This is a genomic window from Gemmobacter nectariphilus DSM 15620 (assembly GCF_000429765.1).
Classification (GTDB): domain Bacteria; phylum Pseudomonadota; class Alphaproteobacteria; order Rhodobacterales; family Rhodobacteraceae; genus Wagnerdoeblera; species Wagnerdoeblera nectariphila.
The window spans coordinates 1-86,009 of sequence record NZ_AUCM01000015.1 but is presented as its reverse complement, the minus strand read 5'-3'; the positions used below and the strand labels follow the sequence as shown (position 1 = coordinate 86,009).

The 86,009-nt window shown below is 68.2% G+C and carries 91 protein-coding genes and 3 pseudogenes; 60 read left to right on the top strand and 34 right to left on the bottom strand.

Annotation, left to right across the window (positions count from 1 at the left end; all coding sequences use genetic code 11):
- Nucleotides 1–56 precede the first annotated feature (56 nt).
- The 3 genes from G481_RS0114965 (at nt 57) to G481_RS0114955 (ending at nt 5,607) form a co-directional block, all read left to right on the top strand.
- Nucleotides 57–4,022: a baseplate multidomain protein megatron gene (locus G481_RS0114965; protein ID WP_028030761.1), complete on the top strand. Its 3,966-nt coding sequence runs from the start codon at nt 57–59 to the stop codon at nt 4,020–4,022.
- Nucleotides 4,023–4,075: 53 nt separating this feature from the next.
- Nucleotides 4,076–4,456: a hypothetical protein gene (locus G481_RS0114960; protein WP_035026246.1), complete on the top strand. Its 381-nt coding sequence runs from the start codon at nt 4,076–4,078 to the stop codon at nt 4,454–4,456.
- Nucleotides 4,457–4,530: 74 nt separating this feature from the next.
- Entirely contained in the window at nt 4,531–5,607 is a 1,077-nt protein-coding gene (locus G481_RS0114955) for a DUF2793 domain-containing protein (RefSeq protein WP_028030759.1), read from the top strand.
- Nucleotides 5,608–5,753: 146 nt separating this feature from the next.
- Here the strand turns inward: G481_RS0114955 and G481_RS0114950 are convergent, their stop codons facing one another.
- The gene (locus G481_RS0114950) at nt 5,754–6,434 is read right to left on the bottom strand and encodes a FadR/GntR family transcriptional regulator (protein WP_028030758.1); all 681 of its coding nucleotides are present in this window, start codon (nt 6,432–6,434) and stop codon (nt 5,754–5,756) included.
- Between the two features lie 83 nt (nt 6,435–6,517).
- Between G481_RS0114950 and G481_RS0114945 the strand changes: the two genes are divergently transcribed.
- Complete coding sequence (locus G481_RS0114945) at nt 6,518–7,267, top strand: sulfite exporter TauE/SafE family protein (protein ID WP_028030757.1); 750 nt, start codon at nt 6,518–6,520, stop codon at nt 7,265–7,267.
- Between the two features lie 12 nt (nt 7,268–7,279).
- Here the strand turns inward: G481_RS0114945 and G481_RS0114940 are convergent, their stop codons facing one another.
- From G481_RS0114940 to G481_RS23975, 4 genes are read right to left on the bottom strand one after another with little or no spacing between them, the layout of a single operon-like run.
- Entirely contained in the window at nt 7,280–8,530 is a 1,251-nt protein-coding gene (locus tag G481_RS0114940; protein WP_028030756.1) for an iron-sulfur cluster biogenesis protein NfuA, read from the bottom strand.
- Nucleotides 8,523–9,701, bottom strand: coding sequence for a P-loop NTPase (locus tag G481_RS26895; RefSeq protein ID WP_051294554.1), 1,179 nt, complete (start codon nt 9,699–9,701; stop codon nt 8,523–8,525). The genes G481_RS0114940 and G481_RS26895 overlap by 8 nt, the downstream gene beginning before the upstream one ends.
- Nucleotides 9,698–10,147, bottom strand: coding sequence for an RrF2 family transcriptional regulator (locus tag G481_RS0114930; RefSeq protein ID WP_028030754.1), 450 nt, complete (start codon nt 10,145–10,147; stop codon nt 9,698–9,700). The genes G481_RS26895 and G481_RS0114930 overlap by 4 nt, the downstream gene beginning before the upstream one ends.
- A complete protein-coding gene (locus tag G481_RS23975; RefSeq protein WP_035026243.1) occupies nt 10,138–11,649 on the bottom strand; it encodes a glutamate synthase subunit beta in 1,512 nt (503 codons plus the stop codon). Before G481_RS23975 ends, G481_RS0114930 begins: the two co-directional genes overlap by 10 nt.
- Nucleotides 11,650–11,751: 102 nt before the next feature.
- Here G481_RS23975 and G481_RS0114920 point away from each other — a divergent pair, with 102 nt between their 5' ends.
- Nucleotides 11,752–12,000 carry a DUF2249 domain-containing protein gene (locus G481_RS0114920; RefSeq protein WP_028030753.1) on the top strand — a complete coding sequence of 83 codons (249 nt, stop codon included), beginning with the start codon at nt 11,752–11,754 and terminating at the stop codon, nt 11,998–12,000.
- Nucleotides 12,001–12,098: 98 nt separating this feature from the next.
- On the opposite strand, the gene G481_RS0114915 is transcribed toward G481_RS0114920, so the two are convergent.
- The 10 genes from G481_RS0114915 to G481_RS23970 all read right to left on the bottom strand — a co-directional run bounded on the left by G481_RS0114915 (nt 12,099) and on the right by G481_RS23970 (nt 18,105).
- Nucleotides 12,099–12,542, bottom strand: coding sequence for a CBS domain-containing protein (locus tag G481_RS0114915; protein WP_028030752.1), 444 nt, complete (start codon nt 12,540–12,542; stop codon nt 12,099–12,101).
- A gap of 2 nt (nt 12,543–12,544) precedes the next feature.
- Nucleotides 12,545–12,829: a DUF6522 family protein gene (locus G481_RS0114910; RefSeq protein WP_245594978.1), complete on the bottom strand. Its 285-nt coding sequence runs from the start codon at nt 12,827–12,829 to the stop codon at nt 12,545–12,547.
- 8 nt (nt 12,830–12,837) lie between these two features.
- Nucleotides 12,838–13,071 carry a hexameric tyrosine-coordinated heme protein gene (locus G481_RS0114905; protein ID WP_028030750.1) on the bottom strand — a complete coding sequence of 78 codons (234 nt, stop codon included), beginning with the start codon at nt 13,069–13,071 and terminating at the stop codon, nt 12,838–12,840.
- Nucleotides 13,064–13,240, bottom strand: coding sequence for a cbb3-type cytochrome oxidase assembly protein CcoS (gene ccoS / locus G481_RS0114900; RefSeq protein WP_028030749.1), 177 nt, complete (start codon nt 13,238–13,240; stop codon nt 13,064–13,066). Before ccoS ends, G481_RS0114905 begins: the two co-directional genes overlap by 8 nt.
- On the bottom strand, nt 13,237–14,034 hold the full coding sequence (locus G481_RS0114895) for a DUF2189 domain-containing protein (protein WP_028030748.1): 798 nt from the start codon (nt 14,032–14,034) through the stop codon (nt 13,237–13,239). Before G481_RS0114895 ends, ccoS begins: the two co-directional genes overlap by 4 nt.
- Nucleotides 14,035–14,204: 170 nt before the next feature.
- Nucleotides 14,205–15,113 carry a cytochrome-c oxidase, cbb3-type subunit III gene (gene ccoP / locus G481_RS0114885; RefSeq protein ID WP_051294553.1) on the bottom strand — a complete coding sequence of 303 codons (909 nt, stop codon included), beginning with the start codon at nt 15,111–15,113 and terminating at the stop codon, nt 14,205–14,207.
- Nucleotides 15,110–15,289, bottom strand: a complete 180-nt coding sequence (locus G481_RS0114880; RefSeq protein WP_028030746.1) for a cbb3-type cytochrome oxidase subunit 3 — start codon at nt 15,287–15,289, stop codon at nt 15,110–15,112. Before G481_RS0114880 ends, ccoP begins: the two co-directional genes overlap by 4 nt.
- A complete protein-coding gene (gene ccoO, locus G481_RS0114875) occupies nt 15,286–16,014 on the bottom strand; it encodes a cytochrome-c oxidase, cbb3-type subunit II (protein ID WP_028030745.1) in 729 nt (242 codons plus the stop codon). The genes G481_RS0114880 and ccoO overlap by 4 nt, the downstream gene beginning before the upstream one ends.
- Before the next feature lie 4 nt (nt 16,015–16,018).
- Nucleotides 16,019–17,659, bottom strand: a complete 1,641-nt coding sequence (gene ccoN, locus G481_RS0114870) for a cytochrome-c oxidase, cbb3-type subunit I (RefSeq protein ID WP_035026240.1) — start codon at nt 17,657–17,659, stop codon at nt 16,019–16,021.
- Nucleotides 17,656–18,105: an RrF2 family transcriptional regulator gene (locus G481_RS23970; RefSeq protein ID WP_051294552.1), complete on the bottom strand. Its 450-nt coding sequence runs from the start codon at nt 18,103–18,105 to the stop codon at nt 17,656–17,658. The genes ccoN and G481_RS23970 overlap by 4 nt, the downstream gene beginning before the upstream one ends.
- 93 nt (nt 18,106–18,198) lie before the next feature.
- On the opposite strand from G481_RS23970, the gene G481_RS0114860 reads away from it, so the two are divergent.
- From G481_RS0114860 to G481_RS0114825, 8 genes are read left to right on the top strand one after another with little or no spacing between them, the layout of a single operon-like run.
- Nucleotides 18,199–18,654, top strand: a complete 456-nt coding sequence (locus G481_RS0114860) for a group III truncated hemoglobin (protein WP_245594977.1) — start codon at nt 18,199–18,201, stop codon at nt 18,652–18,654.
- A gap of 11 nt (nt 18,655–18,665) precedes the next feature.
- The gene (locus tag G481_RS0114855) at nt 18,666–19,151 is read left to right on the top strand and encodes a hemerythrin domain-containing protein (protein WP_028030742.1); all 486 of its coding nucleotides are present in this window, start codon (nt 18,666–18,668) and stop codon (nt 19,149–19,151) included.
- Nucleotides 19,144–19,488, top strand: a complete 345-nt coding sequence (locus G481_RS0114850; RefSeq protein WP_028030741.1) for a carboxymuconolactone decarboxylase family protein — start codon at nt 19,144–19,146, stop codon at nt 19,486–19,488. The genes G481_RS0114855 and G481_RS0114850 overlap by 8 nt, the downstream gene beginning before the upstream one ends.
- A complete protein-coding gene (locus tag G481_RS0114845) occupies nt 19,485–19,877 on the top strand; it encodes a DUF488 domain-containing protein (RefSeq protein ID WP_245594976.1) in 393 nt (130 codons plus the stop codon). Before G481_RS0114850 ends, G481_RS0114845 begins: the two co-directional genes overlap by 4 nt.
- Nucleotides 19,874–20,905 carry an NAD(P)H-dependent flavin oxidoreductase gene (locus G481_RS23965; protein WP_051294551.1) on the top strand — a complete coding sequence of 344 codons (1,032 nt, stop codon included), beginning with the start codon at nt 19,874–19,876 and terminating at the stop codon, nt 20,903–20,905. The genes G481_RS0114845 and G481_RS23965 overlap by 4 nt, the downstream gene beginning before the upstream one ends.
- The gene (locus G481_RS0114835; protein WP_028030739.1) at nt 20,892–21,596 is read left to right on the top strand and encodes a 5-formyltetrahydrofolate cyclo-ligase; all 705 of its coding nucleotides are present in this window, start codon (nt 20,892–20,894) and stop codon (nt 21,594–21,596) included. Before G481_RS23965 ends, G481_RS0114835 begins: the two co-directional genes overlap by 14 nt.
- Nucleotides 21,593–22,813: an NnrS family protein gene (locus G481_RS0114830; protein WP_028030738.1), complete on the top strand. Its 1,221-nt coding sequence runs from the start codon at nt 21,593–21,595 to the stop codon at nt 22,811–22,813. The genes G481_RS0114835 and G481_RS0114830 overlap by 4 nt, the downstream gene beginning before the upstream one ends.
- A 3-nt stretch (nt 22,814–22,816) precedes the next feature.
- Nucleotides 22,817–23,461, top strand: coding sequence for an NnrU family protein (locus G481_RS0114825; protein ID WP_028030737.1), 645 nt, complete (start codon nt 22,817–22,819; stop codon nt 23,459–23,461).
- 85 nt (nt 23,462–23,546) lie between these two features.
- Here the strand turns inward: G481_RS0114825 and G481_RS26385 are convergent.
- The 9 genes and pseudogenes from G481_RS26385 to G481_RS0114785 all read right to left on the bottom strand — a co-directional run.
- Nucleotides 23,547–23,690: pseudogene (locus G481_RS26385) on the bottom strand (IS256 family transposase); the annotation flags it as partial.
- A gap of 603 nt (nt 23,691–24,293) precedes the next feature.
- On the bottom strand, nt 24,294–26,570 hold the full coding sequence (locus G481_RS23960; protein ID WP_211235213.1) for a DEAD/DEAH box helicase: 2,277 nt from the start codon (nt 26,568–26,570) through the stop codon (nt 24,294–24,296).
- A 21-nt stretch (nt 26,571–26,591) separates the two neighbouring features.
- Nucleotides 26,592–26,882 (bottom strand): DEAD/DEAH box helicase family protein, encoded by a 291-nt coding sequence (locus G481_RS26495; RefSeq protein ID WP_211235212.1) that lies wholly within the window; start codon nt 26,880–26,882, stop codon nt 26,592–26,594.
- 3 nt (nt 26,883–26,885) lie between these two features.
- The gene (locus G481_RS0114810; RefSeq protein WP_028030736.1) at nt 26,886–28,997 is read right to left on the bottom strand and encodes a site-specific DNA-methyltransferase; all 2,112 of its coding nucleotides are present in this window, start codon (nt 28,995–28,997) and stop codon (nt 26,886–26,888) included.
- Between the two features lie 329 nt (nt 28,998–29,326).
- On the bottom strand, nt 29,327–30,091 hold the full coding sequence (locus G481_RS0114805) for a hypothetical protein (protein ID WP_245594975.1): 765 nt from the start codon (nt 30,089–30,091) through the stop codon (nt 29,327–29,329).
- A complete protein-coding gene (locus G481_RS23955; RefSeq protein ID WP_035026237.1) occupies nt 30,030–30,545 on the bottom strand; it encodes a DUF488 domain-containing protein in 516 nt (171 codons plus the stop codon). The genes G481_RS0114805 and G481_RS23955 overlap by 62 nt, the downstream gene beginning before the upstream one ends.
- Entirely contained in the window at nt 30,542–31,012 is a 471-nt protein-coding gene (locus G481_RS26925; RefSeq protein WP_342666589.1) for a hypothetical protein, read from the bottom strand. Before G481_RS26925 ends, G481_RS23955 begins: the two co-directional genes overlap by 4 nt.
- Entirely contained in the window at nt 31,009–32,334 is a 1,326-nt protein-coding gene (locus G481_RS0114790; protein ID WP_028030734.1) for a recombinase family protein, read from the bottom strand. Before G481_RS0114790 ends, G481_RS26925 begins: the two co-directional genes overlap by 4 nt.
- Nucleotides 32,331–32,786, bottom strand: coding sequence for a DUF2924 domain-containing protein (locus tag G481_RS0114785; RefSeq protein ID WP_028030733.1), 456 nt, complete (start codon nt 32,784–32,786; stop codon nt 32,331–32,333). The genes G481_RS0114790 and G481_RS0114785 overlap by 4 nt, the downstream gene beginning before the upstream one ends.
- A 388-nt stretch (nt 32,787–33,174) precedes the next feature.
- On the opposite strand from G481_RS0114785, the gene G481_RS0114780 reads away from it, so the two are divergent.
- The 17 genes from G481_RS0114780 to G481_RS0114695 all read left to right on the top strand — a co-directional run bounded on the left by G481_RS0114780 (nt 33,175) and on the right by G481_RS0114695 (nt 47,785).
- A complete protein-coding gene (locus G481_RS0114780; protein WP_028030732.1) occupies nt 33,175–35,370 on the top strand; it encodes a hypothetical protein in 2,196 nt (731 codons plus the stop codon).
- Between the two features lie 83 nt (nt 35,371–35,453).
- Complete coding sequence (locus G481_RS25955) at nt 35,454–35,699, top strand: hypothetical protein (protein WP_035026235.1); 246 nt, start codon at nt 35,454–35,456, stop codon at nt 35,697–35,699.
- Nucleotides 35,700–35,798: 99 nt separating this feature from the next.
- Nucleotides 35,799–36,521: an RNA polymerase sigma factor gene (locus G481_RS0114770; RefSeq protein WP_028030731.1), complete on the top strand. Its 723-nt coding sequence runs from the start codon at nt 35,799–35,801 to the stop codon at nt 36,519–36,521.
- A gap of 84 nt (nt 36,522–36,605) precedes the next feature.
- The gene (locus G481_RS23940; protein WP_035026233.1) at nt 36,606–36,800 is read left to right on the top strand and encodes a hypothetical protein; all 195 of its coding nucleotides are present in this window, start codon (nt 36,606–36,608) and stop codon (nt 36,798–36,800) included.
- 38 nt (nt 36,801–36,838) lie between these two features.
- A complete protein-coding gene (locus G481_RS0114760; protein ID WP_028030730.1) occupies nt 36,839–37,135 on the top strand; it encodes a hypothetical protein in 297 nt (98 codons plus the stop codon).
- Complete coding sequence (locus tag G481_RS0114755) at nt 37,135–38,010, top strand: ATP-binding protein (RefSeq protein WP_028030729.1); 876 nt, start codon at nt 37,135–37,137, stop codon at nt 38,008–38,010. Before G481_RS0114760 ends, G481_RS0114755 begins: the two co-directional genes overlap by 1 nt.
- 101 nt (nt 38,011–38,111) lie before the next feature.
- A complete protein-coding gene (locus G481_RS0114750) occupies nt 38,112–38,735 on the top strand; it encodes a hypothetical protein (RefSeq protein WP_028030728.1) in 624 nt (207 codons plus the stop codon).
- A 13-nt stretch (nt 38,736–38,748) separates the two neighbouring features.
- Nucleotides 38,749–40,437, top strand: a complete 1,689-nt coding sequence (locus G481_RS0114745; protein WP_028030727.1) for a DEAD/DEAH box helicase — start codon at nt 38,749–38,751, stop codon at nt 40,435–40,437.
- Between the two features lie 207 nt (nt 40,438–40,644).
- Nucleotides 40,645–40,851: a DUF6511 domain-containing protein gene (locus G481_RS0114740; RefSeq protein WP_028030726.1), complete on the top strand. Its 207-nt coding sequence runs from the start codon at nt 40,645–40,647 to the stop codon at nt 40,849–40,851.
- Nucleotides 40,848–41,249 (top strand): hypothetical protein, encoded by a 402-nt coding sequence (locus G481_RS25190; protein WP_051294550.1) that lies wholly within the window; start codon nt 40,848–40,850, stop codon nt 41,247–41,249. Before G481_RS0114740 ends, G481_RS25190 begins: the two co-directional genes overlap by 4 nt.
- Nucleotides 41,236–42,003 (top strand): PD-(D/E)XK nuclease family protein, encoded by a 768-nt coding sequence (locus G481_RS0114725; protein WP_028030725.1) that lies wholly within the window; start codon nt 41,236–41,238, stop codon nt 42,001–42,003. The genes G481_RS25190 and G481_RS0114725 overlap by 14 nt, the downstream gene beginning before the upstream one ends.
- Nucleotides 42,000–44,321 (top strand): AAA family ATPase, encoded by a 2,322-nt coding sequence (locus G481_RS0114720; protein WP_245594974.1) that lies wholly within the window; start codon nt 42,000–42,002, stop codon nt 44,319–44,321. Before G481_RS0114725 ends, G481_RS0114720 begins: the two co-directional genes overlap by 4 nt.
- A gap of 340 nt (nt 44,322–44,661) precedes the next feature.
- On the top strand, nt 44,662–45,201 hold the full coding sequence (locus G481_RS0114715) for a hypothetical protein (RefSeq protein WP_028030723.1): 540 nt from the start codon (nt 44,662–44,664) through the stop codon (nt 45,199–45,201).
- Complete coding sequence (locus tag G481_RS0114710; protein ID WP_028030722.1) at nt 45,198–45,398, top strand: hypothetical protein; 201 nt, start codon at nt 45,198–45,200, stop codon at nt 45,396–45,398. The genes G481_RS0114715 and G481_RS0114710 overlap by 4 nt, the downstream gene beginning before the upstream one ends.
- The gene (locus G481_RS0114705; protein WP_028030721.1) at nt 45,391–45,771 is read left to right on the top strand and encodes a DUF6362 family protein; all 381 of its coding nucleotides are present in this window, start codon (nt 45,391–45,393) and stop codon (nt 45,769–45,771) included. Before G481_RS0114710 ends, G481_RS0114705 begins: the two co-directional genes overlap by 8 nt.
- Before the next feature lie 416 nt (nt 45,772–46,187).
- Entirely contained in the window at nt 46,188–47,564 is a 1,377-nt protein-coding gene (locus G481_RS0114700; RefSeq protein ID WP_028030720.1) for a site-specific DNA-methyltransferase, read from the top strand.
- Nucleotides 47,561–47,785 (top strand): DUF7220 family protein, encoded by a 225-nt coding sequence (locus G481_RS0114695; RefSeq protein ID WP_028030719.1) that lies wholly within the window; start codon nt 47,561–47,563, stop codon nt 47,783–47,785. The genes G481_RS0114700 and G481_RS0114695 overlap by 4 nt, the downstream gene beginning before the upstream one ends.
- Nucleotides 47,786–47,838: 53 nt before the next feature.
- Here the strand turns inward: G481_RS0114695 and G481_RS0114690 are convergent, their stop codons facing one another.
- On the bottom strand, nt 47,839–48,411 hold the full coding sequence (locus G481_RS0114690) for a DUF3489 domain-containing protein (RefSeq protein ID WP_028030718.1): 573 nt from the start codon (nt 48,409–48,411) through the stop codon (nt 47,839–47,841).
- A 90-nt stretch (nt 48,412–48,501) separates the two neighbouring features.
- The gene (locus G481_RS0114685; protein ID WP_028030717.1) at nt 48,502–48,726 is read right to left on the bottom strand and encodes a hypothetical protein; all 225 of its coding nucleotides are present in this window, start codon (nt 48,724–48,726) and stop codon (nt 48,502–48,504) included.
- Between the two features lie 111 nt (nt 48,727–48,837).
- Between G481_RS0114685 and G481_RS0114680 the strand changes: the two genes are divergently transcribed.
- From G481_RS0114680 to G481_RS0114645, 8 genes are all read left to right on the top strand, one after another.
- Nucleotides 48,838–49,434 (top strand): hypothetical protein, encoded by a 597-nt coding sequence (locus G481_RS0114680; RefSeq protein ID WP_028030716.1) that lies wholly within the window; start codon nt 48,838–48,840, stop codon nt 49,432–49,434.
- Nucleotides 49,382–51,388: a phage terminase large subunit family protein gene (locus tag G481_RS0114675; protein WP_028030715.1), complete on the top strand. Its 2,007-nt coding sequence runs from the start codon at nt 49,382–49,384 to the stop codon at nt 51,386–51,388. Before G481_RS0114680 ends, G481_RS0114675 begins: the two co-directional genes overlap by 53 nt.
- Before the next feature lie 2 nt (nt 51,389–51,390).
- Nucleotides 51,391–51,600: a phage head-tail joining protein gene (locus tag G481_RS0114670; protein ID WP_028030714.1), complete on the top strand. Its 210-nt coding sequence runs from the start codon at nt 51,391–51,393 to the stop codon at nt 51,598–51,600.
- Nucleotides 51,600–53,156: a phage portal protein gene (locus tag G481_RS0114665; RefSeq protein WP_028030713.1), complete on the top strand. Its 1,557-nt coding sequence runs from the start codon at nt 51,600–51,602 to the stop codon at nt 53,154–53,156. The genes G481_RS0114670 and G481_RS0114665 overlap by 1 nt, the downstream gene beginning before the upstream one ends.
- Before the next feature lie 5 nt (nt 53,157–53,161).
- Nucleotides 53,162–55,219, top strand: coding sequence for a prohead protease/major capsid protein fusion protein (locus G481_RS0114660; protein ID WP_028030712.1), 2,058 nt, complete (start codon nt 53,162–53,164; stop codon nt 55,217–55,219).
- A gap of 75 nt (nt 55,220–55,294) precedes the next feature.
- Nucleotides 55,295–55,630: a DUF2190 family protein gene (locus G481_RS0114655; protein WP_028030711.1), complete on the top strand. Its 336-nt coding sequence runs from the start codon at nt 55,295–55,297 to the stop codon at nt 55,628–55,630.
- Nucleotides 55,630–55,941 (top strand): head-tail joining protein, encoded by a 312-nt coding sequence (locus G481_RS0114650; protein WP_028030710.1) that lies wholly within the window; start codon nt 55,630–55,632, stop codon nt 55,939–55,941. Before G481_RS0114655 ends, G481_RS0114650 begins: the two co-directional genes overlap by 1 nt.
- Nucleotides 55,938–56,567 carry a DUF6441 family protein gene (locus G481_RS0114645; protein ID WP_028030709.1) on the top strand — a complete coding sequence of 210 codons (630 nt, stop codon included), beginning with the start codon at nt 55,938–55,940 and terminating at the stop codon, nt 56,565–56,567. Before G481_RS0114650 ends, G481_RS0114645 begins: the two co-directional genes overlap by 4 nt.
- A gap of 50 nt (nt 56,568–56,617) precedes the next feature.
- Here the strand turns inward: G481_RS0114645 and merA are convergent, their stop codons facing one another.
- From merA to G481_RS0114625, 4 genes are read right to left on the bottom strand one after another with little or no spacing between them, the layout of a single operon-like run.
- Complete coding sequence (gene merA / locus G481_RS0114640) at nt 56,618–58,042, bottom strand: mercury(II) reductase (protein WP_245594973.1); 1,425 nt, start codon at nt 58,040–58,042, stop codon at nt 56,618–56,620.
- A gap of 4 nt (nt 58,043–58,046) precedes the next feature.
- Nucleotides 58,047–58,280 carry a mercury resistance system transport protein MerF gene (merF, locus tag G481_RS0114635; protein ID WP_028030707.1) on the bottom strand — a complete coding sequence of 78 codons (234 nt, stop codon included), beginning with the start codon at nt 58,278–58,280 and terminating at the stop codon, nt 58,047–58,049.
- 4 nt (nt 58,281–58,284) lie between these two features.
- Complete coding sequence (locus tag G481_RS0114630) at nt 58,285–58,590, bottom strand: heavy-metal-associated domain-containing protein (protein ID WP_028030706.1); 306 nt, start codon at nt 58,588–58,590, stop codon at nt 58,285–58,287.
- An 18-nt stretch (nt 58,591–58,608) separates the two neighbouring features.
- Nucleotides 58,609–58,998 carry a mercuric transporter MerT family protein gene (locus G481_RS0114625; protein ID WP_035026227.1) on the bottom strand — a complete coding sequence of 130 codons (390 nt, stop codon included), beginning with the start codon at nt 58,996–58,998 and terminating at the stop codon, nt 58,609–58,611.
- Between the two features lie 75 nt (nt 58,999–59,073).
- Here G481_RS0114625 and G481_RS0114620 point away from each other — a divergent pair, with 75 nt between their 5' ends.
- The 14 genes from G481_RS0114620 to G481_RS0114555 all read left to right on the top strand — a co-directional run bounded on the left by G481_RS0114620 (nt 59,074) and on the right by G481_RS0114555 (nt 73,496).
- The gene (locus G481_RS0114620) at nt 59,074–59,499 is read left to right on the top strand and encodes a MerR family transcriptional regulator (RefSeq protein ID WP_028030704.1); all 426 of its coding nucleotides are present in this window, start codon (nt 59,074–59,076) and stop codon (nt 59,497–59,499) included.
- Nucleotides 59,496–59,912, top strand: coding sequence for a hypothetical protein (locus G481_RS0114615; RefSeq protein WP_028030703.1), 417 nt, complete (start codon nt 59,496–59,498; stop codon nt 59,910–59,912). Before G481_RS0114620 ends, G481_RS0114615 begins: the two co-directional genes overlap by 4 nt.
- A 24-nt stretch (nt 59,913–59,936) precedes the next feature.
- Nucleotides 59,937–60,878: a phage tail tube protein gene (locus G481_RS0114610; RefSeq protein ID WP_028030702.1), complete on the top strand. Its 942-nt coding sequence runs from the start codon at nt 59,937–59,939 to the stop codon at nt 60,876–60,878.
- Nucleotides 60,879–60,880: 2 nt separating this feature from the next.
- Complete coding sequence (locus tag G481_RS0114605; protein ID WP_028030701.1) at nt 60,881–61,336, top strand: hypothetical protein; 456 nt, start codon at nt 60,881–60,883, stop codon at nt 61,334–61,336.
- Between the two features lie 98 nt (nt 61,337–61,434).
- The gene (locus G481_RS26725) at nt 61,435–61,575 is read left to right on the top strand and encodes a DUF7697 family protein (RefSeq protein WP_169728718.1); all 141 of its coding nucleotides are present in this window, start codon (nt 61,435–61,437) and stop codon (nt 61,573–61,575) included.
- Entirely contained in the window at nt 61,556–63,973 is a 2,418-nt protein-coding gene (locus G481_RS0114595; RefSeq protein ID WP_028030699.1) for a phage tail tape measure C-terminal domain-containing protein, read from the top strand. Before G481_RS26725 ends, G481_RS0114595 begins: the two co-directional genes overlap by 20 nt.
- Nucleotides 63,973–64,599 carry a DUF2460 domain-containing protein gene (locus G481_RS0114590; RefSeq protein ID WP_028030698.1) on the top strand — a complete coding sequence of 209 codons (627 nt, stop codon included), beginning with the start codon at nt 63,973–63,975 and terminating at the stop codon, nt 64,597–64,599. The genes G481_RS0114595 and G481_RS0114590 overlap by 1 nt, the downstream gene beginning before the upstream one ends.
- Nucleotides 64,596–65,480 (top strand): DUF2163 domain-containing protein, encoded by an 885-nt coding sequence (locus tag G481_RS0114585; protein ID WP_028030697.1) that lies wholly within the window; start codon nt 64,596–64,598, stop codon nt 65,478–65,480. The genes G481_RS0114590 and G481_RS0114585 overlap by 4 nt, the downstream gene beginning before the upstream one ends.
- On the top strand, nt 65,477–65,911 hold the full coding sequence (locus G481_RS0114580; protein WP_028030696.1) for an NlpC/P60 family protein: 435 nt from the start codon (nt 65,477–65,479) through the stop codon (nt 65,909–65,911). The genes G481_RS0114585 and G481_RS0114580 overlap by 4 nt, the downstream gene beginning before the upstream one ends.
- A gap of 9 nt (nt 65,912–65,920) precedes the next feature.
- Nucleotides 65,921–69,877 (top strand): baseplate multidomain protein megatron, encoded by a 3,957-nt coding sequence (locus tag G481_RS0114575; protein ID WP_028030695.1) that lies wholly within the window; start codon nt 65,921–65,923, stop codon nt 69,875–69,877.
- Nucleotides 69,878–69,887: 10 nt separating this feature from the next.
- Nucleotides 69,888–70,964 carry a DUF2793 domain-containing protein gene (locus G481_RS0114570; RefSeq protein ID WP_028030694.1) on the top strand — a complete coding sequence of 359 codons (1,077 nt, stop codon included), beginning with the start codon at nt 69,888–69,890 and terminating at the stop codon, nt 70,962–70,964.
- 19 nt (nt 70,965–70,983) lie between these two features.
- Entirely contained in the window at nt 70,984–71,271 is a 288-nt protein-coding gene (locus G481_RS0114565) for a DUF6127 family protein (RefSeq protein WP_028030693.1), read from the top strand.
- 72 nt (nt 71,272–71,343) lie between these two features.
- Complete coding sequence (locus tag G481_RS0114560) at nt 71,344–72,018, top strand: YcbK family protein (protein ID WP_028030692.1); 675 nt, start codon at nt 71,344–71,346, stop codon at nt 72,016–72,018.
- A 449-nt stretch (nt 72,019–72,467) separates the two neighbouring features.
- Nucleotides 72,468–73,496 carry an IS110 family RNA-guided transposase gene (locus G481_RS0114555; RefSeq protein ID WP_028030691.1) on the top strand — a complete coding sequence of 343 codons (1,029 nt, stop codon included), beginning with the start codon at nt 72,468–72,470 and terminating at the stop codon, nt 73,494–73,496.
- A gap of 382 nt (nt 73,497–73,878) precedes the next feature.
- On the opposite strand, the gene G481_RS23930 is transcribed toward G481_RS0114555, so the two are convergent.
- Nucleotides 73,879–74,622: a GntR family transcriptional regulator gene (locus tag G481_RS23930; protein WP_084450941.1), complete on the bottom strand. Its 744-nt coding sequence runs from the start codon at nt 74,620–74,622 to the stop codon at nt 73,879–73,881.
- A 211-nt stretch (nt 74,623–74,833) separates the two neighbouring features.
- On the opposite strand from G481_RS23930, the gene G481_RS0114545 reads away from it, so the two are divergent.
- The 8 genes and pseudogenes from G481_RS0114545 to G481_RS26720 all read left to right on the top strand — a co-directional run.
- Nucleotides 74,834–76,069: an NRAMP family divalent metal transporter gene (locus G481_RS0114545; RefSeq protein ID WP_028030690.1), complete on the top strand. Its 1,236-nt coding sequence runs from the start codon at nt 74,834–74,836 to the stop codon at nt 76,067–76,069.
- Nucleotides 76,070–76,083: 14 nt separating this feature from the next.
- Nucleotides 76,084–76,845 (top strand): LamB/YcsF family protein, encoded by a 762-nt coding sequence (locus G481_RS0114540; RefSeq protein ID WP_425402467.1) that lies wholly within the window; start codon nt 76,084–76,086, stop codon nt 76,843–76,845.
- Nucleotides 76,842–77,621, top strand: coding sequence for a putative hydro-lyase (locus G481_RS0114535; RefSeq protein ID WP_028030688.1), 780 nt, complete (start codon nt 76,842–76,844; stop codon nt 77,619–77,621). Before G481_RS0114540 ends, G481_RS0114535 begins: the two co-directional genes overlap by 4 nt.
- Complete coding sequence (locus G481_RS0114530) at nt 77,618–79,192, top strand: 5-oxoprolinase subunit B/C family protein (protein ID WP_035026222.1); 1,575 nt, start codon at nt 77,618–77,620, stop codon at nt 79,190–79,192. The genes G481_RS0114535 and G481_RS0114530 overlap by 4 nt, the downstream gene beginning before the upstream one ends.
- Nucleotides 79,189–80,976 carry an acetyl/propionyl/methylcrotonyl-CoA carboxylase subunit alpha gene (locus tag G481_RS0114525; RefSeq protein WP_211235211.1) on the top strand — a complete coding sequence of 596 codons (1,788 nt, stop codon included), beginning with the start codon at nt 79,189–79,191 and terminating at the stop codon, nt 80,974–80,976. The genes G481_RS0114530 and G481_RS0114525 overlap by 4 nt, the downstream gene beginning before the upstream one ends.
- An 83-nt stretch (nt 80,977–81,059) precedes the next feature.
- Nucleotides 81,060–82,334, top strand: a complete 1,275-nt coding sequence (locus G481_RS0114520) for an aromatic amino acid transport family protein (protein ID WP_028030685.1) — start codon at nt 81,060–81,062, stop codon at nt 82,332–82,334.
- A gap of 32 nt (nt 82,335–82,366) precedes the next feature.
- Entirely contained in the window at nt 82,367–83,776 is a 1,410-nt protein-coding gene (locus G481_RS0114515) for an L-serine ammonia-lyase (RefSeq protein WP_028030684.1), read from the top strand.
- Between the two features lie 141 nt (nt 83,777–83,917).
- Nucleotides 83,918–83,998: pseudogene (locus G481_RS26720) on the top strand (beta-ketoacyl-ACP reductase); the annotation flags it as partial.
- Between the two features lie 827 nt (nt 83,999–84,825).
- On the opposite strand, the gene G481_RS25485 reads toward G481_RS26720, so the two are convergent.
- The 3 genes and pseudogenes from G481_RS25485 to G481_RS0114500 form a co-directional block, all read right to left on the bottom strand.
- Nucleotides 84,826–85,398 (bottom strand): DNA cytosine methyltransferase, encoded by a 573-nt coding sequence (locus G481_RS25485; protein WP_245594979.1) that lies wholly within the window; start codon nt 85,396–85,398, stop codon nt 84,826–84,828.
- A gap of 38 nt (nt 85,399–85,436) precedes the next feature.
- Nucleotides 85,437–85,640 (bottom strand): annotated as a pseudogene (locus tag G481_RS25945) (DNA adenine methylase); the annotation flags it as partial.
- Nucleotides 85,641–85,706: 66 nt separating this feature from the next.
- Nucleotides 85,707–86,009: integrase core domain-containing protein (locus G481_RS0114500; protein ID WP_035026220.1), on the bottom strand; the 303-nt coding region annotated here is incomplete at its 5' end.

Here is an 86,009-nt window from a genome sequence, read left to right as displayed (position 1 = left end):
CCTGGCGGCGGCGCATCGCCTTCGCCTTCCTGTTCCCGCAACGCTGAGACCACACCATGGCAACGCTTGTCCTTGGCGCGGCCGGCGCCGCCATCGGCGGTTCGATCGGTGGCGCGATCCTTGGCGTCAGCGCCGCGACCATCGGCGGCTTCGTCGGCTCGACCATTGGGTCGGTCGTTGACAGCTGGATCGTGTCCTCGCTCGCGCCGACGCAGCGCATCGAGGGCCCGCGGCTCGACAGCCTTCGGATCACGTCCTCGACCGAGGGCGCCGTCGTCCCGCGCGTCTACGGGCGGATGCGGATGGGCGGGAACGTGATCTGGGCGACCGACTTCCGCGAGGAGACCAAGACCACCACGCAGGGTGGCGGCAAGGGCGGCGGAGGCGGCAAGGTCAAGACGACCGAGTATCTGTACTACGCCAGCTTCGCCGTCGCCTTGTGCGAGGGCCCGATCACCGGCATCGGCCGCATCTGGGCCGACGGCAAGCCGATGGACCTCTCCGGCGTCACCTGGCGCTGGTATCCCGGCGACGAGGCGCAGATCGCCGATCCGTTCATCGCCGCGAAAATGGGGGCGGCCAGCACGCCAGCCTATCGCGGCACGGCCTATGTGGTCTTCGAGGAACTGGCGCTCTCGACCTATGGCAACCGTCTGCCGCAGCTGTCCTTCGAGGTGTTCCGGCCGCTCGCCGATCCCGACACCGCCGAGGGGCTGACCCGCGCCGTCACCATGATCCCGGCCTCGGGCGAGTTCACCTACGCGACGCAGGCCATCCGCAAGACCGATGGCGGCACGACGGTGCCCGAGAACCTGAACGCGCTGCCGGATGCAACGGACATGGTGGAGTCACTGGACCGGCTTCAGGCCATGGCCCCGGCGGTCGAGAGCGTCAGTCTCGTCGTGGCGTGGTTCGGCGACGATCTGCGCGCGGGCGCCTGCAAGGTGCGGCCGGGCGTCGAGGTGTCGGCCAAGTCGACCACGCCCGCCAGCTGGTCGGTCAATGGCGTCAGCCGCGCCAGCGCCTTCCTCGTCAGCCGCGACGATCAGGATCGGCCCGTCTATGGCGGCACGCCGTCCGACTTCGCCGTCGTGCAAGCGGTTCAGGAGATGAAGGCGCGCGGGCTACGCGTCACCTTCTATCCGTTCATCCTGATGGATGTGCCGCCCGGCAACACGCTGCCGAACCCGTATTCCGACAACGCCGCGGACGCAGGCCAGCCCGTATTCCCGTGGCGGGGGCGGATCACCTGTTCTCCGGCTGCGGGCTTCGCAGGGACCGTGGACAAGACCGCCACGGCCGCAAGCCAGGTCACCGCGCTGTTCGGCGCGGCCACGCCCGCCAGCTTCAGCGTCTCGGGTCAGGCGGTTTCGTGGACCGGATCACCGAGTGACTGGGGCCTACGCCGAATGGTGTTGCACTACGCACATCTTTGCGCGGCCGCAGGAGGGGTCGACGCCTTTCTGATCGGCACCGAAATGCCGGGGCTGACGACCATCCGCTCGGGCGCAACCACCTATCCGGCGGTGCAGGCCTATCGGGATCTGCTCGCCGATGCGCGCTCGATCCTCGGGTCCGGCACCAGGATCGGCTATGCTGCCGATTGGTCGGAGTATTTCGGACACCAGCCGGGCGATGGCAGCGGCGACGTGTTCTTCCACCTCGATCCGCTCTGGGCCGATCCGGAGATCGATTTCATCGGGATCGACAACTACATGCCGCTGTCGGACTGGCGCGACGGCTTCGAACATGCGGACGCGGTAGAGGGCTGGCCCGCGATCTACGACCGGGCCTACCTGCAGGGGAACATCGCGGGCGGCGAAGGCTTCGACTGGTTCTATGCCAGCGCCTCCGACCGAAGCGCGCAAGACAGGACTCCGATCACCGACGGTGCTGCGGCCAAGCCGTGGGTCTTCCGCTACAAGGATCTTCGCGCCTGGTGGTCGAACGCGCACTACAACCGCCCGGGCGGGGTTGAGAGCGGAACGCCGACGGCATGGGCGCCGCAGTCTAAGCCCGTCTGGTTCACCGAGCTTGGCTGTCCCGCCATCGACCGGGGCACCAACCAGCCGAACGTCTTCTTCGATCCGAAATCGTCCGAGAGCTTCACGCCGCATTTCTCGCGGGGCTGGCGCGACGATGCCATCCAGCGCGCCTATCTCGAGGCGACCTATCTCTTCTGGGGTGAGGCCGCGAACAACCCACTGTCCTCGGTCTACGGCGGCCGGATGGTCGACGTGCCAGAATGCGCGGCATGGACCTGGGACGCGCGGCCGTATCCGTTCTTCCCTGAACTGACGGACGTCTGGACCGATGGCCCCAACTGGCGGCTCGGCCATTGGCTGACCGGCCGCCTCGGGTCGGTGTCGCTGGCGGCGCTCGTGCGGCACCTCTGTCTGCGTGCGGGACTGCCCGAGTCCCGCGTCGATGTCACCGGCCTCTGGGGTGCGGTCGAGGGCTATGCCATCACGGCGCTGGAAAGCCCGCGCGCCTCGATCACCACGCTGTCGCGGCATTTCGGGTTCGACGCGGTGGAGACCGAGGGCGCGATCCGGTTCGTCATGCGCGGCAGGGCGTCGGTCGCCACGCTCGGGCCCGACGATCTCGTGGCCGCCCGCGAGGGCGACCCGCTGGAACTGACGCGCGGCCAGGAAACGGAGCTGCCGCAGGCCCTGAAATGGCAGGTCGCCCGGGCGGACGAGGACTACGACGCGGCCCTCGTCGAGGCCCGGCGCATCACCGTCGACACGACGCGGATCGCCTCCGAGTCCTTCCCGATGGCGGTGCCGCCCGAGGAAGCCGAGCGACGCTGCCGCCGCGCGTTGATGGAGGCGTGGGTGGCCCGGGAGACGGCGGCATTCCGTCTGCCGCCCTCGCGCCTCGCGCTCGATCCGGCCGATGCGATCCGGCTGGAGCATGACGGGCGGTTGGTCGACCTGCGGCTCGTCTCCATCGCCGACGCCGAGGCGCGCGGCATCGAGGCGGTCCGTCAGGACCGGGCGACCTACGATCTGCCACCTGGCGATCCCCGCGCGGCATCGCTGACGCGGGCCGTGGTGTTCGGCGCGCCGGAAGCAGTGCTGATGGATCTGCCGCAGCTGACCGAGGACCAGCCCGCGCATCGACCGTTTGTGGCGGCGCACGCTGCACCGTGGCCGGGTGAGATGGCGGTGTTCCGCAGTCCCGCGACCGATGGCTTCGAGATGCTCACCAGCTTCGGCACGCGGGCCCGGCTCGGCACGCTGGTCTCGGACTTCTACGCGGGCCCCACCTCGCGCTTCGACCTCGGCAACGCGCTGGTGGTCGATCTGCTGACCGGCACGCTGGAAAGCGTCACCGACCTGACGCTCTTCGGCGGCGCCAACGCGCTGGCCATCGAGACCGCGTCGGGGGTGTGGGAGATCGTGCAGGCGGGCGCGGCCGAGCTGCTGGCACCCGGCCGGTATCGGCTGACCCGCTTGCTGCGGGGTCAGCGCGGGACCGAGGGTGCAATGGGCAATCCGGCGCCTGCGGGCGCGCGGGTCGTGGTGCTCGACGACAGCCTCGCACCGCTGCCGATCGCCGAGGCCGATCTCGGCATCCCGTGGAACTGGCGCATCGGCCCGGCGAGCCGCCCGGTCAGCGACGAGACCTATGTGGGGCAGACCTTCACGCCTGAGGGCGTGGGGCTGCGGCCGTTCTCGGTCGCGCATGTCGAGCAGCCATGGCGGCGGTCGCGCACGCCCGGCGATCTGACCATCCGCTGGACGCGCCGGTCCCGAGCGCTTTCCGCCGACACCTGGGGCGGGCTGGAAGTGCCGCTGGCCGAGGAACTGGAAGCCTACGAGGTGGAGATCCTCGACGGCGCCACTGTGAAGCGGGTGCTGAGTACCGCCACCACTAGCGCGGTCTACACCGCCGCACAGCAGACCGCAGACTGGGGCGAGCTACTCGCCCCCGGCGACACGCTAGACATCCGCATCCATCAGCTCTCCGCCCTTGTCGGGCGGGGTGCGCCCAAGGCTGTAACGCTGAACTTCTGAGGTAGCGCAATGAGTTCTGGAAGAGCACGCATCCTGCGGCGTAAGCTTGGGTCATGCGCCCTGAAGACGAAGACCGAATAGCAGCCCAGCTTGCCAGAGTGATGGCCGTGGCCTGCGTGCGAAACACGCAGTTGGAGGCCCTGCATGCGGGCCGGACGCCCATCTCGCGCACCGGTGACGGCAGCGACGTCATCGTCCAAGATGCAGAAGGCAACCGCATTCCCTGGTCCGAGGTCTCTCGGATCGATGACGACGAGATGCGCGCGCTCATGCGCGAGATTGTCGATCGGCTCTACACCTTCCATCTGCGGATCGATGACCCGGCCTTCCGTGCCGAAATTGATCGCTGGGCCTCGATGGCCGCGAAGTGGGACGCGGCGAAACCCGACCCAGTTCTGTCCGCGATTCCGGGGAAGACGCCCGAGCACGGGTAGCTCGTCAGCACCACTGCTGCGCCACTGTTCGCCGCCTGCCATGCAGGCGGCGTTCTTCGTTCTGGAGACCGTCCATGTCCGATGCCACGACCCATCTGCTGCTGCCCTACATCCTGGCGGCGCAGGCCCAGAAGCATATCACCCACAACGAGGCGCTGAGGATCCTCGACGGGCTCGTGCAGCTCTCCGTCCTCGACCGGGACCTGACCGCGCCACCCGGAAGCCCCGCCGACGGCGACCGATACATCGTCGCCTCCGGCTCAACGGGCGACTGGGCAGGCTGGGACCTGAACGTCGCGCTCTGGACCGATGGCGCCTGGCTCCGACTGCCGCCGCGCAACGGCTGGCGGGCGTGGGTCGAGGACGAGGGCCTGCTGCTGGTCTACGACGGTTCAGGCTGGGTCGGGACCACGCCAGCCGCGCTGCAGAACCTCGCGCTGCTCGGGCTGGGCACCACGGCAGATGCATCGAACCCGTTCTCGGCCAAGCTGAACGCCGCGCTCTGGACGGCGAAGACCGTCGCCGAGGGTGGGACCGGCGATCTGTTCTACACCATGAACAAGGAGGCGGCAGGCGACGACCTCGGCCTGACGCTGCAGACCGGCTTTGTCACCAAGGCGCTGGTGGGGCTCTTCGGCTCCGACCGCTTCCGCCTCGCGGTCTCCGCCGACGGCAGCACCTTCTTCGACGGGCTCAGCGTGGACAACACTACCGGCATCGTCGATCAGCCCCGGCAGCCGCGCTTCAAGGCGTACACGAACTACGACAACTATGTCGGCGTCGGCACCTGGACCAAGATCGGCCTCAACAACACCGACACCAACGATCAGGGGGCCTTCGACGCCGCGAACAACCATTTCGTGGCCCCGGTCGACGGTACTTACCTCTTCGGCGCGACGCTGCTCTACAAGATCAACGCAAGCGCCACGGCCCGTATGCGTGGGCGGCTGGTGCTGAACGGCACGACGGAAATCCGCGGCTCCCTCGGCGAAATCTCAGCGACCCATGTCTCGCTCGCCACCGCGATCTGGCTGCAGACCATGGTGCCCCTCACCGCAGGCGATACCGTTGAGCTTCAGGGGTATTTCCGGGTCGCGGACGGGTATTTCGCGGCCGATCACACGTCCTTCTGGGGTGCGAAGATGGGCTGAGGGAGCTCCGCGGGCGGGCGCCTTGGCTGCTCCCCTGACCTCGCGAATGCGCGCGCCGCTAAACGCGCAAACGCTCCTTCGCACATGCGCGTGTCCATTTTCTCGTCTCGGGAGCAAGGAGCTAGGCCGGGCGGGCCACTTGCGCATCAGTCCGCCATGGTCAGATCCTCACTGACGGTCCGCAGGTGGTCCGTCATCCGCGCCGCGGCAAGGTCCGGCTGGTGGTCGGCGATGGCGTCGACGATGCCGTCATGCTGGTCGCTGTGTAGGGTCTGGAAGGCGCGGGCGCCGACGCGGCAATACGTCCGTTCCCACTCGCGCTGCCAGGCAGAGCGGCGGCGGATACCGGAAAGATAGCCCAGAAAACCGGCCAGGATCGGGTTGCCCGAGATCTGCCCCAGCGCGCGGTGGAAGGCATCGTCGGCCTGTTCGCAGGCGGCACGATCAGGGGCGCGGCGGCCGGCAAGAACCCGCATGCGCAACAGGCTGACATCCGCCGCGTCGGCGCGTCGCGCGGCCTCGGCCGCCACCATCGGCTCGATCAGCATCCGCGCATCCATCACGTCGATGGGTGTCGCGCCCTCGATCAGCAGCGTGTCACGCAATGGCAGATGGCGTGGACGCGGGCCGCGGAAGGTGCCCTGACCGACATGGCGCCACACTGCGCCCTCGCGCTCGAGCGCGGCGAGGCAGGCGCGCAGGGTCTGGCGCGAGCAGCCCAGCCGGCGGGCGAGATCGCGCTCGGCCGGCAGCCGCCCTCCGGGCTCCAACGCCTCGAGCAGCGCGTCGAGCGCGGAGCGGATGTCGTGGGGGCGGGTTCGGGGCATTGCACCTCTCTTTGCGAACCAATTTGCAGACCAATCGAGCTTCGGGCAAGAGCCTTGCCAAACTCGGACAGGAGCACGAAAGCATGGATGACTGGCTTCTTCTCGCCCTTGCGGGCGCCGCCGCCGGGGTGCTCAACGCGGTCGCGGGCGGGGGTACATTCCTGACCTTGCCGGCGCTGATACATGTCGGCGTGCCGCCCGTGGCGGCCAACGCCACGGCGACGCTGACGGCGCTGCCGGGCTATCTGGGCAGCGCCTGGGGCTTTCGGCACGACATGCGGGCCGAGGGCGCGCTCGCACTGCGGGCGATGGTTGCCATCGGGGCGCTCGGCAGCGTCATCGGCGCGCTGCTGCTGGTCGTCACGCCTGGCGCCACCTTCCTGTGGATCGTGCCCTGGCTGATGCTGTTGGCGACGATCCTCTTCGCCGCGGGGCCGTTCCTGGTGGCGTGGATGCGCCGGCGCGGGGCCGTGGCGCCGGGGTCGGCGGTGTCGGCGGCGGCGCTCTTGGCGGTGTCGATCTATGGCGGCTATTTCAACGGCGGGCTGGGGATCCTGCTGCTGGCCGCCTTCGGTCTGCTGGGGCATGTCGATCTGCACGGGATGAACGGGCTGAAGAACCTGCTTTCGGCGGTGCTTTCCCTGGTTTCGGTGGCCGCCTTCGTCTGGGCGGGGCTGATCGTCTGGGAACAGGCGCTGGTGATGGCCATCGCCGCCACGCTTGGCGGCTATGCCGGCGCGCGCCTCAGCCGGAGGGTGCGCCGCACCGGGTTCTTGCGCGGTGCCATCACGCTGATCGGGGCGGGCATGACGCTGACCTTCTTTCTGCGCTGAAGGCAGCCGGGCTCAGCCCTCGGTGGGTTCGGGGCCGAGCGCCGCCTCGAGCCGCTCCAGCTCGCGGGCGTGGAAGTCCGCCTCGCTCTCGCCCGGCGCCGGGCCGCGGCCAAGCGCGCGGGCGAGATCGAAGAAGCCCTTGCCCGGCAACCCGCCCCCGGCGCGGCAGATGGCGCGAGCGGCGATGAAGGGGCGGCCGGCGGCGGCATCCTCACGCATCGTCGTCTCGAGCGCGGCCGTCACCCGGCGCACCGAGCCCGGCCACCACAGGCCGAGCGCGCGGGCAAGCGCGCCGTAGCTGGGCAGCGCCGCCCCGGGGGCGAGGCCCCGAAGATGGGCGCGCAGCCGGCCGGCCAGCGCCGTCTCGCGGCCGGTCGCGGCGGCGGCGGGGCGGGGCGGCGGGATCTCCCGAGCGGCGCCGGTCTCGTCGATCTCGGCGGCCCAGGCGCGGCTGGCGCTGCGGATCACGAGGCGGGTGCGGCCGGCGTCCTCTCCCTCGCCGGTCTCGGTCACGCCGACCACGGCCCCGCTTTGCAGCCCCGCGCGCAGCGCCTCGGCCGTCAGCCCCAGACGCGGCGCCAGCCAGTCGGGATCGACGGTGAACCGGCCGCCCTCGCGCCCGATCACGCCTTCCGGCAGCGGGCGGTGGAGAAGCGGCGAAGCGCCCTTGCCCCCGGCATAGAAGGGCGCCTCGCCCGCGGCATGGTCGGTCACATCGACGATGCGGCGGATCTCGGGCAGCGCCGCGCGCAGCATCCGCTCCACCCCCTCGCGCAGCGTGGCGGCGGAGGCCGCGCAGCCCTGGCAGCCGCCGGACATGCGCAGGAACACCGCGCCGTTCTCGACCCGCTCGACATCGATGCGCCCGCCATGGCTCGCCACCGCCGGGTTGACCTGCCGCGCGAGCAGCTCCTCGACGGCGCGCAGGAGCGCCGCGTCGGGATCGTCCGCCGCCGCCTCGGCCGCGCCGAGCGGGGCGTCGGTCTCGTCGAGCACGCGGCGGATCGCGGCGGCGATGGCGGGCTTGAGCGCGGCCCAGTCGGCGTCCGGTGCCTTGCGCACCCAGACCGTGGCCCCGCGCACCTCGACCCGCTTCACGCCGTCGAGCGCGAACAGCGCCCGCGCCAGCGGCGCCTCTTCCGGCCCCTCCCAGCGGGCGGCGCGGCCGGGCTGGATTTCGGCGTCGAGGGTGAAGCCCGTCACCGCGGGATCGGCCGCCGAGGCCTGGGCGCGGATGCGGCGCCGGGGCGGCGCGTCAGACATCTTCCACCTCCGCCCCCGTCAGCGCGCGCAGCGCGGCATGGGTGTAGATGCCGCTCGAATGGCCGTCGCTGAAGGCAAGCCCGAGCGCGTAGTTGCCCACGCTCCAGACCCGCGTCAGCGCCAGGTCGAGCGGCACCGCGGCGGGATCGAGCAGCCGCTTGCCCGAAACCTCGTCGCGGCATTGCGCGCACTGGCAGGCCAGACGCAGGTCGCGGTCGGGGAGGCGCTGCTGGCTGCCGTCGCCCCAGCGCAGGATCAGTGCCCCGGCCTCGTGATCGAGCGCCACAAGCCGGTCGGGGGGGGCAGAGGCGGCGGGGGCGGCGGGGGCTGGGCGCGTCGCCTCATCGCCCAGCGTCCAGGCGAAGGGGGTGGCGATGCCGCCCTGCGCGCCCTCCGTGCCGGCCAGCGCCGCGGCGATGCCTGCATAGGCGACCGCCGCCGGGCTGTCGGGGAAGGCGGCGGCGACGGGCCGCCCCTCGTCGCCGCAATCGACCACGCCGGGATCGAGCGGCACCTTGCCCAGGAAGGGCACGCCCAGCTCGCGCGCGACCGCCTCGCCGCCGCCCTTGTGGAAGATATGCGTCACCGTGCCGCAACTGGGGCAGGTGAAGCCCGACATGTTCTCGATCACTCCGAGCACGGGCACCCGAACCTGTTCGAGCATCCGCAGGCCGCGCCGCGCGATCTTCAGGCTCACGTCCTGCGGCGTCGTCACCACCACCGCGCCCGAGAGCGGAAAGGTCTGGGCCAGCGTCAGCTGGATGTCGCCGGTGCCCGGCGGCAGGTCCAGAAGCAGGATGTCGAGCGGCCCCCAGTCCACCTGCCGGACGAACATCTGCAGGTATTTCGACACCATCGGCCCGCGCAGGATGGCGGGGCTGTCGTCGTCGCTGAGCATGGCCATGGAAATGACCTTGACCCCCTGCGCCTCGGCCGGGGTCACCTTGCCGCCCGGCGAGACCGCGGGCCGCGTCGTCGCCGCGCCCAGCATCCGCGGGATCGAGGGGCCGTAGATGTCGGCATCGACGACGCCGACCGCGAGGCCCGTCCGCGCCAGGGCGACCGCGACATTGGCGGTGACGGTGGACTTGCCGACCCCGCCCTTGCCGCTGCTGATCGCGATCATGCGCGGGGCGGCGGGGCTTTCGGGGGTGCGGGGCGGTGCGGTCATGGCATGGGCCTTTTCCGGGTTGCGGGAGCAATCGCCGCGAAATCCGGCGCGCCGGGAAGCATGTCGGCGAGGCTGTGGCTGTCCATCACCGCCATGAAGGCGTCGAGCGCCTCGTTGACGATGCCGGGAAGGCGGCAAATGCCCGTGATGGCGCAGGCGCTGGCCGGGCCGAAACACTCGACCATCTCGAAATCGGGTTCGGTCAGGCGGATCACCTCGCCGAGCGCGATCTCTTCCGGCGCGCGCCCGAGGGTGAACCCGCCGGCCCGCCCGCGGCGCGAGCGCAGGATGCCGGCGCCGGCCAGCACGCCCACGATCTTCATCAGATGACCGCGCGACATGCCGTAGAATTCCTGCGTCTCGTCGATCGTCACCAGCCGGTCGGGATGCGCCGCCGCATAAAGCAGCACCCGCAGCGCGTAGTCCGACATCATCGTCAGGCGCATGGCGCGGCTCCTGTCAGCGGCCGTTCGCGGCGGCCGGGCGCCGCGGCCTTCGGCAGGGCGGCAAGGTAGCGATCCACCGCCGCCGCCACCTCGCGCCCTTCGCGGATCGCCCAGACCACAAGCGACGGGCCGAGCCGGGCGTCGCCGGCCACGAAAACGCCATCGGCGGCGGTCATCTTCGTCTTTCGGTCGGCCGCGACGCGGTTCTGCGGCGACATCGACACCGCGCCATCGGTAAGCCGGCCCGCGTCCTCGACGGTGAAACCAAGCGCGTTGACGACAAGATCGGCAGCCACCTCGAACCCCGACCCCGGCACCGGTTCGGGCCGCTTGCGCCCGCTGGCGTCGGGCGTGCCGAGCCGTGTCCGGCAGGCGCGCACGGTCTGCACGGCGCCGCGCCGGTCAAGGGACTCGGCCCGTGCCGGGATGACCTCCACCGGCACATCCGAAAGCGCCTCGGGCTGGCTCTGCCAGGCGAATTCGGCGCCTTCCTCCTCGGCATGGCCGACTTCGCGGGCCGATCCGGGCATGTTGGCGCGGTCGCGGCGATAAAGGCAGGTCACCCCGGCGGCGCCCTGACGCACGGCGGTGCGCATGCAGTCCATGGCCGTGTCGCCGCCGCCTATGACCACCACCCACTTGCCAGCGGCGTCGATCTCGGGCGCCGGCGTCTCGCCGATCAGTGCGCGGCTCGACGAGACGAGATAGTCCAGGGCCGGGATCACACCGGAGAGGTCCTCGCCCGGCAGATCGAGCCGACGGGCGACCCAGGCGCCGTAGGCCAGCACGATCGCGTCGTGGCGGACGCGAAGATCGGCGAAGGAGAGATTGCGGCCCAGTTCCTGCCCGCCATGAAAGACAATCCCGGCATCGCTCAGAAGGCGGGCGCGGCGGGCAACCACGCTCTGTTCCATCTTGAATTCGGGGATGCCGTAGGACATCAGACCGCCCATGCGCGCGTGGCGGTCGTAAAGGTGCACTTCGTGCCCGGCGGCGCGCAATTCCTCTGCGGCGGCCATCCCGGCAGGCCCCGCCCCGACGATCCCGACGCTGCGCCCGGTCAGCCGCACGGGCAGGCGCGGCCTGACCCAGCCCTTTGCCCAGGCGGTCTCGGCGATGTGGCGTTCGATGGCGCCGATCGTCACCGTTCCGTGGCCGGCCTGCTCCAGCGTGCAGGCCCATTTCGCCTCGCACAGCCTGTCCTGGGGGCAGATTCGGCCACATATTTCCGGGAAGTTGTTGGTCGCCTGGGCGAGCTCGTAGGCCTCTTCCATCCGACCCTCGGCCGTCATCTTCAGCCAGTCGGGGATGTTGTTGTGGAGCGGGCAGTAAACTTGGCAATAGGGCGTGCCGCACTGCTCGCAGCGCGAGGCCTGAGCGGCCGCCTCATGGGGCTCGAAATCCGCCTGGATCTCGCGGTGATCCTGCACACGCTCTTCGGGGGCGCGCTTGGCGGGCATGGCGCGCGGGAGCGAGACGTATTTCTGCATTCGGTCGGGCATCGGCGCCTCCTGTTGTCAGAAAGTGCATATCCGATAAAAAACATATTGACAATATTTCTTTTAGGCGCGATGCCTCGGCGTGTTCCAGACAGGAGAAACGCCATGGAAAACCCCCCCGCCATCGTCGACCTGCGGCCGATGATCCCTCCCGAGCGCCACGCGACAGTCTTCGCCGCGATCGAGGCGCTGGCGCCCGGCGCGCGCTTCGTTCTGATCAATGATCACGCGCCGATCCCGCTCCTGAAGCGAATCGAGCAGACATGGCCCGGCGATTTCGACATCGTGTTTCTGCAGGACGGCCCGGATGCCTGGCAGGTGGCAATCACGCGCCGTGCCGTCGAGACGCCCTGACATCCGCGTGGCTGCTTGATCGCGCGATCGTCCACCGACCCTGCCGCTGTGAAGGCGGCGCGAGATTTCGCGCCGCCTCGCTGACTCGCAACCTTGCATCACCGATAGCCGATACCCATGACGTAATCGAAGAGCAGCGATTCCTCGCGCTCCCGATCTTCGAGAAGGAATTCGAGAACGTCAGGGGCTGCGACGATCCCGATCGGGCGACCGTCGCTCTCGATGAGGGGCAGGTTTTTGTGTCCAGTCGCCTTCATCCGCTCGAGAATGTCGGTCGGCTTGTCTGCTGTCGAGCAACTGACGACATCCCGTGTCATGGCCGCCTCGACGGGTTCGGCACAGCTTCCGCCCTTGCATCGACCGATCCGGCTTACGATATCGGTGCGGCTGAGTACGCCGATCATTCGGTTATCCTGGTCACAGACGACCAGAAGCCGCGTGGCGGGGTCGGCGAACAGTCTGGCCGCCTCGGTCAATCTGGCTTTGCCGTCGATCGTGACCAGATGGCGCCTGCCCGCGTTCAGAAGCGCTTCGGGGATCATCGCTACGCACCATCTGCCGCGGGGGTGCGGCGGTCTGGCGTCGCTTTCGTTCTGACGGGGAAGGACACGCGCTTGAGGATTTCTCCCGTCTCGTCCAGAATCAACCGCAAGGCACGGTCCTGAAAATGGAATGTCAGGCGCCATTTTCCGGCATCATCTTCCACGCCGACCTCGCAACGGCTCGTCAGCAAGCCGCCGCGCATTGCGGCTTTCACCTCGGGTTCGCTCAGCCCAAAGGCCTCGGCCAGTATGTCGGCGTTCACGGTGAAGCCCCGATCATCGCGCATTGTTGCTCTCATCGCGCCCCCCGCCAGTAGTCGTTGGCGGCGGCGACAGTGGCGAAATGGGTGGCCACCACCTGGCTCACGGAGATCAGCGCCTCGGCGTCCTCGGCATATTCGGGGCGCAGCTTGTCGCGCATGGCTGCGTCGGGCTGGGTCAGCTTCACCGCAACACGGGCCAGCATGACGGCAAGTTCGTAGCCTTCCTGAGGGGTCGCGGTTTGCAGGGTCGGAAGCCATTCAGACATGGGTTTCTCCTTCGTTGGGTGCTGGGACAGGGTTCTCGGGTGCAAGCACTCGGCGGGCGTTGCCCTCGGGGTCGTCGAACTGGTCGTGCCGCATCGCCCAGAAAAAGGCGCCGAGGCCGACCAGCCCCATGCCGATCGACACGGGAATGAGCACGAGAAGCGCACTCATGGCAGCCCCCGCGCGATGCTGCGCCAGGCGTGCCACGTGCCGTGGCCCAGCACGGGAAAGACCACCGCCAGCGCGATCAGCCCCGTTGCGGCCGACAGCGCCAGCCCGGCGGCGACGATTGCCCCCCAGGCAAGGCAGGGCGGAAGATTGCGGACTGTCAGCGCAAAGCTCAGGCCCAATGCCGTCAGTGCATCGCGCCGTTCGGCCATCAGCATCGGGATCGAGAACAGGCTGACGGCGAAGGCGAAGGCCGCGAATAGCCCGCCCACGAAGGCGCCGGTCACGATGAGCGCCCAGCCGCGCGGCGTGGTGGCGACGTTGAGCAAGGCTTCGCGAAACCCGGGGAAGGGCGAGAGGCCGAAGAAGAGCGCGTAGAGAAGATCCGCCGCGCGCAGCCAGAACAGGAACAGGATCGCCAGCAGAAGCCCGGCGAAGGCGAGCTGCGCCCCCGAGGCTGGGCGGACCAGCAGCATCGCGGCAAGGCTCACCGGCTCGCCGGCCTCAAGCCGTCGGCTCTTTTCGTAAAGACCGATGGCCAGAAACGGCCCGAGAATGAGAAAACCCGAAACCGCGGGCAGCGCCAGGTAGAGGAGCCCCGCCGCATGGAGCCCCAGCAGGACCGCCCAGGATACCAGCATCAGGATGACCCCGTAGGCCAGGCTCGGGCCCGGATGGGTGCGCAGGTCGCGCCAGCCCGCCGCGAGCCAGTCGAATGCGACCCGTGCCGGCAGCCCCCTGGCCAACGGAGAAAGGCCGCGGAGGGGCGGTTTGACGGCAGGAAGCGGTTCCAGCATCGGCTTCTCCTTTCAGCAGGCCGGGCGTGCCGGCATGGGTGCGCCTGCGTTGGCCACGCAGGGCGGTTGCGACCGAAATGCAGCGATGACGAGATGCACGTTGGCGCCAAGCACGACCGCCAGTCCCAGGATTGCGGCCCCCAGGGCGAGCCTTTTCTGTGTCGCCGGCTTCATTGCGGCTCCTCCCTTGTCGCATCCGACAGGCGAGAGACGTAGAGCGCGAGGAGGTTGATCTCGGCATCGCTCAGCCGCCCGGCCCAGGCGGGCATCACGCCGCGGCGCCCATGAGTCAGGGTCTTGAAGACCGTCTGCGCGTCCTGCCCGTAGATCGTCGCCCGGTCGGTCAGCGAGGGCGCACCGACGGCGAGGCCACCCTCGCCCCTCTCGCCGTGGCAGGCGGCGCAGTTCTCCGCAAACAGCGCCGCGGCGGGGCTGTTCCAGTCGGCCTTGCCCTCGGGCAGGCTCGCCACGAAGTCGGCGAGCGAAAGCCGATCGGCTCGGTCCATCCAGTCGAAGGACGGCATCTCGGCGATGCGGGTGTCGGGATCGTCGGCGTTGATCCCGTGCCGGATGGTGGTGGCGATCTCCTCGGGCGCGCCGCTCCACAGCCAGGTGGCATCGGCCAGAACCGGAAAGCCCGGCCCGCCTTCGCCATTGCGTCCATGGCAGGCCGCGCAATTGTCGCCAAAGAGACGCTGAGCCGCAGGCATCGCCAATTCCATCAGCGCGGGGTCGCTGGCGATCGCCTCGAAATCCGCCGCTTCGAATCGCCGCAGCCATTCGGCGCGATCCGCAGCGATCGCTTGCAGGCGTTCCTCGGCCACCTCTCCCTGGTCAAGGCCGAGAAGGCCGCGGGTATAGTCGCGCCCCGTGGGCCAGGCCGGCAGCAGGATCCAGGCCACAACCGCATAGGCAAACGCCAGCGCCAGCGCGATCAGCGCGATCCTGGGGAAGGGCGTGTTCAACTCGCGAATGCCGTTCCAGTCATGCCCGGTAGTCTCGTAGCCGGTGACCGGATCGATCTCGCGATTGCCGGTATGCGGATCGGCGCCGGGAAGCGCGCGGGGATCGGTCGTCATGGCCGGTCCTTTCCTGTCTCAGGGGCCGGGCCCGGCTCCAGGATCGAGCGGGCGATGCGTTCCTGCTCGGCGCGGCGCGCCGGGTTGTAGCTGCGGATCAGCACGATGATCAGGAAGCCGCCCATCCAGAGCGGGCCAAGCGCCTTGGCGATCAGCACCAGCGTTTCGTGGCTCATTGTGCTGCCTCCTCCGGCGTGCGCCACGCGGCGCTGGTAAGGGTTCCCAACGACTGGAGATAGGCCACCAGCGCGTCCATCTCGGTCAGCCGGGCGGGGTCGCCGTCAAAGGCCCGCACGGCCACGGCCTGGCCGTATCGCGCCTGCACGTCGCTCGCGCCGTCCGCGTCCGGATTGCTCTGCGCCCGCGCATCCGCTTCCGCATGGGCGATCATCTCCGCGTCGTAGGGCACCCCGAGACGGGCGAGCGTCGTCAGTCTGTCGCGCAGCAGCGAAGTGTCGAGAGGCGCCGTCAGCCAGGGATAGGCAGGCATGATCGAGACCGGCACCACGTCGCGCGGGTTCATCAGGTGCGCGACATGCCAGTCATCGGAATACTTGCCGCCCAGGCGCGCGAGGTCCGGCCCGGTCCGTTTCGAACCCCAGAGCATCGGATGATCCCAGGCGCTTTCGCCGGCCAGCGAATAAGGGCCGTAGCGGTCGATCTCGTCGGCGAGGCTGCGGATCATCTGGCTGTGGCAGGCGTAGCAGCCCTCGCGGATGTATATCTGCCGCCCGGCCAGCTCCAGCGGCGTCAGGGGGCGCAGGTCGTCGGGGATCTCGACCGTCTGTTCGATCGTGAACAGGGGTGCGATCTCGACGATGCCGCCCACCGAGGCCACGACCATGATGGCGCCGACAAGCCCCATCGAGATCTTTTCGAGGTTGTAGTGCAGCTTGAGCATTGGATCACTCCGCCGGCTGGGCCACGAGCGGCCGGTCGAACGCATCCTCGCGGTGGCCAGCCGCCCGCATGGTTGCGCGGCAGTTCAAGGCGCACAGGATGGCGCCGATCAGGAACAGTCCGCCCCCCAACGTACGCGCGGCGTAATAGGGCAGCATCGCCTCGACGGTTTCGATGAAGCTGTAGGAGAGCGCGCCGTTCGCGTCATAGGTGCGCCACATCAGCCCCTGCGTGATGCCGGCGTTCCAGAGCGACACGACATAGACCAGCGTGCCCGCCACGGCGAGCCAGAAGTGCCATTCCACCGCGCGAGGCCAGGCCATGTCCTCGCGCCCCCAGAGCTTCGGAACCAGTGAATAGATCGCGCCGAAGACGATCATCGCCACCCAGCCCAGCGTGCCGGAATGCACGTGGCCCACCGTCCAGTCGGTGTAATGCGACAGCGAGTTGACCGGCCGAATGGCGAGGAACGACCCCTCGAAGGTGGACAGGCCGTAGAATACCGCCGCCACGAACATGAAGCGGAGCACCGCGTCGTCGCGGACCTTGCCCCAGGCGCCGTTCAGGGTGGCGATGGCGTTGCCCGCCGAGGCCCAGCTCGGCACCAGAAGCATGACCGAGAAGGTCATCCCCAGCGTTTGAACCCAGTAGGGCAGCGCGGTGTAGTGCAGGTGATGCGACCCTGCCCACATGTAGAAGAACACGATACCCCAGAAGCTGAGGATCGAGAGGCGATAGGACCAGATCGGCCGCCCGGCCCTGACCGGCAGGAAGTAGTAGAGCATCCCCAGGAATCCGGCCGTCAGGAAAAAGGCCACGGCGTTGTGACCATACCACCACTGGATCATGGCATCCTGCACGCCGGCCCAGACCGGGAAGCTCTCGGCCGTGGTCCACCGCACCGGAATTGCCAGGTTGTTGACGACGTGCAGGATCGCGACGACGAGGATGAAGGCCAGGTAATACCAGTTGGCGACATAGATGTGCGGCTCGGCCCGCCGCGCGAGCGTACGGATGTAGAGCGCAAAATAGGTCAGCCAGATCACCACCAGCCAGATGTCCGCATACCATGTCGCCTCGGCGTATTCCTTCGATTGCGTCGCCCCCATCAGATAGCCGCTGACGGCCCAGAGGCAGAACAGGTTGTAGCCGATCAGCACCACCCAAGGGCTCAGCGCATCGGCCAATCGTGCGCGTGAGGTGCGCTGAACCACATAGAACGAGGTGGCGATCAGCGCGTTGCCGCCGAAGCCGAAGATCACCCCGGAAGTATGGACCGGGCGCAGCCGGCCATAGCTCGTCCAGCCCCAGGGCGGGGTTGCATCGGGCCAGTACATGAGTGCGGCCACCCAGACCCCCACACCCATGCCGATCACTGACCAGATCAGCGTCATCGCGATGCCGAAACGCGTGGGCGCATCGTAATAGCGGTTATGCCGGTCGGATGCGGGCTCGGGGTAATCGTAAAGCGCGCCGCCCAGCTTGAAGACCAGCGCAAGGCCGAGCGCCATCGCCATTGCGCCGTGGATGGCCATGACCCCGTGGCGCGAGGTCGCGGCCATCACCAGCCCCATTGCGGTCAGGGCGAGGGCCAGTCCGATGCCTGCCTGGCGCTCGGCTTTCGTCAGTGACGCGGTTGCGTTCATGGTGCCGTCCTCAGATCGGGTTCCTTGTTCGGGGCCACAGCTGCCTCTCGCGCCAGCGCGATGTCGGCCAGCGTCGAGCGGTCGAGATCGGCGAGGAAGGCCGCCTCGGCCGCGCGCAGCCGCGCCTTGAGCCGGCAGCGGCCGTCGAGCGAGCAATCCCCGCCCGAGGCGAAGCACTCGACCAGCGGCTGGCCTTCCTCCAGCAGGCGGACCAGCGCGCCGAGCCGGATCTGATCGGCCGGGCGCGCCAGCACCGCCCCGCCGCCGCCGCCCCGGCGGGTCTCGACGATGCCGCCTTGCGCCAGCCGCTGCATGATCTTGGCCAGGTGGTGGCGCGACAGCCCGAATTCCTCGGCCAGCTCGGCGGTGGAAAAGGCCTGCTCCGGCGCGGCGGCCATGCGCATCAGCATCCGAAGTCCGTAATCGGTGAAGGAGGTGAGGCGCATGCCGCGGGCCGCTCCCTTTGAATGAGTATTTACAATACCTATTAAACACACTAGCCTGCGAGTCACAAGAGAAAACGCACAAGGCCGCTTGCCATGCATCCCACCGGCGCAACGCTCCCGATCACTTCCGCCCGCCCCGAGATGACCGCCCGGCTGATGGCCGAGACGGGGCTTGACGAGGCGATCCTGCGCGAGCTGGTGCATCGCTTTTACGACCGGGTGCGTGCCGATGAGGTGCTCGGTCCGATCTTCGCCGCGCGCATCGGCGACTGGGAGCCGCATCTGGAACGCATGGTGGCGTTCTGGTCCTCGGTGGCGCTGATGACCGGCCGCTATCATGGCGCGCCGGTGCCCGCCCACGCCACGCTGCCGGTGGAGTGGGCGCATTTCGAGCGCTGGCTGACGCTGTTCCGCCAGACCGCGCGCGAGGTCTGCCCGGCGCAGGGCGCGGCCCATGTCATCGCCGCCGCCGAGCGCATCGCGCGCTCGCTGCACATGGCGGTGGAGACCGCGCAGGCCGCCCCCGATGCCATTCCCGCCCTGCGATGAAGGAGACCGCCATGAGCGATGCCGCCCCCCTCGACGACCCCGCCGAACTGACCCGCCACATCGAGACCCGCTATCACGCCCGCCACCGCGCGCAGCTGCCGCGGCTGGCCGAGCTGGCCGAAAAGGTCGAGACGGTGCATTTCGGGGACGAACACGTGCCCGAGGGTCTTTCGGAAGTGCTGCGCCGGATGATCGGCGCGATGGAAGTGCACATGAAGAAGGAGGAGCTGATCCTCTTTCCCGCCATCCGCAAGGGCGACATGCCCGGCATCGAGAACCCGATCGCGGTGATGCGCGCCGATCACGACGACCATGACCGCGAGATCGCCGAGATCCGCCGCCTGACCGCCAACCTGAACCTTCCGCAAGGCGCCTGCCGGACCTGGAGCGCGCTTTACGCGGAGCTGGCCGAGTTCATCGACGAGTTGCAAGAGCACATCCGGCTGGAGAACGAGGTGCTGTTCCCGCGCTTCGAGGAGGCCGCACGCCATGGCTGAGATGCACCTGCCGGGGGCCACGCGCGAACTGGCCGATCTGCGCCGCCGCCTCGCGCCCGAGCCCGAGGCGGCCTTCCGCGCCTTCTCGAAGGCGGTCTTCGCCGAAGGCGCGCTCGACGCCCGCACCAAGCAGCTGATCGCGGTGGCGGTGGCGCATGTCACGCAATGCCCCTGGTGCATCGAGGGGCATGTCCAGGCCGCGCGCAAGGCCGGCGCGAGCGGCGAGGAGATCATGGAGGCGATCTGGGTCGCCGCCGAGATGCGCGCCGGCGCGGCCTTCGCCCATTCGCTCAAGACGCTGGATCTGCTGGCCGCCGAGGAGGACGGCAAGACGTGAGCCCGTGGCGAGAGCGCATCCAACTTGCCCGCGCCCAGGCCCTGCGCGACGGGGCGGCGACCGAGGGCGCGCGGGTGCTGGTGGACAGGCTCTGGCCGCGCGGCATCTCGAAGGCCGATCTGGCGCTTGACCTGTGGGAGAAGGACGCTGCCCCGAGCGGCGAATTGCGCCGCTGGTTCGGCCACGATCCCGCCCGCTGGGAGGAGTTCGTCCGCCGCTACCGCGACGAGCTTGCCGCCAGGCCCGAAGCGGTGGAGGAGTTGCTGACGCTCTGCCGCAAGGGTCCGGTGACGCTGATCTTCGCGGCGCGCGACGAGGCGCACAACAACGCCGTGGTGCTGCGCGACTGGCTCGCCGAGCGGCTGGCGCAAGAGGAGGAACGGGAATGAGCCGAGGGCAACTGCGAACGCCGCTGTGCGAGCTGCTCGGGTGCGAGGTTCCGATCCTGCAGGCCGGCATGGGCGGGGTGGCGCGCGCGGAGCTTGCGGCGGCGGTGGCCGGGGCGGGCGGCTTCGGGATGCTGGGCATGGTGCGCGAGCCGCCCGAGCTGATCGCGCGCGAGATCGACGCCGTGCGGGCGCGCACCGACCGGCCCTTTGCCGTCAACCTCATTCCCGCGGCGACCGATCCGGCGCTGCTCGCGGCCGAGCTCGACACCTGCCTCGCGGCCAGGGTGCCGGCGATGTGCTTCTTCTGGGACGTGGTGCCCGAGGCGGTGGCGCGGGCCAGGGACGCGGGCTGCCTCGTGCTGCATCAGGTGGGCACCCTCGAAGCGGCGCAGGCGGCCGAGACGGCCGGGGCCGACGTGCTGATCGTGCAAGGCGTCGAGGCCGGCGGCCATGTCCACGGGCGGGCCGGCGCGCTGGTGCTGGTGGAAGAGGTGGCGCGGGCGACGGCGCTGCCGGTGGTGGCCTCGGGCGGCTTTGCCAGCGGTGCTTCGCTGGTGGCGGCGCTGGCGCTCGGCGCGCAGGGCATTCATTGCGGCACGGCGTTCCTCGCCACGCGCGAATCCTTCGCCCACGACCACCACAAGCGCCGCGTGCTGGCGGCCCGCGCCGAGGACACGGTGCTGACCGATCTCTTCTCGCTGAACTGGCCGCCGGGCGCGCCGGTGCGGGTGATCCGCAACGCGCTGACCGATGCCATCGGCGGCACGCTCTTCGGCCATCACCCCGAGGCGCTGCCGCCCGAGGTCATCGCCGAGGACGACGGCCGCCCGATCCTGCGCTACAGCACCGATTCGCCCCTGCGCACGACCACCGGCGATCTCGACGCGATGCCCGCTTTCGCCGGCCACAGCGCCACGCTGATCGACGACCTGCCCACCGCGGCCGAGCGGATCGCCGCGATCATGGCCGAAGCCGAGGCGGCGCTTGCCCGGCTCGATGCACTGGGAGGCCGAGATGAGCGACCCTGACGATACACCGCGCGGCTACGCCTCGCCGCCCTGCCTCGCTTCCGAGATCGCGCCGGCCTATTTCGACCCGCTGGCGGTGGACCCGCAGCAGGCCCGCGACGTGGCGCGCTGGCGCCGGGCCGAGCGCGCGCGGCTGCTGGAGGCGCGCCGGGCGATTTCCGTCGCCGAGCGCGAGCGCATCGCGCAGACGCTGGCGGGGCATCTGATGCGGCTTCTGGTGGAGCGGTTCGGGGGGCTCGAGGGCCGGGTGATCTCGGGCTACTGGCCGATCAAGGGCGAGTTCGACCTGCGGCCGCTGATGGCCGAATGGCACGAGGCGGGCGCGATCGTTGCGCTGCCGGCGGTGGAGGAGAAGGCCGCGCCGCTCGTCTTCCGCCGCTGGACGCCCGAGATGCGGATGGTGCGCGGCGACTGGAACATCCCCGTGCCGCCGCCCGAGGCCGAACGGCTCACGCCCGAGATCGCGCTCGCGCCGCTGGTCGGCTGGGCCATGGGCGAGGACGGGACCGGCTGGCGGCTCGGTTACGGCGGCGGCTATTTCGACCGCACGCTGGCGGCGCTCGCCCCGCGGCCCTTCACCATCGGCGTGGGGCTTTCGGCGGCGCGGCTGGCCAGTATCTATCCGCAGCCGCATGACATCCCGCTCGATGCCATCGTCACCGAGGCGGGGATCGAGGGAGAGACGCGATGACCACAACCGCCGAACGGATGCGCGCCTGGGAGGGTCCGGCGATCTTCAGCTTCGGCTTCCGGCCGTTCTTCCTGATGGCCGGGATCTGGGCGGCGGCGGCGATGGTGCTGTGGATCGCGATGCTGAGCGGCTGGGACGGCCCGCCCACGGCCTTTGACCCGATCGCCTGGCATGCGCATGAGTTCCTCTTCGGCTTCCTCTCGGCGGTGATGGCGGGGTTCCTGCTGACGGCGGTGCCGAACTGGACGGGGCGGCTGCCGATCACCGGCTGGCCGCTGGTCGGGCTGGCATTGCTTTGGCTGGCGGGTCGGGCGGCGGTGGCCGTCTCGGCGCATCTGCCCGCCTTGGTCGTGGCGGCGGTGGATCTGGGCTTTCTGGTGGTGCTGGCCGGCGTTCTGGCGCGCGAGATCGTCGCCGGGCGCAACTGGCGCAACCTGCCCGTGCTGGGGCTGCTGGGGGTGTTCACCCTTGGCAATGCGCTGTTTCACTGGGAGGCCGCGCAGGGGGGCGCTGCGGCGCAAGGGCTGGGGCTGAGGCTCGCGCTCGGCGCGGCGGTAATGCTGATCGGGCTGATCGGCGGGCGCATCGTGCCCTCTTTCACCCGCAACTGGCTCGTGCAGCGGGGCGAGACGCGGCTGCCGGCGCCGCCGATGCAGCGGCTCGACAAGGCGGCGCTTCTGGTGCTGGGCGCGGCGCTCCTGCTCTGGGTGGCGGCGCCCGATCATGCGCTCACCGGCGCGGCGCTGCTGATCGCCGGCGCGCTGCATCTCGCGCGTCTGGCACGCTGGCGCGGGGCGCTGACGCTGGCCGAGCCGCTGGTGACGGTGCTGCACGCGGGTTATCTCTTCGTGCCGCTCGGCGCGCTCGGGCTCGGGGCCGAGATCCTCTCCCCCGGCACCTTCGGCATGGCCGCGGCGCAGCATCTGTGGATGGCCGGCGCCATCGGGCTGATGACGCTGGCGGTGATGACGCGCGCGGCGCTTGGCCATGGCGGCCGGCCGCTGCACGCCACCGCGCCGATCGCGGCGCTGTACGTGCTGCTGGTGGTCTCGGTGATCGCGCGGCTGCTGGCCGGGGCGCTGCCCGGCGAGGACTGGCCGCTGCACCTCTCGGCCACCGCCTGGATCGCGGCCTGGGGCGGGTTTGCGGTGATCTACTGGCCGATCCTGACCCGCCCGAAGGCCGCGGCGAAGCGGCCCTCGGGCGGCAAGGCGTAGGCGATGGAGGGCTGGGGCGAATACGCATTCGCCTGGGCGGTGTTCCTGCTCACCCACGCCATCCCGGCGCGGCCGGCGCTCAAGGCGCGGCTCACCGGCGCGCTTGGGCGGGCGGGATACGGGCTTGCCTATTCGCTGGTCTCGGTGGCGGCGCTGGCCTGGCTGATCGTCGCGGCAGGGCGGGCGCCTTATGTCGAGATCTGGGCCTGGGCGCCCTGGCAGGTGCATGTCACGCAAGCCGCGATGGCGCTGGCCTGCCTCATCGCCGCGCTCGGGCTCGGGGCGCCGAACCCGTTTTCGTTCGGCGGCGCCCGCAACGCGCGCTTCGACCCCGCCCGCCCCGGCATCGTCGGGCTGACGCGGCACCCGGTGCTGGCCGCGCTCGCGCTCTGGGCGGCGGGGCACATGGTGCCCAATGGCGATCTTGCCCATGTGCTGATGTTAGGCGGCTTTGCCGGTTTCGCGGCGCTCGGCATGGTCGTGATCGACCGCCGCCGCCAGCGCGTGATGGGCCCCGACTGGCACCGCCTGCAGCCGGCACGAACCCTGCTCGGCGCGGGCAATCCCTGGCGCTGGCTTGCCGCCGGCGCGGCGTGGTGGGCATTGGCCATGCTGCACCCCATCGTCATCGGCCCGGCGGTGGTGTAATCCGATCACCGGGCGGCACAGGCGGTGGATTGCCCCCCGGTCAGGCGTCTCGTGCCCCAAGAGTGACTTCAATCCGGCCGAACTATAGGTGGAGAACCTTCGACCCCGGTCCCATCCCCTCCATCAGCCGGACCTTCAGCTCCTTCATCAGCCCGGCATCGCCAAGCAGATCCTCAGGCCGCTTGCAGCCCTTCAGCAACTCGTCCAGCACTTCGTTCGAAATCGTCATCGTCCTTGCTCCTCTCAGGAAGCATGGACCCAATCAGCCATACACAGAAGACCGGACACTCTCTGTCAACGTGATGGGCCTCGCTTACATTTTGGCAACCCTCTCAGGGAAGGCCAAAAACGTCCAAGTCGGCAGATGACCGTCATCAAACCCGGGTTGGGCGTGTGGCATGGCCTCCGTCTCGTCGCGGCAGTCAACCGCAACGCTTCGAGCGTATTTCGCTGCCAGTCGCGACTGAACCAAATGACGATTAAACCATCAGGCGTGTCAATAAAAACAATATCTTAGGGGGTAGAGAAGGTTGGATTTCAGACCCATCCCCTCCGCCACTTGCCCTCGCGAAAGCGTTCTCCCCATCCGGCTGCGGCCGGATTTTTCCGTTGTTTTCGAGGGTTATGCGGGAGGGGCTGTTAACCGGGCTACGCCCCGAAGGGCGCGCATGCGTTCTCTCCGGGCCGATATTCTCCGGACCTGTTAACCGCGCGCGGTCCGGTTAAGCCGATCAAGGCCCTGATAATGAAGGGTTTTGGGCCACAGATCATTCGTAACCGTTGTGAAAGCCGTATCCATGCCGCAGGGAACTGGCGTCGAACTCTGTGATGGTTAGGGCAAGTAATCGAATGCATCCGCGCTTTCATACAGAGCCTTGATGGTTGTCGCGGTAGAAACTGACGCGCGCGTCGCGGCTTCCTTCAGGTCCAGAACACGGAACTTGTCACCGATCTTCGCAACGGCCTCGATCCGACGATACTGATCGCCGAAGCGTTCTGCGTACTGCGCCAGCCCCTTGAGCTTCGGCATCGCGTCGCCGAACTGAATGCCGTGCGGATCGACGATATCGGCGACGGCGGTCCCATCGTCCTGCTGAACGAAAAATACGAAGTCGGGCCGGACGATCTTTGGTTCGCCACCATCCTCGTAAATGATGCCAAGCGAGTCCTGGCTGGCGCGCGACGGGTTCCGGTACCACGCGATGGCCCCCGCCCGCGCGAGTTCGGATTTCACGACTTCACCTTCCCAGGAATTGAAGTCCTCGGGGAACATCCCATGCTCATCGCACAGCATGTGCCGCTCGAACGATGGCAGCGGGGTCTCTGAGCCGTTCGCTTCCCGGATCGTCGTCGGCTGCATCCAAGACGTCGGACGAGCCAGGTCCACATCCATGGGGTTCGCGCTCATCTCCCGGATCTGGCGATACACGTCCTGACGCTCGTCGGAGAGGTTCTTGATGTCGACCCGGAAGCGAGTGAGCCATTGGTTCGCGAGTTTCTCGGCCTCAGCCTCAAGTGTCTCTCGGATGCCGGGAACCAATCCCAGAGCGCCAATCGTGACGTGCGCATCGATGAGAGCGGCCTCCATGTCGTCCGCATCGCCTTCGCTCCGCGCCAGGTAGTCGCTGTACGACGTCGCGAGATCCGGACTGATCGCACGGCCCGCCCTGCGATATGCGTCTTCGATCACGGCGTAGTCCGCTTCCTCGAGGAAGTCGTCGAACGACATGCCCCCGCCTTTCAGGTCGGCCTTCAGGCTCTTGCCTTCGACTGTCAGGACCGATTTGCGGGCAGTCTCGATTTCCGTCTTGTAGCGCGCTCTGGCGCCATCAAGCACCTTGTGCATTTCCGCATGGGCAACCTTACCAGCGTCCTCGAGCAGGCCATCCACGGCCAGCTCATGCGCCAGCGATGTCAGCCGCTTGACGGGACGGGCATGCCGCTTCGGCAGGGATTGGGATGGCAGCGAGAGCAGCTTGTCCCAAACCGCCTCCGGGATCGCAGGATTGGGCTTCAGCTCGACGGGGTTGATCAGCACGCGGCGACCCGGCAGGTCATCGCCGCCGTCCCCACCGGACATCAGCGCCTTGGCGACGTCCTTGACCGAGGCTTCGTCGAAGAACGGTAGCAGGCAATCGACCGAGTTCAGTCGTTCATTGCCCGGGATCCGCCGCGCCAGCGGCGTGCGCACCATGCGCCCCAGTAGCTGCGTGATGTGCGTCTTGTCCCGAGCGGGCCGGAACGACACCATGACTTCGGCACGCGGACAATCCCAACCCGTGCTGATGGCGTCCTTCGCGATCAGGATCCGGACCCACGTCGATTCCTGAACACGTTCGGGCGAGATGTAGGGCACGGTGTGGCGGCCGAAGGTCTGGGTGGAGTGTTCCCCGAACACATGCGCCACCGCATCCTCGGGCAAGTCCGGCCACTGCGTGAAGATGGTGTCGAGAGCCCGGCCGATGTCGTTGTGATCGGGCGCGTTCGGAACTTGCAGAACCATAAGGGGCAGCACTGTTCCGGCATCGTCCTGCTGCTGGCCATAGGCCTCCCAGGCGGAGGAAATCTCCTTCAGCTTGTCGGTGCCGCGGCGCACCAGCACGGTATCGAACTGCCCCGCCTCCTTCGGCACGTCCAGGATGATCGTATCCTTCAGCAGACCTGACGCCTGGACCTTGGCGGAATCCACCACCACGTTCGGCAGGGTCGCGCGGCCCGTCATGTCGGTCATTGCGGCGTTGAACCGCTCGACCGTCGCCGAGATGCCCCAGACGACCGGGATGCCGGGGACCGGACCCGAGCCGTTGATCAGCCGCTTGACGATGGTGGTCTTCTCGCCCGCGCCGGTCGCGGCGCGCATCCCGCGATGCGCCTCGTCGAGCACGAGGTAAAGCGTCAGCGCCGGGTCATCGATGGTGTTCTGGATCGTGTCCCAGATGGTGAAGGAGCGACTGTCAGGCATCAGCCGGATCTGCCCGTCCTTCTCGATCCCCTCGTCATCGGGATCGTGTCCGCGCACCAGGAGGCTCGACTTGCTCAGCTTCTGGGTGTTCAGGAAATAGACCTTTCCCGGTTCCAGCACCTCGCGCTGGAACGTGCTTTGCACCACTACAAGGTCCGAGATCGACAGTCAGTCCGATGCCTCGAGCAGGCGGAACCGCGACTGCTCGTTCAGGGACGGATCGTCGCTGAACCAGATCACCACGGCACCCGGGTCAGGCTCGATGTCGTAGTTGTCGTCGCCGTGGAACAGCGCCTCGAACACCGCCGCCGCCATGACGGTCTTGCCCGCGCCCGTGGTGGCCGTCAGCGAGAAGGCATGCTTGTCGCCGTCCTCGCGCCAGCGACGCGAGGCCTTCTTGAGGTTCACCAGAACCTCCCGAACGGCTTCTTCCTGATAATCCTTGAGGGTAAACTTCATGGCTCAGCGGCCCATCGAAAAGCGGAAATTGGAGAGGTAGGACTCGTAGAGCCGCACCGGCTCGACGCTGTCGGGCAGTGCGCGCGCCACCGCCTGGAACCGGCGGTCGTCATCAGTCACGACGTAGGCGATGCGCAGGGTCGGTTGGGCGGCGGCCGCGTCGCAGAACGCGGCGGCGCGGTCCAGGTCCACGAGCAGGCCGTAGGTGTCGGCCACGTCCCATCCGGCGGCGGGAAGATCGTCGATGCGGCGCCCTGCCGATCCGGCGCGCATCCACAACAGCGGCGCGATGCGCTGGAAGGCGAGGTTGTGGCTGACGGCAACGGGTGCTTCGTAGGTCAAGGTGAAGAACTCGGCGTTCTCCTCGAACCCCTCGGCCATCGGGAATTCGTCGATAAACCGATACTCACCTTCAATGTCCTTGCCGTCCGGCGTTTTGCCGGTAATCGCTGATGCTATGCGAGGCTTTGTGATGTAATCGCAGATGCCGCACTTTTCCCAATCCGCATCACCTGGTCGAAGGCCCGACCTACGCAGGGCAGCTTGTTCGTCGGCCGCGACCTCGTTGTTGGTAACCGAGATGCACTGTCGTCGCCCACCATCCTGCCGGTTTAGGCGCATGACTGCATGTGCCGTGGTGCCCGAGCCGGAAAAGAAGTCGAGGACAATGGCATCAGTCTTCGCTGAAACGAAGAAGCGAAGACAGTCTTCTACAGCGTGCAACGACTTGGGGAATGGGAAGGTCCGAGAGCCGATCAACCGTTTGAGCAAGAGCGTGCCGGATGCCTGTGCATTATGAGCTTCACGAACCCAGACCGTCTTGGGCATGAGTCGCTTGCTTCCCGCAGAATAACGCGCATCTACGCCACCCCATCGATCCTTACCCGATATCTCGACCCTGCCTTCCTCGATAGCCCGTACAGTCCCGGCATTGAGAAATTGAACCAGATCGCCGTTCTTTACGCGAGCAAACGATTTGCTCGCCAGATAGCGGAGCCTGTCGGGGACAATGCCCCAAATCATCTCTCTGCCGTCAGGCGTCATTGGAAAGATCGCCCGCGTTCCTGCTGGTGCGACTATCGTTGTGATATCTATATCGTCACTCAGCGGGTCCCCTACGGAGTGAATCAAGCCGGACTCGATATCTACGAAGACTGCGTAGAACTGGTTTGGGCGAGACCCACGGACGCTTTCCCGTTCTCTCCTTCGCAGATTGCGCCATTCGATCGGAACATCGTTCTCACGCTCATCGCGATCGAACATATTGTCGCTTTGGGGAATGAGTTGAATATCCCCAAACATGACAAAGATGACGTATTCATGGGTGCGGGAGAATTCATTTACCCGTCCGGTGCCTTGCGGGTTAATCACAGCAGCGACCGTTTGCAAATTTCCATCTGGAAACATTTGCTCCAGCAGAAGTGCGATTCGATGAATTTCCTTCTCGTCTATTGTAACGATGAGAACGGATGACATCGGATTTAGGAGCTGCCTTGCTACCTGCAGTCGCCGCTCCATCATTGCCAGCCACTTCGAGTGCCGATACAGGTCCTCGGCCTCGACATAATCGTTGTTGTATTTCCAGTCCCGCGCGCCCGTATTGTAGGGCGGGTCGATGTAGATGGCGTCGATCTTGCCACGATGTGTGTAGGTCAGCGCCTCCAGCACATGGAAGTTCTCGCCGTTGATCACCGTGTGGAACGGCTTGTCGCCGCCGCGCTCCACCCGCCCGGTGCTGACCAGGCCGGGGTAGATGTAATCCCGGAACTCTGCCACCACGACCAGATCGGCGACTGCGACCTCCACCGTCTCTGGCGCCTCGGCGTCGATCAGTTCGACCAGCGCCATCCGCGCCTCGCCTTCGCCGTCAATCCGCTTGACGCGCCACAGCCGCTGGTCCGCGCGCTGGACAGAGCCCCGCGGCGGCAGGATCCGCACCTTGTCGCCCCGCCGCACGGGGCGGCCGGGCAGTTCCACGCTTTCGGGGCGGTGCCGTTCGAAGTTCAGACCAAAGGCCCGCCGCGACGCCAGCGCCTTGAACTCCCGTTCGAGCTCTTCTCCCAGAGCGCTATCCCTGGCCTTTGCCCGGGCGATCAGATCCGTCAGACGCGACATTGCCAGTCCTCGTTCCCCTCACCCGCAGCTGTACCGCACCCGAGATGCCCCGCGCGCGCCGTGTGAAGCAAGGCATGCGCGCGCTCGTCCGCAGGCGTCCGGTGGGCAGGCAAGGTGGTAGGGATCGCGGTCGCGGCTGTCATCAATTCTATGTCCTGTCAGGCGGCGACGGACTTGCCGAACGCCCTGCGAAAATGAGCTGACAGAACCGCCGTTTACGCGCGCAGACTAAACCGCAAGTGCATGATGAAGCAAGCCGAATGGCGGCTTGCGCCCGCAGTCCTCGGCTCCTGTCTGCGCCAGGATGGACAACAATGGCCATCCGATTTTCAGAACAGCGACGTCTGACCAGTGTCGTCCACACGGAGGACACCCAGCAACTGCCATGTGTGATGGCGCTTGGCCATGTTGCCGACGCAGAACAACATGCCTTTCCGAGGGTATTCCTCGTTGAAGGTCTTGCTCATCCAGTCCAGCGCAGCCTGGTCGGATCCCTCCCGCCGACGGCCGTTGAAGAACATGGCGTGGGCTTCCCAATCGCCATTCGCGCAGTCGTGGGGGCCCGTGCCATCTTCGAACTTGAAGCGGAAATCATAGGGACTGGGTTCGAGCGCCTTCAGTTGCTCATCGAAGAACGACCCCTGGCGCGCGGCCTCCGCATACAGTCGCCGTTCCTGTTCGATCTCATCCGGCTTTTTGGCCTTGTAGAAGAATCGGGTATTTCGCGGCCGGATCAGCGCAAGCGACCTGCCAGCCGCCTCGGCTTCCTTGATGGAGGCAGACACGAGCGGGCTGAGAAACGACGCTCGATCCTTCGGCGACATGCTGCCGTTCACGGTGATGCTGTCTTCCATCACATGGCAGCTCTCCGCACGACGATCACTGGTCGGCGGCCTGAACTTGAAATCGACCCAGTCCCAGCGCTTGAACGCAGCGCCGTCGGAAAGATGCCGAAATCGGATTGGGAACAGGCGCTTGAATTCGCCGTGGGCTGTCACCCCGGCGCAGCAGACAGTTTCCCCGTGGTTGGCGCTACGCTGCGGTAAGGCCTTCACCAGAATGGAAACGCGGCAGTTTTGCAGCGTGACGGACATATCGCTCCGGATCATCAGCGAACAGATTGAATACCTCGAAGCCCGTCTCTTCGATCACTTCGTGCGCAACGATTGTCCTGTGGCAGGTTTCCGGATCGCGCTCGAAACAGAGCAGGCAAGTCGGCGCATCCTGAACAAAATCGATCAATTTCCGCAGCGATTCTTGCGCTGGGGTTGTCTCGATATGCGCGCCGTAAATTGAACGAAACAGGTCAAAATCTCCGGCCCGGGCTGCTTCGCGGCCGGGTTTGGGATCGCCAAGGGCGATGAAATGCGAATATTCGATACCTTCGTCGGCAAGACGCGCAGCCAGCTTGGTTTTCGAGAAGCCGGCCTTGCGCGATGCAGCGACCGCGCGAACATCGGCCAACCTTTCGACGCCAGCCGCTTTCAGCGTCCGGACGAACCGATCAATGTCGGTTCCCTCATAGCCAACCGTGAATACTACGCTCATGCCTGCCCCTTTTCTTTGACGGTAACATGCCTTGGTTCCGACGTGAATCCCCTGATTTGCCGCAGATCTTGAGGTGTCGCAGCTTCGCCAAGCGCACGCTTCTGCTCGCTCCAGTCTTCCGACAGAGGTTGCCGCAGGACTTCCAGCGTCAGGTGGCGCGGCTGACGTCCGTCGAGGATCGACTCAACCAGGTCTGGGGACAGATGCGACAGGCGCATCGTCCTCGTAAGGTATGGTGCAGCGATCCCCTCTCGCTCGGCCAGTTCGGCGATGGTGGCGAACTCACCCGACTCGAGCATCCGCTTCCAGCGGAAGGCGCGGGCCAGCGCCTTGACCAGCGTGCTGTCCGGCGTGCGCTCTGGTCGGACGCGGTCGGGCAGTTGCATCTCCTTGCGTCCGCCGCGCTTCACGATGCGGAATGGCACGTGGATTGTGACCGTCTCGGGGACCGCCGTCGCGCGGGTCATGCTGCTGCTCCGATGCTGCCAGACAGCATCTCGCGCGCGAGCCCTCCGAGGCCGTCCATCCGGAGCCGGAAGTTGAGCCCGTTCGTGCCGATATCGACGCGCTCAACCAGCAGCGTGACAATGCGGGCCTGCTCTGCGGGGAAGAGTTCGTCCCACAGCGGATCGAGCTGCTGCAAGGCCGCGCGTGCGTCGGCCTCGGAGATGTCTTCGGCGTAGGCACGCGCCGCCTTCAAGGTCCCCGCAACAATCTCCGGCTGGCGAAAGACGGCGCGAAGCTGGTCGATCACCGCCGCCTCGATATCGCCCGCGGGCACGCGGCCGACCGGGCACGACCCAGCGCCATGCTTCAGCACCGTCTGGCTGACATAGTAGCGGTACAGCCGGTCGCCCTTGCGGGTATGCGTCGGCGAGAATGCGGCGCCATCGGGCCCGAACAGTAACCCCTTCAGCAGCGCGGGCGTGTCGGCGCGTGTGCGGGCGGCGCGCTTCCGGGGGCTCTCCTGCAGGATCGCATGGACACGGTCCCACGTCTCGCGGTCGATGATGGCGTCGTGCTCGCCGGGATAGCTGTCGCCCTTGTGGACCGCCTCGCCGATGTAGGCGCGGTTGCTGAGCATCCGGTAGACGTACTTCTTGTCGATCCTGTTCCCGCGCGGCGTTCGGATGCCGCGTGCGCCGACTTCTCGCGCCAGTTCCGTACAGGACCCGGTTTCGAGGAAGCGCGCGAAGATCCAGCGGACATGCGCGGCGGCTTCCTCGTCCACCACCAGCTTCCTGTTCTCGACGCGGTAGCCGAAGGGCGGCACCCCGCCCATCCACATGCCCTTTTTCCGGCTGGCGGCGACCTTGTCGCGGATCCTCTCGGCCGTGACCTCGCGCTCGAACTGGGCGAAGGACAGCAGGATGTTCAGCGTCAGGCGTCCCATCGACGTGGTGGTGTTGAAACTCTGCGTGACCGATACGAAGGTCACGCCGTTCCGGTCGAACACCTCGACCAGCTTGGCGAAATCCGCCAGCGACCGAGAGAGGCGGTCGATCTTGTAGACCACGACCACGTCGACCAGCCCGTCCTCGATGTCCTCCAGCAGCCGCCTCAGGCCGGGCCGTTCCAGCGTGCCGCCCGAGATGCCGCCGTCGTCATACTGATCGCGGACCAGCACCCAGCCTTCCGACCGCTGACTAGCGATGTACGCCTCGCAGGCCTCTCGCTGGGCATGCAGGCTGTTGAACTCCTGCTCCAGCCCTTCCTCGGAGGATTTGCGCGTGTAGACGGCACACCGCAGCTTGCGGACGAGCTTCGATTTTTCGGGCGGCTTCGTCATGTCCGACCCCTGTGATTCTTAAGCCCGAAGAACACCCAGCCGTTCCAGCGCGTGCCGGTGATGGCCCGTGCGATGGCGGACAGCGACTTGTAGGGCCGCCCCTGCCATTCGAAGCCGTCGGCAGTTACGGTGACGATCTGCTCGACGCCCTGCCATTCTCGCAGCAGCCGCGTTCCCGTGATCGGGCGGTCACGGTCGGCGCGCATGCCGCGCTTCTTCCTGTCGCCGCCGTCCAGTTCCTCGCCGAGCCGCTCAAGGCGCCGGATCGTCTCCGGCTTCAGCCCGCCATAGGCGAGTTCCTGGATGCGATAGGCCAGCCGGCTTTCGAGGTAGCGGCGATTGAACGGCGGCGGCTCGCTGTCGAACAGGTCGCGCCACTGTTGCTTCAGGTCGGGCGTCGGCGTGGTCTTGAGCGCGGCCAGGCGCGCTGGGATGGGATCGGGCTTGTTCATGCATTTCTCCGGTGAGTTGGAGTTGCATGACGACATTGGTCGGGCGGATAGTGTAGGCAACGTTCTCCAGTATCGTCAGATACTTCTCGCCCATCCCGCATCCGCAACCGAACCAGCCCGAGCGCCAGCAGCCCGCAGAGCTCGGCGCGGCGCTTGGTGGCGGGCATATGGTCAGGTGGGAGCGGATTGGGACGTTTCATGTCTCGTGGCCGTGTTCGGTGGTGGATACCAAACAAAAGCCACCGGCCCGCCCGGGATGGGACATCTCATGAAAGCGGGATCCGAAAATGCGAACAGGAAGAGAACATCAAGACTTGCCGATCACGGATTTGTCCATGATTATCGCAGGTTGAATCAATCGAGAGCAGTAGTTCAGTGAGGTGAGTTCATGGCGCGTAAGAAGAGCGAATTCGGACCGAACCTCGGGAGCATCCTTCAGGGCGCCCCGGCTGCGCTGGTCCGGCAGTTTCTCGCCAGCTTCAAACGGCCCGACGACACTCTTCTCGCTCCGCCGGAAATCGCTGAGGGCACGCCCGATGATCAAGGCAAGGCAGCCCTGAGTGCGTACCTGCGTTCGGAGGACAAGGAAATCATCGGGCTACTTGAAGGCATCGCTGGCGCTCTGCTCGACATGGGCCAGGACAAGGGAGCGACCTCACTCGAAACGGTTGCGGGCCAACGGCTGCAGAATGTCGACTACGACCAGTTTGAGTCCCAGCCTGACCTTCTGTGCAAGAGCATCTGGATGCGCACGGTCTTCCCGATGCACTTTCACGACGCCCAGAGCTTCTATGCCGCGCGGCGCTATCGAGAACGGCGGACGTACTACACATGCTGCGAGGTGGACTTCGACCACGCTTCTGTCGCCGACACGGACGGAATCCCTGACGAGAAGCTCTGTGACGCTGTTCAGGAAGCTCTGGGACTGAAGGGCAAGGTCACCGCGTCCATCCTCGAATTGCCCGAGACCGCCAACTACCCGCCGTCCTTCATGGTCGCCCTGCGCCATCCCGGGCCCCTGTCGAGCATCGACAATCATCGCGAGGAAGGGGGCTGGACCGTCCATTACTACAGGCCCTCGCATGAGGCTGTCCTGATCTACACACCCCAGCTGAAGAAAATCGAGGTCGCGTCTGCCAGCAGCGACGTTCGTGAAAAGACCTCTAAGGTCTTCGCGGAGGTCGTTCTAGGGCGCCCGCCTTCGGCCAAACCGCTGACCCGCCGGGAATTCAACCTCGAACGCTTCAGGTCTTCCTTCGATCTGGATTGTCCGGATCTCGAGGACGTCGAGATCACGATGGCGGCGGTAGTCGAGGCCGAGGTCCGCCTCGGCTCGTGGGGCCGAAGGCTGAACATCAAGGTGACCATAAAGGACAAGATGGAGGAAGTTGTCCAGAAATACGTCTCCAATTCGGCCAACCTGATCCGGAGTTTCGGCTTCACAAAAATCGCCATCGCAATTGGTTACACCCGTCGATCGGACGGAAAGGAGGGAACCTTCCGGGTCTCGATCTCGGATGGCAGCAGTTCGGACGTGCAGAGCATGCGCGATCCGTTCCTTCGGGACCTCGGGTTCCGACTGCTCGAATACTGGGGTATTATGCAGAACCTGCGGACGCTCACCGATCAGGAACGGGCTCAGTGGTTCGGCTTTCTTCTGTCGCTGTACGACCTGCCCGGCGACACTGTTGCAGGTGCGTTCTTCAGCTCCGCGGGCGTCGATCCAGCCCGTCTGGTGAGTGCGAGATTGATTGCCCGCAAAGGGCGGCAGGTGATTGGGCTCGCCGAGGATGACGATGAGGTTGTCGAAGTTGAGCAGCAAGCGGGTCCGGAGCCAGGGACGGTTCGACAAACCGGTTCCTTTGGGGAGGCGGACGGATTGCGTCTCGACACCAATGCGATCGAGTACGGGATCGATCGAGCATGGCTCGCCGAAACCATCCTCAAGGCGATAGCTGGCTCTCTCGGCATCAGAAACATCGAAACCATCAACGAGTTTGTCGTCTCGCTTGGGCCGATGGCACTGGGTGAGCGAAAGGTCCCGCTTTACCTGGCGCGCCGCCTTGCCGATCTGAAAGCCCGCGAGAGTGTGGAAACTGCGCTTCGGTCGCGGCATACAGCGGGCCCCGGTCTCGTACTCGCCGTTTCCGATGAGCCGCCGCAATTCCTCGGGCCGAACGTCGTTATCGCGCTGCGCGACCTGCTGCTGAACGACGGAAGCCTCGGCGATCTGGACCGAGAGGAAATGGCCCGGCGCTTCGAGGCAAACCGAACGCTGGCGACCTCTGCGCAAGTCGCTCAGGTTGTGCGACACACGCCTCGCTCTGCGACGCTCATCATCCCTGGTCTCGAGCCGCTCACGCTCGACGGCGCGGGCCAGATCCAACTCTTCGAAAGCCTTGTTGAAGCGGCGACCGATGGCACAGGCCAGCGGCTGACCAAGGTCCTGATGGACGGGATGGGGTCTGACAATCCCAGACAGCTGTTCTCTTCCGGCGCATGGGCGAAGGCTCATCCGACTTACATCCGACACGGTTCGAGCAATCGCTATTGGCGTCTCGGCGAGGCGACCGACCCCGCGTGATCTAGAGTTCATCTAGGGTTTCGGGCGGGACGGTCTAACAAACCGCTGATTATTGGAAGGGCTCCATATAGAGGAGCTTTTTCATGCCGACTCCCTTCCCCTCGCGCCAGGCAGCCCAGACGAGCTGGTCCGGCGCCGCGACGACCAAGTCCACCACCCTCAACTCGGAATGGCGCTGCACGCGCTGTGACAAGCTGCTCGGCGTCTGCCGGGACGGCCGCATGCACCTGCGCTTCGCGCGGGGGCACGAGTATCTCGTGGGCTTCCCGGTTCAGGCCACCTGTCGGGGCTGCGGCACGCTGAACAACGCGACCGCCCCCGCGCGCTGACGCGCGCATTCACCCAACCCCCTGAAATCGCAGAGACGCGCGACGTCCTGACCTGGCCACGAGAAGGCGCCGGACGCCTGGCCGCAAGGCAGGCGTCCGATGTCTATCGCGTGGCACGAGATCCGTGATCACCTCATGCATTCTTCTTCCAACCTTCACTTCCAGCGCAGTTTCGACGCCGTCCGGCGTGAACAGGCCGCCCTTGCGGCGTTCCGGGATCCGGCGGCCCTGCTGGACAGGCTGCACCGCAGCCCCGGCGATAAGGGCCAGAAGAACCTGATCCTTTCCACTCTCGTCAGGGCGGCGCAGGGCGACGGTCCCGTGTCCGACTGCGCCCTGACGCTGCTGTTGCTGGCGCTCTGGCCCGGCCTCGACGCCATCCGCCGCCGGTCGCTCTGGCGCAGGCTCGGCACCGCCGACGAGATCGCGTCCGATGTTCTGGCGCGCACCACCGAGGCTGTCCGCGGCCTCGATCTCGGTCGCGTCAACTGGATCGCGGCCACGGTGCTGCGCAACGTCGAGCGCGACATGATCCGCATGCGCCAGCGCGACCAGACGCGCGAATATCTCGCCAGCGGCGCCGACCCCGACGAGGTGGCGGACAGCGGCGAAAGCGGGATCGGCGCGGCCGGGTACGCACGGCTGAACGGCGCCATGCGGAAGCTGCTCGGCGACGACGCCCTCCTGGTGATCCGCGTGTCGATCGAGGGCTTCTCGCAGGCCGAGGTCGCCGTCGAACTGGGGCTGACCGAGGCGGCCGCCCGCAAGCGGTACCAGCGCGCCATGCGCCGGCTGCACGGCGCCCTCCAGGAAATCCCCTGAGCCGATGTCCCGATCCGGTCCCGCCGGTGGCTTTTCCCATTCGAGCGCCCCGAGCGCCTTCCCTCCAACCGAAAGCAGACACGCATGAACCGCACTGCCGATCTGTCGCTCGAGGATTTCAGGCGTCTTCCGGGGCTCTATCGCCGCTGGGAGCTGACCGAGGTCTGTGAGCCCAACCGCAACTTTCAGATCGAGGACGCCGGCGCCCATGCCGACGGGACGCCGCTCTTGGCGATCTACGTCGCCGAGCCCGCGCCCGACGTCCGCGAGGCCGCGTGATGCGCCTCCTCGATCACATCATCCCACGGAGAACCGCCATGCCGGACCAGCCGGACACCATCACCCGTCTTCGCAAGGTGAACTACGCGCTCGAAGATCTCCCCGAAACTATCGCCTTCCCGCAGCGCGCCGGTGACGAGCCGCGGGAGCCGCTGCCGGTCGTCGAGGCGACCGTCGACGAGATCGCCTTCGCGATCGTGGAGGCGGAGCGCGAGAGCTCGGCCGCCTACCGCCGCGCCGACGCGCTGAAGCGGCTCTACAAGCTCGCCCGCGAGGCGGGGTGCATCGGCGCAGATCGCGCCGCCACGGCGGTGATGAAGAAGGAGGGCCAGTGATGGCCCTTCCCATCATCGGCGCCGACGAACGGATCGCGCAGCGCAAGGGCATCAAGGGCGTGATCTTCGGCCGGTCCGGCATCGGCAAGACCAGCCTGCTCTGGACGCTGAACGCCCCGACCACGCTCTTCCTCGACCTCGAGGCCGGGGATCTGGCGGTCGAGGGGCTGGAGATCGACACGCTCCGGCCCCGCACCTGGAAGGAATGCCGGGATTTCGCGGTGTTCATCGGCGGGCCGAACCCGGCGCTGCGCGAGGACCAGCCCTACAGCCAGGCGCATTTCGACGAGGTCTGCGGGCGCTACGGCGACCCGGCGGTGATCGGGAAGTACGAGACCGTCTTCATCGACTCGATCACCGTGGCCGGGCGGCTATGCTTCCAGTGGTGCCGCGGCCAGCCCGAGGCGTTCTCCGAGAAGACCGGCAAGCCCGACATCCGCGGCGCCTACGGTCTGCATGGCCGCGAGATGATCGCGTGGCTGACCCACTTGCAGCACACGCGCGGCAAGCATGTCTGGTTCGTGGGCATCCTTGACGAGCGGCTCGACGACTTCAATCGCAAGGTCTTCCAGCCGCAGATTGACGGCTCGAAGACCGGGCTCGAGCTGCCGGGGATCGTCGATCAGGTCATCACCATGGCCGACATCGCCGATGCCAACGGCCAACCGCAGCGCGCCTTCGTCTGCCAGACGCTGAACCCCTGGAGCTATCCGGCCAAGGACCGCTCGGGCCGCCTCGACAGGGTCGAGGCCCCGCATCTCGGCCGGCTGATGGAGAAGATCCAGCGCCCCGCAGCGCCGGTCTCCGAACGCCTGACATGGCCGCCGGTCACCCCGGCCGATCCCGCGCCCGCGCAGGAGCCCGGCCATGGCTGAGCGCATCTCGCCACGCCCGGTGTCCCGATCCGGTCGCCGGGGTGGCTTTTCCCCACTGACGCCGCTGCGCGTCCCATCCTCCAACTGAAAGGAGCCGCGCAATGTCCGGACCCTGGAACGACTTCAACTCCGCCCAATCCAACACCAACGTCATCCCCAAGGGCACGCTCGCTAAGGTGCGCCTGACGCTCCGCCCGGGCGGCTTCGACGACCCCTCGCAGGGCTGGACCGGCGGCTGGGCGCGCCGCGCCGCCACTGGCGCCGTCTATCTCGACGCCGAATACACGGTGCTCGAGGGGCCCTATGCCCGGCGCAAGGTCTGGTCGCTGATCGGCCTCTACAGCCCCAAGGGCCCGGACTGGGCCAACATGGGGCGCGGCCTGATCCGCGGCATCCTCAACTCGGCGCGCGGCGTGTCGGACAAGGACAACTCGCCGGAGGCGCAGCTGCGCCGCCGCATCAACGGGTTCGGCGATCTCGACGGCGTCGAGTTCGTCGCCCGCATCGACATCGGCACTGACACGAACGGCGAGGACAAGAACGAGATCCGCGCTGCCGTCACGCCCGACCATCGCGACTACGCCGCGCTGATGGGCACGGTCGCGCCGCAGTTCACCGCCGGCCCGGCGCAGGGCCACGCCCCGCAGCAGCCCACAACGGCCACCCAGCCCAGCCAGCCCGCGTCCGCCCCCGGTAACGCCGGTCGGCCGAGCTGGGCGCAGTAAGGGGGGACCGGCCATGCGCCTGCGCCCCCGCCAGAAGACCTTCGTCGAGCGCAGCGTGGCTGCGCTCGCTTCCCGCGGCAACACGCTGGGCGTGGCGCCCACCGGTGCGGGCAAGACCATCATGCTCTCGGCGGTCACCGGCGAGATGATCGGCGACGGCGCCAAGGCCTGCGTGCTGGCGCATCGCGACGAGCTGACGGCGCAGAACCGCGCCAAGTTTCAGCGCGTGGTGCCGGGCGTCGCCACTTCGGTGATCGACGCCACGGAGAAGTCCTGGGGCGGTCAGGTCGCCTTCGCCATGGTGCCTACGCTGGCGCGGGCCTCGAACCTGGCCGACATGCCCCGCCTCGACCTGCTGGTTGTCGACGAGGCGCATCACGCCGTCGCCGACAGCTATCGACGCATCATTGACCGCGTGCGCGAGGCCAATCCCGACGCCCGCATCTTCGGGGTCACGGCGACGCCGAACCGTGGCGACAGGAAGGGCCTGCGCGAGGTCTTCGACAATGTCGCCGACCAGGTGCGATTGGGCGAACTGATCGCGTCGGGCCACCTGGTGCCGCCGCGCACCTTCGTCATCGATGTGGGCGTGCAGGACGAGCTGCGCTCGGTCCGCAAGACCATGTCGGATTTCGACATGGCGGAGGTGGCGGGCATCATGGACCGCGCGCCCGTCACCGACGAGGTGATCCGCCACTGGAAGGAGAAGGCGGGCGATCGGCAAACCGTGGTGTTCTGCTCCACGGTCGCGCACGCCGAGCATGTCACCGACGCGTTCAGGGCAGCTGGCGTTTCCGCCGCGCTGATCCACGGCGATCTTGCGGCCGAGACCCGCAAGGCGATCCTCTCCGACTACGCGGCGGGCGACATCCACGTCGTGGTCAATGTCGCGGTGCTGACCGAGGGCTGGGACCATCCGCCCACATCCTGCGTCGTGCTGCTGCGGCCCAGCTCCTACAAGTCCACCATGATCCAGATGGTCGGGCGCGGGCTGCGCACCGTCGATCCCGAGGAACACCCCGGCATCGTGAAGACCGACTGCGTCGTGCTGGATTTCGGGACGTCGAGCCTGATCCACGGCACGCTGGAACAGGATGTCGATCTCGACGGCAAGACCGAGGCCGGCAAGGCGCCGACCAAGACCTGTCCGGCCTGCGAGGCGGAGATCCCGCTGGCCGCCACCGAATGCCCGCTCTGCGGCGAGGCGTTCCCGCGCGAGGATCTGGATGCGGGCGAAGGCGGGGACGCCGCGCCGCTCTCGGGCTTCATGATGACCGAGATCGACCTGCTGAAGCGGTCCAGCTTCGCGTGGGTCGACCTCTACGGCACGGACGACGCGCTGATGGCTACGGGCTTCGCAGCCTGGGGCGGCATCTTCTGGCTGGACGGGGTCTGGTACGCGATCGGCGGGGCGAAGGGCGAGCGCCCCCACCTGTTGGGTGTCGGTGAGCGCACCGTCTGCCTCGCGCAGGCCGACGACTGGCTGAACACGCACGAGACCGACGAGAGCGCCTTCAAGACGAGGGGCTGGCTGCGCCAGCCGCCGACCGAAAAGCAGCTCCAGTACCTGCCGCCCGAGTGCCGCCATGACTTCGGCCTGACGCGCTACCGCGCCTCCGCGCTGATGACCTTCGGCTTCAACAAGCGCGCCATCCGCCAGTTGATCGACACGGCCGCCCGGCCCGAACGGAGGGCGGCATGACCCGTGATGCCCTTCACATCCATCAACGCCGAGGACCGGCGGCGGCTCTGGCATCCGCGTGGAACGCTCTGTGCTGTCTGCCGGCAACCCACCCGTGGTTTTGGCTGGTTCGATCCGCACCGGTCGAAGCAGCCCCGGCCTTCGGTCTGGTTCTGCTCGATGCCCTGCCAGTCCTTCTGGACGCGCTTGGCGCGGGAGCGTCTCACCATGGTTGACCTGACCGAGGAAGAGCGCGCCGCCGTCACCGCCACCATGAAGCGCGTGGCGCTGCTGATGGACGAGATCGGCTGGGCCACCCCGCTTGCGGATCTGACCGAGGCGCAGGTGCGCGCGCTGATCGAGGAAGCCGTCGAGGGCTTCCGCGAGGCCATGTCCGATATCGCCCGGGCGCAGACGCCGGAGGTGCCGTTTTGACCAAGCTCTGCACGAAATGCGGCGTCGAGAAGGACGTCTGCGAGTTCGGACGCCGCCGGCTCAGTCCCGATGGTCGGCAGACCTGGTGCCGCGACTGCCGCCGGGAATACCAGCGTGCCTACGCGCAGAAATTCAGGAAGCCCGAGAAGCATCGGGAGGCGCAGCGTCGCTATCGCCTGCGCCACGCCGAGAAATATCGGGCCCACAGCATCGTCCGGCGTGCCGTCAAGGCTTGTCGGATCGTCGTGCCGGTCTGGTGTCAGCGATGTGGCTGCGTGACCGACCTCGAAGCGCATCACCACGACTATGACGCGCCGCTCTCGGTCGAATGGCTCTGCTCGACCTGCCACGGGCTCGCCCACCGCAGCTACGAGGGAGGCCAGCATGCTGGACTATAACCGCCGCCCCAGCTTCGCCGAGCGGGTGAACACCGCCGTCGATCAGGCGCTCACCGCCGATCAGGCGATGCGGCCGCCCCGCGATTATCTGGGCGGCTCGCGCCTCGGCCATGCCTGCGAGCGGGCGCTGCAGTTCGAGTTCACGGCGACGCCGAAGGACGAGGGCCAGGACTTCAGCGGCCAGTCGCTACGCATCTTCGCCATCGGCCACGCGCTGGAGGATCTGGCCGTCGCCTGGCTGCGCGGCGCGGGATTCGACCTCTACACCCGCAAGGGCAACCGGCCAGATGGCGGCCAGTTCGGCTTCTCGGTCGCGGGCGGGCGCATCCGCGGTCATGTCGACGGGATCGTCGCCAAGGCCGCCGCGACGTTGGGGTTGCGCACCCCCGCGCTCTGGGAGTGCAAGACGATGAACGCGAAGAACTGGCGCGCCTGCGTCAAGGACGGCGTGAGCAAGTCGAAGCCGGTCTATGCCGCCCAGATCGCGGTCTATCAGGCCTACATGGAAACCAGCGTGCCCGGCATCAGCGCTGCGCCCGCCGTGTTCACCGCGATCAACAAGGACACGGCCGAGATGCACCACGAACTGGTGCCTTTCGACGCCGATCTCGCGCAGCGCATGTCCGACCGGGGCGTGCGGATCCTGCAGGCGACCGATGCGGGCGAGCTTCTGCCACGCGTCGCGACCACGCCCGACTTCTTCGAATGCCGCTTCTGCCCGTGGGCCGAGCGCTGCTGGGGGCTGCCAGCATGAGCGACGACGGCATCCTGCACTTCAACCCGTGGATGGACTTCAACGACGGGCCGCCGTCCGAGAACCCGTTCGGCTGCGACCCCGACCCAGAGCAGATCGCCGTCTTCCTCGACACCGTGTTCAGCTGGTGCGAGGGGCTGATCCCGCTCCGCGGCTTCGTAGACAAGGGTCAGGGCCGGGACGGCAAGCCGCACAACATCTGGATCCCCGCCGACGAGACCGCGACAGAGAAGCTCGCAACATTCGCCGGATGGGCGAACCGCGAAGGCGCCGCCGTCTATGTCATCCCCGGCACCGTCGCCGAGCAGGGCCAGGCCCGCGCCGCCGACGTGCTGCAGATGCAGGCCATCGTCGTCGATCTCGACGCGGGCGACATCCCGGCCAAGCTCGAGCACGTCACCCGCCACCTCGGCCCGCCTACGTTGATCATCGAAAGCGGCGGGCGCACACCCGAGGGCGCGGCGAAGCTCCATGTCTGGTGGAAACTGACCGAACCCGCCGAGAGCGAAGAGCTGGCCACCCTCTGCCGCCTGCGGGGCGAGATCGCCGTGAAGGTCGGCGGCGACACGCATTTCCGATCGGCACACCAGCCGATCCGGGTGCCTGGCACCGTCTATCACAAGCATGGCCATCAACGCCTCGTGCAGATCCGCGAACAGCGCGACGTCGAGGTGGACCTTGTGGATTTCGCCGAACGGGTCGCCGAGATGCCGCCGCTGCCCGGCGTGGGCTTCGCCAGCGACGTCTCGGCCCCGGCGACCAAGCCCGGCATCGACGCGGTGCTCACCACGCCGGTGCGCGAAGGCGCGGTCGACGACTGGTCGCGGTTCCAGGGGGCCAGTGCCGCCATCGGGCACTACATCCGCATGGTGCACGAAGGCCGCCTTGATCCATTCGAGGGCTGGGAGGCGATCTGCGGCTACAACGCCGCCATGCTGCGCCCGTCCTGGCCGCTTGATCGGCTGCAGGCCGAGTCCGAACGCCTCTGGGCGCTGCATGTGAAGCGCAACGGCCCGCCGCTCCTGCGCGCGGCCCATGTCGGTGCCCCGGCCAGCCCGCTGCCGACATTCAGCCTCGGCGCGCTGCTCGACGACACCAGTCCGATGCCGGAGGACATCATCGGGCCGCGCGTGCTGACGCCGGGCGGGCTCCTGGTGCTGGGCGGCGCGCCGAAGGTCGGCAAGAGCGACTTCCTGATCTGCTGGCTCGTGCACATGGCCGCTGGCGTGCCGTTCCTCGGCTTCACGCCGCCCCGGCCGCTGGGCGTGTTCTATCTGCAGGCCGAGATCCAGTATCACTACCTGCGCGAGCGCATGCAGCAGATCGCGCTGTCTGCCGCCGTGATCGCCGCCGCGCGCGACACCTTCATCGCCACGCCGAAGCTGAAGCTGCTGCTCGACGCGGAGGGCGTCGCCCGCGTGGCCGAGGCTATCCGGGCCGCATTCGCCGACGCGCCGCCCGACATCATCGTCATCGACCCCATCCGCAATCTCTTCGATGGCGGACCCGAGGGGGGCGGCGAGAACGACAACACCGCCATGATGTTCTTCCTGAAGGACCGGGTCGAGCTCCTGCGCGAGGCGATCAATCCGGACGCGGGCGTCATCCTCGCCCACCACACCCGCAAGGCCAGCAAGCATCAGGTCAAGGACGATCCCTTCCTCGCGCTCTCCGGCGCCAGCGCGCTGCGCGGCTTCTACACCTCGGGGCTGCTCATGCACCGCCCCGACGAGGACAGCACCGTCCGCCGGCTGGAGATCGAACTGCGGAACGGCCCCGCGCTGCCGGGCAAGCTCATCGACAAGGTGAAGGGCGAGTGGGTCGAGCTGAACCCGATGAACGAGCGCCTGGTGCGCAAGGAGGTGGGCGCCAAACTCGATGCCGAGCGGCTGCGCAAGCACGATGTCATCCTCGGCATGCTGCTGGATGAGGCGGCCAGCGAGCGCCTCTACACCGCCATGCAGTTCGCCGAGACCTTCGAGAACCGGGGAGGTCTGGGCAGCAAGCACACGATCCGTGAGCGTCTCAGCGTGCTGGCGACCAAGGGCTTTGTGAAGTTCCTGCGCGACCCCTCGGGGTTCGGCTTCCCCGTCACCCGGTCGCGGTTCGGCTACCTCTGCGTCGAGGGGATGCAGTTCGGCGCGCCCGTCGATCATGTCGATCCGGCCACCGGCGAGGTCACCACCGAGGCCCGTCCGGTCCTGCCCAGCCACTTCAAATGCCCCCAATCCGGGCTCTGCCTGCAGGTCGAAAACCCCGCCGTCTGGGTCTACCCGGAGGGGCTCGAGGACGACCTAACTCATATGAGTGAGGCCTGACTCATATGACAGCGCCAACTGTGAACTCAACGAAATCAACGGGTTACGGGCAAATAAGAGTTAGGTCCCTGACTCATGCCCGAAGACTTCATGAAGTCTTATTCTCCAATGATTTCAGCAACTTGCTCTCCCCGGAACAGTTAGGTGTCAAACCCCCATACTACGTATGGGAGGGCCACCCCACAGGGTTGGCCACTCCTCCCATACGTCCGGGCCAGCCGCGCGCGCCGCCGTGATGCTTCCTTGCGCTTCCCGATCCGACGACGGCGGCCCCGTACCGCCAAGCACCAGACCGCCGTCGTCTTCCACCACCACAGGCCACCGGCAAAGGAGACCCATCATGGCTCAGCCGACTCTGATCCCGAATTGCGACGGCGCAAGGTTTGAATCGCTGCCGCTCGACACCCCCCGCAACCGCTGCATCCTCGCGCTCGACCTCGGCACCGCGACCGGCTGGGCGATCCGCGGCCATGACGGTCTGATCACCAGCGGCACCGTCTCGCTGCGCCCCGGCCGCTTCGACGGCGGCGGCATGCGCTACCTGCGCTTCACCAACTGGCTGACCGAGATCGACCGGCTGTCGGGGCCCGTCGCCGCGATCTGGTTCGAGGAAGTCCGCCGCCACGCGGGCACCGACGCGAGCCATATCTACGGCGGGCTCATGGCCACGCTGACCGCATGGGCGGAACTGCGCGGCGTGCCCTACGAGGGGGTCCCGGTCGGCACGATCAAGCGTCATGCCGCAGGCAAGGGCAACGCCGACAAGGCCGCGATGGTCGCCGCCGTCCGCGCCCGCGGCTTCAGCCCGGCCGACGACAACGAGGCCGACGCCATCGCCATCCTGCTCTGGGCGATCGAGACGAAGGGAGGTGTCGCATGAGGTGGCACCCCCACGGCTACGGCGGCCAGCGCCGGGATCCCGAACAGGTCAAGCGCGAGGGCTGGCGGGAACAGGGCGTTCTCGCGGTCTCCGCCGATGACGACCGCCTCACCTGGCCCGAGCGTGAACTGGTCCGCCAACTCGGCGAAAAGCTCTACGGCCCGCGTCCCTCCGACAGGGAGTTGCGCCATGACTGATCGCGAATGGACCGCCGACTGCGTCGCCGATCATTTCGAGGAGGCGTTCCGCACCCTGCGCAAGCTGCCGCCGGTCAAGGTGCAGGGCTACTTCAACACCTGGCCCGACATCGTGCGGACCAGCCGCGAGATCGCGGCGATGGAGCCGCAGCCGATGCGGGTCTGGCCCTCGGCCGCCGCCATCACTCGGCTCGAGCAGACCTTCGACTGGGTGCTCTGGATCGAGGAGGCGGAGCGCAAGCTCGTCTGGTCGCGGGCGGCCCGCGTGCCGTGGAAGCAGATCAGCGGCGAGCTGGGGTGCGACCGCACCACCGCATGGCGGCGCTGGCAGCTGGCGCTGACCAAGATCGCTGCGCGCCTGAATGCGCAGTGACTCCAATGTGTTGCAACACTTTTTCCTTCGACATCTGCAACAGATCCATGCTATTCCGAAGGCAAGATGGGGAGAGTGCGCTGGAAAGCTCGCTCTCCCCTTTGCGTTGACGGGGGCCTTCTGGACCCCGGTATCCAGCGAGGGTCCGGCCGGGGTCCAGCCCACGGCAGTTTCCGGTTCCTTCCTGGCGACATTCGTATGCTGGCGGGCGAAGCGCGGCACATCGCCAGCGACAGGGCCTGATTTTTGGGAAGCCACCCGGAAGCCGGCCCCCCTGCGCCCCGCGCAAACACCAATGAACATAAGCTTTTCCGATCGGACACCGCTGGTGGCCGCTGGACCCCGCATGGAGTCCGGTGCGGCATCCGGATTCCGGAAGCCATCGGCATCCACCCGACCGAGGAACCTTGCCCACCATGACGCTGAGCTTCGCCCCGGATGCGATCGAGACCTGGCCGCTGTCGCGCTTGCAGCCCTATGCGAAGAACGCAAAGGCGCATGGCGCAGACCAGGTCGCGAAGATCGCCGCCAGCATGGCCGAGTTCGGCTGGACGGTTCCCTGCCTCGTGGGCGAGGACGGCGAGTTGATCGCGGGCCATGGCCGGGTGCTGGCTGCCACGCAGCTCGGTCTGACGGAAGCGCCGGTGATCGTGCTCGGGCACCTGACCGAGGCGCAGCGGCGTGCCTACCGGATTGCCGACAACAAGCTGACCGAACTCGGCACCTGGGACGAAGCGCTGCTGTCGGCGGAGCTGAACGACCTGCTGGCAGAGGACTTCGACCTGTCGCTGGTCGGTTTCTCGGATGGCGAGTTGGACAAACTGCTGGCTTTCGTGCCGGAGGGGGACGGTGAAGAAGGTGGCGCCGGAGGCTCCGTGCCGCCGGTTACCATTCCCGAGCCGCCGCGCAATCCGGCGTCGCGCACGGGCGATCTCTGGGTCCTTGGCGATCACCGGCTGCTCTGCGGAGACAGCACCAGCGCGGCCGACGTGCGCCGCCTGATGAACGGCGAGCGTGCGATCCTGTTCGCGACCGATCCGCCGTATCTCGTCGACTACGACGGCTCGAACCACCCGACCCGGAACAAGGATTGGTCGGCGTCCTATGGCACGACCTGGGACGACAGTTCTCAGGGCGCGGAGCTTTACGACGGGTTCATCGCCGCCGCCGTGGCCGAGGCCATCGCCGAGGATGCCGCCTGGTACTGCTGGCACGCCTCTCGCCGCCAGGCGATGCTCGAGGCCTGCTGGGAGAAGGCGGGCGCTTTCGTCCATCAGCAGATCATCTGGGTGAAGGACCGCGGCGTCCTCACCCGGTCCCACTACTTGTGGAAGCACGAGCCCTGCTTCATGGGCTGGCGCCGCCCGAACCGCCCGCCGAAGGTCGCCGAGCAGACGTTGCCCTCGACCTGGGAGATGCCGTCCTTCGCGAAGGACGAGCGGCCCGACCACCCGACGCCGAAGCCGCTCGACGCCTTCGGTATCCCGATGCGCCAGCATGTGGCGCGCGGCGGGATCTGCTACGAGCCCTTCTCCGGCTCCGGCTCGCAGATCATGGCGGGCGAGGCCAACGGCCGCCGCGTCTTCGCGATGGAGATCAGCCCGGCTTACGTCGATGTCGCCGTCGAGCGCTGGCAGGCCGAGACCGGCCGCGACGCCATCCTCGACGGCGATGGCCGGACCTTCGCGCAAGTGAGGACCGAGCGGCTGGGCAACGACGCTCAACTCCCGGTTGATGCGCCGGACACGGACGCTATCCCCGAACCCGCGCGAAAGCGAAAGACTGCAGCATGAAGCAATCGCGCCTCATGTCGCTGGTCGAGTCTCTCGCCAACGTCATCATCGGCTACGGCGTCGCCGTCGTCACGCAGATCCTGATCTTCCCGGTCTTCGGGCTGCACACGACGCTGGCGGAGAACCTGAAGATGGGCGCGGTGTTCACCGTGGTGAGCATCGCACGATCCTTCGCCCTGCGGCGGGTGTTCGAGACGATCCGGATGCAAAGCGCCAAATGATCGACCGCCGCCCCGGTAGGACGGCGGCCATCAACCTGTCGGGGTCGGCTGCGTCAGGCGGCGGGGAGTTTGTACACGCGCCCCCGATCCTCGACCTTCTCCGAAGTCACCTCGAGCCCGAGCTTCTTCTTCAGCGCCCCGGCCATCGCGCCGCGCACCGTGTGCGACTGCCAGCCCGTCGCGGCCATGATCTCCTCGATGGTCGCGCCGTCCGGCGCGCGCAGCATGGCGATCAGGGTCGCCTGCTTGGTGCCCTCGCGCGGCGTGCGCGTCTTGGGCGCGGTCTCGGTCTCGGTGCGGGTGTCCGGCGCGGGCTCCTCGGTCGGCGCGTCCGTCGCGCCCGCAGGCGCGGTGTTCGCGTCCTCGGTCTCGATGCCGATGGCGGCAAGGCCTGCGTCGGTGGCGACCAGCGTGACGCCGTGGCCGTCGCCGGTCTCGCGCCAGACGGGTTCGCCGTTGCGCATGTCGGCGTCGACCTCCTGCAGGAAGCCCTTGGCGAGCAGCGCGCAGACCACCTTGGCGGCGGCGCCGCCGCGCAGGCTCTCGGGCAGCGGCAGGGCAATGCGCTCGGGCCGCTGGGTGGCGGCGCTCAGGATCATGGCTTGGGTGTCGGAAAGCTTGGTCATCGTCGTCTCCCGTATCGGGGCGCGCGGAATGCGGGCCCTTCTACGAGGTCGAGCCCGCCAGTCGGCGGGCGGGACCGGGAGCGTGTCGCCTTACTCGGCGTGTTCGCCTTCGCTGAAGGCCATGTCGGTGATTTCGCGCAGCTTGGCGCGGTAGTGGTTCAGGGTGCCGACATGGCCCCAATTGATCTCGTCGGGGCTGGTCTCGAAATGGTCCGCGCTCAGGGCGGCGAGCCGCTCCAGCATCGTGTCGATCTCGGTCTTCGCGGCAATGAAGGCGTCGAGGGCTTTCGTGTTGTCCTGTGCGCGGCGGGTCATCGGGGTGGCTCCGTGGTGACTTGCATCGTCCTTCTGGGGACACGTTCCCTCTGTCCGCGACGCTTATCAACTCGATAAGCACATGATTCATAATGATAATCGGAGCCGTCGATGCAGGGCATGAGCGAGCGCCAGTACGCCGCCCATGTCGGGCTGTCACGGGGTGCGATCCAGAAGGCGAAGACCGCCGAGCGGCTGGTTCTCTATCCCGATGGCAGCATCAACGCGGCCGCCAGCGACGCCAGACGGGCCGAGACGACGGACCCGTCGAAGACGAGGAAGGCACCAGCGCCGAAGCTGAAGCCTGTCCCCGAGGCGGCGGTGGCCGCTGTCGGCGACACGCTGCGCGAACAGGGGCTGGCAGTCCCCGCCGTCGGCGGCGGGACGACCTTCCTGCAGGCCAAGACCGCGAACGAGGTGCTGAAGGCGCAGGAGCGGCGCATCCGGCTCCAGAAGCTGAAGGGGGAGTTGATCGAGCGGGCCCGCGCGCTGGCGCTGGTGTTCCGGCTGGCGCGGGAGGAACGGGACGCATGGGTGACCTGGCCCGCGCGCGCGGCGGCGCTGATGGCGGCTGAGCTGTCGGCCTCGTGCAGCGACGCGACAGGTCAGCAAATCACCGTGGAGCCAGCCGCGATGCAGAAGGTGCTGGAGAAACATGTACGCGCCCACCTCGACGAACTCGCCGAGGTCCGGCCCGACTTCCGGTGAGAACGGCGATGGCCTGACGGACTTCGACGGCGCGGGCGAGATCCTGCGCGCCTGGGGCAATGGGCTCCGGCCCGACCCGGACCTGACCGTCTCGGAATGGGCGGACCGGCACCGGATGCTCTCGGGTCGCGCCTCGGCGGAGCCCGGGCGATACCGCACTGTGCGCACGCCCTACATGCGCGAGATCATGGACCGCCTGAGCCCCGGCGATCCCACGCAGCGGATCGTGTTCATGAAGGCCGCGCAGGTCGGCGCGACCGAGGCGGGCAACAACTGGATCGGCTTCGCCATCCATCAGGCGCCGGGGCCGATGCTGGCGGTCCAGCCGACGGTGGAGCTGGCCAAGCGCAACTCGCGCCAGCGGATCGACCCGCTGATCGACGAGAGCCCGGACCTGCGGGAGCGGGTGAAGCCCGCGCGCTCGCGCGACGCGGGCAACACGATGCTGTCGAAGGAGTTCGCGGGCGGCATCCTGATCATGACCGGCGCGAACTCGGCGGTCGGGCTGCGGTCCACCCCGGCGCGCTACATCTTCCTCGACGAGGTCGACGCCTATCCCGCCTCGGCCGACGAGGAAGGCGATCCGGTCACGCTGGCCGAGGCTCGGTCTCTCACCTTCGCCCACCGGCGCAAGGTGTTCCTGGTCTCGACGCCCACTATTCGAGGGCTGTCGCGCATCGAGCGTGAATACGAGGCGTCCGACCAGCGCCGGTTCTTCGTGCCGTGCCCACATTGCGGCCACGCACAATGGCTGAAGTTCGACCGGCTGCGCTGGCAGAAGGGCCGCCCGGAGACGGCGGAATATCACTGCGAGGGCTGCGAGACGCCCATCGCAGAACACCACAAGACGGCGATGCTGGAGGGTGGCGAATGGCGGGCGACCGCCACGGCCGCCGATCCGACCACGGTCGGGTATCACCTCTCGGCGCTCTATTCGCCGATCGGCTGGCTGAGCTGGGAGCGGATCGTGCGGGCATGGGACGCGGCACAGGGGTCGGACGAGGCCATCAAGGCCTTCCGCAACACGATCCTCGGCGAGACATGGGTCGAGACTGGGGAAGCCCCGGACTGGCAGCGGCTCTACGACCGGCGCGAGCGCTGGACGTCCGGCACGGTGCCAGCGGGCGGGTTGTTCCTGACCGCCGGGGCCGACGTCCAGAAGGACCGGATCGAGGTCGATGTCTGGGCCTGGGGCCGCGGGTTGGAAAGCTGGCTCGTCGATCACGTCGTGATCGAGGGTGGGCCCGACCGGCATGACGCGTGGTCGGAGCTGACCGCGCTGCTTGACCGAAGCTGGCCGCATGAACGCGGGGCGCATCTGCGCATTGCGCGGCTCGCCATCGACACGGGCTACGAGGCCCCGGCGGTCTATTCCTGGTCGCGGGCGCAGGGGTTCGCGCAGGTGTCGCCGGTCAAGGGTGTCGAGGGGTTCAATCGCTCGAGCCCGGTGTCGGGTCCGACTTTCGTCGACGCGACCGAGGGCGGGAAACGCCTGCGGCGCGGGGCCCGGCTCTGGACCGTGGCGGTGTCGACCTTCAAGGCCGAGACCTACCGCTTCCTGCGGCTGGCGCGGCCGACCGAGGAGGACATGACCGACGGGGCGGCGTTCCCGCCCGGCTCGGTGCACCTGCCGCATTGGGTCGAGAACGAATGGCTGAAGCAGTTCGTGGCCGAACAACTGGTGACGGTGCGCACGAAGCGCGGCTTTGCCCGCCTGGAATGGCAGAAGCTTCGCGAGCGCAACGAGGCGCTGGATTGCCGGGTCTATGCCCGCGCCGCCGCCTGGATCGCGGGCGCGGATCGCTGGCCCGACGAGAAATGGCGCGACCTCGAGGATCAGCTCGGGGCGGCCCCCACCGACACCGATCCTGCCGGGCAGATCAACCGGCCGGGACAGGCCCCGCAGGGCAAGCGCCGCTCCGACTGGCTCGGACGGCGCGGAGGATGGTTTTGAACATGACCGACTGGACGGAAACCGAGCTCTCGGCGCTGCGCCGGGCCTATGCCAGCGGCACGACCCGGGTCAGCTACGATGGCAAATCCGTCGACTATGGCTCGGCCGAGGATCTGCTCGCCCGGATCCGGACCATCGAGCGCGCCATCGCGGGGACCACGCGACCGCTGCCCGTGGCCGGGCTGGCTGGCTTCTCGCGCGGGGACCGCTGATGTCGGCGACCTGGTTCGACCACGCCATCGCCACGGTGGCGCCGCGCATGGCCGCGCGCCGCGTGATGGCGCGGCAGGCGTTCGAGACGCTGACGCGGGGGTATGACGGGGCCGCGCGCGGGCGGCGCACGGAGGGCTGGCGCGCGCCGGGATCCTCGGCCGACACCGAGATCGGCGTGGCCGGGGCGCTCCTGCGCGACCGGATGCGTGATCTGGTGCGCAACAACCCGCACGCGGCCAAGGCCGTAGCAGTGCTGGTCAACAACATCATCGGCGCGGGCATCATGCCGCGCGCCGCCAGCGGCGACGACAAGCTCGACCGCAAGGTCGACGCGCTGTTCGAGCGCTGGACGGCGGAGTGCGACGCCGACGGTCAGCTCGACTTCTACGGCCTGCAGACGCTGATCTGCCGCGAGATGGTCGAGGCGGGCGAGGTGCTGGTGCGCCGGCGCCTGCGGCGATCCTCGGACGGTCTGCCTGTGCCGCTGCAGTTGCAGGTGCTGGAAGCCGACTTCCTCGACGCCACGAAATCCGGCGCCCTCGGCGCGGGGCGGCTGGTGCAGGGGATCGAGTTCGACCCGGTCGGCAAGCGCCGGGCCTACTGGCTCCATGCCGAACATCCGGGCGACGCCTATGGCGTCTTGCAGAACGGGTTGCAGAGCCGCCCGGTCCCCGCGACCGAGATCGCCCATGTCTATGAGAAGCAGCGCACGCAGGCGCGCGGCGTGCCCTGGGGCGCGCCGGTAATTCGCAGCTTGCGCGATCTCGACGACTACGAGGTGGCCGAACTGGTCCGCAAGAAGACCGAGGCCTGCGTCACCGCCATCGTCTTCGGCGACGACGAGGCCCAACAGGGTATCGCCCCGTCCGTGGTCGACGCAGACGGCAACCGCGTCGAGCAGTTCGAGCCGGGGCTGATCGCCTATGCCCGCGGCGGCAAGGACATCCGCTTCAACCAGCCCTCGGCCACAGGCGGCTATGGCGAATACAAGCGCGCCAGCCTGCACACGATCTCGGCCGGGTTCCGGGTGCCCTACGAGCTGCTCACCGGGGACCTGTCCCAGGTGAACTATTCCTCGATCCGGGCGGGGCTCGTCGAGTTCCGCCGCCAGATCGACGCGGTGCAGTGGCAGCTGTTCATTCCGATGTTCTGCGCGCCGGTCTGGCGCTGGTTCACCGAGGCCGCATGGGCGGCAGGACAAATCCCGTCGCCGACCGTGCCGGTCGAATGGTCGCCGCCGAAGTTCGAGGCGGTCGATCCGCAGAAGGATGCGATGGCGAACCTGCTGTCGATCCGCTCGGGCACCATGACGCTGGCCGAGGTGATCGCGAAACAGGGCCGCAATCCCGACGCCGTGCTGGCCGAGATCGCCGCGACCAACGCCAAGCTCGACGCGCTGGGGCTGGTGCTCGACAGCGACCCGCGCCGCGTCACCAAGACCGGCAGCGCGCAGAGCAACGATCCGGCGACCGAACCCGCCGCCGACGAACCGGACACCGAAGACCCGGCCGCCGACGCGGACAATGACCCGGCGCAGGCCGACCAACAGGACTGACCTTCATGGACACGATGATCGAACTGCCGGCCATGCGCCGGTCGGCGGAGCTTGCGCCGAACACGGCCGACGCCGACAGCCGCACCGTCGAGGTGGTCTGGTCGGCGGGGGCCCGTGTCCGCCGCGCGACCTTCTTCGGCGAGCCCTATGACGAGGAGCTCAGTCTCGACCCGGCCCATGTCCGTCTCGACCGGCTGAACGCGGGCGCGCCGTTCCTGAAGGTGCACGAGCTCGACACGCTTGATGCAGTGATCGGCTCGGTCGTGCCGGGCTCGGCGCGGATCGAGAACGGCCGCGGCATCGCGCTGGTGCGGATCAGCGAACGTGCCGATGTCGAGCCGATCTGGCGCGACATACAAGCCGGGCACATCCGCGCGGTGTCCATCGGCTACCAGGTCCACCGCTTCGAGGTCTCGAAACCCGAGGCCGCGCGCGAGCTTTGGCGCGCGGTCGACTGGACGCCGTTCGAGGTCTCCGCCGTCGCGGTCGGCGCCGATCCCGCCGCGGGCTTCCGCGCCCAGCACCCCCTTCACGACTGCGTCCTCCACCGCCGGGACGCCCCTTCAATTACGAAAGGACCGATCCCGATGACGGACAAGACCCAGACCCCGGCGAGCGACGCCGCAACCTTTGCCACCACCCAGCCGACCGAGCCGAATGATACCGAGGACACCACCATGACCGAGCCGAAACCGGCTGCGCCCGACCCGAAGGTCGCCGCCAGCGAGACGCGCAGCCAGCCGAAGACGCAGACCACTCCTGCGCCCGACACTGAGGCTGTCGCCACCCGCGCCCGCGAGGCCGAGCGCGACCGCGTCTCCACCATCTACGACCTGGCCGGGCGGCTGAACCTCGAGCGCGGCTTCGCCGAGGATCTGGTCAAGCGCGGCGTCAGCGTCGACGAGTCCCGCCGCCTGATCCTCGACCAGGTCGCCGCCAAGTCGGACGAGACCCGGACCTTCCCCCATGTTTCCGTCCCGCTCGGCGGCAGGGACGAACGCATCACCCGCCGCGACGCGGTGGCGAACGCGCTGCTGCACCGCTACAGCCCGACGCTGTTCCAGTTGGAAGACGCCGCGCGCCAGTATCGCGGCATGACCCTGCTGGAACTGGCCCGGGAAAGCCTCGGCAATGCCGGGGTCAACACGCGGGGCCTGTCGCGCGACGAGGTGGCGACGCGGGCGCTGCACTCGACCTCGGACTTCCCCGAAATCCTCTCGGCGGTCACCAACAAGACCCTGCGGCAGGCCTACGAGGCCTATCCGCGAACCTTCATGCTGTTCTGCCGCCAGGTGCTGGCGACGGACTTCAAGGCGATGCACCGGGTGCAGCTCGGCGAGGCGCCGCAACTGCTGGAGGTCGGCGAGAGCGGCGAGTTCAAGCGCGGCACGCTGGGCGAGAGCAAGGAGAGCTACAAGGTCAAGACCTATGGCCGGGTGGTCGCCATCACCCGCCAGACCCTGATCAACGACGATCTCGACGCCTTTACCCGGATCCCGGCGATGTACGGCAACTCCATCGCCCAGCTGGAGTCGGACGTCGTCTGGGGGATCATCACCGCCAACCCGGCGATGGCCGACGGCAACGCGCTCTTCCACACCACCCACAAGAACCTGGCAGGCACCGGCGCGGCGCTGGATGTCAGCAGCGTCGGTGCGGCGCGCGCCGCGATGGCCAAGCAGACCGGCCTCGACAAGAAGACTGTGCTGAACGTCCGCCCCGCCTTCCTGATCGTGCCCGCGTCGCTGGAACTGAAGGCCGAGCAGCTGGTCGCCCAGAACCTGGTGCCCGCTGCGACGTCCAGCGTGGTGCCGCAGTCGATCCGCACCCTCGCGCCGATCAGCGAGCCCCGGCTCGACGCGGCCAGCGAGACCGCCTGGTATCTGGCGGCCAGCCCGAACCAGATCGACACCATCGAGTACGCCTATCTCGAGGGCCAGCAGGGCGCCTACATCGAGACGCGCAACGGCTTCGACGTCGACGGCGTCGAGATCAAGTGCCGCCTCGACTTCGGCGCCAAGGCCATCGACTGGCGCGGCCTCTACAAGAACCCGGGCGCGTAAGGCGCGCTTCCTGAACCCCGACACACGGGGCGGTCCAATCGGGCCGCCCTTCGTCTTTCCACAAGGATCCTCCCCATGAAAACCTACGTCCAACCCGGCAACACCATCACCCTGACTGCGCCCTATGCCGTCGCCTCCGGCGATGGCCTGCTCGTCGGCTCCATCTTCGGCATCGCCGCCGGAGACGCCGCCCTCGCCGAACCCGTCGAAACGGCGCTAGTCGGCATCTTCGACATCACCAAGGTCGGCTCCCAGGCCTGGACCGTCGGCGCCAAGGTCTATTGGGACGACACCAACAAGCGCTGCACGACGGTCGCGACCGACAACACCCTCATCGGCGTGGCCGTCGAGGCCGTGGCCAGCGGCGCGGGCGACACCATCGGCCGGGTCCGCCTGAACGCGACGTTCTGATGAGCGCCTTCGCCGCCGCCGTCGGCGCGCTATTTGCCGATCCGAACATCGGCCGGGACGCGGTCTACATCGCCGAGGGCGGCACGCCCATGCTGGTGCGTGCCGTCGCCCGGCGCGCGGATGCGATCAGCGACTTCGGCGACGCGCGGCTCTGGTCCGAAACCACCCGGATCGACCTGCGCGTGGCCGAGGTGGCGAACCCGCGTCCCGGTGACAGGATCGAGATCGACGGCGAGGCCTTCCTCATCCAGGGCGAGCCCGTCCGCGACCGCGAGCGGCTGGTCTGGACCGTCGATCTGAGGCCCGCGTGAAACTGAAGCTCGACATCGATCCAGACGTCGTCGCGATGATGGCGGCGGAGGTCGCGGCGGGCGAACGCGCGGTGACCGCCGCCATGCGCGAGGCCGGAACCGGGCTGAAGACGGCGTGGCGGCTGCAGATCACCGGCGCGGGGCTCGGCACACGGCTGGCCAACTCGATCCGGAGCCAGAACTTCCCGAGGTCGGGCGAGAGCCTGGACGCGGCAGCTCTCGTCTGGTCCAAGGCTCCGGTCATCGTGGGCGCGCATGACACCGGGCCGCTGATCCGCTCCAAAGACGGGTTCTGGCTGGCGATCCCGCTGCCCGCCGCGGGCAAGTCGCTCCGCGGCGGCCGCATCACCCCCGGCGAATGGGAACGGCGACGCGGCCTGCGCCTGCGCTTCGTCTATCGCCGTACCGGGCCGAGCCTCTTGGTGGCTGAGGGAAGGCTGAACACGAAAGGTCAGGCGGTCGTGTCGCGCTCGAAAACCGGACGCGGCAAGGTCACCGCGCCGATCTTCCTGTTGGTGCCGCAGGTCAAGCTGCCGAAGCGGCTGGATCTGGCGCGGGATGCAGACCGGGCGTTTGACAGCGTGCCGGGGCTGATCGTCGCGAACTGGGTGGAGGCTAGGTCGTGATCGCATCGATGCGCAATCTCGCTCGGCAACAACGAGATCGACGGCTCGCTTCACCCCGCGCAGCACGACAGCTTCGCGACATCCTTGTCGAAGGTCTGCGCGGCGAGCTTCAGCCCCTCGACCGTGGTGAGATAGGGGAAGATCGTCTCGCCCAAGGCCTTCGTTGTCATGCCGAACTTGAGCGCCATGGCGAGCGTCTGGACACTGTCGGCGCCCTCCGGCGCCATGATCACGCCGCCCAGCAGGCGGTCGGTCGCCCGGTCCGCGACGAGCTTGATCAGGCCGCGCGTGTCGCGGGCGGCGAGCGCGCGGGGCACGTTGTCGAGCGTCAGCACACTGGTCTTGACGTCATGACCCGCGGCGCGCGCCTGCGCCTCGGTCAGCCCGACGCCGGCGACCTGCGGATCGGTGAACACCACCCACGGCATCGCGGCGTTGTCGTAGCGCTCCGCCCCGCCCAGAACGGCGTTGCGGGACGCGAGCTTGGCGCCATAGGCGGCCATGTAGACGAACTGGTCGCGGTCGGTCACATCGCCCGCCGCGAAGATGCCGGCCTTCGTGGTCTGCATGTCGTCGCCCACCCGGATCGCGCCACGCGCGTCGGTCTCGACGCCCATCTCCGCGAGGCCCAGCCCCTCGGTGTTGGGTGCGCGTCCCGTCGTCGGGACGAGGCGGTCGGCCGTCAGGTCGCGCTCCGCGCCGTCCACCGTCACGGTCAGCACCGCACGGTTCCCGTCGCGCCGCGCGGCGTGATAGGTTGCGCCGTCAAGAACCGTGACACCCTCGGCGCGCAAGACCTCGGTGAGCGCTTCAGACACCTCCGGCTCGGAGCGCGGCAACAGGCGCGAGCGGCAGACGATGGTGACTCGAGTGCCCATCCGCGCCATCATCTGCGCCAGCTCCACGCCGATATAGCCGCCGCCGAGGAAGATCAGGCTTTCGGGCAACCGGTCCAGCTCCAGCAGCGACGTGCTGTCGAGCGTTGGTGCGTCCTGGACCCCAGGGATGTCGGGCACGGCTGGTCGGCCGCCCGTGGCAACGATCACCTTGGGAGCCGTGATCTTGCGCCCGCCGACCTCGACCCCGCCGGGGACGAGACGCGCCGGACCCTCGTCGAGATAGGTCACACCGCCGTAGCCCGGCAGCAGATCGGCGTACTTCTTCTGGCGCAGCGTCGCGACGAGATCATCCTTGGCCGCGACCAGCGCTGCCCAGTCGGCGACCTGCGCCTCGCCGCGAAGGCCCGGGAACCGGGACGCCGCCTGCGCGCCGTGCACGGCTTCGGCCGCGCGGATCATCGTCTTGGAGGGCACGCAACCCACGTTCACGCAGGTCCCGCCGATGGTTCCATGGCCGATCAACGCGACGCGCTTGCCTCCCTCGGCGGCGGTGATCGCGGCCGAGAAGCCGGCCGATCCGGCGCCGATCACGGCAAGGTCGAAATCGCCCTTGGGCGCGCAACAATCGTCTTTCATCGAGTCATCCATCCGTTCGAGTGGTCTGCCGCCGCTGCCGCCGCCAGACCGCATACAGGGTCAGCACGACGAAGAAGGCGAGAGCGGGCAGCAGCACATAGTCGAGCCAGCCAAGCCAGGCCGACAGGCCCACGGCGCCCAGAAGCACCACGAGCACCGGCGTGAAGCAGCAGAGCGCCGCGATGACGGTGCCGACGATCCCTGTCGCGATCAGCTTGCGGTCGGTCTGCTCGGTCATCCCGTCAGCCCGAAACGCGCGCCGGGTAGCCTGCATTGGCCGACGCGGTCGCTATGGCGTCGGCGCTCGTCGCGGCGGTGTCGAAGATCACCGTGGCCGTGCGCGCCTCGAAGTCGATCTCGACGGCGCGCACGCCCGCGACGCCCTCCATCGCGCGCTTCACGGTGATCGGACACAGCGCGCATGTCATGTTGTCGACCGCGAAGGTGACGGTCTGCTCCGCGGCGACGGCCTGCGCGGCAGCAGGGATGGCCGTGATGGGTGCTGTGGCGGTCAGGCCGAACAGAACAAGTGCAAGGATCTTCTTCATGGGGATATCCTTTCGGGGTCAGTAGAGAAGCGGGGCCCACCAGTCGATGGTGAGTGCTGCGACGACGAGGATGAGGGAGGCCCAGAGCGCGCTCTTGGTGATGCGCGCCGAGGATGGGCGCGCACAGTAGGAACCGGGTTCGCAGACGGTCGGCTTGCGAAAATACACGTGCCGGAAGCCGGCCCCGATGAAGCCGAGCGCAATGACCGCGAAGATCGGCTTGTAAGGCTCCAGCGCCGTCAGGTTGCCGATCCAGGCGCCGGAGATGCCGAGGGTCAGCAGCACCAGCGGCCCGACGCAGCAGGCAGAGGCGAGAAAGGCGCCGAACACCCCGCCCGCCGCGAGCCAGCCCCTTCGGGCCGGGCGATCCGCTGCTGAAGTGTCCGTTCTGTCGTCCGTCAGCGCCATGTCGCGCACCTCTCGTCTGTGATTGAGAAGATGTGTAGGGTCTGTAGCAACTACAGGCTCAAGAGGAAAAATTGCATGTCAGATCACGAGCGCGAGAGCGGTTTCACACGCGGCGATCTTGCCCGGACGACCGGCTGCAATATCGAGACGATCCGCTATTACGAGAAAACCGACCTTCTGCCCGACCCGCCCCGCACGGATGCCGGCTACCGCATCTATTCCGCCGCACACGCAACGCGCTTGCGCTTCATCCTGCGCGCCCGCGAACTCGGATTCTCTATGGAGGACATTCGCGGGCTGATGGGGCTCGAAGACGGAACCGCGCCGACCTGCGCCGAGGTCAAGGAGCGGACGGAGCGCCACCTTGCGGACGTGCGGGCGAAGATCGCGGATCTTCGGCGTATCGAAACCGTCCTCGCTGCAACCGCATCCAGGTGTTCGGGCGCCGAAGTCCCCGACTGTCCGGTGCTCGACGCGATTTCCAACTCGGCCGACCCATGACACCTCGCGAAACCATCCTCACCGCGCTGCACGCGCGGGTCTCGGCGTTCCCCGCCGCCGCCCTGCGCGGTGAGGTACTGCCCGAACGTATCCCGGCCGAGGGGCTGCTGATCCTGCGCGATGGCGAGCCGGGTGAGCCGGAGGTCACGCTCTCTCCGCTGCGCTACCACTACCAGCACCGCGCCGAGATCGAGGCGGTCGTGCAGGGCGCTGACCGTGACGCCGCCTTCGACACGTTGACCGCCAGCATCGGCACGGCGCTCGCCGCCGACCGCACAATGGGCGGGCTCTGCGACTGGGTCGAAGCGGAAGCGCCACGGCCGGTCGATCTGCCCGTCGAAGGCGCGGCCAGCCTGAAGGCGGCCGTGATCCCGGTGGTGCTGCACTATTCCACGGCCGATCCGCTCGGCTGATCCCGACAACCCGAGGAGAATACCATGGCACGAGCCCAGGGGGCGCGGGCGCTGATGGCGCTTGCGTTCGAGACGACCTATGGAACGCCGCCCGTGAGCGGCTTCACCCGTATGCCCTTCGCCAGCACCTCGCTCGGTGCCGAGCAACCGCTGCTGAACTCGGAACTGCTCGGCTACGGCCGCGATCCGCTGGCGCCGATCAAGGACGCGGTGACGGCCGATGGCGATGTCGTGGTCCCACTCGACGCCGAGGCCTTCGGATTCTGGCTGAAGGCCGCCTTCGGCACGCCCACGACCACGGGCGCGGAGGCCCCGTACACCCACGAGTTCCAGTCCGGGTCCTGGACTCTGCCGAGCATGTCGATCGAGACCGGCATGCCGGAGGTGCCGCGGTACGCGATGTATTCCGGCTGCGTGCTCGACCAGATCACCTGGCAGATGCAGCGCTCCGGCCTGCTGACCGCAACCGCACGGCTGGTGGCGCAGGGCGAGACCGTGGGCACGACGACCAGCGCCGGAACGCCCGCGGCGCTGGAGCTGAAGCGCTTTGGCCATTTCAACGGCGCGATCAGCCGCAACGGCACCGCGCTCGGCAACGTCGTCTCGGCCGAGATCACCTATGCCAACAACCTCGACCGTATCGAGACCATCCGCTCGGACGGCCGCATCGACGGCGCGGACCCGTCCATCGCCGCGCTCACCGGCCGGATCGAGGTGCGCTTCGCCGACCAGACGCTGGTGACGCAGGCGATCAACGGCGAGGCCTGCGAGATGGAATTCGGCTACGTCCTGCCCTCGGGCGAGAGCTTCACCTTCACCGTGCACGCCGTCTACCTGCCACGCCCGCGCATCGAGATTTCCGGACCGCAGGGCGTGCAGGCGACCTTCGACTGGCAGGCCGCCCGCGACAGCGTCGTCGGCCGGATGTGCACCGCAACCCTGATCAACGACATAGAGGTGTATTGAGGATGCTGACGCTTGACCTGACCAATGCCCCGCGCTGGCATGACCTCGCCCCTGGCGTTCGGGTGCAGCTGCGCCCACTGACCACGGCGCTGATGGTGGCGACGCGCAGCGACCCGGCCGTCGAGGCTGTGCCCGAGGAGGCCTCGGACGAGGAACGCGCCGTCGCGTTCGCCAAGGCTCTCGCGCGGCGGGCGGTGCTCGCCTGGGAGGGCATCGGCGACGCCGACGGCAACGCCATCGACCCGAGCCCAGAGGCCATCGACGCGCTCCTCGACGTCTGGCCGATCTTCGAGGCTTTCCAGCTGACCTACGTCTCGAAGGGTCTGCTGCTGGAACAGGAAAAAAACGCCTCCGCGCTCTCGCCGAATGGTCCTTCGGCGGGGGCGAGCGATACTGCCAAGCCTGCGCACCCTACGAGGGCCGCGAGCAAGCCTGCTCGGACTGCCCGGCGCGGCTGAATCGCCCCGAGACCTTCGAGGGCTGGCAGGTCTGGGACCTGGTCGGTCGGCTCGGCGGCCAGCTGCGTGTCCTGCCCGACGCCGTGATCGGCTGGGACATGTCGGCGGCGCTGGCGCTTGGTGACGCCCTCGGCGTGCCGCCGCTCGCCATGGCCGAACTGCTGCCCGTCATCGAGGCGGTGATGGTCACCAAACTCAACGAACAGATGGATCACTCCCATGGCGGAAAAACGGGTTAGCGTCCGCCTCGCGGCCGTGGGCGGACGGCAGGTGCGCGCGGAACTGGAGGGTGTCGGTGACGCCGGGTCGCGCGGCTTCGGACGGCTGAGCCGGGAGATGGAAGCGGCCAACGCTCGGCTCGCGGCCTTCTCGCGGCGGGTGCGGGTTGCGGCGGCCGCCGCCGTGGCGGCTGCCGCCGCCGCTGGCGTGGCGATGATCCGGTCCGGGCTGCAGAGCGTCGATGCGCAGGCCAAGCTCGCGCAGTCGCTCGACACGACGGTCGCCTCGATCCAGACGCTGGAGCGCGCGGGCGAACTGGCGGGCGTCTCCATGTCCGGCATCGAGCAGGCGACGAAGGATCTGACGCGCCGTCTCAGCCAGGCGGCGGCCGGGACCGGCCCCGCCGCCGACGCGCTCGACCGGCTGGGGCTGTCGGCCACCGACCTGATCGCCCTGCCGCTGGACCAGCGGGTCGGCGCGATCAACGCCGCGATCGAGGACTTCGTGCCCGCCGCCGAGCGCGCTGCCGTTGCGGGCCAGCTTTTCGGTGAGGAAGGCTCCATCGCGATGAGCCGGATCGACACCGCGACGCTGCGCCAGGCGACCGAGGACGTCCTCGCCTTCGGGGTCGTCGTCTCCGAGCAGGATGCCGACCAGATCGAGCGGACCAACGATGCGATCTCCCGGCTCGGGCTGATCTGGCGGGGGCTGTCGAACCAGCTTGCCGTCGCCGCTGCTCCGGCGCTCGAAGCCGTCGCCGACGCCATGGCGGCGGTTGCCAGCCGCACCGGGCCGCTCGGCATCGCGATCCGCGGTCTTTTCGACAACATCGGCCGTCTGGCCACCTATGCAGCCACCTTCGCGGCCTTCCTCGCGGGCCGCTGGGTGGCGGGGATGGTCGCTGCCGCGCTCTCGGTCCGGGGCCTCGCCACGGCGCTGGTCGTCCTGCGCGGGGCGCTGATCCGGACCGGCATCGGGGCGCTCATCGTCGGCGCGGGCGAGCTCGTCTACCAGTTCACCCGTCTCGTCTCGGGCGCGAGCGGGTTTGGCGAGGCGATGTCGCTCCTGAAGGACCTGGCCGTCGAGGTCTGGGAGCGGATCAGGATGGGCGCCGCTGCGGCCGGGGCCGCGGCAACGGCGATGTTCTTCGACCTGAAGGCCGACGCCGCCTCGGGCATGCAGAGCGCCATCGGGAGCGTCGTCGGTTTCGGCAACACCGCGGCAAATACATTCGAGGGCGCCTACGAGGCGATCAAGGCGATCTGGGGCCTGCTGCCCGCCGCCATCGGGGATCTGGCGTTCCAGGCGGCGAACAGCCTGGTCGACGGCGTCGAGGCGATGCTGAACGGCGTGGTCTCGCGCATCAACGGCTTCATCGGCGGCATCAATCAGGGGCTCGAAGCCCTCGGGTCCGAGCGACGTATCTCCGTCATCCCCGATCTCGACCTTGGGCAGATCGAGAACCGCTTCGAAGGGGCGGCAACGGCCGCCACGACGGCGGCGCAGGCGGCGTTCGACCGGGCCTTCGAGAACAAACCGCTTACCGCGCCCGATCTCGGACTCACGGAGGCGGCGAACCGGGCACTCGAGTCCGCCAACCTCTATCGGGGCGCCGCGCGCGATCTTGCGGACGGCGCCCGCGCCCCTCTGGAAAGCTGGCAGGCGCTGCGCGATGCGGTGCGCGGCACCGACGAGGCGAGCGCGGATGCCCTGACCGAGGCCACGGGTGCTGCCGAGCGGCTGGAGACGGCGCTTGGTGAAGCCGGGCGCGCCGCGACGGGTGCCGGCGCAGCGGCCGGGGCTGCAGCCGCTGCGGCAGAGCCCGCGACCGAAGCTGCCGTCACCGGTTGGCAGGCCGTCACGGCGGCGCTGTCGGACTACGCCAGCAAGGCCCGCGACATCGGTGGCGACATCGGCCAGAGCCTCGTCGGCGCCTTCCAGTCGGCCGAGAACGCGGTGGGCCAGTTCGTGAAGACCGGCAAGCTGAACTTCCGCGACCTCGTCACCTCGCTGCTGGCCGATCTCGCCCAGCTCGCGGCGCGGCGGTTCATCCTCGGGCCGATCGCCAATGCGCTCTCAGGCGTGTTCTCCGGGGCGGGCGGCATTTTCGCGAACGTCCTGCATGCGGGCGGGATGGTCGGATCGGCCGGGCCCTCGCGCATGGTGCCTGCCATGGCCTTCGCCACCGCGCCCCGAATGCATGGCGGCGGCATCGCTGGCCTCCGCCACGACGAGGTGCCCGCGATCCTGCAGCGCGGTGAGCGGGTGCTGTCGCGGCGGGAGGCGCAGGCTTACGGCGCGGGCGGCGGGGTCAACGTCACCATCTTGGCGCGCGACGCCGAGAGCTTCCGCCAGTCGCGCACGCAGGTCGCCGCCGACATCGCCCGCGCCGTCTCGCTCGGGCGGAGGGGCATGTGATGGCATTTCACGAGGTCCGGTTTCCCGACAACATCAGTCGTGGCGCGCGGGGCGGGCCGGAGCGGCGCACGCAGATCGTCGAGCTCGCCTCGGGCGACGAGGAGCGCAACGCCAGCTGGGCCAACTCGCGCCGCCGCTACGACGTCGCCTACGGCATCCGCCGCGCGGACGACCTGGCAGCGGTCGTCGCCTTCTTCGAGGCGCGAAACGGCCGCCTGCATGGCTTCCGTTTCAAGGACTGGGGCGACTTCAAGTCGTGCCTGCCGTCCCAGACGCCATTGCCCACCGACCAGGCCATCGGCACCGGCGACGGCGCGACGACCGCCTTCCAGTTGGCGAAGCGCTACGCCTCGGGCGCGCAATCCTGGACGCGAGCTATCGCGAAGCCGGTGACCGGAACCGTGCGCATCGCGCTGGCGGGCGTCGAGCAGCTCTCCGGCTGGTCGGTCGACACCGCCACAGGCGTCGTCACCTTCAGCGCTGCGCCGGGTGCTGGCGTCGCCATCACCGCAGGCTTCGAGTTCGACGTGCCGGTCCGCTTCGACACCGACGTGCTCGACGTGACGCTCGACCTTGAGCGGCTCGGCTCGATCACCTCCATTCCGCTTCTGGAACTGCGCCGATGAAGACCCTCGCTCCCGCCCTGCAGGCCCATCTCGACGACGGCAGGACCACGCTCGCGTGGTGCTGGCGGATCACGCGCGCCGATGGCGTCACCTTCGGCTTCACCGACCATGACCGGACGCTGAGCTTCGATGGCACGGCCTTCGAGCCCGAGAGCGGGCTCACGGCGTCCGAGGTGCGGTCGGGCTCGGACCTGTCGGTCGATGCGCAGGATGCCGAGGGTGTGCTGACCTCGGACCGGATCACCGAGACCGACATTCTCGACGGCCGCTGGGACAACGCCGAGGTCGAAGTCTGGCGCGTGAACTGGGCTGACACGAGCCAGCGCGTGCTGATGCGGCGAGGCGCCATCGGACAGATCCGGCGCGGGCGGCTCGCCTTCGTCGCCGAAGTCCGCTCGCTCGCCCATGTGCTCGGCCAGACGGTCGGGCGAACCTTTCAGGCGACCTGCGATGCTGCGCTCGGGGACGCGCGCTGCGGCGTCGATCTCGAGGATCCGGCCTTCAAGGGCACCGGTGCCGTGATCGATCTCCTGCGCGACCGGGCCTTCACCGCCTCGGGGCTGGGCGCATTCACGTCCGGCTGGTTCACCTTCGGCACGCTCGAATGGACGAGCGGTGCGAACGCGGGGCGGCGCACCGAGGTGCTAGGCCACGACGTGACGGACGGAGTCGCGATCCTGACCTTGCTCGAGGCCCCCGTGCGCGCGATCGCCGAGGGCGATGCCTTCACCATCCGCGCGGGCTGCGACAAGCGCATCGAGACCTGCGGGGCCAAGTTCGCCAATACCGCCAACTTCCGAGGTTTCCCGCACATACCCGGCCAAGACGCCGTTCTCCGCTACGCCACCAAGGATGGCGGGCACGAAGGGTCCGTGTTGTGACCTCCGCCGATCCCACCCGCGTCATCGCCATCGCGCGCTCCTGGCTCGGCACGCCGTACCACGACCAGGCGAGCCTGCGCGGTGTCGGCTGCGATTGCCTCGGGCTCGCCCGGGGCGTCTGGCGCGAGGTTGTGGGTCCAGAGCCGTTCCCGATCCCGGCCTACAGTCGCGACTGGGGCGAGACCGGCCCGCGCGAGGTGCTGGCCGAGGGTGCGCGCGCCATGATGATCGAGATGCCGCTCGCCGAGGCGTGTCCGGGCGCGCTGGTCCTCTTCCGCATGAAGCCCCGTGCCATCGCGAAGCATGTCGGGGTCCTGACCGCGCCCGACAGCTTCCTCCACGCCTATGAGCGGCTCGGCGTGATCGAGGAACCGCTCATCCCATCCTGGCGGCGGCGCATCGCCTTCGCCTTCCTGTTCCCGCAACGCTGAGACCCCGACATGGCAACGCTTGTTCTCGGTGCCGCCGGCGCCGCCATTGGCGGTTCGATCGGCGGCGCGATCCTCGGCGTCAGCGCCGCCACCATCGGCGGGTTCATCGGCTCGACCATCGGCTCGGTCGTCGACAGCTGGATCATCTCGTCGCTGGCGCCCACGCAGCGCATCGAGGGCGCGCGGCTCGACACGCTGCGCATCACTTCAGCCACCGAAGGCGCAGTCATCCCCCGGCTCTATGGCCGCATGCGGCTGGGCGGCAACATCATCTGGGCGACAGATTTCCGCGAGGAGACGAAGACCACCACGCAGGGTGGCGGCAAGGGCGGCGGGGGCGGCAAGGTCAAGACCACCGAGTATCTCTACTACGCCAGTTTCGCCGTCGCGCTCTGCGAGGGGCCAATCACCGGGATCGGGCGCATCTGGGCCGACGGCAAGCCGATGGACCTCTCCGGCGTCACCTGGCGCTGGTATCCCGGTGACGAGGCTCAGACGGCGGACCCGTTCATCGCGGCCAGGATGGGCGCGGCCAGCACGCCCGCCTATCGTGGTACGGCCTACGTGGTCTTCGAGGAACTGGCGCTCTCGACCTATGGCAACCGTCTGCCGCAGCTCTCCTTCGAGGTGTTCCGCCCGCTCGCCGATCCCGACACCGCCGAGGGACTGACCCGCGCCGTCACCATGATCCCGGCGTCCGGCGAATTCACCTATGCCACGCAGGCCATCCGCAAGACCGATGGCGGCGCGACGGTGCCCGAGAACCTGAACGCGCTGGCCGATTCCACCGACATGGTGGAGGCGCTGGACCGGCTGCGGGCGATGGCGCCCGCGGTCCAGAGCGTCAGCCTCGTGGTGGCGTGGTTCGGCGACGATCTGCGGGCGGGATCCTGCAAGGTGCGGCCGGGCGTCGAGGTCTCGGCCAAATCCACCACGCCCGCCAGTTGGGCGGTGAACGGTGTGAGCCGCGCCGATGCCTTCCTCGTCAGCCGCGACGACAAGGACCGCCCGGTCTATGGCGGCACGCCGTCCGACTTCGCGGTGGTCCAGGCGATCCAGGAGATGAAGGCGCGCGGGCTGCGGGTGACCTTCTACCCGTTCATCCTGATGGACGTGCCCCCCGGCAACACGCTGCCGAACCCCTATTCCGACAACGCCGCCGAGACGGGCCAGCCTGCCTTTCCCTGGCGGGGGCGGATCACCTGTTCTCCGGCTGCTGGCTACGCCGGGACAGCGGACAAGACGGCGACGGCCGCAAGCCAGGTCGCGGCGCTGTTCGGCGCGGCGACGCCCGCGAGCTTCAGCGTCTCGGGCGAGAGCGTCAGCTGGACCGGATCGCCCGGCGACTGGGGGCTGCGGCGCATGGTGCTGCACTATGCCCACCTCTGCGCGGCGGCGGGCGTGGTCGACGCTTTCCTTATCGGCACCGAGATGCCGGGGCTGACGACGATCCGTTCTGGAGCCAGCACCTATCCGGCGGTGCAGGCCTATCGGGACCTGCTCGCGGATGTCCGCTCGATCCTCGGGTCCGGGACGAAGATCGGCTACGCCGCCGACTGGTCGGAGTACTTTGGGCACCAGCCGGGCGACGGCTCGGGCGACGTGTACTTCCACCTCGATCCGCTCTGGGCCGATCCGGAGATCGATTTCGTCGGGATCGACAACTACATGCCGCTCTCGGACTGGCGCGACGGGTTTGAGCATGCCGACGCGGCTGAGGGCTGGCCCGCAATCTACGACCGTGCCTACCTGCAGGGCAACATCGCGGGCGGCGAAGGCTTCGACTGGTTCTATGCCAGCGCGGCGGATCGCACCGCGCAGGTGCGGACCCCGATCACCGACGGTGCCGCCGGCAAGCCATGGGTCTTCCGCTACAAGGATCTGCGCGCCTGGTGGTCGAACGCGCACCATGACCGCCCGGGCGGGGTGGAGAGCGGGACGCCGACGGCGTGGGCGCCGCAGTCCAAGCCGATCTGGTTCACCGAGCTCGGCTGTCCGGCCATCGACCGTGGGACCAACCAGCCGAACGTCTTCTTCGACCCGAAGTCCTCGGAGAGCTTCACGCCGCATTTCTCGCGGGGCTGGCGGGACGACGCCATCCAGCGCGCCTATCTTGAGGCGACGTACCTCTGGTGGGGCGAGGCCGCGAACAACCCCGTGTCGTCTGTCTACGGCGGCCGGATGGTGCATGTCCCCGAATGCGCCGCCTGGACCTGGGACGCGCGGCCCTATCCGTTCTTCCCCGCACTGACCGACGTCTGGACGGACGGCGCGAACTGGCGGCTCGGCCACTGGCTGACGGGCCGCCTCGGGGCGGTGTCGCTGGCGGCTCTGGTCCGCCACCTCTGCCTGCGGGCCGGGCTGCCCGTGTCCCGGATCGACGTCACCGGGCTTTGGGGTGCGGTCGAGGGCTACGCCATCACGGCGCTGGAAAGCCCGCGCGCCTCGATCACAACGCTGTCGCGGCATTTCGGCTTCGATGCCGTGGAGACCGAGGGCGTGATCCGTTTCATCATGCGCGGCCGGGCCTCCGTCGCCACGCTTGCGCCCGACGATCTGGTCGCCCCCCGCGAGGGCGACCTGCTGGAACTGACCCGCGGCCAGGAGACCGAACTGCCGCAGGCGCTGAAATGGCAGATCGCGCGCGCCGACGAGGATTACGACGCCGCTCTCGTCGAGGCGCGGCGCATCACCGTGGACACGACGCGGATCGCGTCCGAGAGCTTCCCGATGGCGGTGCCGCCCGAGGAGGCCGAGCGCCGCTGCCGCCGGGCGGCGTGGGTGGGGCGCGAGACGGCGGCGTTCCGTCTGCCGCCCTCGCGCCTGGCGCTCGATCCGGCCGACGCGATCCGGCTCGCGCATGACGGGCGGCTGGTCGATCTGCGGCTCGTCTCGATTGCAGATGCCGAGGCCCGCGGCATCGAGGCGGTCCGCCAGGACCGGGCGACCTACGACCTGCCGCCCGGCGATCCCCGCGCGGCCTCGCTGACGCGGGCAGTCGTGTTCGGCGCGCCGGACGCGGTGCTGATGGACCTGCCGCAGCTGACCGAGGACCAGCCCGCGCATCGGCCGCTGATTGCGGCGCACGCAGTGCCTTGGCCGGGCGAGATGGCGGTGTTCCGCAGTCCTTCGACCGATGGGTTCGAGTTGCTGACCACGTTTGGCAGCCGCGCCCGGATCGGGACACTGGTCTCGGACTTCTACGCGGGGCCCACGTCGCGCTTCGACCTGGGCAATGCACTGATGGTCGATCTGCTAACCGGGACGCTGGAAAGCGTCACGGACCTGACGCTCTTCGGCGGCGCCAACGCGCTCGCGATCGAAAGCGCGCCCGGCGTGTGGGAGATCGTGCAGGCGGGCGCGGCGGAGCTGCTGGCGCCCGGCCGCTATAGACTGACGCGGCTCCTGCGCGGTCAGCGCGGCACCGAGGGCGCCATTGGCAACCCGGCGCCCGCTGGCGCGCGGATCGTGGTTCTGGACACCGCGCTTGCGTCACTGCCCATCGCCGAGGCCGATCTCGGCATCCCGTGGAACTGGCGCATTGGCCCGGCGAGCCGCCCGGTCAGCGACGAGACCTATGTCGCGCAGTCCTTCGCGCCCAAGGGCGTCGGGCTGCGACCCTTCTCCGTCGCGCATGTCGAGCAGCCATGGCGCTCACCGCGCACGCCCGGCGATCTGACGATCCGCTGGACGCGCCGGTCCCGCGCGCTGGCGGCCGACAGCTGGGGCGGGCTTGAGGTGCCTCTGACCGAGGAACTGGAAGCCTACGAGGTGGAGATCCTCGACGGCGCAACCGTGAAGCGGGTGCTGAGCACGACCACGACCAGCGCGCTCTACTCCGCCGCCCAGCAGACCGGCGACTGGGGCGCGTTGCTCGGCCCGGGCAACACGCTCGACATCCGCATCCATCAGCTCTCCGCCCTCGTGGGACGGGGCGCGCCCAAAACCGTCACGCTGACACTCTGAAGGCCAACCCATGTCCGACGCCACCTCCCATCTCCTGCTGCCCTATATCATGGCGGCGCAGGCCCAGAAGCACGTCACCCACAACGAGGCGCTGCGGATTCTCGACGGGCTCGTCCAGCTCTCGGTTCTCGACCGCGACCTGACGGCGCCGCCCGGTTCTCCCGCCGACGGCGACTGCTACATCGTTGGCTCGGGCGCGACGGGCGACTGGGCGGGGCGGGACCTGAACGTCGCGCTCTGGACCGATGGCGCCTGGCTGCGCCTGCCGCCGCGGACCGGCTGGCGGGCGTGGGTCGAGGACGAGGGCCTGCTGCTGGTCTACGACGGCGCGGGCTGGGTCGGGACCACCCCGGACGCGCTGCAGAACCTCGCACTGCTCGGGCTCGGGACCACCGCGGATGCGTCGAACCCGTTCTCGGCCAAGCTGAACGCCGCACTCTGGACGGCGAAGACCGTGGCTGAGGGCGGCACCGGCGATCTGTTCTATACCATGAACAAGGAGGCTGCGGGCGACGACCTCGGCCTTACGCTGCAGACCAACTTCGTGACCAAGGCGCTGGTGGGGCTCTTCGGCTCCGACCGTTTCCGCCTCGCGGTCTCCGCCGACGGCAGCACGTTCTTCGATGGGCTCAGCGTCGACAACGCGAACGGCATCGTCGACCAGCCCCGGCTGCCCCGCTTCAAGGCGTACACCAACTACGACAACTATGTCGGCGTCGGGACCTGGACGAAGATCGGCCTCAACAACACCGACTACAACGACCAGGGGGCCTTCGACGCCGGGAACAATTACTTCGTGGCGCCCTCGGACGGGACCTACCTCTTCGGCGCGACGCTGCTCTACAAGATCAACGCCAGCGCCACGGCCCGCATGCGCGGGCGGCTCGTGCTGAACGGCACGACCGAAATCCGCGGCTCCCTCGGCGAAATCTCCGCCACCCACGTCTCGCTCGCCACCGCCATCTGGCTGCAGACCATGGTCCCGCTCACCGCGGGCGATACCGTCGAGCTGCAGGGGTATTTCCGGGTCGCGGACGGCTACTTCGCCGCCGACCACACCTCCTTCTGGGGCTGCAAGATCGGCTGAGCGGCGGAAGGAGGATCCTATGAACCCACCCCGATCCGAGGGCTTCGTGCGCATGCCCGACGCCGAGTTCGAGGCGATCCTGACGCGGGCGGCCGAGGAAGGCGCGAAGCGAGCGCTCTCCGATGTCGGTCTCGACGGCGACGAGGCCGCGCTCGACATCCGCGATCTGCGCTCCCTGGTGGACTGCATCCGGCTGGTCCGCCGCACCGCGATGCAGACCGCCGTCCGCATGATCACCACCGGCGTGATGCTGGCGCTGCTCGCGGGCATCGCGATCAAGCTGAAGATCTTCGGCGGCAGCCCGTAGCCGCGCTCCATCACCATTCATCAGTCCAACCGCACCCGCCCTTGAGGCAGGTTTTTTGTTTTGGAGGACCCCATGACCACGACCTTCCACCGCCATTGGCGAGACGTGCGGGAAAGCGCCTGGCGCTGGCCCAACTTCTCCCCCGCCGAGATCGCATGTCGGGGCACCGGCAAGCTGCTGCTCAACGAACCCGCGCTCGACAGGCTGCAGGCGCTGCGCGACCGGCTGGGAAAGCCGCTGATCGTCCGCTCCGCCTATCGAAGCCCCGAGCACAACCGCACCGTCGGCGGCGCGACCCGCTCCAAGCACCTCGACGGCGCCGCCTTCGACATCTCCATGGCGAACCACGCCCCGATGACGTTCGAGGCGGCAGCGCGGGAGGTTGGGTTCCTCGGCTTCGGCTTCTATCCGCGCTCGGGGTTCATCCATGTCGACCTCGGCCCCGCGCGGCAGTGGGGCGAGCGGTTCCCGATCCGGGCGACTGCCTTCGCGGCGGAGACGCCGCCCGCGCGCGAGGTGCTGGCCGACAGCCGCACGATGAAAGGTGGTGGTGCGGCCGGAGTGGCGACGCTGGGCGCGGCGGGTGTCGAGATCGCGCAGAGCGTCCTGGCCGAGACGCAATCCGCCATCCTGCCTCTCGTGCCGTATCTCGACACGCTGCGCTGGGTGTTCATCGCCGTTGCGCTCGGCGGGATCGGCGTCACGATCTACGCCCGCCTCGACGACTGGAAGCGGGGGCGGCGGTGAGTGGCGGGCTCTTCACGACGCTCGCCGGGTCAGCATGGGCGCGCGCGGCGCTCCGCTACGGCGCCTCATACTCGCCGTGCTCCTGCCGGCCCTGCGCCGCTCCGGCGAGTGCGCGGGTGTGGCTGGCAGAACGCCTTGAGACCACAGAGAAGGCCAATGAACGTCCAATGCCAAATGCTGGAAGCCGCCGCGCGCCGTCCTCGCGATCGCGACGAGCATGCTGAACGGCTGCGTGACGGTCGGTTTTAAAGAAGGTGTTCCCGGCACGTGTCCCTTCGTCGTTGCATAGCAGGGAGGTCCAGGCGCGAGCCGCAGAGGAACTGAACTCATTGCCGGTCGGTTCGGCTATTGCCGAGATGCTGAGATGGGGTGGTTGCCGCCCTCCCCAGACGGCATCGCAATGTGCCAGGGTGGTGTTGTGACAGCCACGAAGTGGAAAGGGCGGCAAGATGAAGGATACGATGATCGGGGTGGACCTGGCAAAGCGCGTCTTCCAGGTCCACGGCGCCACGATGCGCGGCGAGGTGCAGTTCCGCCGCAAGCTGACGCGCGAACAGTTCCGGGCGTTCATGGCGGCGCAGGCCCCGGCTGTCGTGGTCTTCGAGGCCTGCCCGAGCGGGAGCTACTGGGCGCGGGAGATGGCGGCTCTCGGCCACGAAGTGCGGCTCGTCGCGCCGCAGTATGTCCGACCGTTTGTCAAGCGGCAGAAGAACGACGCTGCCGACGCCGAGGCGATCGTCGTCGCGGCGCAGCGGCCGGAGATGCGGTTCGTCGCGCCGAAGACGGCGGACCAGCAGGCGCGGGCCGTGCTGTTCCGCTGCCGCGAGCGCTTGGTTCATCAGCGCACGGAGCTAGTGAACGCGTTGCGCACGACGCTCTACGAGTATGGTCATACGGTTCCGCAAGGTATCGCTCACATCAGGAGGATCGTGGCCATCCTCGACGCCTCGGATGCGGACCTGCCGGAGCTGGTGCGGGATGAGTGCCGGGATCTGCTCGCGCAGATCGACGAGAAGACCGCCCGCATCGACGAGCGGACCCGCAGGATCAGGACGCTGTCGGCCGGGACCGACACCGCGCGCCGGCTGCAGACCATGCCGGGCATCGGCCCGCTGACCGCACTGGCGGTCGAGGCCTTCGCGCCGGAGATGACGCAGTTCCACCGCGGACGCGACTTCGCGTCATGGCTCGGCCTTGTGCCGCGCCAGCATTCCTCCGGAGGCAAGGAGCGGCTCGGCCGAGTCTCGAAGGCGGGCCAGGCCGATATTCGGCGACTGCTGATCATCGGCGCGATGGCGCGCCTGACGCCTTTGGGGCGCCGATCGATTCCGGAGGGCTCCTGGCTTGCCAGGATGCTGGCGAGGAAGCCGAGGATGCTGGTCGCGATCGCGCTGGCCAACAAGATGGCGCGCGCGATCTGGGCCATGATGACCAAGAAAGAGGATTATCACGATCCGGCGCGGGCCGCGGCTGCATGACCGAAAGGCGAGGCAGCGCAGCCCCGCACCGGTGAAGGGGGTGTGAGAAGGCAACGACCCGTATGGGCGCAAGGATCGAAAGATCCGGACCGGGAAAACCAGCGTAGTCGCTCGAGCTTCGAAGCTCGTTGCTGAGATTTGGACCCGATCCGCGGATCACCATGCCGGCCAGCGGCCTTCGAGAGCGCCGCACGGGAAGGCCTCACAGAAGACCGCACTCGATCACGCGAACAGATGGAAAGGAGCCTCTTGCATCACGGGCGGCAACCACAGAAGCGACTACGGCGCACTGCGTGACCAAACACGCAGTTGCAGCAGATGAGTGGCTGCACGATACGCCCGATCTTGGCCTCACTTGTACTCAATCGGGGTCCCAACGAGGCTAGGCACCGGTTGCTCTCCATGAGGCTGTGCTGACCCGACGCCGCGGCGCATCACGCGGTGTCGGCGTCACCCGTCGATCTTCCAGCCGCGCGAAGGCTGCGAGAACAACCCCTTCGGAACGGTCCAGGTAGCCAGCGAGCAACTTGGCCGCGCCCTTTGCATCGTCCCGGTCAACGGCGGCAAGGATGGCCGCGTTCTCGGCGATAAAGGGCTCGTGCAGGAGTTCCGGGTCGGGGAGGAGGCCGAAGGCGAGGCGGAGTTCGGCGACGACCTGAGCAAAAAAGGCCGTCAGACGCGGACTGTCGATCAGCGCGACGACCGCGCCGTGAAACACCATGTTGGCGGAGCCGACCGCGCGCCAGTCTCCACGCTCGCGCGCGGCCTCGGCTGCCACCACAGCGGCGCGCATAGCCGCGACTGCGGCGTGCTTCGGCCAGGCCTGGGCAAGCGCCGGGATCTCGATCAGACGTCGCACACGGTAGATGTCGATGATGGCCGGCATCGAGGGGATTGCAACGAACACGCCGCGGTTTGGCTCATAGCGCGCCAACCCCTCGCGCGTGAGCAACCGGAAGGACTCGCGCAACGTGTTCCGCGAGACACCGAGATCGGCAGACAGTCGGGCCTCAGAAAGACGTTCTCCGGGCGTCAGTTCCCCCTCCGTCGCCATCGTGCGGAGTTGCGCCGCAATTTGCTCGACAAGCGGCGCGGCGGCATCGATTCCTGGCTTTCGGTCGCTCATTCTGCACCTCATCTGTCGGCGCATTTTACGAGGATTCCCCGCGCCATGTCACGTGGAGCATCACCGTGTTTGAGCATTTCGCTCACGCGCATAGCGCATATGCCACAAGATTGTTCAACGAAATATAGGTGGAGGCAGGAGAATAATTGACGAATCGCCTTGCGTCTAGCACAAAGCCGTCATTCCGAATCTGCAAGCGTGGAGCCCGGCAATGAGCGAACTCTCCCCCCATGTCACCGCATCGGGAGCCACGCTGCGCGGCGGCCTGATCGCCGCCATCTTCCTGATGGCGACCTCGGCAATCGGTCCGGGCTTCATCACCCAGACCGCGACCTTCACCGCGCGCCTCGGGTCGGCCTTCGCCTTCGCGATCCTCGCCTCGGTCATCATCGACTTCGTCGTGCAGATGAACATCTGGCGGATCACCGCGCTGACCGGCAAGCGCGCGTCCGAGACCGCGAACGACGCCATCCCCGGCGCCGGCTACCTGCTGTCGGCTCTCGTGATCTTCGGCGGCATGGTGTTCAACGTCGGCAACATCGCCGGCAGCGGACTCGGGCTCAACGCGATGATCGGGCTCGACCCCAAGATCGGCGGCGGCCTGTCGGCGCTGCTCGCCATCGGGATATTCCTGTCGCACCGCGCGGGGTTGCTGCTCGACCGGATCATCGTCGTGCTCGGGATCCTGATGATCGCGATGACGGTGTTCGTGGCCATCGTCTCGAACCCGCCGGTCGGCGAGGCGCTGCGACAGACCGTGCTGCCCTCGACCATCGACTTCGCCGCGATCACGACGATCGTCGGGGGCACGGTCGGCGGCTACATCACCTACGCCGGCGCGCATCGGCTGCTCGACAAGGGCTTCACGGGCGCTGCGAACCTGCCCGCCATCACGCGCGGCGCGCTGTCGGGCATCGCCGTGACGGGCGTCATGCGGTTCGTGCTGTTCCTCGCGATCCTCGGGGTCACGGCCTCGGGCGTCACGCTCGACCTCGCCTCGCAGACCGCGAACCCGGCGGCCCAGGCGTTCCAGGCGGCGGCCGGCCAGTGGGGCCTGAGGGTGTTCGGGATCATCTTCTGGGCGGCGGCCATCACCTCGGTCATCGGGGCCGCCTACACATCGGTCAGCTTCATGACCGTTTTCCGCCCGATGGACGACCGCGCGCGCAACATCGCCACTGTCCTTTTCATCGCGGTGTCGCTCGCGATCTATCTCGCACTCGGCACGGCGCCCGCCGCCTTGCTGGTCTTCGCCGGCGGCTTCAACGGGCTGATCCTGCCGATCGGCCTGACGATCTTCACCTATATCGGCTTCGCGCGGTCCGACCTGATGGGCGGCCACCGGTACAGCCGGCCGCTGCTCGCGCTCAGCGTCATCGTCTGCGCGCTGACCTGGTACATGGGTCTGCGGTCGGTCAGCACGATCTTCGCCTTTCTCGGCGTCTGACGGAAGAAATGGCCATGGATCTCAACAGCGATCTCGGTGAAGGCTTCGGGGCCTGGCGGATGGGGGACGACGCGGCGATGCTCGCGATCGTCAGCTCCGCCAACGTTGCCTGCGGCTTTCACGCCGGCGACCCCCTGACCATTCTCTCGACCCTGCGCGAGGCGGCGCGGCGCGGCGTCGCGGTCGGGGCGCATGTCTCCTATCCCGACCGCGTCGGCTTCGGGCGCCGGAAGATGGACGTGACCCCGGCCGAACTCGAGGCCGACGTCATCTATCAGATCGGCGCCCTGCAGGGGCTGGCGGCGGCGGCTGGGACGCGGGTCACCTACGTCAAGCCGCATGGCGCGCTCTACAACACCATCGCCGAGGACGCGGCCCAAGGCGACGCGGTCATCGCAGGCATCCGCGCCGTCGATCCGGCGTTGATCCTGATGGGCCTCGCCGGCGCGTCGATCCTGGAGCGCGCCCGCGCCGCGGGCCTGACCGTGGCGGCCGAGGCCTTCGCCGATCGCGGCTATACCGCCGCGGGCGCGCTCGTGTCCCGGCGCGAGCCGGGCGCGGTGCTGCACGATCCCGAGCAAGTCGCGGAGCGCATGCTGCGCCTCGCGACCGAAGGCACGATCGAAGCCGCGGACGGCTCGCTCCTGCGCCTCGACGCCCAGAGCATCTGCGTGCATGGCGACAACCCGGCCGCGGTGACGTTGGCCCGGCGCATCCGCGACCGGCTCGTCGCGGCGGGCGTGTCGATCGCCCCGTTCCACGAGGCCGCCCGATGACCTACCAGACCCCCGCCGAGCTGCGCGCCGCCTGTCGCGCGGGCTGGGCCGCGCCGACCTCGGGCCACGCCACGGGATTCACCCAGTGCAACCTCATCGCCCTGCCCAAGGACTGGGCGTGGGACTTCCTGCTCTTCGCGCAGCGCAACCCCAAGCCCTGCCCGGTGCTCGACGTCACCGAGCCCGGCGGTTTCGAGACCGCGCTCGCCCCCGGCGCCGACCTGCGCCGCGACCTGCCGCGCTACCGCGTCTGGCGCGACGGCGCGCTGGCCGAGGAAACCGCCGACGCGCACGCGGTCTGGGCCGAGCATCCCGATCTGGTGACGTTCCTGATCGGCTGCTCCTTCACCTTCGAGGCGCCGCTGATGCAGGCCGGCATCGAGATCCGCCACATCGCGCAGGGCTGCAACGTGCCGATGTATCTCACCGACCGGCCCTGTCGGCCGGCCGGGCGGCTCGCCGGCCCGCTGGTCGTCTCGATGCGGCCGATCCCCGCCGATCGCGTCGCCGAGGCGGTGACGATCTCGGGCCGCTATCCGGCGGTGCATGGCGCGCCGGTGCATGTCGGCGCGCCCGAGGCGCTCGGCATCGCCGATCTCGGCCGGCCGGATTTCGGCGATCCGGTCTCGATACGGCCCGGCGAGATCCCGGTCTTCTGGGCCTGCGGCGTGACCCCGCAGGCGGCGGTGATGGCCTCAAGGCCGCCCTTCGCGATCACCCACGCGCCCGGGCACATGTTCGTCAGCGACGTCCCCGATCGGGAGTGGCAGGCATGACGCTGCGGTTTCTGCCCGTCGGCCCGCGCGCGCTCCTCGTGGAGCTGCCCGATCTCGCGGCGACGCTTGCGCTTTTCGACGCGCTGGTCGCCGATCCGGTCCCCGGCGTCGCCGAGGTGATCCCCGCCGCGCGCACGCTGCTGGTGCGCGCCGCGCCCGGCGCCGCCGCCGACGGCCGGCTTGCGGCGGCGATCACGGCGCGGGCGTCCCTCGCGACGGCCCGGCGCGAGGACACGGCGAAGGCGATCGAGATCCCCATGGTCTACGACGGCGAGGATCTCGCCGAGGTCGCCGCCCATCTCGACCTGACCGTGGCGGAGGTCATCGCGGCGCATCAGGCGGCGACCTGGCAGGTGGCGTTCTGCGGCTTCGCTCCAGGCTTCGCCTACATGACCTGCGAGGATCCCCGGTTCGACCTGCCGCGGCGCGCGAGCCCTCGGGCGCGCATCCCCGCGGGCGCCGTGGGGCTGGCGGGACGGTTCTGCGGCGTCTACCCGAAGGCGAGCCCGGGCGGCTGGCAACTGATCGGGACCACGCCGACGCCGATGTGGGACCTCGCGCGTAACCCCCCGGCGCTGCTGCGCCCCGGCGGGCGCGTGCGCTTCGTCGAACGGCGTAGCGCCGTGCATGCGACGCCGGCCGCCCCGGCCGAGCGCCCCGCCTCCGTCGTAGGGCTGCGGGTGGTCGCGACGGCTTTCCCTGTGCTGGTGCAGGACGCCGGGCGGTCCGGTCAGGCGGCGCATGGCATCTCCGGCTCCGGCGCGATGGACCTGCCGAGCCTGCGGCGCGCCAATCGCCGCGCCGGCAACCCGCCCGACGCCGCGGCGCTCGAAATCACGCTCGGCCCGACGCGGCTCAGCGTCGATGCGCCCGCGACGCTCGTGCTCGACGGCGCCGCCGACCGGGCCGAGATCGAGGCCGGCCCCGCGCGCATCCCCGTCGACGTGACCCGCCCCTTCGCGCTCGATCCCGGCGAGGTTCTGGTGATTCCGCCGCCCGCCCGCGGCATGCGCAGCTATCTCGCGCGGCGCGGCGGCTTCGACGCGCCGCGCCTGCTCGGCTCGGCCGCGACCGACACACTCGCGGGGATCGGCCCGGACCCGCTCGGCGCCGGCGCCGCGATCGGCTTCGCCGACAACCCAGCGCTCGCCGTCGACGGCGAGCCCGCCGCGCACACGTGGCTGCCCGCTGCCGGCGAGACGGTCCTGCTGCCCGTCACCCTCGGCCCACGCGCCGACTGGTTCCCGGACGCTGCGGTGGCGCTGCTGCTTGCCCAGGACTGGGAGGTGACGGCGCAATCCTCGCGCGTCGGCGTCCGGCTCGCCGGCGACCCGCTCGTGCGCGACGACGCGCGCGAACTGCCGTCCGAGGGGACCGAGCACGGCGCGATCCAGGTGCCGCATTCCGGCCAGCCGGTGCTGTTCCTCGCCGACCATCCGCTGACCGGCGGCTATCCGGTCATTGCCACCGTGCTGCCCGACGCGCTGCCGCTCGCCGGACAGATCCCCCCCGGCGCGCGCATCCGCTTCACCGCCGACCATCCCTTCAGCCCGATCGAGGCCACGCCATGACGACGACCCTGTTCGAGCCCGGCGCCGCGCTGCGTCCGATCCGCCGCCTGTTCATCGCCAATCGCAGCGAGATCGCCGTTCGGGTCATCCGCGCCTGCCGTGACGAGGGGATCGTCCCGATCGTCGCCTATGCCGACAGCGACCGCGACGCGCTCTTCGTCCGGCTCGCCGACGAGGCGTATCCGCTCGGCGGCGAACGCCCGGCGGAGACCTATCTCGACGCGGCCAAGCTCATCGCCATCGCCTTGCGCGCGGGCGCCGACGCGGTGCATCCGGGTTACGGCTTCCTGTCGGAGCGCGCCGAATTCGCCCGCGCCGTGCAGGAAGCCGGCCTGATTTGGGTCGGCCCCGATCCCCACGTGATTGAGGCGCTCGGCGACAAGATCGAAGCGCGGCGCATCGCCGAGGCGGTCGGCGCGCCGCTGGTTGCCGGCACCCCCGGCCCGGTCGCCACCCCGGCCGAGGCCCGCGCCTTTGCCGAGGCGCATGGCCTGCCCGTCGCCATAAAGGCCGCCCATGGCGGCGGCGGGCGCGGCATGAAGGTCGCCTGGAATCTTGAGGAGGTCGAGGAGCTCTTCGAGTCCGCCACGCGCGAGGCGCTGACCGCCTTCGGCCGCGGCGAATGCTATATCGAGCAGTTCCTCGACCGGCCCCGGCATATCGAGGCGCAGGTGCTCGGCGACCGGCACGGGCAGGTCAAGGTGCTCGGCACCCGCGACTGTTCGCTGCAACGGCGCAACCAGAAGCTCATCGAGGAGGCGCCCGCGCCCTTCATCACCGAGGAGCAGCGCGCCCGCATCCACGCCTCCGCCCGGGCGATCTGCGCCCATGCAGGCTACAGTGGGGCCGGCACCGTTGAGTTCCTGCTCTCGGCGAACGGCACGCTCTCGTTCCTTGAGGTCAACACCCGGCTCCAGGTGGAGCATCCGGTGACCGAGGAGACGACCGGCGTCGACCTGGTGCGCGCGATGATCGCCGTGGCTGCCGGCGCGCGGCTCGCCGACGAGGAGGTCCCGGCGCCCCTCGGCCATGCGATCGAGTTCCGCATCAACGCCGAGGACCCGGCCCGCGGTTTCCTGCCGACGCCGGGACCGGTGACGGATTGGGACGCGCCTGGCGGCCCCGGCGTCCGGCTCGACAGCGGCGTCGTCGCCGGTTCGGTGGTGCCGGGCAGCTTCGACTCGCTGATGGCGAAGCTCGTCGTGACCGGCGCCACGCGCACGGAGGCGCTCGCGAGAGCGGGGCGCGCCCTGGCGGAGTTCCAGATCGGCGGCGTCGCCTCGGTCCTGCCCTTCCACCGCGCGGCGATCGCGGCGCCCGAGTTCCGCGCCGAGGGGGGCGACTTCGCCGTCCACACCCGCTGGATCGAGACGGATTTCGCCGACCGGCTCGCGGCCATCGGCGGGGAGGCGCGGGTGACCCCGGCGGCGACCGCGCCGTTCCTGCGCTTCGCGATCGAGATCGACGGCCGGCGCGTCGAGATCGGCCTGCCGGCGGGGATGCTCGCCGCCGGTTCCGGTTCCGGTCCCGGCGCTGCCGCGGCGGCGGAGGCGCCGGGGGCGGCAGGCCAGGACGTCGTGACGGCCCCTGTTGCCGGAACGCTGCAGGTCTGGCAGGCTGAGGACGGGGCGGAGGTCGCCGCCGGCGAGGTGATCGCGGTGATGGAGGCGATGAAGATGGAGACGCGGGTCGAGGCGCCGCGCTCCGGCCGGCTTCGGCATCTGGCCGAGGCGGGCAAGCCCATCGGCTTCGGCGCGCCCCTCGCGCGCATCGAGCCGGCCTGAGGCGCGCGCAGGGACCGAGGGAGAGAACCAGGCGGCGGAACGCCGCCTGCAAAGACAAAATAGAAGCGGAGGAGGAGGACGTCGTGACAAGCCAAACCGACGCCATGATGGCGAACAAGGGCGCGAAGCCGCTAGCCTGGTCGAAGCACGATACGAAATGGGTCCTGAGCCTGTTCGGAACCGCGGTCGGCGCCGGCATTCTCTTCCTGCCGATCAACGCGGGGAGCGGCGGCTTCTGGCCCTTGATCATCATGGCCGTCCTGATCGGACCGATGACCTATCTGTCGCATCGCGGGTTGTCGCGGTTCGTGTGCTCGTCCGCGATCCCGGGCAGCGACATCACCCAGGTGGTCGTCGAGCATTTCGGATCCGGCGCCGGCAAGGCGATCACGATTCTCTACTTCCTGGCGATCTACCCGATCGTCCTGATCTACGGCGTCGGCATCACCAACACCTTCGACAGCTTCATGGTCAACCAGCTCGGCATGGACCCGCTCCCGCGCTGGATTCTTTCCGGCCTGCTGGTCGCGGGAATGATGGCCGTGATGATGGCCGGGCAGGAGATCATGCTGCGCGTGACCGAAGCGCTGGTCTATCCGCTCGCGGCGATCCTCGTGCTCCTGTCGCTCTATCTGATCCCGAGCTGGGACCTCTCCACCGTGACGCAGGTCTCGTCCCCCGGCAGCATGCTGGCGACGGTCTGGCTGACGATCCCCGTGCTGGTCTTCGCCTTCAACCACTCCCCGGCGATCTCGCAGTTCTCGGTTTCGCTGAAGCGGGACTATGGATCCGATGCGGCGGAAAAGGCGGACAAGATCCTCGGCCGGACCGCGACCGTGCTGGTCGGCTTCGTCATGCTGTTCGTGTTCTCCTGCGTGCTGGCGCTCGGCCCGACGCAGCTGGCCGAGGCGAAGGCGCAGAACCTGCCGGTGCTGTCCTATCTGGCCAATGTGCACGGCAGCCCGTTCATCGCCTATTTCGGCCCGATCATCGCGTTCCTGGCCATCGTGTCCTCGTTCTTCGGCCACTACCTCGGCGCGACCGAGGGGCTGCACGGCATCGTCCGCGGCCAGTATGATCCCGACGCGCGCAAGATCGCCGATCCGGCGCTCGTCAAGGCCATCGCCGTCTTCATGTTCCTGACGACCTGGGGCGTGGCGATCCTCAACCCCAGCATCCTCGGCATCATCGAGACGCTGGCGGGGCCGGTGATCGCGGCGATCCTCTACCTCATGCCGATGTACGCGATCTACAAGGTGCCCGCGCTCGCGAAGTACCGTGGACAGATCAGCAACGTGTTCGTCGTCGTCGCGGGCCTCATCGCCATGTCCGGCATCCTCTACAGCATTTTCGGCTGATCGCCGCAGGCCGACCGGCGGAAGGGGGAAACATGTTCATCAGCGTGTTCGACATCTTCAAGATCGGCGTCGGCCCGTCGTCGTCCCACACCATGGGACCGATGACGGCGGCGGCGGCGTTCCTGAAGGCGGTGCAGGACGGCGGCGCCGCCTTCGATCCGGCGACGCTCACGGGGCTCGAGGCTCAGCTTTACGGCTCGCTGGCGTTCACCGGGAAGGGGCACGCCACTGACCGTGCAGTGATACTCGGGCTGATGGGGTTCGAGCCGGCGAGCCTCGACGCCGACGCCGCCGAGGCCCGGCTGGCCGAGATGCGCGCGACCGGGCGGATCGCGCCGCCCGGTCTGCCCGAGGTGGCCTTCGATCCCGAGCGCCACGTCATCTTCGACTATGGCCCGCCGCTCGCGCTACACGCCAACGGCATGAAGCTGAGGGCGCTGCGCGAAGGCGAGGTCCTGCTCGAAGAGACCTACTACTCGACCGGAGGCGGCTTCATTGCCACCGAGACCGAGCTGCTTGCGCAGCGGGCGGAGAAGACCGCCCGTCTGGACGACAAGCAGGAAGCGCTCGCCTACCCCTATCCGTTCGGTAACGCAGCGCAGATGCTGAGGATGGGCGACGAGTCCGGCAGAACCATCGCCGAGATGAAGCGGGCCAACGAGGAGGCCACGCGCAGCCCCGACGCGGTGCGCCAGGGGCTCGCCGCGCTGCACGCCACCATGCAGGACTGCATCGACCGCGGGCTCAGGACGGAGGGCGAGTTGCCGGGAGGGCTGCGGGTCAGGCGGCGGGCCAAGGCGATCCACGATCATCTCGTGGCGGCGAAGGGTTCGAACTCGGCGCAGCCGCACGCGGTCAACGATTGGCTCGCCGCCTACGCGCTGGCGGTGAACGAGGAGAACGCCGCCGGCGGGCGGGTCGTGACCTCGCCGACCAACGGCGCCGCCGGCGTGGTGCCGGCGGTGATCCGCTACTACCGCGGCCACTGCGTCGGCGCGACCGACGCCGGGATCGAGGCCTTCCTGCTGACCGCGGCGGCGATCGGCGGTATCGTCAAGGAGAACGCCTCGATCTCGGGCGCCGAGCTCGGCTGCCAGGCCGAGGTCGGCGCGGCCTCTGCGATGGCCGCCGCAGGCCTGTGCGCGGCGCTCGGCGGGACCAACGCCCAAGTCGAGAATGCCGCCGAGATCGCGCTTGAGCACCACCTCGGCATGACGTGCGATCCGGTGAGGGGCTTGGTGCAGGTTCCCTGCATTGAGCGCAACGGGCTCGGCGCGATCAAAGCGGTCTCGGCAGCCTCGCTGGCGCTGCACGGCGACGGAACCCACTTCATGCCGCTGGACAATTGTATTGAGACCATGCGGCAGACGGGGCTAGACATGCGTGAGAAGTATAAGGAAACCTCGCTTGGCGGCCTCGCCGTGAATTTTCCGGAATGCTGACTTGCGCGCGGCGGCACGGCCCGTGGTCCACCTGCGTGGCTCAACTCGACCGAGCAGAAGCCGAATTACGGGTTCGCGTGAGTTCGGGAAAACGCGGTCATGCGAGCGTGACGCGCAAGCGCGCCGTCGCCTGCGGCTTCGATCGCGCTCATTGACGCCGGCTATGCGGTCGCGGCCGACTACGCCGGCAACGACGAGGCCGCCTCGAGTTTCACTGCCGATGCTATGAGCGCCATTTCGTGTGCTGGCGTCAAATCATCAACATCCCGCACGAGCGGACGCATCAAGTCGGCCGCGTTAGCGGCGACTTCTCGTAATAGACTGATATTACGTCCGAAAGGCTGGCCTCAACTCACCCTGCGATGACTTTCCCTAGATGGAGAAGGTTGTCTCTCAGGCCCATCCCCTCCGCCAAATTATCTCGCAAGATATTGATTCCATTTAAGATTGCCAGCAACACCCCTCACGGTCCCACACTCAGCCCCACATTTCTTGATCGCTGGACCTGAGGCTTGTCGACGCGCCTTAATCCGGTGGATGCCGCCTTATACAGGATCACCGATGTTATGAGACACCAATACTTGCAGTTGTAGCGGTTCGCCAGCTTTCGGACGGCGGTGCGCCAGCTTTCGGACGGAAAATTTTTCCAACCGCCCGTAGCTGTGTTGTGAGACACGAAGATCTGCAGTGATCCGGGAACAGCTGGGATTTGGTGGGATCAGCTGAAAATCACCGGAGAATCAGGGAGATACAGCGGATTTGCGGATCACGAGGCCCTGATGTCCCATGTCTTGCAGTGACAGCTTAAACTGGCCTTCAACGAGAGTTTAATGCTGACATGGGCGCAAATGCAGATGCCCAGAGGGTCGGTGTTAACCCACAAGAAAATAACGGGAAATCGGCCATGGTGGCGGCCTGAGGGGCCGAGGCCGCGCGGTCGGAACCTACAACCGAGGCCGTAAGTTCCACCGTGCACTTGTAGGTTCGGAAAACTCCATGAATTCCAGACGCTTGCACAGTATCTAGGGCCGTATGTCGCCTCGGCGAACCTACAACGGATTTTCGCGTAGAAGAGCTGCCTTCAGATGGCGCCACGCGCGTGCTGCAGCCAGCGGGACCACCCCGTTACCGGCTGCAGCGGATCGGTCCAGCCAGGGGGCCAGCCCATCATCCAGTCGCTGAATGCCGGGTTCAAGGTGAGGGTGCCGGCGGAGTGTTTCTCCCCATTCAGCAAGATCACCCGGCATCGGTGGGAAGAGGTCGGGCGCTGCGGTGTCCAGCCCGCCGCCCTCATCAGCTGCCACATCAGCGACCAAGACAGCGCCGCATTGCGCAGGCCGACCTGGCTGCCGGTCTGGTTCTGGTCGGTCCTGAATTCCACTCCCCGTTCGGGACTCAGGCGGATGCAGGCCCGGTTCCCGGCCGACTTGAAGGTGGGCGTGGGCCAGAAGGAACAGCCGTTCGCGGATGTGCGATGCGCCGACCTCCGCCGCTGATAGGACGCATGCTGCAATCCGGTAGCCCATGCCCTGAAGCTCTCCGGCGACGTCTCGCAGACCAAGGGACAGATGGCCGGGGACGTTCTCGAAGAAGCACCATTCGGGGCCAACCTCGCGGACGATCCGGGCAACATCGGGCCACAGGTGCCGAGGAACATGGTGCGGATCTCGGGCACATCGTTGATCGACATGAGGAACTGCCCCCGTATGGCCGCCAACTGGTCGGCCAGCCGCTGGAAGTCGGCGCGGGCGAAGAGCGCCTTGCCGTAATCGCCCTCGGACCCCCAATAGGGCGGGTCGAGATAGAACAGCGTGCCGGGACTGTCGTAGCGGCGCAGGAACTCGCCGAAGTCGAGGCATTCGATGCCCGACGATCCCGACCGGGTGGTGATTGAACCGCACCGGGTTCTCCGGAGGCTGATTTCGGTTAGTTACGCGGCCATGGGTTCTGTTTCCAGAGTTGCGTAGAAGTTTGCCTCGGCTTCTGCGGGCGGGATGTTCCCGATCGGCTCGAGCAGGCGGCGGTTGTTGAACCAGTCCACCCATTCGAGGGTTGCATATTCGACGGCTTCGAAGCTGCGCCACGGGCCACGGCGGTGAATGACTTCGGCTTTGAAGAGGCCGTTGATCGTCTCAGCAAGCGCATTGTCATAACTGTCGCCGACGCTGCCGACAGAGGGCTCGATGCCCGCTTCGGCCAGTCGCTCGGTGTATTTGATTGACAGATACTGGCT

Excerpts from the sequence above, each read along its gene's own strand:
- G481_RS0114965 (WP_028030761.1), top strand. The coding sequence starts at position 57 with ATGGCAACGCTTGTCCTTGGCGCGGCCGGCGCCGCCATCGGCGGTTCG.
- G481_RS0114960 (WP_035026246.1), top strand. The coding sequence starts at position 4,076 with ATGCGCCCTGAAGACGAAGACCGAATAGCAGCCCAGCTTGCCAGAGTG.
- G481_RS0114955 (WP_028030759.1), top strand. The coding sequence starts at position 4,531 with ATGTCCGATGCCACGACCCATCTGCTGCTGCCCTACATCCTGGCGGCG.
- G481_RS0114950 (WP_028030758.1), bottom strand. The coding sequence starts at position 6,434 with ATGCCCCGAACCCGCCCCCACGACATCCGCTCCGCGCTCGACGCGCTG.
- G481_RS0114945 (WP_028030757.1), top strand. The coding sequence starts at position 6,518 with ATGGATGACTGGCTTCTTCTCGCCCTTGCGGGCGCCGCCGCCGGGGTG.
- G481_RS0114940 (WP_028030756.1), bottom strand. The coding sequence starts at position 8,530 with ATGTCTGACGCGCCGCCCCGGCGCCGCATCCGCGCCCAGGCCTCGGCG.
- G481_RS26895 (WP_051294554.1), bottom strand. The coding sequence starts at position 9,701 with ATGACCGCACCGCCCCGCACCCCCGAAAGCCCCGCCGCCCCGCGCATG.
- G481_RS0114930 (WP_028030754.1), bottom strand. The coding sequence starts at position 10,147 with ATGCGCCTGACGATGATGTCGGACTACGCGCTGCGGGTGCTGCTTTAT.
- G481_RS23975 (WP_035026243.1), bottom strand. The coding sequence starts at position 11,649 with ATGCCCGACCGAATGCAGAAATACGTCTCGCTCCCGCGCGCCATGCCC.
- G481_RS0114920 (WP_028030753.1), top strand. The coding sequence starts at position 11,752 with ATGGAAAACCCCCCCGCCATCGTCGACCTGCGGCCGATGATCCCTCCC.
- G481_RS0114915 (WP_028030752.1), bottom strand. The coding sequence starts at position 12,542 with ATGATCCCCGAAGCGCTTCTGAACGCGGGCAGGCGCCATCTGGTCACG.
- G481_RS0114910 (WP_245594978.1), bottom strand. The coding sequence starts at position 12,829 with ATGCGCGATGATCGGGGCTTCACCGTGAACGCCGACATACTGGCCGAG.
- G481_RS0114905 (WP_028030750.1), bottom strand. The coding sequence starts at position 13,071 with ATGTCTGAATGGCTTCCGACCCTGCAAACCGCGACCCCTCAGGAAGGC.
- ccoS (WP_028030749.1), bottom strand. The coding sequence starts at position 13,240 with ATGAGTGCGCTTCTCGTGCTCATTCCCGTGTCGATCGGCATGGGGCTG.
- G481_RS0114895 (WP_028030748.1), bottom strand. The coding sequence starts at position 14,034 with ATGCTGGAACCGCTTCCTGCCGTCAAACCGCCCCTCCGCGGCCTTTCT.
- ccoP (WP_051294553.1), bottom strand. The coding sequence starts at position 15,113 with ATGACGACCGATCCCCGCGCGCTTCCCGGCGCCGATCCGCATACCGGC.
- G481_RS0114880 (WP_028030746.1), bottom strand. The coding sequence starts at position 15,289 with ATGAGCCACGAAACGCTGGTGCTGATCGCCAAGGCGCTTGGCCCGCTC.
- ccoO (WP_028030745.1), bottom strand. The coding sequence starts at position 16,014 with ATGCTCAAGCTGCACTACAACCTCGAAAAGATCTCGATGGGGCTTGTC.
- ccoN (WP_035026240.1), bottom strand. The coding sequence starts at position 17,659 with ATGAACGCAACCGCGTCACTGACGAAAGCCGAGCGCCAGGCAGGCATC.
- G481_RS23970 (WP_051294552.1), bottom strand. The coding sequence starts at position 18,105 with ATGCGCCTCACCTCCTTCACCGATTACGGACTTCGGATGCTGATGCGC.
- G481_RS0114860 (WP_245594977.1), top strand. The coding sequence starts at position 18,199 with ATGCATCCCACCGGCGCAACGCTCCCGATCACTTCCGCCCGCCCCGAG.
- G481_RS0114855 (WP_028030742.1), top strand. The coding sequence starts at position 18,666 with ATGAGCGATGCCGCCCCCCTCGACGACCCCGCCGAACTGACCCGCCAC.
- G481_RS0114850 (WP_028030741.1), top strand. The coding sequence starts at position 19,144 with ATGGCTGAGATGCACCTGCCGGGGGCCACGCGCGAACTGGCCGATCTG.
- G481_RS23965 (WP_051294551.1), top strand. The coding sequence starts at position 19,874 with ATGAGCCGAGGGCAACTGCGAACGCCGCTGTGCGAGCTGCTCGGGTGC.
- G481_RS0114835 (WP_028030739.1), top strand. The coding sequence starts at position 20,892 with ATGAGCGACCCTGACGATACACCGCGCGGCTACGCCTCGCCGCCCTGC.
- G481_RS0114830 (WP_028030738.1), top strand. The coding sequence starts at position 21,593 with ATGACCACAACCGCCGAACGGATGCGCGCCTGGGAGGGTCCGGCGATC.
- G481_RS0114825 (WP_028030737.1), top strand. The coding sequence starts at position 22,817 with ATGGAGGGCTGGGGCGAATACGCATTCGCCTGGGCGGTGTTCCTGCTC.
- G481_RS26495 (WP_211235212.1), bottom strand. The coding sequence starts at position 26,882 with ATGAAGTTTACCCTCAAGGATTATCAGGAAGAAGCCGTTCGGGAGGTT.
- G481_RS0114810 (WP_028030736.1), bottom strand. The coding sequence starts at position 28,997 with ATGTCGCGTCTGACGGATCTGATCGCCCGGGCAAAGGCCAGGGATAGC.
- G481_RS0114805 (WP_245594975.1), bottom strand. The coding sequence starts at position 30,091 with ATGTCCGTCACGCTGCAAAACTGCCGCGTTTCCATTCTGGTGAAGGCC.
- G481_RS23955 (WP_035026237.1), bottom strand. The coding sequence starts at position 30,545 with ATGAGCGTAGTATTCACGGTTGGCTATGAGGGAACCGACATTGATCGG.
- G481_RS26925 (WP_342666589.1), bottom strand. The coding sequence starts at position 31,012 with ATGACCCGCGCGACGGCGGTCCCCGAGACGGTCACAATCCACGTGCCA.
- G481_RS0114790 (WP_028030734.1), bottom strand. The coding sequence starts at position 32,334 with ATGACGAAGCCGCCCGAAAAATCGAAGCTCGTCCGCAAGCTGCGGTGT.
- G481_RS0114785 (WP_028030733.1), bottom strand. The coding sequence starts at position 32,786 with ATGAACAAGCCCGATCCCATCCCAGCGCGCCTGGCCGCGCTCAAGACC.
- G481_RS0114780 (WP_028030732.1), top strand. The coding sequence starts at position 33,175 with ATGGCGCGTAAGAAGAGCGAATTCGGACCGAACCTCGGGAGCATCCTT.
- G481_RS25955 (WP_035026235.1), top strand. The coding sequence starts at position 35,454 with ATGCCGACTCCCTTCCCCTCGCGCCAGGCAGCCCAGACGAGCTGGTCC.
- G481_RS0114770 (WP_028030731.1), top strand. The coding sequence starts at position 35,799 with ATGTCTATCGCGTGGCACGAGATCCGTGATCACCTCATGCATTCTTCT.
- G481_RS23940 (WP_035026233.1), top strand. The coding sequence starts at position 36,606 with ATGAACCGCACTGCCGATCTGTCGCTCGAGGATTTCAGGCGTCTTCCG.
- G481_RS0114760 (WP_028030730.1), top strand. The coding sequence starts at position 36,839 with ATGCCGGACCAGCCGGACACCATCACCCGTCTTCGCAAGGTGAACTAC.
- G481_RS0114755 (WP_028030729.1), top strand. The coding sequence starts at position 37,135 with ATGGCCCTTCCCATCATCGGCGCCGACGAACGGATCGCGCAGCGCAAG.
- G481_RS0114750 (WP_028030728.1), top strand. The coding sequence starts at position 38,112 with ATGTCCGGACCCTGGAACGACTTCAACTCCGCCCAATCCAACACCAAC.
- G481_RS0114745 (WP_028030727.1), top strand. The coding sequence starts at position 38,749 with ATGCGCCTGCGCCCCCGCCAGAAGACCTTCGTCGAGCGCAGCGTGGCT.
- G481_RS0114740 (WP_028030726.1), top strand. The coding sequence starts at position 40,645 with ATGGTTGACCTGACCGAGGAAGAGCGCGCCGCCGTCACCGCCACCATG.
- G481_RS0114725 (WP_028030725.1), top strand. The coding sequence starts at position 41,236 with ATGCTGGACTATAACCGCCGCCCCAGCTTCGCCGAGCGGGTGAACACC.
- G481_RS0114720 (WP_245594974.1), top strand. The coding sequence starts at position 42,000 with ATGAGCGACGACGGCATCCTGCACTTCAACCCGTGGATGGACTTCAAC.
- G481_RS0114715 (WP_028030723.1), top strand. The coding sequence starts at position 44,662 with ATGGCTCAGCCGACTCTGATCCCGAATTGCGACGGCGCAAGGTTTGAA.
- G481_RS0114710 (WP_028030722.1), top strand. The coding sequence starts at position 45,198 with ATGAGGTGGCACCCCCACGGCTACGGCGGCCAGCGCCGGGATCCCGAA.
- G481_RS0114705 (WP_028030721.1), top strand. The coding sequence starts at position 45,391 with ATGACTGATCGCGAATGGACCGCCGACTGCGTCGCCGATCATTTCGAG.
- G481_RS0114700 (WP_028030720.1), top strand. The coding sequence starts at position 46,188 with ATGACGCTGAGCTTCGCCCCGGATGCGATCGAGACCTGGCCGCTGTCG.
- G481_RS0114695 (WP_028030719.1), top strand. The coding sequence starts at position 47,561 with ATGAAGCAATCGCGCCTCATGTCGCTGGTCGAGTCTCTCGCCAACGTC.
- G481_RS0114690 (WP_028030718.1), bottom strand. The coding sequence starts at position 48,411 with ATGACCAAGCTTTCCGACACCCAAGCCATGATCCTGAGCGCCGCCACC.
- G481_RS0114685 (WP_028030717.1), bottom strand. The coding sequence starts at position 48,726 with ATGACCCGCCGCGCACAGGACAACACGAAAGCCCTCGACGCCTTCATT.
- G481_RS0114680 (WP_028030716.1), top strand. The coding sequence starts at position 48,838 with ATGCAGGGCATGAGCGAGCGCCAGTACGCCGCCCATGTCGGGCTGTCA.
- G481_RS0114675 (WP_028030715.1), top strand. The coding sequence starts at position 49,382 with ATGTACGCGCCCACCTCGACGAACTCGCCGAGGTCCGGCCCGACTTCC.
- G481_RS0114670 (WP_028030714.1), top strand. The coding sequence starts at position 51,391 with ATGACCGACTGGACGGAAACCGAGCTCTCGGCGCTGCGCCGGGCCTAT.
- G481_RS0114665 (WP_028030713.1), top strand. The coding sequence starts at position 51,600 with ATGTCGGCGACCTGGTTCGACCACGCCATCGCCACGGTGGCGCCGCGC.
- G481_RS0114660 (WP_028030712.1), top strand. The coding sequence starts at position 53,162 with ATGGACACGATGATCGAACTGCCGGCCATGCGCCGGTCGGCGGAGCTT.
- G481_RS0114655 (WP_028030711.1), top strand. The coding sequence starts at position 55,295 with ATGAAAACCTACGTCCAACCCGGCAACACCATCACCCTGACTGCGCCC.
- G481_RS0114650 (WP_028030710.1), top strand. The coding sequence starts at position 55,630 with ATGAGCGCCTTCGCCGCCGCCGTCGGCGCGCTATTTGCCGATCCGAAC.
- merA (WP_245594973.1), bottom strand. The coding sequence starts at position 58,042 with ATGAAAGACGATTGTTGCGCGCCCAAGGGCGATTTCGACCTTGCCGTG.
- merF (WP_028030707.1), bottom strand. The coding sequence starts at position 58,280 with ATGACCGAGCAGACCGACCGCAAGCTGATCGCGACAGGGATCGTCGGC.
- G481_RS0114630 (WP_028030706.1), bottom strand. The coding sequence starts at position 58,590 with ATGAAGAAGATCCTTGCACTTGTTCTGTTCGGCCTGACCGCCACAGCA.
- G481_RS0114625 (WP_035026227.1), bottom strand. The coding sequence starts at position 58,998 with ATGGCGCTGACGGACGACAGAACGGACACTTCAGCAGCGGATCGCCCG.
- G481_RS0114620 (WP_028030704.1), top strand. The coding sequence starts at position 59,074 with ATGTCAGATCACGAGCGCGAGAGCGGTTTCACACGCGGCGATCTTGCC.
- G481_RS0114615 (WP_028030703.1), top strand. The coding sequence starts at position 59,496 with ATGACACCTCGCGAAACCATCCTCACCGCGCTGCACGCGCGGGTCTCG.
- G481_RS0114610 (WP_028030702.1), top strand. The coding sequence starts at position 59,937 with ATGGCACGAGCCCAGGGGGCGCGGGCGCTGATGGCGCTTGCGTTCGAG.
- G481_RS0114605 (WP_028030701.1), top strand. The coding sequence starts at position 60,881 with ATGCTGACGCTTGACCTGACCAATGCCCCGCGCTGGCATGACCTCGCC.
- G481_RS26725 (WP_169728718.1), top strand. The coding sequence starts at position 61,435 with ATGTCGGCGGCGCTGGCGCTTGGTGACGCCCTCGGCGTGCCGCCGCTC.
- G481_RS0114595 (WP_028030699.1), top strand. The coding sequence starts at position 61,556 with ATGGCGGAAAAACGGGTTAGCGTCCGCCTCGCGGCCGTGGGCGGACGG.
- G481_RS0114590 (WP_028030698.1), top strand. The coding sequence starts at position 63,973 with ATGGCATTTCACGAGGTCCGGTTTCCCGACAACATCAGTCGTGGCGCG.
- G481_RS0114585 (WP_028030697.1), top strand. The coding sequence starts at position 64,596 with ATGAAGACCCTCGCTCCCGCCCTGCAGGCCCATCTCGACGACGGCAGG.
- G481_RS0114575 (WP_028030695.1), top strand. The coding sequence starts at position 65,921 with ATGGCAACGCTTGTTCTCGGTGCCGCCGGCGCCGCCATTGGCGGTTCG.
- G481_RS0114570 (WP_028030694.1), top strand. The coding sequence starts at position 69,888 with ATGTCCGACGCCACCTCCCATCTCCTGCTGCCCTATATCATGGCGGCG.
- G481_RS0114565 (WP_028030693.1), top strand. The coding sequence starts at position 70,984 with ATGAACCCACCCCGATCCGAGGGCTTCGTGCGCATGCCCGACGCCGAG.
- G481_RS0114560 (WP_028030692.1), top strand. The coding sequence starts at position 71,344 with ATGACCACGACCTTCCACCGCCATTGGCGAGACGTGCGGGAAAGCGCC.
- G481_RS0114555 (WP_028030691.1), top strand. The coding sequence starts at position 72,468 with ATGAAGGATACGATGATCGGGGTGGACCTGGCAAAGCGCGTCTTCCAG.
- G481_RS23930 (WP_084450941.1), bottom strand. The coding sequence starts at position 74,622 with ATGAGCGACCGAAAGCCAGGAATCGATGCCGCCGCGCCGCTTGTCGAG.
- G481_RS0114545 (WP_028030690.1), top strand. The coding sequence starts at position 74,834 with ATGAGCGAACTCTCCCCCCATGTCACCGCATCGGGAGCCACGCTGCGC.
- G481_RS0114540 (WP_425402467.1), top strand. The coding sequence starts at position 76,084 with ATGGATCTCAACAGCGATCTCGGTGAAGGCTTCGGGGCCTGGCGGATG.
- G481_RS0114535 (WP_028030688.1), top strand. The coding sequence starts at position 76,842 with ATGACCTACCAGACCCCCGCCGAGCTGCGCGCCGCCTGTCGCGCGGGC.
- G481_RS0114530 (WP_035026222.1), top strand. The coding sequence starts at position 77,618 with ATGACGCTGCGGTTTCTGCCCGTCGGCCCGCGCGCGCTCCTCGTGGAG.
- G481_RS0114525 (WP_211235211.1), top strand. The coding sequence starts at position 79,189 with ATGACGACGACCCTGTTCGAGCCCGGCGCCGCGCTGCGTCCGATCCGC.
- G481_RS0114515 (WP_028030684.1), top strand. The coding sequence starts at position 82,367 with ATGTTCATCAGCGTGTTCGACATCTTCAAGATCGGCGTCGGCCCGTCG.